We start from the raw sequence: 115,343 nt of genomic DNA, 5'->3' as shown, positions 1-115,343 counted from the left end.
CTTCACGGATCGGGTACAGGATATCGCGGGCCAGCTGTTGGCTGCGGGCTGGTGACCAGCCTTCTATGGGATCGGGGAGGTTGTCGTTGTCTTTAAAGGGCATTTCCAGAGTTAGTGCCAGGGTGCGGAATTGGTGGCCGGCCCAGGCGGTGCCAATAGTGAGGTTGGCTTCGCCAGGCTTGTCCAGCTCATAACCATGCTCAGTTTGGAAGTCAGGGCTTAGGGCCTCATAGGCCTGTTTGAAGGTCTCCTCCAGTTTCGCATGGCGTTCATCGTAGCCGGGAATACCCTCACAAGCTGCAACAAAATTGTAGGGAAGCGCTTCATCGCCATGAATATCTAAGAAAATATCCCCACCAATTTCCAGCATTTTTTCTCGCACCAGGAATACTTCAGGACTCCGTTCCATCGTTGGGTTAAGCCACTCGCGATTCAGGTTGGCACCAGCGGCATTGGTGCGCAAATGTCCGCGGACACTGCCATCGGGGTTCATATTGGGGACCACATAGAAAACGGTGTCAGCGAGCAGCTTCTGGGCCTGTGGGTTGGCATCATCCAGCAATGCTTCAAGGAAGCCCTCTACAAACCACTCAGCCATAGTTTCTCCGGGGTGCTGACGAGCAATCATCCATACCCGGTGCTTGGCAGTATCAGCATCTCCGATAGTGAGCATGGTCATGTCGCGCTCGTCGAGGGTCCTACCCAGGGTTTGCACTTTCACCCGATCGTTGCTCTGCGCCCATGCCAGCAAGTCCAGATGCCGCTCCCAGGAGTAGGGGGCGAAATAGGCGAGATAAATGCTTGGTTCATCCAGGGTAACTGTAAAATCGAGGGTGTTACCGTCATAGCTGGCACCGACTCGGAACCAGTTTTGTCTATCGTATGAGGCACATACTCGATAGTTCTCCCAGCCTTCCGGGTATGCTGATTTGCCCGCATTGACGATGCGCAAGGGGTAGCTGGCCCCAACTTCGCCTTCGAGGCGAAAGTGGAACCACTGGTAAAAATCAGAATTATTGTCCTGGCGGATGGCCAGTTCTATTGGGCTGCTATCAGTATTGATGACTTCGATATTGCCGCTGTCAAAAGCACTGGTTATATACATTTAGAGAGCTCCACGCTTGTTGTTGGGCGCAGGATACAGCGGTATGGGGAATATTTCAGGAATAGGAAAGGGAATATCGCCACTTTATGGTGCGATTTCGCGCTGCCAATAATAAAAAAGCACGGTATCGAATTCGATACCGTGCTTTAGCCAATCCCTGGCGGCACCTGCTACGACTACTGCTCCCTGAAATTTCCGGTGTCGGACCCCTGGCGACTGCTCACTGCCCGGCCTGATCACAAGTGCGTCACTCCACACTGTCAGAAATCGTTTACTTCTCCATGACATACCGCAGCTAGTGCTGGTTAAAGTTTAGGCAGTCTCGGTGATCAAATGTTGTACCTTGGTGCAGATCGGCGTAAATTTGGTTATCTTCTGTCCATGCTGAATGGGGCGATAGCCCCGATAAAAGCATGTTGGGTTGGCAAACTTCAATTTGAGGGCCCATGACCTTACAGAAATATTATTCAATTAGATAAATGAGGTAAGCCATGAATAGAAATATCAAACGTGGCATTGTGTTCAGCGGCTTGTTGACAATGTTAATGAACCTCAGCGCATGTGGTTACTTTCTGTATCCGGAGCGCAAGGGGCAGGCCGGTGGGCGTGTTGATCCGGCTGTAGTAATACTGGATGGTGCAGCGCTGCTTTTTGGTATTATTCCAGGGGTTGTGGCCTTTGCAGTGGATTTTACCAACGGTACCATTTACCTGCCGCCAGGTAGGAGTTCAGTCGTTGATCGGCACGTCAGTAGTGTTGAGCAAGGTGAGGTGCGTCAGGTTGTCGATGAAAAGGGACAGGCTTGGCTGGAGGTACCGGTTGAAACCTCCGCTTTAGAGCATGAGAACCTGCAGCGATTGAGTGAAACCTTGTCGGATGTCACTGGAAGCCAAGTTGATAGTGGTGAAATTCTCTGGCTGGAGGATTCGGCAGCCTTACGGGCAGCGACGTCAACCCAGACTGCGTCACGCTAACTCCCACTGCTGTCATATCATATTTTTGATATTGATGAGCTGCCAGCTGTGTAATGGTAGCTCTCAATGTCGCCTCTGCTCTTTCTCCAGATACTTAGCCGAGCCCGGACTGAGAGTAAAGGGGTTCCAGCAAGCCGCAGACGACAGTCCCCAAGCAACCAAACTTTAATAAACAGTATTTGGTTCATGCTAGATGCCAGGGTGGCATTCACAGGGCTTTTTCCGGTTTTTTCTCTTTCCTAACTCGCAGTTATCGAAGGCTTTCCTCTGGAAAGGGCATTCGAGGCGAGTGGAGGGCTCCATGCTAAGATGCAGACAAAGCCGGGAATACACTCGTGAAATTTATCGATAGCCACTGCCACTTTGATTTTGATGCCTTTCAACCAGATCGCGCTCAAATCTGGCAGCGATGTATTAATTCAGGAGTAACTCGCCTGATTATTCCGGGAGTTTGCAGAGCACAGTGGCATCCACTTACAGCTTTGACCGGTAGCCAGTCGGGATGGTACGGGGCTGCGGGTATTCATCCATGGTGGGTAGCAAAAGAATCAAACCCCGATGGGAGCCTGATTCAACCTGAAGCGCTTGGTTGGGCACTTTCTGATTACCTTAATTCGAATCATTGTGTTGCCGTTGGAGAGTGTGGCCTTGATGCAGCTATTGAGACGCCTATTGAAATTCAGGAAGCAGTATTTAGAGTACAGCTGGAAGTCGCCAGTGAATTCGAATTACCGCTGATATTGCACGTGCATCGGACACACAATGAGGTGCTGAAGCTCTTGAAACAGTTCCGCCTGCCCCGAGGAGGTGTGATCCATGCATTTAGTGGCAGTGAGCAGATGGCTATGGATTACTGGAAAATGGGTTTTTATTTGGGCATCGGTGGCACTATTACTTATGCGCGCGCGGCGAAAACCCGCCGAACTGTGTCGCAGCTGCCCATTGAGAGCCTGGTACTTGAATCCGATGCGCCAGACATGCCTATTTCGGGCAGGCAGGGGTTGCGCAACAGTCCGGAAAACCTGCCGTTAATAGCCGCAGAGCTGGCTAAGTTACGCGGTGTCTCCCTGCAGGACATTGCGGATAAGACACAAAACAATACTGAGATTTTATTTTCCTTATGAGTTTTTCTGCAGAACACTTTAAGCAGCAGTTCCCGCTTTTTGCCCAGGAAGAAAATGCTGGGCTGGTTTATCTGGATAATGCGGCCACAACCCAAAAGCCGATGCCCGTAATTAATGCCGTGCGTGATTACTATATCCATAGCAGTGCTAATACTCATAGGTCTAGCCACCGTCTAGCTCGGAAGTCCACTGAAATGGTGGAGCAGGTTCGTAAGAAGGCTGCGCAGTTTGTGAATGCCGCCAGCGAGAGAGAAATTGTATTTTGTCGCGGCGCCACTGAAGCCTTGAACCTTCTTGCCCACTGTCTTTGTAGTGACATGGAGCCTGGAGATGAAATTGTTATTTCCACTGCTGAGCACCATGCCAACATTGTTCCCTGGCAAATGGCAGCGGAACGGTATCATCTGACTTTGCGCTTTGTCCCCCATACTGCTGGTATCCCACAATTTGACCGTTTGGGTGAAGTGCTGAGCGAACGCACCCGGGTGGTTTCCCTGACCGGTGGCTCGAACTCTATTGGCCTGCGACCCGACTTGGAAGTGATCCGCCAATTGTTGCGGCGTAGACACATTATGTGGATCGTTGACGGTGCACAGTTGGCGGCCCACGAACAAATAGATGTGCAGAAAATTGGCTGTGATTTTTTTGTTTGTTCAGCCCATAAATTTTATGGGCCGAGCGGAGTAGGTTTCCTTTATGGAAGGGAGGCTGTCTTGGAGTCTATGCCCCCATGGCTGGGGGGTGAAATGATCTCAGAAGTGGAACTGCATACCAGTCGCTATGCTGGCTTGCCGCATAAGTTTGAAGCGGGGACATCGCCACTGGCTGCGCTTGCCGGTCTTGGTGCTGCGATCGACTTTCTCGCCCAACAGGATCGCCGGGCGATGGAGGAGCATGAGCAGAAGCTTGTACGCTGGCTTCATCGCGAGTTGAGGGCTTCGCCAAACTTCCGTCTGATTAGCCAGGTGCACCACAACCTGGGAATTGTTGCTTTTGTGCCAGTGTATGGCAGTGCAGCTGATTTAATGCATTGGCTGGATGAGCGGGATATTGCCGTGCGTGTGGGGCATCATTGTGCGCAATTACTCGGGCGAGCTAGTGGTAACCTGGTGACAGTGCGTGCTTCCGTTGCGGCGTATAACACAGATAGTGATATTAGGGATTTTTTACAAGCACTTGAGGATTACTGTGAAGTGCAGCAAGTGTCCGCCTCGGGGCTGGAAGATGAGAGTAACAGTTGGGACCTGGATGACTTTTCCACGTTATTGTTGGAGCGCTTGACATCCCAGCGTAATTGGCAGGGGCGCTACCGCGAACTTTTACTATGGAGCAAAGTCGTGAGTGCGAAACCTGAGATCCGCAACCCGGAAAATCTGGTACGCGGCTGTGAGTCAGAGGCTTGGCTGGTACACAAGGAGAGGGAGGGGCGCCATTATTTTGGTCTTGATAGTGATAGCCGTGTGGTGAAAGGACTTGGGGCCCTACTTCTTTCCCAAATTGATGGTCGTACCCTGGAGGAAATTAGGGCGCTTGATCTGCCCCAGCTCTTTAAGGAGTTGGGGCTTAGTAAACACCTCAGTCAATCGCGCACTAATGGCTTCTACGCCTTGTTGCGCCGTGCTTTGCACCAGATAGAAGACGGTACTGCTGAGGTTTAATGGGTTTAGCTACCCTGAGGAACAGGATTTTTGCCCGCTGCCCCTTTCGATACCAGGGGCTTAAGGCCAAACAATAAGCGCAGCAGAGGTATCCGCCTAATGAGCAACTCGTGGATAGCCAGGCATCCGACAATTGTGATTGCCAATACAAGTAGGGGCTCAACTATTGGCCCTAAAGACAAACTCCTCAATTTAAAGATCGCCGTTACGGTTATTGTCTGGTGCAATATGTACCAGGGGTAGACTGCTTCTGTTGCATAGGGTAACCAGGAGAAAGGTCGATTGAGGTAGTGATTCCCCCAAGCCAGTACTAGCAGCAGCCAAAGCCAGCGGTTGGTATAGATAATTATCAGGTTGATAAGTGACTGACCTGGAAATGAATTTTCCTCTATTGTCCGAGTAAAAAGCAGGAACAGGCCGAAGCAAGCCGGCGCAGCAAACAGAAGGAAAATACGCAGACGTGTCAACAGTTGCCAGGGTGCCTGGCTACTCACAAGCAGGTAGCCAATAAAGAAGAATGTAAAGAACTGGGCATGGGTGTACCAGTCGCCTACTACTGCGTAGTTAATACCGCCGAAGTGTGGGAAGAGAAAGAGGCCATACAGGGTCAGTGGAAGGAGCGGCAACAATACTAGGTGCCAGGATTTGATACCAGATATCCAATGTTTCAACAGTGACTGCTTGTTTCGCAGGTAATGGGCAACAGGGATAATGACTAAGGTGTAGCAGAGCAGGTAGGGCAGGTACCAAAGGTGATTCCAGGTGAAACCAACATGGCTGCCAGCAAAGCTATCGGCAGGCCAAGGTTGAAAGGAGAAGTAGCGCCAAAGGAAACTCAGGTAGCCGGGCTCTATCACGCCATTGCTGAGCGCTTCATAATAGGCTTGTGGTGGCACTATAACGAGAATGCCAAACAGTAGGGGAATCAATAGCTGCTTCAATCTGCGCAGCAGGAAGCCGGTACTCCCCAACTTGTTAAACAGAAAGTGAGTCGCCGCACCGGAGATCAGGAATAGTAGCGGCATGCGCCACTGATTCACCGCCAGCATGATGAGCTGTAGAGTCTCACTTTGATTGGCACTTTTTACATGCCAGCTCCACTCGGCGACATAAGCCATTCCCAGGTGATATAAGATCAGCAGGCCAAATGCTATTACGCGTAGGGCATCGATATCGTAGCGACGACGAGAATTGTTTTCCATTTTTTCCTTCTTATGGGCATGGTTCGAGTAGTCACTATGCTTCCCTCTTCAACACGTCGCACGCCACTACAAAGGGTCGATTGGTCCCTGTTTGGGTACCAGTGGTGGCTTTTAGGGATAAATAGCGGATAGACTGCCGCTGAAAATTCATACAGGGCTGAATTAAATGACGGTGCAGAGGTACCTGGCGCGCAGACGGTTACATGAAGTGGGATTCTGGGCACTGTTTTTTCTCGTGCTGTGGCTGGTGCAGTTTGCGGTGGAATATCTCGAACATCATGGTGGAGAGTCAGGCTTCGAGCCCTGGGAGTTCCTGGTTTGGGAGGGCACCAGTATCCTGGTGATAGCCATGTTGCTTCCCTTGTTATTGGCATGGGATCGCCGATTCCCCCTGCAGAAGGGAAAGATCCGGCGCAACCTGTTGATCCATTTGCTGTTTACCCTGCCGTGGTCATTGCTACATGTTGTCGGTATGGTGGTATTGCGCACCGGGATCTATCGCCTGGAGGGTGGCTCTTATGACTTTGGCAATTGGCCTGTAGAGTTTTTCTATGAATACCTCAAAGATTTCCGTACATATGGTTTTCTACTAGGTTCAGTTTATTTGTATCGCTTCCTGCTACTTCGTTTGCAGGGAGAGGTATGCATGTTAGAGCAGCCGGATGATGGGGAGTCAGTAGATCTGATTGAGCGCCCCGAGCGGCTTCTTGTGAAAAAGTTGGGCAAGGAATTTTTAGTCAATGTGCGGGATATCGAGTGGGTAGAAGCCGCTGGAAACTACGTTAATCTGCATCTGGAAAACAGGATTTACCCTTTACGGGGCACCATGGCAAAGTTGCAAGAGCGCCTGGATCCAGATTCATTTGTGCGCGTACATCGCTCTTATATTGTGCGTCTGGACTCTATCGCTGAAATTGAGACCCTGGACAGTGGCGATGCGCGCATTCGATTGTCAAATGGACAACAGGTGCCTGTGAGTCGACGTTATCGCGATCGCCTTAGAGCCCAATTGGTGACGGCTTAACTTTTCGATTGAAGGAGTCGCTCAATCGCTTTACTGGCAGCGATAAAACCAAAGGTACCCGTGACCATAGTGGCGGCGCCAAAGCCGCCACTGCAATCCAGCTTAACCCCATCCTGCATAGCGCTCTTCTGCTGGCAAACCTGGCCATCAGGCTTTGGGTAGACCATTGCTTCACTTGAATAGATAGCATCAATGCCAAACAGGCGCTTGCGGCTTTTCTGGAAGTTATGGAATCGATACAGGTGCTGGCGTACCTTGGCCAACATAGGGTCATTGATAGTTCGCCCGAGATCAGTGCATTCAATAGCCTGGGGTGAGCATTTGCCTCCGGCGGAGCCTACGGTGATCAGGCGCAGTTTTCGCGCTTTGCAGTAAGCTATCAGAGCGGCTTTTACCCGGGCGTTATCGATAGCATCGACAACAATGTCGATGGGCATTTTACCTGGATCGATTAACTCGGCCAGGTTATCTGTGGCGATAAAGTCCTCAATGGAATTGACCTGAATTTCGGGGTTGATCTGCCGCAGGCGTTCCGCCATTACTTCAATTTTCATGTTGCCAATGGTGGTAGCCAGCGCGTGGCTTTGGCGGTTAGTGTTAGTAATACAGATATCGTCCAGGTCGATAAGGGTTAGGGATCCGACTCCACTGCGGGCCAGAGCTTCTGCAGTCCAACTGCCTACGCCGCCAATGCCGATGACCAACATATGAGCGCTGCTCAATGCTTCCAAAGCGCGATTGCCGTATAAGCGGCCGATACCGCCAAAGCGTTGAAGGTATTGTTCAGACTGGCTCATTGGGGTTCTCTTCCGATACTTCTTCCAGAAAGCGATGCTCGTCTGCAGCTCTTGGCAGCAGGCAACTGTTACGTCGGCCAAACCAGCGATACCGGTTACGGGCGATCAGGTCATACAGGAGATCGCGTGCGGGACGTGGAATGTATCGCAAAAGGGCAATTAAACGCCAGTAGCCGGTAAGGGAGGCTGCGATACGCAGGGCAGCATCACTCTTATGATATTGGCGGAATGAGCCATTTTCGCGCTCCAGCAAAACCATTGTTTCAAAGTCCTGCAGAGGCATTCCCAGTTTCTGGAGAAGATACTGTCCTGCGGCTGACTGCGCTCGACAGAGGGTGAAATAGTGTTCCTTGTCATACTTCAGCAGCAGGCGGCTCCAGCCGTTACAGAGGTTGCAGATGCTGTCGAAGATAACGATCTTTTTGGGAGTGGGGGGAGCATAACTAAGGAAGGGCGGCCCAAAGGATAAAGCTGGCTCCAGTACCGCCCGGCAGATAGATTAATGCACGTGGCCGTGGTCAATTTCTTCTGCAGAGGCTTCGCGCACGGAAACCACTTCGATGTCGAAGTGCAGTTCAACGCCAGCCAGTGGGTGGTTGCCGTTAATTGTCACCTCGTCTCCGTCGATATCAATGATTTCCACTTCGATGGGGTGGCCGTCAGTGCTCTCAGCGCGGAATGCCATACCCACTTCCAGGTCTTCAACTCCACCGAATGCACTGCGTGGCATTGTTTGGATCAGTTCAGGGTTTTGCTGGCCGTATCCATCCTCAGGGGCAATAACGGCTGTGAACTTGTCTCCAGGTGCTTTTTCCAGCATTTCCCGCTCGAGACCTGGAATAATATTGCCGACTCCCTGCAGGTACTTTAGCGGCTCGCCATTGGCAGAAGAGTCGATGACTGTACCGTCTGCATCTTTCAGGGTGTAGTGAATTTCCACAACTGTGTGGTTGGCAATCTTCATGGATAATCTCTGATTTAGAAGCGTAAGTGAAGTAGCGCTTACCGCTGCGCTGGAAAACGGAAGGTAAAGGCTGTGAGGCATCAATTGTATTGAGAGGTTGGGCGCGCCGCAACATACGCGGAGCGCTCAAAAAATCAACAGGCGATGGAAAGGTCTTGTTCGCAGCCACCGTAGAGGCTGCTCGCGGTCCGAACGAGATTTTCACTTAATTGCCAAGGGAACCCCAGTTCAACCAGGCGTTCCGCAAGGTACTCAAGTAGAGCATCGAACAAAGCTGGATTCAGGCCCCGAGCAAGGAAGCTGGCCCGACTACTGCGGTCCGGTTCGGGCTGCTCTGAAAGTGCGTGGTTGAGGAATTGAGCCTGGCGGCTCTGTTGCTTACGGTGATCGCAGGTTTCGTAATTTGATAGGTGGCGGCCTATGGCCTCGTAGAATTCACTGACTGTGCGATTTACAAATTTAGCACCACCGACCTGATCTAACAGGCTGTCCATATCTCTCCCCCGGTGAGCAGTAGGTATTTAAATAAAAAATTCCGCAGAGCCGAAAATATTGTGATGGCGATAGTGCACAAAGTGCGTTGGCTCAATGACGGTACAACATTAATTGGTGAGCAGCCTAAGACATATCCGCCTGTACTGCCAACTTGCTTTAAGAAAATTGTCATTCTGTTCGACAGGTTGTTGTACGCTTGCTTTTATGAACGCCAAATAAAAAATCGCGATTTGTGTTAGTGTTTTTTTACGCGCGACGCTGTGTTTTTATCTCTCGGTGTTAGACTGCACGATTGACCCAAGTACAAAAAAAGCAACTGAAAAGGATGATTTATGGCAAGTATTTTTACTCAAATTATAAATGGGGATTTACCTGGGCATTTTATCTGGCGCGATGATAAAGCGATTGCGATTATGACAATTGCCCCAATTAACCCGGGACACTGTTTGGTAATTCCGGTAGAGGAAATTAATCACTGGGATGATATTCCTGCTGATCTTGCGGCGCATTTAATGCTTGTTGCACAAAAAGTCGCCAAAGGCCTAAAGGCGACTTATTCACCAAAGCGTGTAGGTGTGATGATTGCTGGGCTGGAAGTTCCCCACACCCATTTACATTTAATTCCTGTGAATGAATTAACGGACTTTGATTTTTCCTTGCAAAAATCTGCTACGCCTGAACAGTTGGCAATTGAAGCTGAAAAAATCCGTACGGCTCTGAAAGAAATGGGTTGCAATGAGGCTGATTGCGCTTGATGGGAAGTTGATAAACAACTACTGACTGAATGGTCTGCTTTCTTCCTGGTGAAAGTTATTTGAAGGCGGTGCATCCAAACCAGCTTCTCAGGTAGTCTAGTAGAACGTAACGGTGATAATTACGAGAAACCTGCAATGGCAACTTTGAAAAAAGCTTTTTTGGCCCCAATACTCGCTCTGCTGGCTGTGTGCTCTGTCTACAGCACCTCCGTTCAGGCTGAGAAAATGGAAAGCAAGACCTTCGACGTCAGTGACTTTACCCGGGTGTCCCTAAAGGGGAGCTCCCATGTTGAGGTGATTCAGGCAGACCAATTTGCAGTGAGTGCAACGGGGCCGGCTGAAGCGATGCCCTACACCAAGGTGGTGGTAAAAGGCGATACGCTTGAGCTGTCGGTGGAAGACAACACCCAGCGTTGGTTTGGTGTGGTTACTATCACTCGCGATCAGGAAGTGCACTTTACTGTGAAGATGCCGAAGATCGAGGGACTTTTGGTCACAGGGTCTGGAGATGCTAATGCCGACAGCATTGAAAGTGAAAACCTGGATCTCGGAGTCAGTGGATCTGGTGCGATTTATGTTAAAAAGGCTGCCGCAGAGACCCTAAATGCATACGTAACGGGTTCTGGTGATCTGCTGGTAGACAAGGCGCTGGCAGTGAATGGAGAGGTGGCTATCACCGGTTCCGGTGACCTACATTTTCGCAGTATTACCGGGGAAAGCCTCTCCGCGGCTATCAAGGGCTCTGGGGACATGAAGGTTGGTGGTCGAGTCGCCAGCGTCAATATCAATATTATGGGTTCTGGGGACTTTGCTGGACGCGGTCTGCGCGCTGATAGTGCCTCTGGTTCGGTGATGGGGTCCGGAGACATTGTCTTAAAACGTCCACAACGGGATTCTTTCTCGGTGATGGGCTCTGGAGATGTCGCCCTGGTCGACTGATCCCGGTTGCTTATAGCCATATGCGTATTGCCTATTCAGCATTGCGCCTCCCATACGAGACCGGCTTTGTGCCGGTTTCGCTCGTTATTTAGGAAGTCACTTCCCATATGGAACCCCAGGTAGTAGAGCCTCGGCAGCAAGGCCCGGACAGCGACATAGATCAAAACAGCAGTCGTGCTAAACGCTTTAAGGAAAAGTTGCGCAACTGGGGGCGAGGAGCCCAGGAGAAGTCCCACTGGGCAGCAGAGCGGCTGTTGGATCGCCGTGTATGTATTGGGGTGACAGGGCTCAGCGGCGCGGGTAAGTCGACACTCCTTACCAGTTTGATCTATCAACTGAGTCATCCGCAAAAAGCCCAGTTACCCGGATTTGCCCCGGCGTTAAATGGTGATCTGCTCGGTGCCGAATTGAAGCCAGCCCTCGATTCGGGCCTTCCGGTATTTGACTATCAAAGTTGCCTCGATGCACTGATGTCAGAGCCACCTCGCTGGCCGCAGAGCACGCACGATGTTTCGGCTATGGAGCTCCATATTCACTTGCGTAGCCACCGGCGCTTTCGGGGCAGGGGTTATAAAACCCTGGTTCTGGAATTGCGCGACTACCCGGGGGAGTGGTTAATGGACCTGCCCCTGCTGCGGATGGATTATCGTGAATGGTGTCGTCATCAGGCGCATATCATCGGCTCTGACACCAGGGCTGGTCTGGCTCCCGAACTCGTAACACGCTTAGCTGCTCTGTCACCTCGATCTCAGGCCAAAGAAAGTGAGCTTGCGTCACTCTGGGAGGATTACAGGCGATTCCTTCAGGATTGTAGGAAAGAACGGAAGCTCAGTTACCTGCAACCTGGGCGAGCCCTTCTCGATAATGAGGATTATGGGGTACTGCCGTTACTCGATTTACGTGAGTTAAGTGCCGATGAGTTGGCGGCGATGCCGGATGACAGTAACTACCAGGTATTGCGACGCCGCTATGAGGCCTATGTTCAGGGACAGGTAACCCCCTTCGTTGAGAGCCATTTTCGCCATCTGGATAGGCAGTTGGTGTTAGTGGATATGATTGGCACATTGTTTGCCGGAGAGCAGGCCCTCGATGATATGCGCCTGGCTTTCACTCATATCGCAGATACTTTCCGCTACGGTGAGTCCGGCTTACTGAGTAAACTTTGGCGCCCAAAAGTTAACCGGCTTCTATTTGCTGCGACCAAAGTGGACCAGGTTCTGGCGGCAGATCATGATGCGCTCCGCCAGTTACTCGGGCAGCAATTGCAGCAGACATTTACCGGTGCTAGACATCGTGGTCTTCCCATTTTTAGTGAGGCAATTGCAGCGGTGCGCTGTTCTCGGGAAGATCAGCGCAATGGTCGGCGCATGCTCGTGGGCCACGATCTCAAGGGGCGTTATTTGGGGTTTGAGAATGCAGAGATTTTCTCACGTCTTCCAAGCGAGGAGGACGGCTGGAGCCACTACACCGGTGCAGCACCTCCACAGCTGCGCCCTCCCCAGGGAATGGATTCCGGTACTATTCCCCATATCCGTGTCGATGCGCTACTGAATTTGCTGCTTGGAGATAAAGTTTGATGCAAGGTGACAATAATGAGACACAGCGGCGAACCACACGTATAGAGTCATTACAGGAACCTGAAAGAGAGGTGCCACACAGGGATACGACGCGGGTTGAAGCCTTACAAGAGGAGCGGGGGATATTCCCAGATCCATCACAACTGGAGAGTCTCTACCGGATCGTATTGCATTTTCAGAGTTGCGCCTGCCAGTTTTCCGGCTCAAGTGGTTGAAACCCGCACTTCTTTCGGCACTGGCGCTTACGGTGGGGGTGCTGGCGTGGGAGTTGCGGCAATTATATACCTGGGCGGCGGATAAACACTGGAGCCTGGGAGCCCTTGCAGGCGTGGTTATTGCGATATTTGCAGCCGTCATTGTCAACTCTGTGTGGGAGTTCTTTCGCGCTGGTCGTCCTCTGCGAAAGCTTGAAAAAACCCAGTCGATGGCTGCGGAGATGCGTGATTGTCGCAGTCACAAAGAGGCGGAGCCATTTCGTAAGCAGTTGCAGGAGCACTTTGCCAACAAGCCCCAAGGGGTCCTGCTCAATCGTGTGCTTGATGAGGCGCCGGACTACTTTGATAGCAGTGAGCTGCTCCAGCATCTCGAAGTGACCTTTCTAGACGCCCTTGACCAGGAAGCGTTGCGACGTGTAGTGCGCCACTCAACAACAACCGGTGCACTGGTGGGGTTGAGTCCGTTTGCTAGTATTGACATCCTGGTCGCGCTGCGCCAGTCACTTCGTATGATTGATGATGTGGCACAAATTTATGGGGTGCGTCCATCGCTCGTCGTGCGTTGGCGTCTCTTCAAGAAGGTACTCGCCCTTGTGGCCTACAGTGGTGCCAGTGAATATGCCATAACAGAAATTTGGCCAGAGCTGGTTGGGGATAGCGTGCTCAGCACGTTTTCGGCGCGCCTGGGACAGGGGGTTGGAGCCAGTCTGTTTGTTGCACGTATTGGTCTGGCAACCATGCAGAGCTGTCGGCCTATCCCATTTGCGGACAAGCGTCGTCCACGCCTGGGCTCCGTAATGGCACGCATTGGGCTGGGACTGAAGGAGAGGATGCCCCAGCTCTTCTCTGCTGTAGGATTTGGCCGTAAGGAAGCGGGGCCTACGCGCAAAGAGCATACAGGGTTTTCCCGTTCTAGCGGTGATTAGCTCCTCCATTTTCTCTAAAAATCGCCCAGCCCAAATATGGGGAAGGGCCTGAGCTGGGTAATCAGGCCCCTCTGTAAGAGACAGAGCTTTCTTGGATTTTTTACTGGAACTGCTTCTTCATCAGCATGCGGGTATGGTGTCGGTCTACCAGTTGGGCCAGGGCTTCAAAACGACGCTTAACATAAGGGGCAGGGTTGTTATTTCCCGCATCGTCCCGATATTCAACTCCAGAGCGAACGTGTTGCAATTCACGGGTTAATTCAGTGATCGCGCTAAAGATGCTTTGTGTGTCATCTTCGCTGTGAAAAACATAGGTTTGTGCAGTGTCTTTGAGGTAATTATTGCACTCATTCAACCACTCGAGGCGCTGTTCCAGAAAGCGTATGGTATTGCGGATGCCCCCTTTGTATTCGGGGTTGAAGTGCTCATTGATATACTTGTCGAGACTGCGCATGCCTGAATCGACGAACTGTTCCACCAAGCTGCTGCAGTACTTTTCGGTGAGGTAGGATGGATGGGTATTTGCGATGCTCTGAGTGCTGGTAAATAGCAGGCATAGGAGCCCGGTGGCCCGTAGAAATACTGAGATAGGAGAGTTCATATTCTTGCCCATGCGTTGCTCTTTTTTTGTGACGGTTATTCTATCCGCCTAACACGCATTATTGGTTTATGACTTTGTCCGGCGGAGTATTTTTTGTGACAGTCTTCACATGAATATCTAAAGCGCCAAAAAGTGTCAACGATTATTAAGTGAGGAGTGACAGCTTTGTTCCAAATGGTTTGTCAGATGGTAAATTTCCTTCGGCTCTTTGTTGAAAAATTAAGTGAAGTAGAGGTTTGTTTTGGCTGAATATGAGTTTGATCTTTTTGTTATCGGGGCGGGCTCTGGCGGTGTGCGTGCTGCACGCATGGCTGCAAGTCAGGGCATGAAAGTTGCTGTGGCTGAAGACCGCTACATGGGTGGCACCTGTGTCAATGTAGGGTGTGTTCCCAAAAAGTTGTTTGTCTATGCCAGTGGCTACAGTGAAAACTTTGATGATGCGCGGGCCTATGGCTGGAAAAATTCAGGAGCGAACTTTGATTGGCCTACGCTTCGAGACAATAACGCAAAAGAAATTAGTCGGCTTAACGGAATCTATCGCAACCTGCTAAACAATTCCGGTATTACTGTAATTGATGGTCGAGCCAGCATCGCCGACCCGCATCGCGTTGTCGTTGATGGGCGTGATTATACGGCGGAGCGTATCTTGGTGGCCACTGGCGGCTGGCCATTTATCCCAGAAATTCCCGGTAGGGAATTTGTGCTGACTTCCAACGAAGTGTTTTCTATGGAGGCGTTTCCGAAACGCGTGCTCGTAGTTGGCGGTGGCTACATCGCTGTAGAGTTTGCTGGAATTTTCGCCGGCCTGGGGGCCGATACCCATCTTTCTTATCGCCGGGACCTGTTTCTTCGTGGGTTTGATCGGGATATTCGCAATTTTGTACGTGACGAAGTAGTTAAAAAAGGCATTGATTTGAAATTCAATCATCAGGTCAAGGCAATTGAAAAGCTGCAGGATGGCAGCCTGCTTGTGCATGATGAAGATGGCTCCAGCCTGAATGTAGATACGGTTTTATATGCTACTGGGCGAAAAGCGAATACGGTAGGGCTTGGCCTGGAGCAGCAAGGAGTAGTGCTTCATAAGGATGGCACCATTTCAGTGGATGATAATTTCCGCACAAATGTGCACTCTATTTATGCGCTGGGAGATGTTACCGGTGAGCCTCAGCTAACGCCTGTCGCATTGGCGGAGGCTATGGCACTAGTTAAACACTGGCGTACAGGAAACACGGCAGAAATTGATTACAACAATATCCCCACGGCGGTTTTTTGCCAGCCAAATATTGGTACTGTAGGTTTATCTGAGGAAGAGGCGCGGGATTCAGGCATCTCAGTAACTGTTTTCAAATCCGAATTTCGGCCAATGCGCCATACGGTAAGTGGTAATACCGAGCGTACATTGATGAAATTAGTTGTTGACTCTAGTACCGACAAGGTAATTGGTGTGCATATGGTAGGAGATGATGCCGGGGAAATTATTCAGGGTATGGCGATAGCCTTGAAAGCAGGCGCGACCAAGAAAACCTTTGATGAAACTATTGGTATCCATCCAACGGCTGCTGAAGAGTTTGTCACAATGAGAGCGCCGGTTGGAAGCTAGGGTTTACTTGCTGGATGATGATTTCCATTAGTGACTAGGGAGCTTGTGGAGGGCAGCAGGATTTATCAGTGTTTCCCGGAAGCTTGCATCAGTTCCAACAACAAAAAGGCGGCGCGATTGCGCCGCCCTGTCTTTTTATCTCCTCGAATACTTTCCTTACTCTTCTAGTTCGGCTTCTTCGTAAAGTGCCTGGTGGCGCATGGCCTTTCTGCGTTCACTGCGCTCTTTCAGGCAGCGCTCTGCAGAGGCAAACGTATCATTAACCGCCCGGTGAATAGATTCGTTTTCACTGCTGATGGTGACTGGGTTACCGCTAATGGCAAGCTCCAGAGAGGCTCGAAATTGTCGGCCTTTACTCTTGTGTTGATGGGGGCTTCCAGGACTACACGACTGCGAATGATGTCGCCACAATAACGTTCCAGTTTATGTAACTTTTTGGATACCGTAGTAGCCAGGGCAGCTGATTTGTCGATATCGCGGAACACAATGTTATCGTTAGGCGCAGATTTCATGGGCAAATACCTCCGGTTAAAGGAAACCATGCAGGCCGCTTATGCGGTTTGCTAAAAGAAGGTAGGGCGCCCTAGTGGGAGGGGTCGTGTCTGCAGTTGGAGCACCGAGCCGCCGGGATCGCAACGAGAGTTTGCTGATAGCACAGCTAAGGGTGTTTTACGTCCGGGTCGGGTTTCCGCTGAGTCCAGCGATCATCTCCCTGCTATCCATAATGCTTCCGCTAAAAAAAATCAAGCGCTATTGCAGGAAAATGTCACATAAAATTCGACGAATTATCTTTAGAGTGACTTTGTCCATGTATTTTGCGGGATTATTGAGCAGTTAAGTACGAGATGTGGACGAGAGGTCATTGCCCACGGGCTTGAGCCTGCGTAAAATTAGCTCTGGCGCACAGTAAATTTTGGAATGGTTGAGCAAAAATTAGGCTCTGCGCTTTTATCTCACGTGTGACAAAAAATCGAGAAATGGGTTCTGTACAATGGCGGTAAAGCAGTACTGCTCGCTCTTTCTAGCGGGCTTGGTAGTTTTTGGCGGGGCTGTGGCACAGGCGCAATCATCCCTGACGGTGGAAAAAAACCGGCTGGCGCGTCTTGAGCAGTCCCTCGAGAACAAGCAGGTCGAGCTAGAAGACATTGAGAATGAGCTGCTCTCCTATGAGTACAAGCTTGAGCGTGCGCAAGAGTCCCTGAGTGAGCTGCGCAAGGAGTTTGAGGAAAGTCGCCTCGAGCTGGAAGAGGCGCGTCGCATCCACGACTCCAATGGGAATTCGGATACTGAGCGCCGTTTGACCAAGGCAAAACATGGTTTCGCTATGGCGGAGCGCGGTGTGGATAGCCGCAGCCGCCGTCTCGAGTTTATTCAAGAAAATCAAAATGAGTTGCAGACCAGGCTGGCTCAGGAGCAGCAGTCGATAACTCAGACTAAGGCCAAGATTTCCGCCCAGCAGGACAAGATCAGCCAAATGGTGGACACTATGCTCGCCAAGGCTGAAGAGTCGGAGAGAAGAGCTGCTCTGGCTAGGAGTGCCAGACTTGAGCAGCCCAAGCCACCCAAGCTTAAGACTGCATCCATAGAGAAACCCAAGAAGCGTGAAGTTGCGCCCGAGCCGGAGCCGGTACCGGAATTGAAGCAGGATATAGACCCTGAGTTGCTTGCCTATGTTAAGCGTGAACAGGAGCGTCTGTCGTCTTTGTTGGGCGAGCAGGATGGAGATAATAAGCAAACTTTCCGCAATCTGGAATTGCGCCCCTCAGGAAGCGAGAGAGTGCCTTTTGAGTTCCTGGGTAAGAATCAGTACCGGTTGGTGACTACAGTAGAATCGGGTAGGCAAACCTATAAAATCAATACCTGGAAATTCCGTCGCACGATTCCCGCTGAAGATGATGGCACACGCTATGTATTTGTATTTGATGCGCGACGCCTTTCAAGGCCTCGCTTAGTGATGTATCCCGAATACGTTTTGGACTCTCTGAAATAATATCCCCAGGAAGGCCCGCATTTGCGGGCTTTTTTGATTTACCTTATATCTTCTGTGCCTGACAAGCTTGTTTCGAAAAGTGGTTGATAGTGACTGCTTTCCGGGGCAGGGTTGCTTTGATAGAGAATGATATTGTCGAGCCAAAGGGGATGATCCAGGGCAGCAGTCAATAAATTGGAAAAACCACTCCGACAGCGAGCTAAGGTTATATGGGGGCGGTAGTCGAGCTCTTCAGGTTTCATGCCCAGGCTCTCGATCAGCCTTTTGCAATCCTCATACGCTTTCAGTAATTCCGGGCTGTGCGTCAGCTCAGTAGCGAGTAATTTTGAATTGCTTTGTGGGAAGGGGGTTATTGAGCTGATACACCCCTTGAATTTCATGGTGTTTTTCGCAATTTCCTCTAACCCTTTTTGGATTGGCAGTACTTTTTCACTTGGGGTCTGGCCGAGAAACGCCAGTGTTAGGTGCCTGTTCTGTCTGCTTGTCCAGCGTATTCTGTTGAGTGTCTCCGGGTGCATTTTCGTCTTGTAGCGCGCACATAGATTATCGAGAAAAACTTGGGTGTCGTTTGGTGGGCGGATACCGATAAATAGGCGTGAAGAAGTTTTTGAGGCCAATGTTGAATCTTTTGACATGTTTTTTCTCTTTAAGCCCTTGAATAACTATTTGTTACCCTTATCTCTGTAGTGCGGAAGGCAGCTTTTTTTAAAGTGTTTTTTGCAAAAAATGCTCGGGCTTTGTGGCGAGCGAATTCTAATATTGCTCTGAATTGAGGATATAACAATGCGTAATTTTGATTTTTCTCCCCTGTACCGCTCTGCGATTGGTTTTGACCGTATGGCCAGCCTACTAGATGCCATGACTACCAGTGAACAGAAGCAACCTTCCTATCCTCCCTACGATATAGAGTTGACTGGTGAGGACAGTTATAGAATTTCGATGGCAGTTGCAGGTTTTGAACAGTCTGAACTGGATATCCAGGTTGAGCAAAACCGCCTGACAGTATCGGGCAAAAAGCCGGATGAGTCTCCCCGAGGAAATTTCCTGCATCGGGGTATTGCAGCCAGGAGTTTTGAGCGACGTTTCCAGCTCGCGGATCACGTTAAAGTTACGGATGCGAAACTTGCCAATGGATTGCTGCATATAGAGTTGGTGCGAGAAATTCCTGAGGCAATGAAACCTCGCAAAATTGAAATCAGCGAAGGCAATTTATTACAGCATACTGATGGTGAGAAAAAGTCAGATTCAGTTGCAGCCTGATTTGTCATATGTATGCCCACTGTGCCGCCACAAGGCGGTACAGTTTTATTACCGCGATAAGTTTCGTAGTTATCACCAGTGTGATCGCTGCGCCTTAGTGTTTGTGCCCACCGAATATCATCTTACCCCAGATGAAGAGCATGCCTACTACGACCTGCATGAGAATTCCATGGAGGATGAGGGTTACCACCGTTTTCTCAGTCGTTGTGCTGCACCATTGCTGGATGAGTTATTACCGGCAAGCGATGGTCTGGATTTTGGCTGTGGTCCTGCACCGCTACTAGCCAGAATTTTGGCTGATAATGGCCACAGGGTTGATTTATACGATCGCTATTATGCTCCCACCACCGGCGCGCTGAAAAAGTCTTATGACTTTATCGTTGCGACGGAAGTGGTGGAGCACCTTGTGTCGCCTGGAGATGAATTGACCTGCCTTTGGCAGAGGTTGCGGGATGGTGGAGTGATGGCACTGATGACGAAGTTGGTGATTTCACCAGAGCGCTTTGCCAGTTGGCACTATATCCGTGACCCTACACATATCAGCTTTTTCAGTGTGCAAACCTTTCAATGGCTGGCTAAAAAATTAAAAGCCGAGCTTCAGTTTGCCGATAGCGATGTCATTTTCCTGCGCAAATCAGGTATTTACCCTGAATAGTTTTGCCCGCACAGTGGTGCGATATTCACTGGGCGTTGTGGCCAGGAATTTTTTGAATAGTGCGGTAAAGTGCCCCATATCCTGGTAGCCAACTTTTTCTGCGATTTCGTTAACCGATAAGTTGCTGGACTGTAAAAGTTCCCTAGCCATATCTACCCGCACATTCTGCAGATATTGCAGCGGTGTTTGCCCGGTAGCCAGCTTAAATCGTCGGTTAAATGAACGTACACTCATGTCAAACATTTGCGCTACTTCACTCAAGCGCACTTCTGTATTGCAATGTTCCTTAAGCCAGGCCTGGGCCTGGACGATATCTTCATCCGGGTGCAAGTGCACCGCGCCCTCTGAATAAGCGATTTCTTCAAAAGGCCTGCGGATTTCGTGGGAGAAGTTCCTTTCCACATGGCTTGCGACTGCAGGTCCGTAAAGTTGACGGATCATATGCACGGTGACATCAGCGAGGGCGTTGACGCTTGCGGCACAAAAAAGCTTATCTGCCTGGGTAATAAAATACTGTTGTTTCAGCTTAACTTTGGGGTAATCGGAGCTGAAGCGATCAAAGTAATGCCAGTGTGTGGTGGCGGGCTTGCCGTCTAGTAGGCCGGCTTCCGCTAAGAAGCACACACCAGTACCCACTGCATTGATGGCGGCTCCGGCTGCTGCCTGGCTCTTGAGCCAGTCCAGGATCGGTCCGCTACGCTTAAGTGCAGGGCGTGGATTGCGCCATAGAGCGGGAATATAGATGAGATCGCTATCTGGGGCTTCGCTCAAGGCGACATCGGGCTGGAAAGTAAAGCCACAACGGGTGTTGACTGGACGTCCATCCATGCTGGCAGTTATCAGGCGTAGGGATTCTTTTTTCCCTCCACCCGGGCACGGCTCTCGGCTCCACGCAGCATTTCAAGTGGAAGCACCGTGCCGGTCGCCAGCATTTGATCAATTAGGAGAAAGGTTACCGTTCGCATTGCATACTCAAGCGCACTTGCGCCATTGGCCAAAACACTCAATTTTGCTGGCCAGTATGCCCATAACTGGGCGGAATCGCCACCCCCTACACTCCCCAACTCGAAAATTAAGTGTTTAGTGCTTGGCTGGAGGTCAGGATGCAGCGCCTTCCCGTAATCACCGCATTTGGTGGTTTTAACCCCGCAGGACGTAGTTCCTTTCATCGGGGCTATTCCCGTTTGGTGTTGGATAAGCTGGATCAGCGAGAGCGGGCTGATATCCTGTCTGACCTTGCTGCGCTAATGGGGCTTCGCAGGGGAGCTGAAGCCGGAACTCCCCTGGATCCAGGGCTTGAGCAGCAAGTACTGCAAGGGACTCTGGTGCGAGAGCTGGAAGCGCGTTTTTATGACTACCACCGGTGTCATTTCCACCAGGCAGCAAACTTGAATAGCGCCAATGGCATCACCTTTGAGATGTCGGCGCGTCAGTTACCTCATCCCCAACCAGATGGGTGGCAGGTTGAGCCCATCGGGGGTGGCAAGGTGCGTGTGATGGCACCGAGCTTGTCGGTGATGTTGGACAGTTACCGAGAAATTCCTGTTGGCGCTGGGGGACAGTTGCCTACTGGGTTTGAGCCTGGCGATCACTACAATTCCCGCTTCCACCCCCGCGGCCTGCAACTTGCTGTGTTGGGGGCCTCTGACGCAGTGCGCTCCATGGGTATTGACTGGGAGACAGTTGTAAGGGCTGTGGGACCAGGAAATATTTCTGTGTATGCCTCCTCGGCCATGAGCCAATTGGATCACTTTGGCAATGGGGGCTTGATGCAGTCCCGTTTGCGTGGTTCTAGAGTCAGTTCCAAGCAACTGGCGCTCGGTCTGAACAGTATGCCTGCCGACTTTGTAAATGCTTATGTGCTGGATAATGTGGGATCGACAGGAGCAGTGACAGGGGCCTGTGCCAGTTATTTGTATAATCTGCGAGCGGGAGTGGAGGATATCCGCACTGGCCGTGCCAGGGTCGCCATTGTGGGGGCTGCAGAGGCCCCGCTAGTGCCGGAAGTGGTAGATGGTTATTCCACCATGGGAGCCCTGGCTACCATCGAAAATTTGCGCAAACTCTACCCGGGTGAAGTGGACTTCAGGCGAACAAGCCGCCCCTTTGGGGATAACTGTGGGTTTACCTTGGGAGAGGGCACTCAGTGGGCAATCCTGATGGATGATGCCCTGGCGTTGGAGCTGGGGGCGAATATTCATGGCTCTGTTGCGGGTGTGTACATCAATGCCGATGGCAATAAGAAGTCAATCTCCGCACCGGGTCCGGGTAATTACCTCACTATGGCCAGGGCTATGGCAGAGGCTCGATCGATTATTGGTGACGAGGCCTTGCGCCAACGCAGCTTTGTACAGGCTCATGGCTCCAGTACTCCGCAAAACCGGGTAACCGAATCGGCGATACTCGACCGCCTGGCTGGAACGTTTGGAATAGAAAAATGGCCAGTGTGTGCTGTTAAAGCTTTTGTAGGGCATACCGTAGCTGCGGCCAGTGGCGACCAGCTGATTACAGCGCTAGGCATTTTTGATAAAGGAATACTTCCGGGTATCCTGACCACTGACAGGATTGCTGACGATGTTCATCAAGAGAACCTGGATTTCTCCCTTGAGCACGTCGAAAGAGACCCTCGCTCTCTGGATCTTGCGTTGCTGAACTCGAAAGGGTTTGGTGGCAATAATGCCACTGCTGCAGTGCTTTCTCCGCATCTTACTCGCAACATGATTGAGAAACGGCACGGGAAGAAGTCCGTATCTCATTACCGCAAGAGTAACGAAGCCGTTATTGAGCGGGCGCAGGCTTACGATGCCGAGGCTAGTCGGGGAGAGCTAAATACCATCTACCGCTTTGGGGAGGGTTTGTTTGATGAAGGTGAGATTGCATTGTCTACTGAAGAAGTTGTTCTTCCGGGGCTTTCGCCGGTCTCCCTTCCTCAAGAAAATCCCTATGACGATATGGTGTAGAGTAAAGGGACGATTAATCACTAGCGCCAATTGCTGTTATTGAAGGTGTGGTGACCGGAGGGTTAAACACTCAAATTTGATAGGAAATGCAATGGCAGACATGGATGTGTCCAGTGAATCCGGCGATAGCAGTGATGTCGGTATTCGATTGAAAATGGTGCGCAATATCTACGGTATCTCCCAGCGTGAGCTGGCACGACGGGCAGGCGTCACTAATGCCACCATCTCTTTTATCGAGCAGGGGCGGGTGAGTCCGTCGGTGGGGTCATTGAATAAGATCCTGGGTAGTGTCCCAATGTCCCTAGCGGAGTTTTTCTCCCTGGAGCTTGGTAAGCCAGGCCAGATTTTCTTTCGCGCTAACGAAATGCCTGATATTGGCCAGGGAGGTGTACGCTCCCAGCTATTGGGTGGTTTTCGGGAGCATCGCAGTATGTCTATTCTGCGAAAAGTTTTTCCTGTTGGGCGGGACTCGGGACCTGACTTTGCTGCCGCCGGCGGTGAGGTAGGGGGAATAGTGGTTGCCGGTGAGTTGGAGGTTGCGGTTGGGTCAGATCTCGCCCTGCTAAGAACTGGGGATGGTTTTTACTTTAGCAGCAGGCGCCCCCATCGCTTTCGAAACCCCGGTAGCTGTGACTGTATAGTTGTCTATGCTGCGACCCCAGCTCAAGCCCTTCCTGAACCACAATCCGCTGATCTACATACTGTGTTGAATAAAGAGTAATTTGCGCCAGACGGCTGAAAAGTCAAATCAATCCGGGATAGACTAGCTCCGCTTAAAAGCTTGGCCACCGTTTCTTAGGTTGGCCATTTTCTGTACTTCGGTGCTGGTAGCGCCATTCTATTTGTAAGAAATAGTATTCAAACAATCGTTTGAATCTGGCTATACTACGGCTGACCATATTGGGCCAAAGTGTCACCGCACCCTGCGGGACGGCCTGTGGTTGCACAAAAATTCCGACCCCGGGCCCAGGATCGCGGCCCAGAATAAAAGAGGTCAATCAATGTTATTTAGTGGCAAAGCGCTCACGGTACAGATGCTGGACAACGGCATTGCCGAGCTCAAATTCGACCTTCAAGGCGAATCCGTCAATAAATTTAACCGCCAGACGGTTTCTGAATTCTCTCAAGCGCTGGATGCTATCGAAGCAGCGGATGGTATAAAAGGCGTACTGCTGACAAGCGGCAAAGGCGTCTTCATTGTTGGTGCTGATATCACTGAGTTTGGCGATGCCTTCTCTGCGGGTGCAGAGGGTGTTGCTGATCTGATGAATCAGAACAACGAAAATATCAACCGCCTGGAAGACCTGCCGGTTCCGACTGCAGTGGCAATCAATGGCTACGCGCTCGGCGGTGGCTTTGAGGTGTGCCTGGGCTGTGACTTCCGCCTGATGGGCGAGGAAGCCAAAGTTGGTCTTCCCGAAGTTAAGCTGGGCCTGATCCCGGGTTGGGGTGGCACTGTTCGTCTGCCGCGCGTGGTGGGTGTTGATGTTGCTGCTGAGTGGATTGCAGCGGGTAAAGAACAGAAGCCGGCTGCAGCGCTTGAGGCTCACGCGGTTGATGCAGTGGTGCCTACTGACAAGCTCAAAGATGCTGCGATCAAACTGCTCGAGCGAGCCATTAATGGCTCGCTGGACTACAAGGCTAGCCGCGAGATCAAGAAATCTCCGATCCCCCTAAACGATACTGAAGCTTTGATGGCCTTCTTTACTACCAAGGCATTCGTCGGTCAGCAAGCGGGTAAAAACTATCCGTCCCCAGTAGCTGCAGTCGAGTCTATTGAGCAGGGTTACAAGTTAACCCGTGAAGAAGCGCTGAAAGTTGAGCAGGAGAAGTTTATCTTCTGTGCCCAGACTGGCACTGCCAAATCCCTGGTGGGTTTGTTCCTGGCAGACCAGGCGATCAGCAAGGTCGCCAAGGGTTGGGAAAAGAAAGCCGACAAGCCGATTGAGCGTGCGGCAGTATTGGGTGCTGGCATTATGGGTGGTGGTATTGCTTACCAGTCCGCCTACAAAGGCACTCCAATCAAAATGAAGGATATCGACCAGAAAGGTATTGACCTCGGTCTGAATGAGGCCAATAAGCTGCTGTCCAAGCTGGTTGATCGCAAGCGCCTGACCCCTGTGAAAATGGGTGAAGTGCTCAATCGCATTGAGCCAACCCTAAGCTACGATGGCTTCAACGATATCGATGTTGTTGTCGAAGCCGTGGTTGAAAATCCCAAGGTGAAGCATGCTGTATTGAAAGAGGTGGAAACCAAGGTAAGTGAAGACACTGTAATCGCTTCTAATACTTCTACCATCTCCATTAACCATCTGGCCGAGCCGCTTTCCCGCCCGGAAAACTTCCTCGGTATGCACTTCTTCAACCCGGTGCACAAAATGCCGCTGGTTGAGGTGATCCGCGGCGAGAAAACTTCCGACACCGCCGTAGCTCGCGTTGTTGCCTACGCTAACAAGATGGGTAAGAAAGCTATTGTTGTGCGCGACTGCCCTGGGTTCCTGGTTAACCGTGTTCTCTTCCCCTATTTTGCTGGTTTCTCCATGCTGGTACGTGATGGCGCTGACTTCCAGGCCGTTGATAAGGTGATGGAGCGCTGGGGTTGGCCGATGGGCCCTGCTTACCTGATGGATGTTGTTGGTATTGATACCGGTGTCCACGCAGAAAGCGTAATGGCTGAAGGCTTCCCTGATCGTATGGGTAAAAACTTCACCGCCGCTTCTGATGTGATGTATGAAGCGGGTCGCTATGGTCAGAAGAACAACAAAGGTTTCTACAATTACGAGCAGGACAAGAAAGGTCGCCCGAAGAAAGTGGCTACCGAAGAGTCCTACGAGCTGCTGAAGCCGCATGTTGCTGATCGACGCGAGTTCGAGAAAGACGAAATTATCGAGCGCATGATGGTGCCCATGGCAACAGAGCTGGCTCGCTGCCTGGAAGAGGGTATCGTCGATTCCCCGGCTGAAGCCGATATGGCACTGATCTACGGCATCGGATTCCCTCCATTCCGCGGTGGAATCTTCGCATGGCTGGACAGTATTGGCCTGGATGAATTCGTGAAGATTGCCGATAAGTACGCCGAACTGGGCGAGCTGTACCAGCCGACCGATCGTATGCGTGAAATGGCCGCAAGTGGCAAAACCTACTACGGCAACAAGTAAGGAGAATAGCGATGAGTTTAAATCCTAGAGATGCCGTAATCGTCGACTACGCGCGTACGGCCATGGGTCGCTCGAAGAATGGTGTATATCGCCATGTTCGCGCCGATGATATGTCCGCTGAGCTGCTGAAAAAATTCCTGCAGCGCAACGACAAGCTCGATCCCGCTGAGATCGATGACCTGATCTGGGGCTGCGTTATGCAGCGCGATGAGCAGGGCTTTAACGTAGCTCGCTTTATTCTGTTGCGTGCCGGTCTGCCACACACCATTCCGGCGCAAACCGTCAACCGTCTGTGTGGCTCCTCAATGTCTTCCCTGCACACTGCCGCTGCCAACATTCAGGCTGGCGTTGGCGATGTGTACGTTGTGGGCGGTGTTGAGCACATGGGCCACTTGAATATGATGGAGCATGTCAGTCCCAACCCAATGCTGGGCCGATATATGGCAAAAGCTGCAGGCTCTATGGGTATGACTGCTGAGTACCTGGCGATGATGCATGGTATCCAGCGTCAGCAGATGGATGAGTTCGGTGCTCGTTCCCACCACCGCGCTGCTGAAGCTACTAGGGCCGGGAAATTCAATCGCGAGATTATTGCCATTGAAGGCCACGACGACGACGGCGTACCTTTCCTGGTTGAAACGGATCAAACCATCCGCCCCGATACTACCGTGGAAGGCCTGTCTCAGCTGAAGCCGGCATTCGACCCGAAGCATGGCCAAGTAACCGCCGGAACCTCCTCCCAGATCACCGATGGAGCTTCTGTGATGCTGGTAATGTCTGCTGAGCGTGCTCAGGCTCTGGGTATGACCCCTATAGCTCGCGTGAAGGAAATGGCTCTGGCTGGTGTCGATCCATCCATCATGGGTTATGGCCCCGTGCCTTCCACCAAGAAGGCGCTCAAGAAGGCTGGCTTGACAATCGGCGATATCGACAAGGTCGAGCTGAATGAAGCGTTTGCGGCCCAGGCACTGCCGGTGCTGAAAGACCTGGATCTGCTTGAGCAGATGGATGAGAAGGTCAACCTGTATGGTGGCGCTATCGCTTTGGGGCATCCCTTCGGCTGCTCAGGTGTGCGGATCACCGGTACCCTGTTGAGCGTTATGCAAAACGAAGGCGGTAACCTGGGCGTGTCCACCATGTGTATCGGCCTGGGGCAGGGTATTACCACTGTCGTGGAGCGAGTCTGATCTAATTGGATCTCGAAAAAAGGCGCCTTTGAGGCGCCTTTTTTTATTTTGTGAGGAAAGTGTTCAGTAAAGTGTTGAAGCCCTCAAAATGCTGTGGCACAATCTGCACCCCTTGTCGCGATGGGCTCTTGTTTTGAGCTGAAACTCTTTACTTTTCAAAGAGTTAGCGGCGGAAAAGTTCTGGGGACGTGGTGAAATTGGTAGACACGCCAGATTTAGGTTCTGGTGCCGAAAGGTGTGGGAGTTCGAGTCTCCCCGTCCCCACCAAATTAAGAACTCTGGAGTCCGCATGACTTGCCCTGGAGGGGTGAGTGCGGGCTCCTTGTATTTGGTGTCAGCCGGAAATTGCTGTGCAATTTTGACGGCTATGCCCTAAGAGGCGGTTGGCTAAGTCCCGGCGGCCCGGTATTCGTTGGCGCTGCGGCGCGATAAAAGAGATAGTCTCACGAGGATAAACATGCAGGTTTCCATCGAAACTACTTCCGGTCTGGAGCGTCGTTTAACGGTTAATTTGCCGGCGGAAATCGTCGATAAAGAAGTGGACAAGCGTCTCCAGCAGGCCGCCAAGACTGTTCGCGTAAATGGTTTCCGTAAAGGCAAGGTACCTTTGAAGGTGGTGCGTCAGCGTTTTGGTGCTGGTGTTCGACAGGAAGTGCTTGGCGAGGTGATGAGTCGTTCCTTCTATGATGCTGTTCAAAAAGAAGAGCTGAAGCCGGCCGGCCAGCCCAGTATTGAAGCCAAGCAGACTGCAGCTGGTGAAAATCTGGAATATGTTGCCACTTTTGAAGTATATCCTGAAGTTGAGCTCTCTAACCTGGCGGAAATCAGCGTTGAACGCCCAATTGCCGACGTAACTGATGCCGATGTAAACAACATGATTGATGTGCTGCGTAAGCAGCAGTCTTCTTGGAAGGACACTAAGCGCAAAGCACAAAAAGGTGATCGTGTTGTTATCAACTTCCTCGGTCGTAAAGACGGAGAAGAGTTTGAAGGTGGTAAAGCGGAAGGTCATCAGCTGGTTCTCGGTTCAGGCCAGATGATCCCTGGCTTTGAAGAGGGTATTCTCGGCATGAAGCCAGGTGAGGAAACAGACCTGGACCTGACTTTCCCTGAGGACTATCAGGCTGAAGACCTGCGCGGTGCTGCAGTAACCTTCAATATCAAAGTAACTTCCTCCGAAAAGCCTGAATTGCCCGAGTTGAATGAAGAATTCTTCAAAGCCTATGGTGTTCAAGAGGGCGGTGAAGAAAAATTCCGTGAGGAAGTGCGCAACAATATGCAGCGCGAACTCAAAAATGCGGCGTTAAATAAAGTTAAAACCCAAGTGATGGATCAGTTGTGTGAAAAGCACCAGGTTGAGCTGCCATCAACATTGGTTGCGAATGAGGTTCGCACTCTGCGCGGTCAAATGGTTCAGCAATTCGGAGGTCAGATCAAAGCCGAAGACGCTGAGCGCATGCTGCCGGACACAATGTTTGAAGAGCAGGCAAAGCGTCGTGTAGTACTGGGTTTGGTTGTTGGCGAGATTGTTAAGCAGAACAGCCTGTCTGTAGATGCAGATCGTGTAAAAGCGAAGGTTGAAGAGTTGGCGTCCACTTACCAGCAGCCAGAAGAGGTAGTTGAATACTACTATAACAATCGCGAGTTGCTGTCTGGTGTTGAGTCAGTAGTTCTAGAAGATCAAGTTGTAGACTTTGTACTGGATGCTGCGAAGGTTGAAGAAGTACAAAGCTCCTACGACGACGTAATCAAGCCGCAGAAGCAGGGTTAATAATCTGCTTTCTCAAGGATGCAATGGCTCTCGGCTTTGCCGGGCGTCATTGCATCTCCTTCCTTTTACCGGCTGGCTTTATCCGCCCTGACCGGTTAAGCTCTGAAGACGAATTTCTCAGCACAGGCAAATCTGCCTATCTGCTGGCCTGCCGAAAACGCCACAAAAGGAAGCAATGGTACCTATGGCACGAATTGATTTTCCCCAAGCCTCGATCGAACCTTCAGCAAGCGGACTGGTGCCGATGGTGGTGGAGCAAACTGCCCGGGGTGAGCGTTCATTTGATATTTATTCCCGCCTGCTTAAGGAGCGGGTTATTTTCCTGGTTGGACCGGTTGAAGACCATATGGCCAATCTGGTGGTTGCTCAGTTGCTATTTCTTGAAGCTGAGAACCCCGATAAAGATATCCACCTATATATCAACTCTCCTGGAGGGTCTGTTACTGCAGGGATGTCTATCTACGACACCATGCAGTTCATCAAGCCTGATGTAAGCACCATGTGTATTGGCCAGGCTTGCAGTATGGGCGCTTTCCTGCTTACTGCGGGTGCTCCGGGTAAGCGTTTTGCTACGCCCAATTCCCGGGTGATGATTCATCAGCCCAGTGGCGGGGCTCAGGGGCAGGCTAGTGATATACATATCCACGCCCAGGAAATCCTGAAGATTCGCCATCGCCTCAATGAATTGATGGCGCATCATTCCGGCCGCCCGGTCAGTGATATTGAGCGCGATACTGAGCGAGATCACTTCTTGAGCGCTGATGAGGCCAAGGAATATGGCTTAGTGGATGATGTCCTATCCCGTCGCCAAGCACTGGAAAAATAGTATTTCAACAAAAAAATTTGCTAGTGGCGTTTTCCTATATTTGTTAATAATTTTGAGCAGACTTCCTAGTTGAGGGGCTTGAAAAATACGCCAAAAAACAGCATCTTGCTGTAATAGCTAAATTTGAAGGCCCTGGCCGGCCAGTGACCACGGAGTATTTTGATGACCGACAAAAGCAGCGGAGAAGACAGCGGCAAATTGCTGTACTGCTCTTTCTGTGGCAAAAGCCAGCAGGAAGTGCGGAAGTTAATCGCTGGGCCGTCAGTCTTTATCTGCGATGAATGTGTCGAACTGTGTACAGACATTATTCGCGAAGAGGTCCAAGAGAGTGCGGAGGGCCCGGAGGGACGCTTGCCCACGCCGCGCGAGATCACTGAGATCCTTGATCAGTACGTTATTGGCCAGGAGCGGGCCAAGCGTGTACTGGCAGTGGCTGTATATAACCACTACAAACGCCTACGCAGCAAAGCTGGTGTAAAGAGCAAGGATGAAGTTGAGCTAAGTAAGTCCAACATCTTGTTGGTTGGGCCGACTGGTAGCGGTAAGACATTGCTTGCGGAAACCCTTGCTCGCCTGCTCAACGTACCTTTCACGATTGCAGATGCTACTACTCTCACTGAAGCTGGTTATGTTGGTGAGGATGTAGAAAACATTATTCAGAAGCTGTTACAGAAATGTGACTACGATGTGGAGAAGGCTCAGCAGGGCATTGTTTACATCGATGAGATCGACAAGATTTCTCGCAAGTCAGATAATCCCTCTATCACCCGTGATGTTTCTGGTGAGGGTGTTCAGCAAGCACTTCTGAAACTGATTGAAGGAACTGTGGCCTCAGTGCCCCCTCAGGGAGGCCGTAAGCACCCTCAGCAAGAATTCTTGCAAGTGGACACCTCTAATATCCTGTTTATTTGCGGTGGAGCATTTGCCGGCCTTGATAAAGTAATTCGCGATCGCTCCGAAAAGGGTGGAATTGGCTTCAGTGCTGAAGTGAAGTCCAAGGACGGAACCAGTAATTTCGGTGAGATTCTCAGAGATCTCGAACCCGAGGATCTGGTGCGTTACGGTCTCATTCCCGAATTTGTTGGGCGGCTTCCGGTAACCGCGACTCTTGAGGAATTGGATCGTGAGGCCCTGGTCCAGATCCTGACAGAGCCTCGCAATGCACTGACCAAGCAGTACGGCAAACTGTTTGAGATGGAGGATGTGGAACTGGATTTCCGCCCAGATGCCCTGGATGCTGTAGCTACCAAGGCAATGGAGCGTAAAACCGGTGCTCGTGGACTGCGTTCTATTATGGAATCTGTCCTTTTGGAGACCATGTACGATATCCCCTCCACTGACAACGTAGCTAAAGTAGTTATCGATGAGGCTGTAATCAAGGGTGAGTCGGCCCCGCTACTCGTCTATGAAAGTGAGACCCAGCCCCAGAAAGCAGCTCCTGAAGAGTGACGCCTCGTACTTAAAAAAGCCCCAATTCGGGGCTTTTTTTATAACCTCAACTTCTTAAAAAGAAGCTCCTTTTACCATTTGAGGCCCCAATACCGAGGCGGCTTATTGGTATTCAGTTGAGTTCGGCACAAATTGGTCGCCAGATTAGACTTGTATTCCGGGCTCTCCCCCCATCTCTAGCAACTGAAGGGCGGTGGCCCAAATTGAGCTGTCATTTACTACAGCAGCATGATGCCGCGCCAAATACCCAGTGATAGGGCCGAGAGGAGTTCTATGGATCAGTCATCCGACACCAAACTTGAATATCCGTTGTTGCCATTGCGCGATGTTGTTGTTTACCCCCATATGGTTATCCCGCTATTTGTTGGCAGGGAAAAGTCCATAGAGGCTCTGGAAGAGGCCATGCGCAGGGATAAGCAAGTGTTACTCGTAGCCCAGAAAAAAGCATCGGAAGATGACCCTGGCGCTGAGGACATCTATCGCGTGGGCACCATAGCTAGCGTTTTACAGCTGCTCAAACTTCCCGACGGTACGGTCAAAGTGCTAGTGGAAGGGGGAGAGAGTAAATATTCTCGATGTAATGGAGAGGGATAACCACTTCGAGGCGACAGTAGAGCCTATGGAGACGTTTGAGTTGCCTGAGGCCGAGGCTGATGCTCTGGTGCGCTCGGTGATGACTCAATTTGAACAGTATGTCTCTGTGAGCAAGAAGGTACCCAACGAGGTCATCACCTCTCTGTCTGGGATCGATGAGCCAGGGCGCCTTGCAGATACCATTTCTGCCCATATGTCCCTTGAGCTAGCACAGAAGCAAGAGCTTCTTGAAACCTCCAGCGTTAAAGAGCGCTTGGAGCATCTGCTTGGCCTGATGGATTCAGAGATCGACCTGATCCAGGTAGAGAAGCGCATTCGTGGCCGCGTGAAAAAGCAGATGGAGAAAAGCCAGCGTGAGTACTATCTGAATGAGCAGATGAAGGCGATTCAAAAGGAGCTGGGCGAAATTACTGAAGAGCCCAATGAAATTGAAGAGCTGGAAAACAAAATTGCCGATTCCGGTATGAGTGCAGAGGCTGAGAAGAAAACCCGCGCTGAACTTGCCAAGTTGAAGATGATGTCTCCGATGTCGGCAGAAGCGTCGGTCCTGCGCAGCTATATCGATTGGATGTTAAGTCTGCCCTGGAAAAAAGCGAGCAGGGTAAGGCATGACCTCAAGAAGGCTGAAGAGATACTCGAAAAAGAGCATTACGGTCTGGAGGAGGTCAAGGAGCGTATACTTGAATACCTGGCGGTACAGAAGCGCGTAAAAAAAGTGAAGGGTCCGATCCTCTGCTTGGTTGGACCTCCAGGGGTTGGTAAGACCTCACTTGGGCAATCTATAGCTCGCGCTACCAATCGACAGTATGTGCGAATGGCCCTTGGGGGCGTGCGCGATGAAGCGGAAATTCGTGGGCATCGCCGAACCTACATCGGCTCACTGCCAGGGAAGTTGATTCAAAAAATTTCCAAAGTCGGTGTAAAGAACCCGCTGTTTCTGCTCGATGAGGTCGACAAAATGGGCATGGATCAGCGCGGAGATCCGGCCTCAGCACTGCTCGAGGTTCTGGATCCGGAGCAGAACAAGACCTTTAACGACCATTACCTCGAGGTAGATTATGACCTGTCAGATGTAATGTTCGTATGCACTTCCAACTCCATGAATATTCCCGGTCCATTACTGGATCGCATGGAGGTTATCCGTATTCCCGGTTATACCGAGGATGAAAAACTCAATATTGCCCAGCGCTACCTTGTACCTAAGCAGCGTAAGGCTAACGGCTTGAAAGACGATGAGTTGGATCTGTCCGATGAGGCAATACGGGATATCGTTCGCTATTACACTCGTGAAGCTGGTGTACGTGGGTTGGATCGCGAAATTGCCAAAATCTGCCGGAAGGTCGTGACCGAGCATGTACGCAACCCATCGGAGAAAACGGCTGTGGTCAAATCTGACCAGCTGGAAGAGTTGCTGGGTGTGCGTAAATTTGACTTCGGCCGTGCCGAAGAGGAGAACAAAATCGGTATCGTTACCGGCCTTGCCTGGACGGAGGTCGGCGGTGAGTTGTTAAATATCGAAGCTTCTGCGGTTCCAGGTAAGGGTCGTATGATCAAGACCGGATCTCTCGGTGATGTAATGCAGGAGTCTATCCAGGCTGCCCTGACAGTGGTGCGCTCGCGATCGCAAGCCCTCGGAATAGGGCCCGACTTCCACGAGACACGGGATATTCACATTCATGTGCCAGAGGGTGCTACACCGAAAGATGGCCCCTCTGCGGGTATTGCGATGTGCACGGCTTTGGTTTCAGTACTCACCAATATTCCTGTGCGCTCGGATGTGGCGATGACTGGTGAAATCACTTTGCGTGGAGAAGTTTTACGAATTGGTGGTCTCAAGGAAAAGTTATTGGCAGCACATCGAGGCGGTATAAAAACTGTACTGATACCTGCGGATAATGAGCGTGACCTGAAAGATATTCCCGACAATATCCTTCAGGACCTGGTGGTGAAACCGGTCAAGTGGATCGACCAGGTGTTGGAGTTGGCACTTGAGCACAAACCCGAGTCCCTTTCGGATGAGGAATATTCTGCCTTGCAAAAGCAGGCGGAAGAGCGCTCGCAAAGATCGATCCAAACTCATTAACCTGTTACGGGGTGACTGTTGTCACCCCGTAACAATTGCAAGACCAAAACATAACCACTCTGTTGATTTTTGATGCTCGGGTTTCGTTCAACTGTCCGGAAACCCGCATGGTTCCTTGACCCGTTACCGGGCAGTTGGTATAAAACGAGGCTTATTGCCCGGCGCCAAAATTGCCGGTGGTTAAAAAGTTACTAATAGTGATACCTGGCCTGAGGGTGTCCTGAACATATTTAAAAGAACAGAGGGATTAAGCGTGAATAAGTCCGAACTGATTGAAGCAATTGCCGCGTCTGCAGATATTCCAAAAGCAGCAGCTGGCCGTGCTTTGGACGCAATGGTTGATAGCATTACTGATGCGCTTAAAAAAGGCGATCAGGTTGCCTTGGTAGGCTTTGGTACTTTTGCAGTGAAAGAGCGCGCAGCCCGTACTGGCCGCAATCCTCGCACTGGCGACCCCATCGAAATCGCCGCAGCGAAAATCCCTAACTTCAAGGCCGGTAAAGCCCTGAAAGACGCCGTAAACTAAGTTTTTCGGTGAACTTCGAGACCTTGTAAAAGATTCGAAGCTATAAAGAGGCGTGTCAGGTTGGATACGCCTTTTTTGTATCTGGTAACAGTTAAATAATTAGAGTCAAAATTCGGAGCTGAGCATGCTTCAGTCCATGCGCGATAACCTGAAAGGGACGGCAGCGATTATTGTCGCAGCTTTCTTTGGGTTCATTATGGTCATTGGGGGAATCGACTTTTTCTCAGGGGCCAGTGGTGGTGCCGCCGATGCGGTTGCCGAGGTAAATGGTGAAAAAATCACCAATCTGGATTTGCAGCGAGCGATTCAAAATCGTCGCAGTATGATCATGAGTCAATATGGGGAAAATGTCCCAGCAGACCTGATCAGCGACGAGCAGTTACGTGAACCTGTATTGCGCCAATTAATTTCAAGCTCAGTCATGCGCCAAGCTGCTTTGGAGAGCGGTATGGTTATGAGTACTGCGGCTGTTAATAAAGCCATTACCGATATTCCAGCTTTTCAGGTAAATGGCACCTTTGATCCTCAATTATATCGCGATGCTTTGCGTCGTATGGGCTATAGCACAGCCAATTTCCCTCAAATTGTCGAAAGTGATCTGGCGCTGCAGCAATATGCAGACAGCGTTACCGAAAGCGCTTTTACTACGCAAGCTGATGCCGAGCAGGTAGTGGCGGCATCAATGGAAGAGCGTGATTTCAACTATGTAGTAATGCCGGTACAGGAGCTTCTGGCCACCACTGAAGTTGGTGATGCAGAAGTCGAGCAGTTCTACCAGGAAAATCAGAGCCAATACCAGCGACCTGAGCAAGTGGCAGTTGAGTATATAGAGCTTACTCCCGCGTTGTTTGCAGCCAATATCGATATTTCAGAAGAGGATGTTCGCTCGCAGTACGATCAAGAGATTGCCAGTTTTGGCGCTGACCTTCGTCGTCGTGCAGCTCATATCCTTTTGGAGGACGCAGACCAAGCGAAGCTGGAGGAGATCCAGACCAAGCTGGATGCAGGTGAAGACTTCGCCGAACTGGCCAAAGCTTATTCAGAAGATATTGGTTCACGGGAAGAGGGTGGAGACCTCGGCTTTACCGCCGGTGATGTTTTCCCTCAGGCTTTTGAGGAGGCACTGGCAAGCTTGGAGGTTGGTCAGGTGTCTGCTCCGGTTACCACTGATAGCGGAACACACTTTATTAAGTTGCTGGAAGTTGAGGAGAGTGAGCCTCCAACTTTTGAGGAGCGTAAGGGTGCTATCGAGACCCAGTTACGTGCAGCCGCAGCAGAGAGTGAATTCGTTGATGCCCTGAGCCGTTTGGCAGACCTTGCTTATAATGCCGATAACCTGGCAGGTCCCGCCGAGGAGCTGGGAGTGCCTCTAAAAACCAGTGGCCTCTTCTCTCGAGAAAGTGGCGCTGGGGTCTTGGCTAATGGGCAGGTAGTGGAAGCTGCTTTCTCCCCTGAAGTGATGGAAGATGGTAACACTTCAGATGTGCTCAATCTTAATAACGAGCACTCCGTGGTATTACGCGTAACGGAGTCCAAGCAGGCTGGAACCTATCCGCTAGAGGAAGTCCGCGAGCAAATTGTTGAGCGTCTCAAGCGTGACAAAGCGAGCGAGCAGCTTGCTGTTCGTGCCGAAGCCCTGAAAGAAAAGCTCGCTGCAGGTGAAGATTTTGCCAAATTGGCAGAGGAACAAGGCTTAACCTTAGAGGTCAGCGACAAAACACGTCGCGGTGGCTTTGGGGAGCGCGGAGAAATCAATACCAAGGCATTCTCCTTGGCTGCCCCGGCCACCGGCTCTGAGGAATTGTCAGTGTTTGCTACGAGCAGCGGTGATCAAGTTGTTCTGGCATTACGCGGTGTGCGGGAAGGCAATTTATCCCAGCAAAGTAAAGAGCAGCGCCAGGCGCTAATGCAGCAATTAGCCTCAGTAAATGGAGGTGCGGAACTGGCAGCTATTCAGCGTTACTTATCTGATCAGGCAAAAGTCGAGCTGGCGCCAGAGAGCCAGTAACTTTGCTCAATTAGAAAAATAAAAAACCCGGCAGATGCCGGGTTTTTTATTTACAGCTTCTTTTATTTAGTTGCGATAGCAGGCGGGCGAAAGGTCAGAAAACTCAACTGTTGCTTGCGCTGTCCACAAACAGAGTGAGGCGCTGGCCTGGCTGTAAGTACTTGGATTTGGTGATTTTATTCCAGCGTAAAATATCGTCGATCTCAATACTGAACTTGTTAGCGATTCGGTAAAGAGAGTCACCGCTACGGACTTTATAGGAAACCTTGCGTGTCGTACGGTTGTTGCTAGCAGGTGTACTCCCATCATAGGCAACCAATGTCCGGCCAGGGCGTAGGGTGTCACCGGGCGCCATGCTATTCCAGCTGGCCAATTGTTTGACGCTTACGTTCATTTTCCGAGCTATAGCCCAAAGACTGTCGCCAGGTCTTACTGTATAGCTGCTCTTCTGCCCTTGGCCGGAGGATTGACGGCGTTTTACACGCTGGTCCAGAGCATACGCATACTGTCCGGCAGGGCCAGAGGCACTGGGAATCAGCAGGGTTTTACCAGCCCGGATATTGTTATTGCGCAGTTTGTTAGTCTCGCGAATGGCACTGACCGTTGTCTGGTAGCGCCTCGCAATCGTCGAAAGTGTATCCCCGCGATTAATGGTATAGCGTTGCCAGGTTACTCGCTGGTTTTCAGGCAGCTCTTTGAGCGCGGCTTCGAACACATCCTGGTTTTCAATGGGTATCAATAATTGATGGTTTCCGTTGGGGTCTGTAGCCCAGCGGTTATAGCCTGGGTTAAGTAGGTAGAGCTCATCAACTTCAATTTCAGCCAGCTCAGCAGCCTGCGCCATATCTATCTGGCTGCCGACATCAACCCGGGCGTAGTAAGGCTCATTAGCGATATCATGGAGAGGCACTTTGTAATAGTCTGGACGTGAAACCACCTCTGCCAGTGCTAGCAGTTGTGGTACATATCGCTTCGTTTCCCTAGGCAATTTCAGGTCCCAGAAGCTGGTACCAAGCCCTTTGCGACGATTGCGCTCTACTGCTCTACGAACGGTGCCCTCGCCAGCATTGTAGGCTGCCAGGGCCAGTTCCCAGTCGCCGTCAAACCGCTCCATCAGGTAATTGAAGTACTTAACCGCTGCGCGGGTTGATTCATGGACGTCACGACGGCCGTCGTACCACCAGTTTTGTTGCAAACCAAAGGAGCGGCCAGTGGAAGGGATAAACTGCCACATGCCGGAGGCGCGTGCATGAGAGTAAGCGAAGGGATCGTATGCGCTCTCAACAATTGGCAACAGGGCCAGTTCGAGAGGCAAGTTGGCCTCTTCGAGTTCTTCGACTACATGGAAGATATAACGGCGCGAGCGCTCGCTAACGCGCGCCATATAGCCTTCATTGCGGGAAAAATAGGCGATGTAATCCTGGACTTTTGTATTATCAACGCGATGATTGAGGCGGAAGCCTCTACGCAAACGTTCCCAGATGTCTGTAGGGGGCAGGGCTTCCTCTTCAGGTTCAGGCGTGGAGATAGTGGTGCTGCTCGCAATTTTTCTTTCAGGAGCTTCTGCAGCTTCACGCTCAGGTGATGAGCCCTTATTTGGCATCTGCGAGCATGCCCCAACCGTGGCCGCTAACAGCGCCACGGCAAAATTCTTATGAACCATGATTGGTATCCGCGAATATTTCTTTTAATTCCTCGCTCAGCTTACGCCTAGGCGTTTATTTTTTGCTAACACTGAGCATTAGATCATAGTCATATGATTCTAAATAGCAGGAATAGTTTCGGTCAACGCGACTGAATAAAATATAGACAGTTTATTCAAGTTTGATTGCTACAGGATTTTAGCTGAGGGCACTTTGTCAAAAGTGGTCTTTTAAGTCTCTCAGGCTCGAAAATACCTCAACTTCACTCAGGCTTTCAGGGTTATTGCGGCCCAAGTGTCGCGCGCCACTTTGCTTAACCTCTGGAATATCACAGCGTAGAAATGGATTGGTTTCCCTCTCCCGAATGATATTGGATGGCAGCGTAGGTTTGCCTGAAGTTCTGAGTAGCTGGCATTCTTGCAAGCGCTGGGTTACTGCTGGGTTGTCTGGTTCAACAGATTTGGCAAAGTTCAGGTTACCCAAAGTGTACTCGTGAGCGCAGTAGATTTGTGTTGCCGGCGGTAGGGTGCAAAGCCGCTGTAGGGATTGATACATCTGTTCAGGGCTGCCCTCAAACAATCGCCCGCAGCCCGCGGCAAAAAGGGTGTCGCCGCAGAAGAGATGAGTTTGCAGAGCTCCGTTTTTGCCTTGCCCTTCAAGGATCAGAGCGAGATGGTCGAGGGTGTGGCCCGGAATGCTCCAAACCCGCAGGGAAGTGCCAAGTATCTGAAGGCTGTCTCCCTCAGTAATCGTATTTGTCACACCTTTTACTGCTTTGGGTCCGTAAACAGGGCAGTGATAGTGCTTTCTCAGTTCAGCTATTCCTCCAGTGTGATCGAAATGGTGATGGGTGATCAAAATGCCATCCAGAGAGTCGCCTTTAAGTGCCTGGATAACTGGAGCAGCTTCCCCTGGATCGACAACCCAGTGCTCGTCGCCTTTGTTGAGGTGCCAGATATAGTTGTCTCTAAGTGCGGGAATAGGTGTTATTGAGAGCATATTGATCCTGCCTGCCATCTGGGGCTGGAAACGATACCATGTAATCAGAGTGGTAGTGTGCTGAAAGCACATTTAGTGGCCTGATTTACCTTTTAAATCCATAGCAAATAACGCTACCTTATCTTGTTAAACTGCTGTTGGGTTTCGGGGTGAACCTCTGTATCGGGTGGTTTTGAGGCCAGGATATTGCTGGCTTTTAATTAGGAGATTGAATGACTGATAAGTTCAGGTCGCGGAACGACTCGGAGCTGCCGTCACTGGTAAAAGCCTGCCCGGCTCTGTCACACTGGTTTTCCAGTAGTTTGGGTCAGGAAATACTGTCCCAGCAGCTGGCGCTATCGCAACCCTTGATTGAGGGCTTCTTTGGTTACCATCTGATGCAGGTCGGAGTAACAGACGCTGTGGATTTTGCGGACTCCAGTCGTATTAATCATCGATTCCGCCTCGCTGCCTGTCCGGAGCAGAAGGGAGCTGCGCTGGTAGAGTTGGAGCATCTGCCTCTACCATCTGAATCTATAGATGTCGTTCTATTGCACCATCTGCTGGACTTCTCAGCGCACCCCCACCAGATACTCAGAGAAGCTGCGCGAGTGTTGATACCAGGTGGTCATATGTTGTTGATAGGGTTTAATCCTTTCTCTCTTCTCGGTTTGTCACGGATGCTTTTTTCTCGCGGTGCATACCAAAAGGGCAACCAAATGCGCGCTGCCCGTGTGGCAGACTGGATGAATCTCCTGGATTTACAGGCAGATAAAGTGCACCGGGGGTTCTTTCGGTTGCCATTACAGCAGCGGGAGTTGCTAGCTAAAACGGCTTGGATGGAGCGCCTGGGATCCCGCTGGCGCTTGCCTTGGGGGGCTTTTACATCATAGTCGCGCGCAAAGAGGTGGCGCGAGTACGCACCATAAAAATTAACTGGCGTACCCAGCGAAAACCCGCCTTGGTGGCCACACCTACGAGCCCCCGTGTTGCGGCGCGGGGTAAGCATCAGAAGCGCTGATCCTGCGGAGCGGTTTCGCACATCGGCTACTTTCCTAATTTGGCGTCAATTTTGAAACAAATAACTATTTATACCGATGGTGCCTGCCGTGGTAATCCAGGCCCTGGTGGCTGGGGAGCCTTGCTGGTTTATGGCGATTTGGAAAAAGAGCTATGTGGTGGCGAGTCTCACACCACCAACAATCGTATGGAGCTAATGGCGGCAATTCAGGCCCTGGAAGCGCTTAAACAGCCATGCCTGGTTGACTTGCATACGGACTCTCAGTACTTGCGCCAGGGTATTACCGGCTGGATCAATAATTGGAAGAAAAACGGATGGAAAACCGCCAACAAAAAGCCAGTTAAAAATGCTGATCTTTGGCGTCAGCTGGATGAGAGTGTTGCTCGTCACCAAGTGCAGTGGCATTGGGTAAAAGGGCATGCTGGCCACCCGGGCAATGAACGGGCGGATCAGTTAGCTAACCGTGGTATTGATGAGCTGGAGTCCTGAGGGAGAGTAGAAAATGCGTCAAGTTGTCCTCGATACGGAAACTACCGGCCTGGATCCCAAAAGTGGTCACCGGATCATTGAAATTGGCTGCGTGGAACTGATTAACCGCAAGCTGACCGGGCGCCATTACCATCAGTACATTAATCCGCAGCGGCAAGTGGAAGATGGCGCTATAGAAGTTCATGGTATTACCAATGAATTCCTTGCCGATAAACCGGTCTTTGCGCAAATCGCGGATGAGTTTATGCACTTTTGTGAGGGGGCTGAGTTGGTTATTCACAACGCTCCCTTTGATGTTGGCTTTATTAATGCTGAGTTGAGGCTGCTCGGCAATCCCCGCTGGAAAAATGTGGCAGCCCACAGCACTGTCCTGGATACTCTGGCTTTGGCGCGGGAAAAGCACCCTGGCCAGAAGAACAACCTGGACGCTCTGTGCAAGCGCTATTTTGTCGATAACTCCCAGCGAGACCTGCATGGCGCTTTGCTGGATGCGGAGATTCTCGCTGACGTCTACTTGATGATGACCGGCGGCCAGACTGACTTAATACTGGCTCAGGGTGGCGATGGGCACAATCAAGAGGATGGGGATAAAGGGCAGAATGAAGACACTTCATCGGTAATCCGTAGGCTCTCAGCTGATCGTGAGCCCCTGCTTGTAGTTCAGGCAGATAGAGGGGAATTAGAAGCTCACCAATCCATGTTGGCATTACTGGAGAAATCCTCAGGCAAGCATTTTTGGTAATAAAAAAGCCCGCATAGCGGGCTTTTTTATTGTGCGATAGAAGTGAAGTAGCTGTTAGGATTTAGTGTTTTTGAATCTCATTAAATTGCGTAAACAACGCAAACCAGCGCAACAGCAGTGAGCACGATAGTGTATGGCAAAGCCATGATTACCATACGCCCGTAGGATAAACGGATTAACGGAGCCAGGGCTGAGGTGAGCAGGAATAAGAAGGCTGCCTGTCCATTCGGTGTGGCAACACTCGGAAGGTTGGTTCCTGTATTAATTGCAATGGCCAACTTGTCAAAGTGTTCACGGGTGATGTCGCCCGCAGTTAGGGCAGTCTTAACTTCATTAATATACACCGTGGCTACGAAAACATTATCACTGATCATGGACAGTATGCCGTTGGCCAAAAACAGTAAACCCGGTTGTTGTTCAGGCTTTTGTGATAGTACGAAGTGGGTAACCGGTTCAAACAGATGCTGTTGGTGAATCACCGCAACAATGGCAAAAAATACCACCAATAGAGCCGTAAAAGGCAGGGCTTCTTCAAAGGCGTGTCCAATTCGGGCCTCCTGAACAATACCATTGAAGGACGTCAAAAGCACAATGATCATCAAGCCGATAATACCCACTTCGGCAACATGGAAGGCCAATGCGAATACAAGCAGCAGAGCAACAATGCCCTGTACCCAGAGTTCAGCCACCTGTGCAGAGGTACGCTTCTTTTCTTCTTCTCTCGAATAGTTCAACAATACTTCACGCACTGCTATAGGAAGCTGGGCACCGTAGCCTAAGATTTTAGTTTTTTCCAAGAATACACAGGTGATAAGCCCAGCAAATAGGGTGGGGATAGTGACCGGCGCCATTTGCAGGAAGAATTGAAGAAACTCCCAGCCGGCTTTTTCGGCAATCAGTAGGTTTTGTGGCTCACCCACTAAAGTACAGACGCCTCCCAATGCAGTACCTACGGCACCATGCATGATAAGGCTGCGCAGGTAGGCCCGGAATTGGTCCAGGTCCTCCCGGTGGTACTCCACTACGTGTTCGTCATTTGAGTGATCATGGTCATGGTGGTGGTGGGGTTGCTGGGAGGCGACCCGGTGATAAACAGAGTAAAAGCCTACAGCTACCGCGATTAGTACAGCAGTAACTGTAAGTGCGTCTAGGAATGCTGAAAGTACTGCAGCTACTGCACAAAACAGTAGCGAGAGCATACTCTTTGAGTTCACGTGAATTAGGATCTTGGTAAACACAAAGAGTAAGAGACTCTTCATAAAGTAGATCCCGGCGACCATAAACATCAGCAGCAGGATAACTTCAATATTCTCGACTACTTCATGATAGACCGCATCTGTGCTGGTCATTCCCATAAGGACGGCCTCAATAGCGAGCAATCCTCCGGGTTGAAGTGGGTAGCACTTTAGTGCCATTGCCAGGGTAAAAATGAATTCAGCAATCAGTACCCACCCGGTAATAAAAGGGCCGCTGACATAAAGTATTACTGGGTTTAATAGAAGAAAGGCAGCTATTGTCAGTTTGTACCAATCCGGGGCTTCGCCGAGAAAATTATCCGCAAAAGCCCGGCCAAAACCGCTACCGGAAGCCGTCAGTGCATTGTTGTAAGTGTTCATCATTTACTTCCCTGGGTAACCCAGTGTTTGGGTCAAATTGAAGTGTCGGGTTGTCCCTGCCCTTTGCGGCATTTTGGGAAAGCCCTTAGCCGCGATCTCTCTTTCCCTTGTGTTCAGCTGGTGAAGCTGATTGTTTTTTGGGCGTAAGCGCAAAAAAAGTGCACATCTGCACACTTGAAAGTAGCAAACGCTACTGGGTTTTCCGGAAAATTCAAGTAATTTAGGGGTTCAGAGGAGGTAGCAGAGGATTTGTCGAATATTCGGTGGAATTTATTGGCGGAAAGGTGGACTCTTTTCTCTATTGGTATAAATTGCCCTTTACTAGGCCAGAACCTTTTGTTTTGGTTATTTTTTGTTCGGTTACAGGAAGAGTGCAGCGGTGCAGTCAAAGAGTGAATTGCGCAAGATCAACATCACTTCTGTCAATGTGGTCAAGGATGAGCTGGTAGTAGCAGTAGATAACGCTACCTCTCACTTGGACAAATTTGCAGCAGATACCACCCAGAAGCAGTCACTGGAGCAATGCTTGGCAGCTCTTAGGCAAGTGAGTGGCGTATTGCAGATGGTGCAGCTCCATGCTGGAGAATTGCTTGCCCAGGAGAAAATAACTGCGCTCACCGAAGTGTTGGAAGGGCGACAGCAAGCCACAGAGGAGCTAATGGAAGCTCTGGGTAGTGGGCTTTATGTATTGGGCCGGTACCTCGATTTTGTGCAGAGTCGGGCCATAGCCAGGCCAGAATTACTGATCCCCTTTATTAATAACCTTAGGGCTGCGCGGTCCCAGCCGCCGGTACCTGAAAGCCATTTTTTTCGTTGTAACCTGGATGCCTCAATACCTGGCATGGGCGCCTCGGCAGTAATGTCCGAAGACTTGCGTAGTTTTGTCCGTAGGTTCCGGCATATGTATCAAGTAGGTCTCTTGGCATTATTGCGTGGCAAACCCCGCGGCCCGGCTTTCACCATGATGGCCCGAGCATTGGAGCGGATTGCGAGTATCACTTCTGGGCGTCCAAATGGGCGCCTGTGGGTCGTGGCTGGTGCCGCCCTGACAGGTATGGCTGCCTGTGAAATGCGTATTAGCCGTTCCAGGGTAATGGTATTCAGTATGTTTGATCGTTGGTTGCGTGCCCTGCAAAAGGAGTGTGACGCTGCTCTAGACCAGCCTGCACCCCCGATATTGCTGAAAGAATGCATCTATTGGCTTGCTCTGTCGAAGCCTGCTGAGGCTGGGAGTAAGCTTCTCGATATCTTTTCGGCAGAATCCCTTGAATATACTGAGGAAGAACTGGAAAGGGAGCGCGCGAGCCTGGGTGGGCCTGGTGCCACTGCAATTTCTGCTGTAGCTGGTGCACTGGATGAAGAGTTATCCAGTGTGCGCCGGATGCTGGATGATATTGAGCTGATCGGTATCTCCGATATCGATGAGAATGATGGACTAGCCAGCACCCTGAGACGCGTTGCTGGTACCTTGCAAATGTTGAACTTCAAGCGAGTGGGCGAGAGTCTGCGCAATGCCGTAGCTGAATACCAAAGTGCTGCAGGTGCAGGAGGTTCTGTCGCAGATTCAGCTTTACAGAAGCTCACCGGTCAAGTGTTGATGGTGGATAGTACTGTGCGGGCATTAAAGCAGAGTACCAATATTGATCTCGATGAGTACGGCCATGCGGATATTGCTTTTGAGCATAGCCAGCTGGCAGAGGCAGAGGTAGCAGTGCTTAAGGAGGCGGAAGCTGGCCTTGCGTTGATAAAGCGCGCTCTAGCTGCATATGCAGATTCCGGCTATGACCATGGCCATATCCGCAACGTCTCGACCACTCTTAACTCTGTGCGTGGGGGGTTGATCGTCTTAAACCTACAGCGCGCTGCTTTGGTGGTTGAAGGCTTATTTAAATTTGTTGAAACAGTGGTAGATCGCCACGATGCAGGTCCTGATGTTGAGCAGTCACTGGATATTTTCGCCGATGCTATTATCAGCCTTGAGTACTACCTTGGCGAGGTAAAGCTGCACCGTCAGGCCGATGTGCAATCCCTTAACCTCGCTGTGGAGAGCTTGGCTGCACTTGGTTATCCCGTAGAGACGGTTTAACCTGAATTAGGAGGCTCTTTTGGTCGAACGCTTTGAGCCCGCTGCAAATGTGTGGGCTACCCCAGATTTTTCCCAACAAATTATTGTGGCTGAGGGGTTGGTGCTCTGTCGAGGAGACCAGTTTATCCATGAGATGGATATATTTTTGGCCGAGGCTGTAATTTCAAACCACTACCTTGGGGAGTTGGGAGGACAAAGTTGCGGTGTTCGTGTGTTATCCAGCCTGCTGGATATTCGCGGGCATGACTGGCGTAACCTGCGCAGTTTATTAACCTCCACAGACGAGCATTTATTTGCATTGGCCGGCCGCGCTCTACAGATCGCGCATTGGGACCGCGACCATCGCTTTTGTGGGCGCTGTGGGACCGCAACTCACTACCATTCCATCGACAGGGCCAGAACCTGCCCGAACTGCCAATTGACGGTTTATCCGCGAATTTCTCCCTGTGTCATTATGCTGGTCACTCGAGGAGAAGAGTGCCTGCTTGCCCGTCATGCGAATCGTAGAAATATCACCTATACCGCGCTTGCGGGTTTTATAGAGCCGGGTGAAAGCGCTGAGATAGCGCTCAAGCGTGAAGTTCGTGAGGAAGTAGGCTTAGAGGTGGGTAGCTTGCAGTATATCGGTAGCCAGCCCTGGCCATTTCCCGGCCAATTGATGTTGGGATATCTTGCGGCGTGGCAGGGCGGTGAGTTGTGTCCCGATCCGAATGAAATTGAAGAAGCACAATGGTTTCACTATAGATCGCTGCCGGAAATTCCACCTGTGCAGACTCTCTCGGGACAGCTGATTCACACTTTCGTGGAGCAGGTCGCGGCGGGAAAGTAGCCGTGGTTGTTCTAACGGCTCTGCTAAAGAAGTATGGAGAACAATAATTTATGTACATCTTGATCACCTTTCTGATTGCCATATTGGCATTGCTGCTTGTTTTTGGGGGGCGCGAGTACTGTTAAGTGGAAGCTGGGTGATGGGCTTTCTGCGAGGCTCGGCGGGCTTGATCTTTTTCGGTTTGGCCCTATGGATAGTCCTGGTGGCGGCCGATGTCTTCAGTTATCGCAATCTGGCTCAAGAGCACAGCGTCGGTATTGTCTCTTTCCGAAAGGTGGCCGAGCAGCAGTTCGAAGTTAAATTCGCTGATGCCGATGGAATTTCTCAGAAATTTGAGCTGTATGGCGATCAGTGGCAGTTGGATGCGCGAATGCTGAAATGGCAGGGCCATTTGGCCCGTTGGGGCATTGAACCGGCATACAGACTGGACCGGCTGAGCGGGCGTTACCTAACCTTGAGGGATGAACGAGCCCGGGAGCGATCGGTCCACCAGATCGACGGCACCAATTACGGAGTGGATGTTTGGCGGTTTGTTAAAGGTTTTGATAAAAGCCTGCCTTTCGTTGATGCCGTTTATGGTAGCGCAACCTTTCTTCCTATGGAGGATGGAGCTGTTTACGATGTTCGAATCAGTCACAGTGGGTTATTGGCAAGGCCGCTGAACAAGCAGGCAACTTCCGCCCTGGATGGCTGGAAATGATATGAGTAATAAATTTTAATGTTGAAAGGTAGCAATCTGGAGTTTAAGTGGAATTTTTAATTGAGTACGGCCTATTCCTGGCAAAAATTGTCACAGTGATTGTGGCCCTAATGATATTGATAGGCTTTATTTTTGCCAATCGCGAACAGCTAAAGGAGCGTGTTCAGGGGCATATTAGTGTTACACGTTTGAATGACCGCTATGAGCAGTTCAAAGACACCCTGCTGGAAGCGGTCATGGAAAAGCACGAGTTTGCCCATCGCAAGAAGCAACTTGCGAAGGAAAAAAAGCTGAAGAAAAGGCTTTAGTGAAGAGACATAAGGCTGAAGCAAAGAAGAAAGCAGCAAAAGAAATTGATAGCCAGAAGCAAGAAATAGGCACTTCAGAAGCTCAGGCAGAAAAATCTGAAAAAAGCATTGCAGTGTCCTCTGAGGATCGCAGACGTATTTTCGTAATGCATTTTAATGGCGATATTAAAGCAAGTGCGCTCTCCCACCTACGAGAAGAAATTACTGCGATCCTGCAGGTGGCAAAAACGGGAGATGAGGTGCTTCTTTGCCTGGAAAGTCCAGGCGGTATGGTTGCGAACTATGGCCTTGCGGCTAGTCAGCTGGCGCGTATACGCAGCGCGGGTATACACCTCACTATTGCAGTAGATAAAGTCGCGGCTAGTGGCGGCTATATGATGGCCTGTGTGGCTGATCGAATTCTGGCTGCCCCATTTGCGATGTTGGGGTCTATTGGTGTGCTCGCACAGCTCCCCAATTTTAATCGCTTACTTAAGCGTCATGATGTGGACTATGAGCTGTTTACTGCAGGAGAGTACAAGCGCACAGTAACAATGTTTGGTGAAAATACTGAAGAAGGCCGTGAGAAATTCCAGAGTGACCTGGAAGAGATCCACGTGTTGTTCCAGCATTTTGTCAGTGAATACCGACCCAGCCTGGATATTGCCAAAGTCGCTACCGGTGAAGTCTGGTTTGGGCAAAAGGCTTTGTCCCTTGGGCTTGTTGATGAACTCAAGACTTCCGATGAGTATCTGACTCATAGTGCAGAAGGTGCTGACCTTTATCAGGTGGAGTACAAAGAAAAGAAGAATATTGCCAAGAAAATGGGGCTGGCTGCTGAGGCAGGAGTAGAGTCCGCGATGACTCGTCTATTCTCAAAGTTAGCTGCTTGGCGGCATCACGCGCAATAAATAAGCACCTCAAGCAGGGTTGAAATCTTTGATAGACAGGAAATTTTCACATGAACAATTTCAGGGATGAAAGTTTCCGGGCAATAAGGGTAGAAGAGGTTGCCGTAGGTAAGTTCGACCAGCTTTTGGTTGAAAGGCAGGTCTGTGACCTGCCAGACAATCCCTTGTTGCTTGCAGTTTCCCATTCCTCTCTGAATTTCAAAGACGCGATGTCCGCATTTGGTAACCGTAGTATTACCCGGGAGTATCCCCATACGCCGGGTATCGATGCGGTAGGCAAGGTGTTGGAGGATCATAGTGGCACTTATAAACCCGGTACGGAATTGTTGGTCACTGGCTATGATTTGGGCATGAATACGCCGGGGGGCTTGGCAGAAATGATTGCCATTCCCCCCAAGTGGGCGTTGCCTCTTCCGCAGGGGCTTACTGCCAGGGAGTCAATGACTCTGGGTACGGCTGGCCTGACAGCGGCATTGTGTGTGGAGAAGCTCCTTGAGTCTGGTGCGGTCCCTGAGGATGGGGAGGTTCTGGTGACCGGAGCTACTGGTGGGGTCGGATCAATTGCAGTGGCACTGTTAGCTAAGCTGGGTTTCCGTGTGGCGGCGGTGACAGGTAAATTGGAAGCTGCGGATTTCCTGACTAATTTAGGTGCCTGGAAAGTTCTCGATAGGGATACCTTGGCTCCATTTGCCAGTAAATCTATGGCAAAGCCTCTTTGGGCCTGGGCAATAGATACTGTAGGCGGTGAAACACTTTTCAATGTGATTAAGTCATTGGCCTATGGTGGCGGTGTTGCTGCTTGTGGAATGGCCTCCGGGGCACAATTCCATGCCAACGTATTCCCCTTTATTTTGCGCGGCATCAGCCTTTTAGGTGTCGATAGTGTTGAGCTACCAATTGAAAAAAGAGCGCGGTTTGGCAGCGGCTTTCGAGGGATTGGTATATCGGTAATCAGCTCCGCGGGATCGCTGAAGATATTTCTTTGGAGCAGGCGCCGGAGTTTCTTGCTCGTATTCATAGGGGGCATGGAATTGGCCGTTACGTGGTAAATATGTCCCTGTAAGCAGCTTAACTTTTCGGAATAATAATTACAAAATCCAGATTTTTAACTGAGTTGATTTATAGGCTGCATATAAGCATTGGTATTTGTTTGTCCGCTTTGTTTTCAATAGCATTTTGGTAAATGCTGTTATTGGCGGTCTATTTCTGTTGGAAGAGCACATTGTCTAAAGGTAACAACGAGTCTTCATTTCTCGATGAAAACAGCGCGCTGGTTCTCTCCGGTGGTGGTGCCCGTGCGGCATATCAAGCAGGTGTACTAAAGGCCTTGGCGGAGGTGGTACCAGAGGATAATCCTCGGCCTTTTAAAATTATCTGCGGCACCTCTGCTGGTGCGATGAATGCAATGATGCTGGCTTCCCATCCCGGCACCTTCAAAGAAGCCGTTGATAGCATGTGCTCTGTGTGGATGAGTCTCAGTGTTGAGCGCGTTTATCGTACTAGTTGGTGGAGCCTTATAGGCAATCTATTTTCAATTAGCCGATCATTACTTAACCAGGGGGTGGGGCGACAAAAACCTCTGGCACTACTCGATAATTCACCTCTGAGAAAATTGCTTAAGGAAGTTATCGACTTTAGCAATATTCAGAAAAATATCGATGCTGGGCATTTACATGCCACTTGCATTAACGCACTTTCCTACAGTGAAGGTGAGTCAGTCAGCTTTTATCAAGCTGCCGATGGCGTGAAGAGTTGGCAGCGCTTTAGGCGATTTGGTGTGCCTACCGAGCTAACTGTGGATCATTTACTCGCATCAGCAGCTATTCCAGCAATCTTTCCCGCTGTCAGAATTGAAGATATTTATTTCTGTGATGGTGCCATACGTCAAATGGCCCCGATCAGTCCCGCTTTGCACCTTGGTGCAAAGCGGGTGTTTATTGTAGGTGTATCGGATAACCGCTCCCCCATACACTGGGGTAGCCGGCGCACTGACAGGCAAATGCATTCTCCTTCAATGGCCCAGATAGCTGCCCAGTGGTTCAACGCTGCCTTCATTGACAGCCTTGAGGGGGATTTGGAGCATATGGATAGGGTCAACAGCCTGTTGGAATCTGTAGAAAAAGAGAAATATTCCGATTTGGCGCCTTTGCGCCCGGTAGAGTCTGTGGTGATTGAACCCTCGCAAAGCCTTGCCTGGCTGGGAGGGAAAAAGCTGCAGTTTCTTCCCCTGCGCTGCGCTGGCTATTTCGCTCCACAGGTGCCACCAGTGCCGGAGGCGGTGTATCAGCTGCCAGCTATCTGCTCTTTGAAAGACCTTATATAGAGGAATTGATTGAGCTCGGATATCAGGATGCAATGTGGGAAAAGGATAAGCTAAGTCATTTTTTGCGGCCTGTAACAGAAGTTATCGAAGGTCGTAAGGGCTTGTTTGGAGTTCGAGGGAAAGATTCGGAAGGTACCCCAAATGATAACGCTCGGGAATAGCTCCAATAGCCAGTAGTTAATATCGCAAGGGAACGTTGAGAAGTATTCGGTCGATAAAAGTGGTTTGTTTCGCTATGCGTGAATTTACTGGTTGTAACAAATTCCTATCTGACCGTTTTGTTGGTTAACGGTTGCGCTTATTGGCTTATCTCTCTTGCACCTCTTGAAGTGTTCACTTGTTATGTTGGAAGTCTACATGCTTTTGTTAGTGCGCCTTCTGTGGTTGGCTTCTCAGGGTGGTGTTTTTAACTTTTGATGACGCGGTTGTGGGGGTTAATCTTGCCCGGATATTGTAAGACTAGGGCTTTTGGTGAACATCCCATTAAGTAAGTTAATGAGGAATTGACTGCGCCTATTCAGGTATGCAGAATTGCTGCCTTTGTACATTTGTACCATAAAATTGGGGTCATTGGGGAAGCCAGATGTTTCATTTGAGCAATAGTAATGCAGTTCAGTACGTATTTAGATGGCTTATTTTGTTGGTCTGTATACTGCCTTTATCGCTCAAGGCTTCAAGTTTTGATTCCCAAGGCCAAGCTATTTATTTAAAGGATATCGATGGTGACGGTGACCTGGATTATTATGTCATCAGCAATAGTCGATACTTAATTTTACATGGAGATATTGCCACCCCGATTGCCTTGCCTCCCAGGCCTTCATACGTGGTTTTTGCTGATGGAACTATTGCTCCGTATAGCGTGCCAGAAGATGAGCTGACGGGATTTACAAGGCTTGAGGAAAATATTGACTTCTACTACGGTGATTTTGATGGTGATTCTGTAGTAGATATCCTGTTCAGGAGCCAAAATACTAACGAGCCACCTTTTGTAGTGGTAGGTGTTTCTGGTGATGAGGTTCCGACTTCTGTTGTTTCATATTCGCGCTCTAGTGACCTCTCTGAATTACTAGCTGATTCTAATAATACGTTCTATGTTGATGACATTGATGGGAACGGACAGGATGATCTGGTTCTTAAAGGCAGAAAAGAATATCTCGTAGATACTGCTTTCCTTTCTAACGGAAGTCTTCCATCGATTGAGCAGGATATTGTTTCTTCGGGCGTAAAGACCCCTACAATGGCCGGTAGCTCTGCTGGTCAGTTCAGGGTTAATGAGTCAGGTAGTGCGACTTATTCACTTGCTATAGCAGCAGGGGTGGGTACTGCCGGTGTTGTCCCTCAATTATCTTTAAATTACCAAGGTAATACAGGTAATGGGTTACTGGGCAAGGGGTGGTCTATTGGGGGCTTTCCGGAATTACCCGTTGCCGACAAACATTGGCCACGGACGGAAAAGCTTTACCTATCAGCTGGAGTCCTTCGGACAGGTTTTGTCTGGATGGCCAAAGGCTAATTAATGTTTCCAGTAAATCTTATGGTGCGGACGGCGCACAATACCGTACTGAGATCGAATCTTTTGTAAAAGTCACATCTCACGGCAGTATAGGAACGGGTCCTGCCTACTTTACCGTTGAAAGAAAAGATGGCTCAACCAGTTGGTACGGTAATACAGCCAACTCAAAGTCTTATGCCAATGTGTCAGAAGGTAAGGTTCTCTCATGGATGCAGAACGAATTTCAGGATAGCGTTGGAAATAGAATTGAATTCGAATATGAAGGTGATTCTGATAGTGGGAAGCGAATCCACGAAGTAAGATATGCATATGGAGCAGGAGCTAATGCGGCTTCAGTCCAGTTTACTTATTCGGATAGGCCTGATTACTTACAAGCTTACACTGCCGGGTACCTTTTTAATACAACGAAACGGCTTTCCAAAATTACGTCTGCCGCTGATGGCAATACCCTGCGTGAATATAATATTAATTACCAGCTGGTAGCTGATAATATATCCAAGAATCAGACCTCCCTTATAGATAGTATTCAAGAGTGTGTAGGCAGCAATTGCTTGCCGGCACTCTCATTTGAGTGGTCTCAGTACTCCTTAAATTACGGAACTTCCAGTGGATCTGTTGATTTTACGGCAAACAAGAGCCGCTCTTTAAGAGATTTCCAATTTGGCGACTTCAATGGCGATGGATACCAAGATGTTGTTTGGTTGGAGATGGATACTGATAGTGCGAGTGATCAGGATCATCAAATTAAGTATGCATTATCAAATGGCGCATACTTAGCTCCTGCCACTTATTCAAATGGCCAAAAATATTTATTCTCCGGGGCAAATGCAAACGAGGATATCAGTATTGCGGTTTTAGATTACAATGCTGATGGCCGCTCAGATATTGCTGTATACGATGACCGCTACACCAGTAAAACTTGGCATGTCTACCTTTCTACTTATGTGGATTCCCAGTGGAAGCTTTCATCCGATCCTATTGATACCGGAGTAGGAGAGAGGGATGGTGTCTTTGTCGATGTCAACTCTGATGGTCTGTCCGATTTGGTTGTGGTGGGTGGATCAACTTTACTAGTCTATCCCTTACGGGCTAGCTCGGATCCAATTAGTTCCAAGACTTATTATCGGTTCGGCTCAGCTAAAAGCTATTCCTTAGAGTTGCCTTCCGGTAAATCCATAAGCCGTTTGACCAACTCTCCATTGAAAGCAGCTACTGCGGATTTCAATGGGGATGGTAATGTTGACATTCTGATTGCTTTGGAGAGACCTTATGTTAGCGGTTGTAAGGACCCTGACAATAAAGTGGTGGACTTGGATTTTTGCCTTGATGAAAATGGGGATTTGAGAAGCGGTTTTAAATATATTTATTCGGCAGGACCCTCTGGGCATGCGGCTTTTGTATTTAACGCTGAAACAGATAGCTACGACCTTTTTGCAAGCCTGGGAGGTAATACTGCAAAGTCTCATGTCGCAGCGGACTTTAATGGTGATGGTTTAACTGACCTGCTATTGCAGGAATCTTCTTCGTCAAATCTTTATCTCAGTACTGGGAAACAACTGGTAAAAGTAACCCCTAGCAGGTTTGCTTCAGAGCAAGCCGGAGCTCTGGACTATAACCAGGATGGGATGCTGGATGTTTACTGGCCTGATCATGATGCGGGATTGTTGCGGGTAGAACTTTGGGATCCCCAGACTTCCAGCTTTGGAAAGTCTATCTTTATTCAGACTGTACCCAATAATGACGATTACCTACACATCTTTGCTGATATCAATGGGGATAATCAGCCGGATTATCACAAGATAAGCGATGAAGGCTTTTTAACATCCTATGTATCCAACTATGGGAACTCTGCAAATAGGGATATTCCCAACAAGGTATTAACCAAAATTGACAATGGGCTGGGTAATACCACTGATATCTCCTATACCAGCACCATTAGGAGTTGGTTCTATAGTCGCCTTGAAATGTCGAAAACCCTTGAAGGTAAGGAGTGTACTACTACTCCGTCTGAGAGAGATGAGAACGGCGTAGAGATCCCCGGAAGTACATATTGTTATCTAAAGCAGGCCGCTAACACGGCGGACTTTTATACTGCACTGAATGGTCCATGGGTCCTTCCGGAGGATAGTGTCACCCTAGGAAAAGATGCACCGGTTCTCGATGTGTTGATACCGATATACTTAGTTTCTAAAGTGGAGAGTACTTCTCCAGCTGCCGGCTCCTCTCCCGGTGCTGTTGATTACACGGCGAAAAGTGCTGTTTCGTATGAATACGCACAGATGAAACTGCAGGCTGCTGGGCGAGGGATGCTGGGCTTCCAGAAGATCTCCACAACTGATGAGCAAACGGGTGTAGAGACATCCACTTACTACCGCCAGGACTACCCGTTCACTGGTATGCCCTTGCAAACCGAGGTTCGGTCTGCCTCAAAGGCATTGATACGAAAGGCTGCCAATACCTGGAGCTTGAAGGGTTGGAATGGTTCTGACACCTCTGTGTATCCTTATCAGCCATATCTAGAAAAAGTAGTAGAGGAAACCTATTCTCTTGAAAATAACGGAAGTTCACATGGTGAGCACCTGCAAACCGTTATTACAGAGAATAGTTATGATAATGATGGAAACGTTACCTCAATAAAATTGAGAACTATTGATGAGGCCACTGGTGAGCAGTTTATTAAAAATACACTCAACTGCTTTGGCGGCTCTATGGCTGCCCATCCGAGCTCACTTTGTTCCGGTGGTACTGATTGGGAGTCAGAAAAGGGGCGCTTGAGCTTTGCCAGGGTAATCAACAGCCGCCCGGGCCAGGCAGATCATGTTCGTGAATCTGCCTTTACTTATCATACCGTTGGAAGTTTAAAGGGCCTGCTCCTTACAGAGGTTGCTGAGCCAAATAATGCTGAGTTTACGCAAACCACTACTTATGAATATGATGGCTTCGGTAACATTCAGAAGAAGACTTTGAGCGCAGAGGGTGAACAGAGTCGCTATACACGGACTGTTTATGATATTTCTGGGCGTTTTGCGAATAAGAATTACAATAGTCTTGAGCATTTAACAGAAGAAGTAATCAGTCGAAATGCATATGGAGCGCCCCTGGAAGTTCATGGGCTGAATGGCTTTAAGAGTTACTTTAGCTATGACGTGTTGGGCCGTGAGACTTATCGCTACGATAACTCTGGAGCGGATGCACGAACTCAGTATTCACTCTGTGGTTCAGGTTGTATTACCGGTGCAAAATATAAGGTTGTAAAAAGTAACAGCACTGGATCTACCTCTGTCGAGTATATGGATGCGCTTGGAAGAGCAATTCGTACAGAAACTCAGGGTTTTGATAAAACTATTTATATTGACCAGGAATATGACAGTCTTGGCAGGGTGAAATATGTCAGCGAGCCTTACTTTTCTGGTAATGGCCGGGTTTGGAGTAAGACTGAATATGACCTGTTAGGGCGAGCAGTAAAAGTTACTGCACCTGATAGTTCGCAGTCCTCAGTCATTTATGATGGTCTCACGACTGTTACAGTAAATGATAAGGTTCAAAAGAAAACAGAGAAGAAAAATGTTCTCGGGGAGTTGGTAGAAGTTATTGATGCGCTTGATGGTCGTATCAGCTATGAATACGATAATCAGGGCAATCTTCATAAAGCCCACTCTTGGGGACTAACAAATTCGGCAGGAACACATGTTGAAGAGAATGATGGCCTCACCTATCCAATTTCTGTTGTAATTTACTACGATGATTTGGGCCGCAAAACCAGGATGGATGATCCAGATAAGGGTGAGTGGTCCTATACCTATACCAAGTATGGCGAACTCGAAACCCAGACCGATGCCAATGGTCATAAGGTCGAGTTCACTTATGATACTTTGGGGCGCAAAAAAACTCGTATCGATCGCCGCAATGGCAGCACTATTACCGGTAATGTAACTTGGCATTACGATACCGCCAGCAATGGGGTGGGGCAGCTCGAGTTGGTGGAGGACTCCATTAGCGGCTACCAAGTGCTCCATCAGTACGATGGTATTGGCCGTAACAATACACAACTGGTGGATTTCGATGGTACTGGCCCGCAAGTGGCTTATGTGACTACCACAGAGTTTGATAGTTATGGGCGTGTATCCAAAACGTATGATGCTCTGGATGACTTGTTATCCAGTGGTCAGTCTGGTACTGAAAACCATTACAACAACTATGGGCACCTTGAGAAGATCACCGATCTGGGTTCGGGGGATTTGATCCAGCAGGTGCTGGAACATACTGCCCGTGGTCAGTTAAAACGCCAGCTATTGGGTAATGGTGCAACGAATGCCTACGGATATGATAGCGAGACTGGGCGTTTGCTGATTCAGACCTCAGATGTATTGGGGGTATTCGGTGTTCAGAATATTCGTTACAGCTGGGATACACTTGGGAATTTGAAAAGTCGCCATAACCAGAGCGGCAGTAAAGATCTGAGGGAAAGCTTCTGCTACGACGCCTTAAATCGGCTGGTGAAGAGCCATATCGGCTCGGGTGACTATAACTGCTCAGGACTGGCCTCTTCTCAGCAGGATCTGCGTTACAATGCTATCGGTAATATTGTCTATAAAGCTGGCGTTGGCGATTACACATACGGAAATAATGCGGGCCCACACGCTGTTACCTCTGCTGGAGGTGTCGCCTATCGCTATGATAACAATGGCAATATGATTTCCGATGATTTTGATGGTGGTCGTAAAATTGAGTACACCACCTTTGATAAATCAGAGCGAATCGAGAAGGGAAATCATATAACCGAGTTTCTCTATGGTGTGGAGCGATCCCGCTATTACCGTAAGGATACCAATAGCACAACTGGCGAAGTCACTGAAACCTGGTATATCGGCAACATCGAGCGTATTGAAAAGTCCTCCAACCCTGGTGAAATCCAGTGGAAGCGTTACCTTGCGGGGACAGCGATCTATACCCTGACTACAAACTCTAACTATGCAGTACAGTCGACAGAAAAAGTATTCCAGTACCTGGATCACCTGGGTTCAGTAGACCTGCTCACCGATGAGGGCGCAAATGTAATTCAGCAAATGTCCTTCGATGTGTGGGGGCAGCGCCGCAATTCTTCGGATTGGAGTGCGCTGAGCCAGTCTAGCCTCGCTGGCTTTGATACAGTTAATACGACACGGGGATACACTGGCCATGAGATGCTGGATGCAGTAGGGCTCATTCATATGAACGGGCGGATTTATGATCCGAGGTTAGCCCGATTCCTACAAGCCGATGCCCACATTGACGGAACATCAAACACTCAGGGGTACAACCGTTATAGCTATGTCTATAACAATCCACTGAATGCCACAGACCCCACTGGAAATCTTGGTTTCCTGGCTGCTGCTTTCATTGGAGCTGCAATCGGAGCAGTTGGTAATGCCTCGGATATCCCAATTCTGTCAGCGATTGGCAATTTAGTGGCGTGTGCTTCCTCTGGTTGGGGGTGTGCTGCTGGGTTTGCCTTTGGCTCGACTTTAGGAGCTGGCGGTGACCTAAGTGATGCTATAAGGAATGGTGTCATTGCTGGGGCCTCTGCTTATGCCTTTACCGAAATTGGGACTGCATTTAATGGGACTTCCCTAGAGGGGGATTACTCCATATCGGTACTCACGGCCTTGTCGGAGGTATCACTAATGTCCTTAGAGGTGGTAAATTCGGCCATGGCTTCATCAGTGCCGGCTTAACCAAAGCAGTTGGAATTAATCAGCTTATACCTGGTGTAGGAGAAGGCTTGGATGTAGCACGTATTGCTGCTGCCGCCGTTGTCGGGGGCACGATATCGGAGCTCACAGGAAGTAAATTCGCAAATGGCGCTATTACCTCTGGCTTTGGACAAGCTTATAATGGCAACTCTTACTGGGACGACGTTAGTGATGCACTAGAGGTTGCCGCAGATTTAGGAGCAAGCGCTGCTGAGTTTTTAGCGCCAACTGCGGCGAAGTGCGCTTCAGGTGGGTGCAGTTCAGCTGAATATGCGCAGGCTGTTGTTGAGGTAGGTTCTTATCTTGTTGGAGGAGGTGTTGCGGCAGTTGGCTTTAGAGCTGCGACGAAAGCGATCAAGCTTTACAAAGCTGGAAAAGTTTCGAGCGGCGCAAGCCAAACTCTAAGAGGGGCCGCTAATCCAAAAGTTAGGGCGGCGATTGAAAGAGGAAAGCAAGCTCATAGGGAGCTTGATCAAAAAGTAGCACAAAAGCCTGGATGGCAAGCTAACCCGCCGCTACGAGGGGCAGACGGGAAAATCCATAAACCGGATGTTGTTACGCCAAATGGTCGATTTATGGAGTTGAAGCCTAACACTCCTTCCGGGCGAAGAGCAGGAGCACGCCAGGCTCAGCGTTACCAAGAACAGCTCAGTATGAAAGGCAGAGTTATTTACTACGATCCTTAAAGAAGAGTTTATGAATAGAATAGAAAATTTGGCGAAGGGCTACCTTACGCCTTCGCTTAAAAAGAGCGGTTTTAAAAAGAAAAAGCTTTCTTGGAATAGGAACAGAGGCTCGTTTATCGATGTTATTGAAATACAAGAGTCAAAAGGTAGTGTGCATGGTTGCGAGCGCTTCACCATAAATATTGGCGTATTTATTCCAAGCTTTTATGAACTCGTGTGGAATGAGCCATATAAAGGTTTTGTAAAAGAAGTAGATTGCGTTGTCCGATTTCGCTTAGGTGCCTTACTACAAGAAGATTTTACTGGAAAGGCGTTGGATACGTGGTGGGATCTAGAGGCTGATGAGGATGTTGATAAAACTGGTGTTGAATTAAAGTCTGATCTTGAAGGCAAGGTTTTACCATTCCTAGATTCAATGTCTGATTTAAATCACCTGCATGACTTTATCGACGATATGGCTGGTTGGCAGCAGCAGTACCCTCTGATGCAAATTTATTTTGCATTGATAAAGAACTCCTTAGGTGACAAAGAGTGCTCTGTTAATATTTTGAATGATTTGATTTCAGGGAAAAATCAAGCATGGGCAGATCGGGCCAAAAAAGTGGCATCAGCATTACCGTAAGAGAGTTAATTCAGCTTTTAGACGGCTTAGAAATAATACTTAACTGCCAGTAAATAGATGGAATTAGATGAAATTTAAGGCGCGTCAGGCGCCTTTTTTGTGTAAGTGTGTCAGCGGGCTGTTCAGAGCAAACCAGTACGCCCGTTCAGGTGTGGCCAGCGTAGTGCAAATCCGCCTAGCCCGCGCATGATGCAGAACTGGCAACAATTAGTGAGAGTGCTGCACAAGCGATAGCAGGTAATCCGGACGGGGTTGCTCAATGGTTGCATGAAAAAGCTTACGGGATTTCCAAAAGGTATAAAGTGGAGCTTGGTGTTGGGGGGTATACTCATCCAGCTTCAGCCAGCAGGTTTCATTATTGGGGCTTAAAATGCCCTTTATTTTTTGGGATGGATATCTTTCGAATCAACAGAGTTTATATAAATTTACTTGTTCCTCATTCAATAACGCAATGAACAAAGCATTTCCAATTTCTTCAACTGATGCACAAATAGGGGGATTTATCAAAGGTGTAAAATCTAACAGAGGGGCCCCTATGTCTATAAGCCCTAGACCTTTGGTTCTATTGCTATTCTTTTGTAGTAGTGCTCTCGGATATGAGAGTCTAACCACTGAGGTTAATTTTTTCTCTTTAATGGCATCTCCGGCAAAATATAAAAATAGAGATGTTGATGTGGTTGGTGTGCTGGGGCTCGGATATGGACGAGAAGGGCATCTCTATTTCTCGAGGGAGCAGTATGAGGCAGGTATTACAAATAATGCCATTAAGGTAATCCTCCCAAAGGGGTTTCAATGCTCCGGGAGCTGCGGAAAATACTATCTTTTATCCGGTACGGTGAGGGTCGACAATGGAGGGCAGTTAAGGTTTATAGATGATGTGCAGTATATTGTTTGGGCTGGTAATTATCTGTGGCCGGCTGAGAGTAAGATAGAAGAAGAGAGTGATAGGTAGGCTTATATTTGGTGGTAAATGATAGTGCCAGTTGAGTGTTATAGTAAGATGTTTAGGGCTCTCAGGTTTTTCTGAAGCCCTTTCTCCATTCCTTATTGCTTTCCCTATATATAAGCAAAAAACAATTACCGCATACGTAGTCTGACAAATTCAGCTGCACTACCTATGCAAGAATCACTTGTCTGGAAGTCGATCGTACGGTTTGCCGCCTGTGCTGCTAGGGCGATAGATAGCGCGTGGGAACAGTAAGAATTTTCCGTTGAACAGGCTATGATGGCATTGTACTTGGCGCAGGACGGTTGCTTATTCATTGATTCCATCAAGTGGATATAAACCATATTGCCACTAAGAGCCTCTACCAGGCGAACAGCCTTATCTTCGTCATCCAGTGCAAAGGCGCTGGTGGAGATGGCTGATAATACACACAGGCCGGCTAATTTTTTGATTGTGGTTTTGAATTTCATTTTTTACTCGTTAGTAGTTGGTTTTTCTGTAATTGGTTATTGGAATTTTGCTGGAAAATTGGCATTACGAGCTAATAGAGGGTGCTCGGTTGCCCCAGTCTTTAATTGGTGAGAATCCAGTTTAACTTACCCAGTAGTTCTGAAAATGTCCCTCTAGGTGTCATACTAATCTCAAATACCGTTTCACTTATCGGGTGCATAATTTTAAGTTTGGATGCATGCAGTAACAATCGTGTGCAATCATATTGTCTGGCAAAAAACCGATTGTGTGAAGACTTTCCATATTTGGGACAACCGATAAGTGGGTGGTGGATATGCTTGAAGTGCCTGCGGATCTGGTGGCGGCGGCCGGTTTTTAGTTGGATTTCAACCAGGGAGTAACGGCTGGTGGGGTATCGATCTACTTCATAGGGCAGCTCAACGGTATCCAGTCGGCGGTATAGGGTGATTGCTGACTTGCGTGGTAGATCAGTTTTGGGGCGCTTGCGTTGATGTTTGAAATCTGCGACAGGTGGTAGAGGGTAGTCGATAACTCCCTGTTCAGGGCAATAGCCCCGGCATACTGCGAGGTATTTTTTGATGGAGTTTTCGCTTTCCAGCTGTTGCTGTAAAAGGGTGGCCATCTCACTACTTTTGCCAAAGATAATAACTCCAGAAGTAGGCTTGTCCAGGCGATGTACGGGATACAGGCGGTGACCGCTTAAGTCCCGCAGGTATTGAAGTAAAATGCGATTTTCGCTGTGGTCTATTTCTGAGCGGTGCACGAGCCAGCCCTCTGGTTTAAAGGCTGCCAGAAGGTAGTCATCCTCGAAAATGATTTCAGGTTCGTTGTTCATCCGCTAATAATATTTACCATATCGCAGGGGCATTGTATGGCGGTATGGCAATCATTGCATCTGGGGGTGTTGAGCTGCCTTCTTCTAAGGTTGTGGGGAATAATTTTCTAATAAATAATAAGGTTTAAGGTTGACATGCCTGAATTAGTGAATAAACTGCAGGGGTAGTTTAGTAACCACCTAGTTAAACGTGGACAGCAACCACGAAGGAGCCATGAAATGCGAAATGTAGATATCAGCAACCTGTTTTTTTGATCGCTTTTCATGTGCACTTGCTTGAAAAGTGATTGAGCTTTTCAAGCCGGAATTCTTAAGAGCCCTGGCATTTGCCGGGGCTTTTTTGTTTAGGGCTTTGGAGAGCTTTTAATGATTTATTGGATCAATCCAAGGACTCTATATGCCTGTAAAAATTGTACTTAATAAAAACGCATCTTCAGGTAGTGTGCCGGTAAAAATATTTACCGATAAGGTTGAGCCGGCTGCTTTAGAACAGCTAAAGAATATTGCTCAATTGCCCATTATTCATTCCCATGTGGCGGCAATGCCGGATGTTCACTTGGGGCGAGGGGCGACAGTTGGTTCGGTGATTCCTACGTTTAGTGCAGTCATACCATCCGCAGTAGGTGTGGATATTGGCTGCGGCATGAATGCGGTGCGAACTTCGTTGCATGCCCATCAGTTGCCAGACAGCCTAAAAGCATTGCGGGAGGCCATTGAGGTGAAAGTACCCGTTGGACGGGGTCGTCATAAGATGATTACTGCCAGGGAATCTGCCTGCAAAATATTAGCTCCCGGTGTAGATAGGTTGTTTGAAAAGCATCCTGGGCTTATGAAGAAGTTGCGTCAGCCCCAGAAAACCTGGGTTACCCAAATGGGGACATTGGGTGGAGGCAATCACTTTATTGAAATTTGTCTGGATGAGAGTAATGCGGTGTGGGTGATGCTACATTCCGGCAGCCGAGGTATTGGTAGTGCAATTGGAGAGCATTTTATTCAATTGGCACGCCGGGATATGGCTGGAAATATGCAAAATATGCCAGATAGGGACCTGGCATATTTTTCTGAGGGAAGTAGCCACTTCAATGATTACATTGAAGCTGTAAATTGGGCACAGGAGTACGCCAGGTTAAACCGGCAGGAAATGATGAAGCTTGTGTTGAATAGCCTGGGGGCTTACGTGCCGAAGTTTACCTTAACGTCAGAGGCTATTAACTGCCACCATAATTACGTAGTGCGCGAGCGCCACTTCGAACGGGATGTCTATGTGACACGTAAGGGGGCGATCAGTGCCCAAAAGGATCAGATGGGGATTATTCCCGGTTCGATGGGGGCGAAATCATTTATTGTTCGTGGGCGTGGAAATCCCGAATCCTTTTGCTCCTGTGCCCATGGTGCTGGCCGTAAAATGAGTCGCACCTCGGCTCGTCAGCGATTTACTCGAGGCGATCTTGAGTCTCAGACGCATGGCGTAGAATGCAGAAAGGATAAAGGTGTGATTGATGAGATACCCGCTGCCTATAAGGATATTGATGAGGTGATGAATAATCAGCTGGATTTGGTTGATGTGGTACATACGCTGCGCCAAGTGATTTGCATAAAAGGGTAGGCTTGACTGGTTCACCCTTTATGAGAACTTTGAAAAATAATGGATTTTAATTTTATGAGTGCTATTGAATTCAATTTGACAATGAATTTACCTGTCGAGTTTCCTCGGCTTTTATCGTTGATTAGGCAAGGCCAAATACTATGAAAAAATACACCCCTAAGAAAGTCGCCAAGCCTCGTAATTACGTGGCTTGTAATCCACTGCTAAAAAAAGGTGGTGCCCACACTAAGGCTAAGTCGGGCGCTCGCTTTAAAAGTAAGCAAAAAATGTTAAAGGAGGCGCGGGAGCGGAGTAGCTCCCGCGACTATTTGAGGCTATTTCACTTCCTTGACGCCTCCCTGCAATTTGTTCCCCTCTAACCCTGGTTTCTCTTTTTACTGATCGGCTTGTGGCCAACTAGGTAGCGGTTCTAGGTAGACCCAGCGTTTTTTATAGAGCTTAAATAGTGATATCTCATGGATCACATGCTCTTGATCATTCTCCGTATACCAGGCTTTAAATTCCACTACAGACTTCTTCAGCCCTGCTTTGCTTTTAATAACTTCGAGGCGTGTCCATTGAGTCTCCAGATCGTCCGCATTGAGACCCGGGTAAGTTTCTGGGTGCCATGTTTTTCGTAGGTATGCCAGGTTTCCCATCGCATAGGCACTGTAGCGACTGCGCATCAGGGATTCTGCCATTTTCGGGTAGGCCTGCCCAGACAGGTAGAGGTTACAGCAGGCTTTGAACTTTTTTCCCGAGCCGCAAGGGCAGGGCTGTTCCGTCATAAATTACTCCAGTTTCAAACCGCATAAGATGTCCAGCTGGTCATCATAGGCTTTGTAAACACTTTTTAACCTTGCTTGACGCTGGCAGAGGGTAGCATGGCTTGACGTTTTCCTGGGGGCGGTAAGATACCGACCAGCCGGTTGGTTTGGTTGAAGATGCTTGGGAGGTCATGTGTCGAGAGTCGACAAAGCTGCCATAGTCCGTGCGGCGGAAGAGGTAGTTCGAGAAAAAGGGGCGCGAAAGCTCACCCTGGACGCAGTTGCTGCCCAGTGTGGTTTGAGTAAGGGTGGGCTTATCCATCACTTTCGTACCAAACAGTCACTGCTGAAGGCGATGCTGGAGGCCGCGATTGCCAGGGAGGATGCCAGTGCAGAGACTTTCGCCGCCGCTGGTGACGATGTGTTGGCGTCACGGCTTAAAGCGATTTTCGAGCTGATGGAAGATGATGAGGGGCTGCCGCGAGCGTTGATTGCGGCAGTCGCAGAAGATCCCGCCCTGCTTGAGCCGGTCAAGTGTAACGTTATCGAAATGCGCGGTGAAATTGACAGCTCATACGGTGACCCTGAACTTGCCCAGTTATTGATTCTTGCTGCCCAAGGTATGTTCCTGGGGCGGGTGCTGGGTGTTATGGAGTCCGAGGACCCAATGTTTTCCCGCCTGCGCGAACGGCTGCTGATGTTGTCGGCAGAGCTTACCTGAATACCTGATCTTCAGTTAAATAATTTATTGGATAGTGAAATATGAAATTGTCGGTAAATTCTCGCATCTCCCTTGCCTTGGTGGTAGCGGCAGCGGCGATTCTTGCGGGGTGCTCTGGTTCTGAGGCGGATGAACAGCAGGTTGAGCGCTTGTGGCCGGTAAAAGTGGCTACGGTCACCAATGTGGCGGAAGTGGCGGATCGCCAGTTTGCCGGTCGTGTAAAGGCGGTCCAGAGTGTGGATCTCTCCTTCCAGGTTGGTGGCAAGTTAGACAAGTTGAGTATCAGGGAAGGGGAAATTATTCCTAAGGGAACCCTGATTGCTGAGTTGGATGATCGGGATTATCGCCGTCGAGTGAAGGAAGCCAAAGTAAACGTGGAGTTGCTGGAAAAAACCTTGAAGCGGCAGCGCTCCCTGGCGGGATCGAAGGTCATTTCTCAGCAGCAACTGGATGAAACAGAAAGTAACTTTGATCTGGCAAAAGTAACATTGGAAAAGGCAGAACAGGATTTGGCCTATACCCAATTGCGAGTGCCTTTTGATGCATTGGCAACTCGACAGTTGGTAGAGAATTACACCAATGTGCAGCCGGGCCAGGCAATTGTTCGGTTGCAAAACATCTCTGAGGTGCGTATTCAGATTTCTGTGCCGGAAAAATTGTTGGCTACAGGAAATGAAGATCAAATCAGCTCTATCACAGCGGAGTTCGAGTTCCTACCCGGTCAAAAGTTTGAACTCAAATACCGTGAGCACCAGGCTGAAGCCGATAGTGTAACCCAGACTTATGTGGTTGAGCTGGGTATGCCCCGCCCCGAAAATGTACAAATTCTTCCAGGCATGACAGCTCGTGTGAACGTAAAGCTGAAAGAAGCTACCGGGGATTTCTGGATTCCATTGGCAGCAGTACAGACTGGTGCTGAAGGTAATCCATATGTGTGGCAGATTAACGAAGATCAATCAGTATCCAGGGTACAGGTGGCGCTTGGCCAGACCAATGGAGAAGCGGTTCAGATTACGGATGGTCTCACCCCTGCGATGAAGCTGGTGGCTGCGGGAGGTCAACATCTTTATGACGGTGCAAAAGTACGCAACTATGCACAACGTTAATTTTCAAATGACCTCAGGCCCTGGCAAGAGTGGGGAAGTATCGTGAAGATTTCTGATGTATTTATTCAGCGCCCAGTGTACAGCTGGTTATTGATGCTGATCTGTCTTGTAGGTGGGATCTGGGCATTGTCGGATATTGGCCGACTAGAAGACCCAGCATTTACCATTAAAGAAGCGCGGGTATTTACTCTCTATCCGGGCGCAAGCGCGCAGCGGGTAGAAGAGGAGGTAACGGAAAAATTAGAGGTTGCGATCCAACAGATGGGACAGCTGGACAAAGTGACCTCAACTTCCAGTCCGGGCATGTCGGAAATTCGCGTCCAGATAAAGGATCAATACGCTTCGGAAGAGCTGGCGCAAGTCTGGGATGAACTGCGTCGGAAGGTTAACGATGCCCAGCGTGAGTTGCCCAGTGGCGCCATGCAATCCGTGGTTAATGATGACTTCGGCGAGGTTTATGGTATTTACTATGCGGTAACCGGTGATGGTTTTTCGCTGACAGAAATGCGCGAAATTACTAAAGCAATTCGTCGCGAGCTACTGAGTGTTGAGGGGGTAGCGAAGGTTTCCCGCTCCGGCATTATCGATGAAGTGGCCTATTTGGATATAGACGAATCGCGCCTTGCTCAGTTCGGCTTCTCGCTTGATGACCTGGCCCAGGTACTGCAGGTGGAAAGTTCCACCCAGCGTGTAGGTGAAATAGAAGGTCAGGACCTCCGAACTCGTATCGTGGTCGACAATCCAGCCAGTGATCTTGAATCCGTTCAGAATATTCTCGTGGGTGTACCGGGCTCTACTGCGATGTTGGCAGTACGGGATATTGCGGATGTATCCCTCGGTTATGACGAGAACCCGAACTTTATTGCACGATTTAATGGTAAGCCGGCCATTTTGATTGGTGTGGCCGGAGCTGAAAATACAAATATCGTAAACGTGGGAACGGCAGTGGAAGCCAAGCTCAATGAGCTTAAGCTGGGTTTGCCTCTCGGGGTAGAAATCCAGCCGGTTTATGAGCAGCACAAAGTGGTTGAGGAGAGTGTCGACGGTTTTCTTTTTAACCTGATCTCCTCGGTAGTGATTGTTACTCTGGTCCTATGCCTATTTATGGGTTGGCGCTCAGGTGTAGTAGTTGGTGTGGTACTGGGGCTGACCGTGCTCGGTACTGTACTGATTATGAACCTGTTTGGTTTGAACCTTCAGCGTATTTCCCTGGGTGCCCTGATTATCGCCATGGGTATGTTGGTAGATAATGCTATTGTAGTTGCTGAAGGCATGCTGATGGGGGTGCAGAAAAAAGAAGCACCACAGAATGCTGCTCGCCGTGTAGTTCGCCAAACTTTCTGGCCACTTTTAGGCGCCACCATTATTGGGATCATGGCTTTCTCCGGTATTGGCCTTTCCGATGATGCCACCGGTGAATTCCTCTTCTCGCTGTTCGCTGTGATTGGTATCTCACTATTGTTGAGTTGGATTTTGGCAATCACTATTACTCCTTACCTTGGCTACCACTTGTTCAAGCCGGGTAAGAATGCTGATAGTGAAGACCCTTACAGTGGCCGTTTTTACCGTATGTATGCGGGAGTCCTATCCGGTGCCCTGAATCGCCGGGGGGCACTATCGCTTTGCTGGTTGTCGTGACCATGGTCAGTTATTTTGGCTTTGGTTTTGTCAAGCAGGGTTTCTTCCCTAACTCCAATGCTCCGCTTTTCTACGTGAATTATCTCCTGCCCCAGGGCAGTGATATTAATCGCACAGAAAATGCGCTGCAAAAAGCTACAGACTATTTATTGGAGCAGGAAGAAGTAGTTTCGGTGACTGCGGTTGCCGGTAGCGGTGCGGACCGCTTTATGCTGACCTATGCCCCAGAGCCACCTAATTCTGCCTATGGCCAGCTGATTGTGCGCACAGAGAATCGCGAGCAAATTGCTGGCCTGATAGACCGGGCTAAAGCAGAGTTGCGGGATTCCCAGCCGGAAGCGCTTATCACCTTTAAACGCCTGGTATTTGGTCCGGGTGGTGGTGCCGATGTGGAAGTGCGTATTTCCGGCCACGATTTCAACACCCTGCGTGCGCTCGCCGAAAATACTGAGCAGCTTTTCCGGGAAAATGGTCTGAAGGATATCCGCCATAACTGGCGTGGCCGAGAGCCCACGATTCGTGCCCATCTCGATAATGAACGGGCTCGTGTCGCTGGTGTCACGAATACGGATATCAGCCGAACTATCCAGTTTGCGACTGCCGGTTATCGTGTAGGGGATTTTGAAAGTGGCGACCGTATTATCCCGATTGTCGCGCGCATGCCTGAAGGTGATCGCAATCAGGTTGGCTCCCTGCAGGATCGCTTGGTGTGGAGTCCGAATGAGCAGGGCTATATTCCAGCGGGGCAATTGGTCAAAGACTTTGCGACTACCGCTGAGGAAGGTCTGATCCAGCGTCGCGACCGGGTCCCGACAATAACGATCAGTGCCGAGGCCCCGGAGGGAGTCACCGCTATGGCCGCCTTTAATCGTATTCGCGCAGGGGTTGAGGGTATGCCTTTGCCCCCGGGTTACCATACAGAGTTCGGCGGTGAATATGAGAGCTCTACGGATGCACAGAAGTCATTGGGTAAAGGGTTGCCGCTGGGATTCCTGATTATGATCCTGGTATCGATCCTGCTGTTTGGCACCGTACGCGAGCCGCTGATTATCTGGTTGGTGGTGCCCATGTCTCTGGTGGGTGTGGTGGTAGGCCTGCTGCTGACAGGCTTGCCGTTTGGCTTTATGTCACTTCTCGGCGTATTGAGCCTATCTGGTATGTTGATTAAAAATGCGGTGGTATTGGTGGATGAAATTGAGGTGCAGACTGAAGCTGGCCTGCCACGGTTGACGGCAATTCAACGCGCCAGTGTTAGTCGTTTGCGCCCGGTATTTCTGGCTGCAGTGACAACTATTTTGGGTATGTCCCCGTTATTATTTGATGCATTCTTTGCCGATATGGCAGTGACCATTATGGGCGGACTGGGCTTTGCAACGGTACTAACCCTGATTGCTGTGCCGGTGTTTTATGCGGTCTTCCATAAGGTGAAGCCCACGGAGGTGCTGGGTTCAGAAGAAGGCTCGAAAAAGAAACTGGAGTCGCAGCCCAGTTCGGAGCCAGTATCTGCCTAATCAGGTAAAAGCTGGGTAAAGCTGGCTCAATTGAATAGACAAAATTGGGGCGCAGAAAGGATAACTTTTTGCGCCTTTTTTGTTTTCGAAAAACTCCTTTCTGATTTCACTGGCAACTTCCCTGTGCTTTTGTCGTGAAATCTAATTTGATGGGAGATCTGCGAACCAAAATTTGACAGAGGTAATATTCAAAAGCAGGGTTTTCAAGTAGGCTAGTAGCTGGATTTGATTGGTAGTAGTTGTATGAGTGTTCGATCAATTTCAAAACAGTTTACAGTGATCTGTTTCTTGTTTTTCAGTGTTACCGCACTTGCTGCACCCTACGAGCGGGCCGAATGGCTGCCACGTTGGTCAGACTTCGATAGTGACTGCCAGGATACCCGCCATGAGCTGTTAATCCGCTTTTCCCTATCCCCGGTTACCTATACCCGCAGTAACGGTTGTAAGGTGGATACCGGTTTATGGTTGGATCCCTATACCGGCAATTTTTACAGCAGGGCATCAGACCTGGATGTGGAGCATATAGTACCGTTGAAGTGGGCACATGATCACGGCGGGGCAGCTTGGAGCCGTGAGAAGAAAAGAAGATTTGCCGAAGATATTGAGAATCTGTGGTTAGTGGATGATGGGCGCAACCAGAGTAAGGGGCACAAAGGGCCTGATGAGTGGATGCCCCCTTACGAGCCTGTTGGCAAAATTTATGTTCAGCGCTTTATTTCCATTGTAGAAAAGTATGGATTGCGCTTGAGTATTGCTGAATCCAAACAGCTCCGTGCACTGGCAGGTGATAGCTAGGGCAAAAGAGATATTTTGCCTGTCATAGCGGCGGGATTTCGTATAGCATTTTCGCTTTATGGGTAATACGGCGAATATGCAGGGAAGACAACGATTACTAATTGAGTATTTTCGCCGCTGTTATCAGGCCGATAGCCACGATCTGTCGCTTTCAAATATTGCTCGACTGGCCGAAAACCGCTGTTCGTTCATTGCTGAACAGGATTACCTGAGTAGCGGTGAGTTACACAGGGTTCCGTTACTGGATGCCTCTGCCACAAAGCTGATAGAGCTGACAGATGCTTACAGAAAAGAACGCCAGCTAATCTACACTAGTTTTTTTATTTGTGGCCAGCTTTTCAGTCAAAGCGGTGTAACAAACCAACGTAAGCTTTTTGCACCTCTTTTATATTTTCCCGCCCGGATTTATCGTGAAGATAATAGTTTCGTTGAGATCAATACCACCGATCTGCGAATTAATTTTCCTGTGCTTCGGCTAACTCTTAAGCCTGATATTGATCCTGAGGTGATGGGTTCTTTTCCACAGCTTCAGTTTCCTTTGGATTCCTCTCAATTGGCTGATGTAGGGCGCTGGATGCATGAACACAGCTTGCTCGGTGGTTTGGAGGAATTGGGTCGCTGGCCGAGTCTCCAGTCAGGAGCCCAGATTAGGGAAAAGACTAATGCCTCACAGCCAGAGCTAATCAGTGCCGCTGCAATAATCCTGGCTGATCGATCCAGAGGTTCACGTGGCGTTTTGCACGAGTTAGGGCAGCTGGCTTGTGAGCAAAATCTCCAGGTGCCGCTGCATTTAGTTTTGGGGGGAATCTGACAGCTTTATTGCAAGCTGCAGCGAACCCGAGATGTTACCTGGGCTATTGAGCCAGGCTCAGGAGCGAGCATTACGCAATGCGGCTCATTTCCCTCTTAGCCTTGTCTCTGGCCCACCGGGTACGGGAAAGAGCTTTACCATTGCAGCTATGGCTATAGACCAGATGTTGCATGGCGACGCTGTTTTGGTTGTGTCCAAAACACCAGAAGCCATTGATGTGGTAAGAAACAAATTACGTGAGAGCTATGGGCTCACTGAAGGCTACGTACATGCGGGGGAGCAGGGATTTACCCGCAGTTTGAAAGCGCACCTGGATACTCTGCTCAAGGAGGGTGTTGAGCCACCAAAAGAGAGTGCGGCCAAGTTGAGGCGCAGTTTGAAGGAGATTCGAAGATCACTTGGGAAAGCTGAGCGCCGTTTTTCGCGATCGCTACGGATAGCAAAATTTTTGGGGCCTGCAGGTATGGGGGCTTGGCTGGCTCGCCTGGGTGAGTCGCTACTCCGGCGGCGGCTCAATATGGACGGACTGTGGGGATTACAAGAAGCTATCGGTCAACTGCGCCAGCGTTTTGAGCAGCAGGCTGCCAGCTATATTAATGCCTGTCGCAGGGAGAAACTTGTCCGGCTATTAAACAAAGAGAGAAGTAGCCTGGTTAAATTCCATCAGGCTCTGAGGGCAAGGACCTCTAAAACCCAGGCGGAACGATTTGCCAAGACTAACATGAATTTGGTCTTGCAAGCCTATCCTATTTGGCTGGCAAGCCTGGATGAACTCAACGAGATTTTGCCATTAATGCGCGGCATGTTCGATCTGGTAATTTTCGATGAGTCCACCCAGTGTGATATTTCAAGTGCGTTACCTGCACTGTACCGAGCCAAACGTGCGGTCGTGGTTGGTGATGGCAAGCAGCTGCGACATATTTCCTTCCTCCCGGTAAAGCAACAGCAGCGTCTATGGGGGAAGTCGTTCAGTGCGGAGAACTACCTGCATCTTACAGTTATCGGGATCAATCTCTTCTTGATCTGGTATCGGACAATCTGGCTAGCCAGGATGCGGTAACCCTGCTTGATGAGCATTATCGTAGCCAGCCAGAGCTGATAGCTTTCAGTAATCACGCTTTTTACGATGATCGACTCAAAATAATGCAGGCCCGCCCTGGGAGCACCCAGGAGCTGGCCCTCTCCTTCCACCCATTAGAGGGAAGGCGAGCCAAGACTGGTAGAAATAGGGTGGAAAAAGACTGGGTTATTGCTCAATTGCGTAATTATTTTGATCGCTATGATGACAATGCTTTGAAGCCTTCTATTGGTGTGTTGTCCCCATACAGGGAGCAGGTCGATTATTTGGACAAGGAAATTTCCAAGGCTTTTTCCGCAGCAAAACTGCGAAGTTTTTCGGTACGGGTTGCTACGCCCTATGGTTTTCAGGGGGAGGAGCGCGATGTAATGCTTCTTTCCCTTAGTCTTGATGACCAATCCCTGCGGGCGGCTGCTTATCTCAATCGTGCCGATATGTTTAATGTGGCCGTTACAAGGGCCAAGGAGGAACAGCGGGTAGCATACTCCATTAACCCTGAGCTGTTGCCTCCCGGGCATCTACTGCGTCGCTATTTATCCTTTGTACCAGCTAATCTGACGGTGATGCCAAGTTGGGAGTTTTCCTGTGATTTTGCCAGGGAGGTAAGCGCGGAGCTTGATGCGGAGGGTATCGCTCACTGGATTAACTTTCCTATTGCGGGTCAGCGAGTCGATGTGGTGTGTGAGTACCAGGGAGTGATCCTGGGGGTGGATCTTATTGGCTATCCGGGAGAACACCAGCAGCATTTCACCACCCAGGTTTACAAGATACTGCACCGGGCGGGAATTCGGGTTTTGCCTCTGCCTTACTTTAATTGGGTTGAGAACAAGCGGGCTTGTATCGAGCGTCTAATTGTAGAGCTTCGCGGAGCGTTGGTGGAGAGAGGCCAACAGCTGGCTTAGGCAATTAACCTGATTATGAAATGAAAGTTGCGCCGGGGCTGCTAGGCTTTAAGAAAGTCCAGTTTAAAGCCTTAATGAGTGCGCCTATGAAATTGTGGTTGTTGATTCCCTGCCTCTGGGTTTCTAGTGTGGCGGCTGTCGATATTATTGTTGTGGATGCGCAACAGCAGCAGGGTGTGCGAAGCCCAACCCTAAGTTTTTGCCAAGCGCGATTCTATGAAGAGGACAAGGGCAGGCTTTACTGTAACTGGGCAGTCAACTTTCGCTATGCCTGCTTTGTCTGGTGGCCGACCAATAAGATAATTCCGGCTGGAGCGAAGCTGGCTGAGCCAGTGGTTGTTGGCAAATGCGGTAATGGTGAGCCGGTATACAAGCTTCACCACTACTAGCAGAGTATTATTAACAGAGTGGTAATGGGCTCTAAAAGGGCGGTGCTGCACCCGAGCAAGTCTATTGAAATCAACCAGTTTTACCCAAGAATCTCTTGAGTTTTCATTCGGTGATCTGTCCCCTCGTTTCCCTGCTTAACCGGTCTGCCACTCAGGCTGAGGCAAGTGTGACCCAGTGTGCTGGCACCGGAATGAGGGAAGTGTTAGCTTTTGTCCTGCTCGGTATAGAGTCCTCGATCTTGCATTTCCCGCGCCTGTTTGAGGATTTCAGGCATGGCGCTGTCTTCAACAGATAAAGAATCAATGATGGCCGCCAGCAGATCAGCTGAAAACATGCATTTGCTCACTTTGCTACGCAAATTCTCAGTGGTCATTGAAATCCCTCTATCGGCCAGGGCCTGGGCCAGATCCCCGTAACGCATACCCTTCAAAGCCATAGAGGCGCGCACATAGCGGGCAATGGCCTGTTTGTAAGGAGCCAATGCTTGCTGATTGCCGAGGCTTTGCTTGTGGTCCATGGGCTCTACTCCGTTACAGTTGATATCACTATTGTGGTAAATACTATCCTTATGTGTATTATTTGCAACATAAGTTTGAAATAAGTTATTGACCGTCGTTTTTTTGATGCTATATTTGTGACCAATATTCCACAGCGAGGGAGTTGAGATGACCTGGAATCATGAAAACCTGCGCCAGTTGGCGGAAAACCACACTGGGTGGGTAGTCGAGTCTGAGGGTGACTGCCTCAGCATTTCTAACGATGAAGGTGTCGATGCGTTTGTCTACGTCGGGGAAAAGCAGATTGTTGTAGAGAGCATCCTGTTTCCAGTGAGCCAGGTTGATGATGTGGCTGCACTGAATGAGATGATTCTCCAGACACATCAGTTGGTTCCTTTGACGGCGATAGCCATCAAAAATATTGGCGGCCAGAGCTATTACGTTGCATTTGGTGCGCTGTCTGTGTCCAGCAAGGACGAAGTAGTTATCGAGGAAGTTGAAACCCTGTTTTCCAATGTGGGGGATTTCCTGGATTTGTATGCAGATCATTTTGAAATGGAGGGTGTAGCATGAGCCTGAGAAAAATCTGGACTGCCTTGAAAGGTGCGGTAAACGAGGGCACTGAAGCAGTTGCGGACAGCCAGTCTATCCGCATTCTCGACCAGGAATTGCGCGAGGCTAAGGCTGAATTGAAAGCTTGTGATGAGAACCTGACTAAGATCATGGCCAAGCGCAAGCTGGCCGAGAGCAAAGTGGAATCCTTACAGGCCGATATTGAGACTTACAGTACTCATGCTATCAGTGCCAGTGAGAAGGGCGATGACAGCCTGGCCCTGGAGTGTGCTGAGCGCGTTACTGAGCTTGAGGCCCAGTTGGAAACTGAGCAGAGCCTGCTGGAAGGCTTCCTGAACTCCGAGCGCTCACTGAAAGGCAATATTTCCAAAGCCAAGACCAATGTGCGCCGTATGGAACAGCAGATAGATCAGATCAAAGCGACTGAGTCCGTACAAAAAGCCCAGGTTGCTGTTTCCTCCCGTCACATGGGTGCTAACAGCAAGATCAAGACAGCCCTGGACAGCCTGGACCGGATTAAGAGCAAGCAGCAGGAGCGTGCAGCTGAATTGGAAGCGGCGGAAGAGCTGGCCACGGAGGAGAGCGGATCTAGCCTTGATGCCAAGCTGAAGGCGGCAGGCATCAAGCCCGGGGGCCAGGTCAGTGGTAGTGATAAACTGGCACAATTGCTGGCGAGCCGCGAAAAGGCCTGATCCAGTGCTGCTATTTAAAGTGCGACGCCTTCTGGCGTCGCTTTTTGTTAAGGCAAATATAACAACCATTCTCGTTGCCGTTCTGGGCTATGTGGTCGGCAGCTATCTGCTGCTGAGTGCTGCGGGAGAAAGCGAGATTATCGCTCCCGAAAACTTTATTTACTGGCTGGTGGTTACCGCATCGACGGTCGGCTATGGCGATTTCTCACCAGTTTCACCTGCAGGAAAAATCGTGGTGGCGGGCTGGGTGATACCGCTTGGACTGAGCCTGTTTGCGATGGTAGTTACCCGGGTAGGTTTTGCGGTTTCTGAGTTTGTGCATAGAGGAAAGAGAGGCTTGCGTATGACAAGTAATGTCAATCACACGGTCATTATCGGCTGGAACGGAACCCGAACTCTGCGCCTGATTGAACTTCTGCTCTCCAAGACCAATGGCACAACGTCTGAAATAGTGCTCTGTGTAGAGGCTGATATTGAAAACCCGATGCCTGGCAAAATTGATTTTGTGCGGGTTGAATCTTTCTCCCATATCGAGAGTATGCAGCGCGCCGGACTGGCAGAAGCCGCGAGAATTATTATCGACAACCCGTTAGATGATGTAACACTCACTACGGCTTTGTTCTGTGATAAGTACAGCCCTAATAGCCATAAAACTGCCTATTTCCAAGACGAAAATGTGGGTGAGTTACTGCGTGCGCACTGCCCGAATATCGAATGTATTCCCTCTGTAGCGGTAGAGCTTTTAGCCAAGTCTTCGCTGGACCCCGGTTCGGCACGTTTGCACCGCCAGCTTCTGGATAGTACTTATGGAATGACACAGTACAGTGTAGAGTATCGAGGGGAGCGGCCACTGCCGTTTGGTCCCCTGTTTGATCATTTCAAACAGGACTTGTCCGCAACACTGATCGCTGTCCGCCGCAAGGATGTAATAAAAATCGATGTGAATCCCGCGCTGACAGACCAGGTTAGTAACGGGGATATGCTGTACTACATCTCGGCCAAGCGGTTAGATGAAAAGCGCTGCTTCGATATAAAAATGAATGAAGGGGAAGGTATTGGTACATGTTTACCAAACTGATTAAAAAATTTAAGGGGAAGGAAGCTCCGGTAGTAAAAACGCCGGAGATTATGGGTTTGCGCCTGGGAGCCAGTTTTGAGTTGGACCCACTGGCAATTCGTCTGATCTTGGATGAACTCACCATTGAGTCCTGTTCCCCCACACAAATTATCAAAGCAGCTGGTGTGGTGGAGTTGGACGGTACATGGGTTTATCGCTTCTATACCGACGATGATGCTTGGTTGCAGGTAGTAGCTGAAGGTGGCCAGAGTGATGAGCATGTCGTGGATGTAAAGCTGTTTCACTTTTACGATACCCAGGATGTTTCTAGCCAGCAGGTTTGGGATACTCTGTTAAAAGAAAAGATAGGCGCTGCCAACTACCAGCTGGATGATCGTTCCTATAGCAGGGTATGGACCTCCACTGGTGATTACCACAATCCGGTGCACATGGCTGAAAAGACCTATGAAGAGGGCGGAGACTTCTCGCAAACGGATCAATTTACCATGCTGTTCGAACGCGAACTGTCTGATCAGCGCACTGAATCTCTGTTTCTCTCCGCTGAAGAAAAAGAAGAGAATGCTGGCTATTTAAGTCGTAGCCTAGTTATCAGTACCGGTATTACACTGACCCCCTCACAGCTGACTATTCACGGATAATAAGGAGAAGTATCAATGGACCAGCCTTATGATTTACTGACTGGTATCGTTCATTTTGCGGCTTATTTTGGCCTGTCACTGGTATTTTTAATTGCGTTTAAATTCCTCTACGCACTGGTGACCCCCCACGATGAGTGGAAGTTGATTCGAGAGGATAAGAATGCAGCGGCTGCTATTGGTTTTGGTGGTGCGGTGCTCGGCTTCGCCATTGCTGTGGGTGGTGCTGCCAGCAATTCGGTGTCCATTACCGACTTCGCTACTTGGGCGGTGGTTGCGTTAATTGCTCAGTTGATTGCGTTTGCCATTATCCGTTTCGGGTTTATGCCTCGTATTGTTGAGCGTATTGAAGACGGGGAGTTGTCTGCGGGGATTATGCTGGCAGCCACAACAATTTCTGTCGGTGTCCTTAATGCTGCCTGTATGAGCTACTAAGCGGGAGTGAGGATGAAACGTACCAAAACTATCAATCTCGCGCGGATGCGCAAAGGTCGGGGAGCAAGCTTTGTTCTGCGCCCTTTGGCAATCGGTGTGGCAGCAGCCCTTGTCGGCTGCTCCTCTGATGAAGAGGTTAAAGTAGTTTCCTCAGTTGAGGACTGCGTAAATAATACCCAATTGGATGAGGCCCAGTGTGAGGCTGCCTACCAGCGCGCGCTGGAAGAGGCTGAGCGCACTGGCCCCAAGTATGCCAATCTTTCCCAGTGCGAAACGGAGTTTGGAAGTTGCCGCGAGACTAGCAGTGGTTTCTGGATGCCCCTGATGACCGGGTTTATGGTTGCTTCACTATTGGATAATGATAGGCGCCATTACTCCTCCGGTTACTATAACCCCGTCTATCGTTATTCTGCCTCTGGTTCCCGTTATTACGATCGTTTGATGACAGCGGATGGGCAGGTGATCGGTCGATACGGCAAGTCGTCCTATACGGTTGACAAGAGTGCGATGGACCCGAAACCCAAGGTAACAAAGACGGTCTCTCGCGGCGGCTTTGGGTCTGTGGCTTCAGCTAAGTCCAGCTGGGGTGGTGGTCGCTCCAGTAGTGGTTCACGGGGCTGGGGAGGCTGATTTTGTGCTGAGGTTGCCGATTGGCGAACGCCCGCGCTGGCAGGAGCGGGCTCAGGAGTTTGGGTTTCACTTCCACACAATGTATGGCGAACCCTACTGGGATGAGAGCGCCTACTATCAGTTCTCCCTGGAGCAGGTAGAAAAACATATAGAAGAGCCTACCGAAGAAATCCATCAGATGTGCCTGGATGTGGTGGCGAAGGTGCTGGAGGATGAGGAGCTGCTACGACGCTTTTGTATCCCTGAGCAACATTGGGATTTTGTACGCAACTCCTGGAAGAACGGCGACCCCAGTCTTTATTCCCGTCTTGATTTTGCCTATTGCGGGCAGGGGCCCGCAAAGCTCTACGAAAATAATGCGGATACGCCTACCAGTCTTTACGAGACTGGTTTTTGGCAATGGTTATGGTTGCAGGATAATGTGGACCGGCGGGCCCTGCCGCTGCAGTCGGATCAGTTCAATAGCTTACAGGAAAAGCTGGTTAATCGTTTCCTGGATTTACAGTTTCTCACTCCTGGTCGCGAACTACACTTTGCCTGTTGCAAAGATACTGAAGAGGATCGCGGTACTGTCCAATACCTGCAGGACTGTGCCAGTGAGGCCGGCATTACCAACCATTTTGTCTTTATGGAAGATATCGGTTGTGATACGGATGGTTTTTTTACAGATATGCAAGACCAGGTGATTACCTGGATGTTCAAACTGTACCCTTGGGAGTTTATGTTCCGAGAGGAGTTTGGCTCTTTGCTGGGGACTAATAATGTGCGCTGGCTGGAACCGCCATGGAAAGCGATTTTATCCAATAAAGCACTGCTGCCGATGTTGTGGAAGTTATTTCCGGGGCACCCAAACCTGCTACCATCTTTTTTGAGGATGAGCTGCACAAGGCTGCTGAATTTACTGAGCTGGTAAAGAAACCGATTTTTTCCCGGGAAGGAGCTAATATTTCCATTGTGCGTGGAGGTGATGTGCAATCCCTTTCCGGTGGCCCTTACGGTGAAGAGGGATTTGTATTTCAGGCTATGCATCCACTGCCAAAGTTTGGAAAAAACTATACGCTGATAGGTAGTTGGTTGGTGGATGATATGGCGGCTGGAATGTCTATTCGTGAAGATGGAAATATTGTGACTCAGGATATGAGTCGTTACTTGCCGCATATTATTCTCTAGGCCGGTAGTACTGCAGCACCCACTACATGTCATTTGCCGGCGATACAGTTTAGGGTATCACTTATCTTCACTGTTTCTTGGTGTTGCTCAGCAAGCCACTGGCAATCATCCCTTCAATTTTCTTACTGAGGCGCTCATAAGTGAATGGCTTTTGGATACAATCTAGTACTCCATCAGCGATTACCTCCTGAACTTTGCTATCGACACTGTAACCTGTGGAAAGTAGGGCTTTTACTTCGGGGTTAATACGGCGGAGGAAAGCAAATAATTCCTGGCCATCCATGCCAGGCATAATCATATCGAGAATCACCAGGTCCACCTGATCGCAATGTTGGCGGTAGTAGGTAATTGCCTGTTCAGCCGTAGCAAAAGCCACAACACTGTGGCCATTCATTTCAAAAAGAGTTTTTGAATAACTCCGAACAATAGCTTCATCGTCTACAACCATGATGTTCAGTTTGCACCCAGCCGAAGGCAGGTTTGCTGGAGCGCCGGGTTTTTCCGGACGAGCTTTGGAAATTGGTAGGTATAGCTTGAAGGTGCTGCCTTCTCCTTCACGGCTATGGCACTTAATTGCGCCCTTATGGAGGTGGATGGTGCCGTGTACCGCTGCGAGCCCAAGGCCAGCGCCGCGGCCACTTTCCTTCGTTGTGAAAAAAGGCTCAAAGATCCGGCGTCGTACCTCAGGTGACATTCCGGTACCGCTGTCACTAATCGTGATTAACAAGTAATGGCCGGGCTGAACTTCAAAATCAGCGATAGTTATCTCTTTTTCGATAGTGATGTTGCTGCTGGTGAAGCGTAGGGTGCCTCCATTCGGCATTGCATCTTTTGCATTGATGCCAATATTTAAAAGGGCGCTTTTTAGTTGGGCGGGGTCGCCAATTACATGGGGGCGATTAGCCTCGAGTAGTTGCTCGATACGGATACGCCGGTCGATGGTTCGGCCGAGCATAGCGCAAACGTCACGTGTAATTTCGTGAGTATTACAATCCTTCAGCTGATAATTTCCTTTGCGGGCAAAGGTGAGTAGCTGCTTGGTCAGCTCTGCTGCGTGGCGCGCTGTAGTCAGGATATGATTAGTGTATTCACTGATACGGGGGTCTTCGGAGATCTGCTGTATTATCTCTGCGTAGCCACTGATCCCGTGAATCATATTGTTGAAATCATGTGCTATGCCACCGGCCAGCTCACCGATAGCCTGCATTTTCTGGGCTTGGCGCAGCTCCTCCTCTAATAGCCGCTGCTTGGTAATATCTGTACCAATACTGAGTATGCCGCTGGGGCGGCCGCTCTCGTCGGATATAATTTTATTGGTCCAGGCAATCCAAACCCTTTTACCGCATTTGGTAATATTTTCGTTGATGTTGTAGCGGTGTTCCTGTGGGTGGTCGCAGATATCGTCAATCAGTTTACGCAAGTCACGCCCACTGGTTTCACTGGCGGGTACGATTGTGCCGACCAAGTGCCTACCAATTATCTCAGCCTCGGTGTAGCCAAAGAGTTGTTGTGCGTATTCATTGAAAGAAGTAATTCTCCCATTTCTGTCACAGCGCATAATAATAGAGTTGGCATGCTCAACCAGTTCCCGGTAGCGCTCCTCACTTTTACGCAGGGCCTCGTAAACCTGATTCGAATCCAGCTCCCGGGTTGAGGCAAGGGCTGGGGAGGGTGAGAAAATAGGTAAATTGCTCTCCTTGATCATTTGTTCTCCTCCTGAGTCACCCTTGAGTATTTTTTCACCAGAAATTGCACCACGTAGAAAAAGAAAAGTATATAGGTAGCTAATTCGTTTTTTGATCTAGCACGCAGTCTTTGCTGACACGCCGTTATTTGTAAGCGAGTTTGTAATCACGTGTTTGCGTCAATGTGATTCGGTTCAACAGTGTTTTGCGGAGCTATAGGGGCCAAATGAAATATGGTGTACCCGCTGGGAGGGCTAAAACTTTTGCACGGTCAAGTAGTGGCTACAGCGTAACAACCTGATAGCATTTACCGCTATATTCAAAACCATTGGATGATTTACTATGCAGCTGCATTCTCGAGTTTTCGGGCGCGGTGTCGTGGCTCTGTTTTGTGCCACGTTGCTGCTGTCCGCTTGCGGAGAGAAGAAGGTTGAGAGCGAGCAGAGATCCCTGGACTTCGCCCGCCTGGATGCCTTTCCCTCCACTTATTCAGTCAGTCAGTCCCGTCCGGTCCTGATTCAGGGGGCCACTTTACTCACCGGTACTGGCGAGCAACTGGAAAATACAGATCTGTTATTGGAAGGTGGCAAGATTGCCCAGGTTGGTAAAGACCTGAAGGCTCCGGAAGGAGCCCTGGTGGTGGATGGCAAGGATAAATGGGTTACCCCCGGTATTATTGATGTCCATTCCCATCTGGGTGATTATCCGGCACCCTCTATCGAATCCTCTCAAGACGGCAATGAGATGACTTCGCCCAATACTGCGCAAGTGTGGGCAGAGCACTCCGTATGGACCCAGGACCCCCAGTTCCCGTTGGCACTGGCAGGTGGCGTTACCACTTTGCAAATTCTACCAGGTTCCGCCAACCTGTTCGGCGGCCGCAGTGTAACCCTGAAGAATGTGCCCGGCCGCAGTGTGCAGGATATGAAATTCCCCGGTGCGCCCTATGGTTTGAAGATGGCCTGTGGTGAGAACCCCAAGCGTGTTTACGGTGGCAAGGGTACTTCTCCCTCAACGCGTATGGGGAATGTGGCTGGCTATCGTAAAGCTTGGATTGAAGCCAGCAGCTACAAGAAAAAATGGGAAGACTATGTAAAGAATGGCGGCGATGAGCCCGAGCGCGACCTGGGGATGGAAACCCTGGCGGGTGTGCTGAACGGCGATATCCTGGTGCACAATCACTGCTATCGCGGTGAGGAAATGGCCGTAATGATGGATGTTGCTAAAGAGTTCGACTTTAAGGTTTCTACTTTCCACCACGCAGTTGAGGCCTACAAAGTAGCCGACCTGCTGGCAGAAAACGATGTTTGCGCAGCGATGTGGGCCGATTGGTGGGGCTTTAAGCATGAAGCCTTTGATATGACCGAGGCGAATATTGCGATTGTCGACCAGGCCAAAGCCTGCGCTATGATCCACTCCGATTCCGGTGTGGGCGTGCAGCACCTGAATGAAGAGGTAGCCAAAGCGATGACTGCGGGTCGACGCGCGGGTTTTGATATCCAACCCAAGGATGCCGTTGCCTGGATGACATCAAACCCTGCTAAGGCGTTGGGTATCGAAGAACAAACTGGCAGCCTGGAGAAGGGCAAAATGGCTGATGTTGTGGTTTGGTCTGGTAATCCCTTCAGTGTTTACACCCACGTCGATCAAGTATTTATCGATGGTGAACTGATGTATGACCGCGCTGATGAAAAGCGCCAACCGCGCAGCGATTTTGAGCTGGGTATTCTCAATGCAGAGGGAGAGCGGCAGTGAAAAGAGTAGTTGTTTTTTGTGCGTTTGCCCTCGGAGTTCTGGCCGCTAGTGCCCAGGCAGAGAGCATCCTTATCAAGGGTGGCAAGGTGCATACCTTGGGGGACAAAGGCAGTTTGGAGTCTGCCGATGTACTTGTTGTCGGTGGCAAAGTGGAGCAGGTAGGCCCCTCCCTGAGCGTTTCTGCTGACCGGGTAATTGATGCACAAGGCAAAGTAGTCACTCCGGGAGTGATAGCGCCGGTTTCCGAGCTTGGTCTGGTGGAAATCAGTGCTGCCAGCTCAACAAATGATCAGTCGGTAACTGGTGAGAGTATTGGCAGTGCATTTAATCCGCTGCCCGCCTACAACCCTAAATCTACTTTGATTCCTTTCAATCGTGCAGGGGGCGTGACCAGTGCTGTAGTTTTTCCCGGTATCAGCACCTGGGATGACGGTGCTGTTGAAGCCCAGCGCGTATTCGCCGGGCGCAGCTTTGCTATTAAGCTGAATGGTGAGTTCGATAGTGTAGAAGCCAAAGATGTAGCCCAGAAGGCCTATTTAGGAGAGGCCGGTGCACAGTTAGCTGGCGGCAGTCGTGCCAATGCCTATGCCAAGGTTGAGAAGGCCTTGAGTGAAGCGAAGGAGTACCGGGAAAATCGCGCTGCGATTCGTCGTGGTGAGTGGCGTGAACTGGATTACAGTTTGGCAGATCTGGAGGCCTTACAGCCGGTGGTGAGTGGTAAGGAGCCTTTGGTCATTATCGCCAATCGCGCCAGCGATATTCTCGGTGCAATTGAGCTTGCCAAAGCCTTCAGTGTGAAACTGGTGGTGCTGGGAGCAGCTGAGGGCTGGATGGTAGCGAATCAGCTGGCTGAGGCCCAGGTGCCAGTGGTTATTGATGCTATCAATAACTTGCCTATTTCCTTTTCCAGCCTGGGTGCGCGCCTCGATAATGCGGCGTTACTTACCAAGGCAGGTGTAAAAGTGGCTATTAGTGGGCCCGACTACGCTTCTACCCACAATGTGTATCTATCTCGCCAGTCGGCCGGTAATGCTGTTGCTCATGGCCTACCTTATGAGGAAGCCCTGAAGTCTATCAGCAGCAATGTGGCTGATATTTTCAATCTGCAGGGCGGGACACTGGAGCAGGGTGCAGTGGCTGATATCGTCGTTTGGAGCGGAGATCCCCTGGAAGTTACCAGCTACCCGGAACAGGTATTGATTGAGGGTGAACCTCAATCTCTCGTTACTCGTTCTACCCGTTTGCGAGATCGCCATTTGAAGCCCACCAAGGGTCACAATTTTGGCTACCAATATTAATTTGGCCTGGCCATAGCTGTGAAGTAAAGAGCGGGTATTGCCCGCTCTTTTGTTATCTGCCTACAGGAAATTAAGACAATGAGCAAAAAAGCCTTGCTTGTTGTATAGGATCTGTGTGGCAGCAATATAGTCTTTACAGCTATATTCCAACAGTCTGATGAATAAGAAAAAGGATCGACCTAATGGCCTATGTTACGGCACTTTATACCAGTCTCTGTGCAATCCTGATTATCTACCTGGCACTAAGGGTGGTGCAGTTTCGCCGCACTAAGCGTGTGGGAATTGGCACCGGTGATGATCGCTCTAATGAGATCCGAGTGAGAGTGCATGCGAATGCAATTGAATATACACCTATAGCACTGTTACTACTTTTACTTGCTGAACTGGGTGGTTTATCACAAATTTGGCTGCATATATTTGGGATTTCATTTTTACTTTCCCGTATTTTCCACGCATATGGTCTAACTGCCGGTAAAGGTGGGACACACATGGGGCGTTTTTGGGGTACGCTGATCAGCTGGGTGGTGATATTGGCTTTGGCCGTAGTTAATATTGTTCAGGCTGTGAAAGCTCTGTAAACAGCGGGCAAGAAGGGTATCGCTGGTTAGAGAGAGGTGAGCATGGCCAGCGACACTGGTTAATCATCAAATAGTTGAGGGGGCTAATAAAAAAGCCCGGCTTAACCGGGCAGAGTACAGGGATGAAACTACAAGCACTTACTGGTTGGCGGCAAAGGGAGTAACAGTTTCATCAGAGGTTTCCTCTGCACTGTCCCCTTCCAGCAGAGCCTCCGGTTTGCCTTTGCAGGCTTTGGCTAGTGAATCGCGGCGCTTGGCCAACAACAGCCCTATTTCTTCGCCAGTCTGTTCATCAATACCTTCGATATGGCGCTCTATTAGTGAGGTGATGTTGGCAGCCAGTTCCAGCATCTTATCGTGTTCTTCAGCATCTTTTTTGTTGTCGAACATTGCTCCGTCTCGATCACATTTCCAAACAGCTACTACGGCCATGATGTGCCTCCCAATTGCCTTTCAGACATTCCAATTTTTTTGTATGACCATACAGTAACTGTATAAATATTCAGTGTCAACGCAGGGGTCGAAAAATAGGCGGGAAATTAATTGCGGTCAGGAGAGAGAGGGTTGCGATAGCCTGAACACAGGGAATTTTTAAGGCTGTCATAATGCCGCTTCGCAGCTCGGTGTAACCCCCCAGGTGCCGAGTTGCAAACTCCGCTATCACAGGCCCGTAAACCGGGCCTGTTTTTTTTAAATGTAAGCGTTAATTGCCGCTTGGTTATCGAGCAGGCTTCTCGGCACTGTCTTTTGCCCTTTCTGACTCTGGGCTGTGGCCGTCAATCGAAGGAAATCAGATCGTCAATACGAGCTTTGCAGCTAGTCCGATCAGCAATAGGCCAAACAATTGCTGGATGCGGTGGCCCAGGTGCTTGCTGACTAACTGACGCTTGCGGCTGGCATGTACTGCCAAGGCGATGATGCAATACCAGAGGGTATCTATCCCGGAAGCTACTGCGGCCATTCCCAACTTAGTGGTAAGAGTCTGTTGCTCCGATACAAACTGACTGAATAAGGCAGTAAAGAACACTGCAATTTTGGGGTTAAAAAAGGCTACACCAAAACCCTGCGCGATTGCGCGCTGAGTACTTTGTTTTGGTGCCTCCAATTTGGTGGTGCTGGAGCCCGGTGCTGGTGCGCGCAGGGCCTTCCAGCCTAAATACACCAACATGGCGGCACCGGCCCATTGCAAAATACTGAACAGCAGTGGTGAGCTGGTAATTAGTACGGCTAGACCAAAAGCGGTGAGGGCGGCATAGATGGCGACACCAGCCCCATGGGCGATTGCACTGGCGAGCCCCTGCTGGAGCCCTGATGCGGAAGAGCGCATTACGATCAATAGACTGGGCCCAGGAGACATGGCCCCGAGTGCACAGATACCTGCGAGTGATAACCAACCGAGTAAATCCATTATTTAAAGCCGCCCCCTTGTGCCAGCCATTGTTTCTCTTCATCTGTAGATTCGCGGCCGAGTGCCGCATTGCGGTGCGGATAGCGCCCAAACTGCTCAATCACTGCCTGATGAGCCAGGGCGTATCGATAGTGGGTCGCAAGGTATGGGGCAACACTTGGGTCCCCCTGGTACTGTCGCTGCAACTGGCTGAAGTATGCCACGGAGCGTCGTTGCATCGGGAGTTTTTCACTGTGCTCCAGCGGCATACCCACAAATATTTGCTGAAATAGTCCGAGTCTGCCGGTGTCTCCGCGCCGTAGGATATCTTCGGTAACTTCCAGCGCGAGGAGGTCTCCCGCAAAGGCTTTCTCGTTACCGCGATAGATATTGCGAGCGAACTGATCGCATAGGAGCACCAGGGCAAGCTCGCCTCGCAGGGTTTGGCGCCAATGGGTCAGTCTTCCCTCCAGAGCCCGCTCGGTAACCCTGCCAAAGTCGCACCGTATCTCGCGATCTAATGCTGGCGTCGCTGCAAACCAGCGTTGCTGCTGCGATTTGGATGGCAAGTGGCCCAGCGTTGGGCCGCCGAACCAGAATGTCAGCACATCCACTATTGAAGACATCAACCTGAACTCGTTTTTCAGTGGTCTGGATTATTGCGACTTTTATACCTGTTGGTCCAGCCGCAGAGGGAGATGGTGCTACTGGAAGGGTGGCGCGAAAAAATTTTTATGCATCTGCATCCAAACCTGAGGCTAGTCCCGTCATAGAGGTGTACAAGGAGAAACGATCTGGAGGTCACAATGTTTACTGCGGGATCATTTAAGAAGGTACAATTTTGCGCCGTACTGTTACTGGCGCTCAGCGGCATGCAAGCGGCAGAAGCCAGAGCGGTAGAGCTGGGCTTTTCTGTGGAAGACATCCACCGGCAGCTCACTGAGAAGACTGACCGGCATTTTATGGCGAAGCTCAATGAGTGTAAGGCAAAAGCTGATTCACAGAGCATCGGATTCCCCTATCCGGTGCATGTAGCTGAGGATAAGCCTAAACAGGGCGCCACACCGAGCCCTTATTCAAAAGGTCGCCTCACAGTCATGTAAGGCCAAAAAGTGGTTTTGGGTATCCCCGACGGTGCAACAGCACATATAACGAGAATGATCAGAGAGTAAAAAATGAGAGCGAGAAATTCACAATCCATGCGGGCTGGCGCTCGCTGGCTGGTAACTCTGGTGGCTGCATTTGCCGCCCTGGGTAGCTGGGCACAGGATGACAGCACGGAGATGCCGAAGCCTCCTGCTCCACCATCGATTGATGCCGAAGCGTCCGAGCCGAACTCACGGGTGCGGATTATGCGTGATGACAACGGCGTGCTCACTATTAAAACCCAGGGTGAAGATGGCGAGCGCAGTGAAGTCAAAGTAGATCTGGGTACCGATTTTGGTGGGCCACTGAGTCAGCGGATTATTGAGAAGCTTGAGAGCAAGGGCATTCTCGACGATCGGGGCCAAGTGGTTGAGGAGGCCCTGGATCAGGTTCCGGAGAATGTCGAAATCGGTTTGACCAGGCATTACGACCACAAGGCCAGGTTTTGGGATAGGGCGCATAACACTGAGCCCTTGGAGTCCTGGCTGGTACCAATAATCGCTCTGATCTGCATTTTTGGGATGCCGGTGTTGATTGTCTGGCTGGTGACTCATAACAGCTACCGCAAGAAACAGTTGGTTGTGGAAAATATCAACCGCATGGTTGCTGAAGGTCGCGATGTACCGCCTGAGATGCTGGATATGCTCGAAGGCAACAGCCCCAGGAGTCCTGCAGATAGAGGCATCACCCTGATTGCTGTGGGTGCAGCGGTGTTTATCTGGCTGACGGCCCTGGCAGGCTTTGGTGTAGGTAGTCTGGGTTTGATCCCACTGTTTATCGGCCTGGCCCGCTTTATCAACTGGAAGCTCGATAACAAGCAGGTGTAAGGACCCGAATATGGACCTCAATGATGAGGATTTGATCAGGCGCACCGTCGAAGACGGGGACCAGCGGGCATATGCTCAGCTGGTTCGCCGCTATCAGTCACAGCTGCGATTCTCGCTCCGTCAGCTGTGTGATGGCGACCAGGGCCTGGCGGACGATATGGCGCAGGAGGCCTTTATCAAGGCCTACAAGGCGTTGCCGGCATTTCGGGGGGATGCCCGGTTCAGCACCTGGTTGTACCGTATCGCCTACAATCTCGTCATGAGCCACAAACGCAAGAATGCGCCAGATGTGGATCAGGAGGCGGTCGACAGAGCTCAAGCAGAAGAGACTGTGGAAGAGTCCCAGCAACTGGGTATGGCAAGGGATCTAAACTCTGCTATGAGTAGCCTGAGCGATGCCCAGCGTCAGGCGATACATCTGTGTATGCAGAGGGGCTTTTCCCATGAGGAGGCGGCAAGCATTATGAAGTTGCCGCTGGGTACGGTAAAATCCCATGTGAATCGCGCGAGGGCCAAGCTTCGCAGCTTGCTCCAGCCATGGCGTGAGGAGGTGGTAAATGGTTAATTTTGAACAGCGGAACACTAAGGGTGGCACCTTGAACGATGTTGCTATAGAGGGCAAAGATCCACAGTTCGATGCCTGGCTAAGCGAACAGCTGCAGTTCGATGAGCCCTACCTGGACGACGATGGCTTCTGTGAAAGCGTGATGGCAAAACTGCCTGCGCCTTCAAAGGATAGTGAGCGCCGTGCCAGCCGATCCCAATACATCGCTGTGTTGGCAGCCTCAGGAATCGTGGCCTGGCAATTTCCATTTGGTGAAGTATTGAGTGAAGCAGCGCGCCAGTCCATCAGCCTTTACAGTCTGGTTGGCGTTGGAATGCTCTCCTCGCTAGTGGTGATGGCTGGCGGTATTTTTGCTGCACGTCGCTGATTAATTCCTAATAGTAATAAATAGGGATTATCGGCCTGCCCCCACTACCAAGTGGGGGCAGATAAAATTATTGCTCCTCTGCTAATTGGAACACTTTTAAATAGTGACTTCGTACTGTAGAGGGTATGCTTTTAATTTCTTCTCTCTTTTTTGTATAGCCATGGACAGCGCTATGCTCGACACGGTGCTCTGATACTGGATTAATGTCTAACCTGCCACCACGGTGCCGGTGGATATTTTCCACAAATGTAAATGTGGGCCTGTAGATATTTAGTCCCCCTCAAGGACAACTTTACAGAATTCCACAAGTCATCCTCATCATAAATTACTTTGGAAAGCAGATTTATTCCGAGTAACACACTCTTTAAGGCAAGCGCAGTAAAGTGTATATCCTCACAATCGAATTCCCTTTTTTCTTCTGAAAGAGTTAGCAATTGTTCGAAGTGCTTAAGAGTTGTCTCTGGAGCTCTGGAGAGTGTCGGGCTGACTTTTTCGTCCCTCCCAACAAGCCCGGCAATGTTATTAGCAGCAAGGCTACCGCAATGATATGGGGTACTTGCCCTAGCTAAACAAATATTGCGGTGGATCAGGAATATTTCTTTCAGTATCTCCTCTTCCGGTTCACTTTTATACAGTACAAAGTCTGGGGGCTACTCAAAATACATATTCAATATTTCAAGGAATAACTCCTCACGTGCTCCAAGGAAATTGTAGAAGTTCGAGCGGGTAATGCCGAGTGTCTCTTAGAGCGCCTTAACAGGGTAAGCTTCATCACCCTCCCTCCAGATCACATTCATGATTGTCTGTAGTGCTTCCCGATCGAACCTCTTTACTCTACTCCTTTTTTAAATGTATGGACAAAAAACAGAGCTTCCCATGTTAGCTCGTCTACGGAAAGGGTTTCAAAAAAGGTGAGAGCTAATCAATGGCAGCTGGGCAGTTTGGGTGTGTCCGCAGGCAACTTGATAGAGCCGCGGAAGAGGCATGGGAGAGAAACGTTAAAGGATCTATGAGGTTTTCGAGTAGGCTTGATGATGAATGTCCGGAAGCTGCAACGCTGTTGAGAATGCCTGATAGATTTATTAATAAAAAACTTGATTTTTATGGAGCTAAGGCTGCTTTTGATTTGAAGTTACTGGCCAGTGGAGATTCCAGGCAGGTATTAACCAGGGTTAACAGATCCGCTAACTTTGGTGACCAGCTCAATCAGCCTGTGTTGATTGCATCAATGTAGTTTTCACGCTCCATAAAAAATCAAATGGTTGTGCTGGAGTGTATAGTGACGTTTAACCATCTAAATGAACCATCTGACCGTGCCACTGGTGTAAAGGCTGGATACCAGTTCAATCGCGGTTTAAGTTTCTATTCAAGTGAGACTTTTACTGAGAATGAAAAGTTAGAATGTAAGTGGCTAAATCAGTAGCTTTTATTGGAAGAGGTTGGTTATTTATATTCTCTGAGCGAAAAGTACATTAAATAGCCTCCTATATTGTTCTTTATCTGATTTTTCCTTGAGATACTTCACAGAAGCTGGCGGCGTACTACTGGGTCAGAGAGTAAGAGTACACTGCACTTGAGAAGCGCTGTGAATACAATCTTTTAAGCTTGAAATCGGTATCCATGCCTCATACGATCCTGAACGCAGTGTATTCCCTCTTTCCCTCTCACCAGCTATCTATAAGCCTATTCCCCAGTGAAGCTCATCGTTGATGTCGGCCATCCTATGCTTAATCCATGCCCACCCAATTGAATTAGCATCAGACTAGTCAAAACTTTTATCTATTTTAATTCGAAGCCAAGAGTACCAATATTTACTGAGGTTATTGCCATTTTCTTTTGATGGCTGTCCAGAATTGATTTGTACATTTAGAATAGCTTGTAAGGTATATGTAAAAGTGATTGATCATCAACTAAATATTACCGACAGGATATAAAAAATAAAATTTGTCTCTGCATGGGTACATGTTTGAGGAATTAAATAATTCTATCTTGAATGAAGGGTGCTTATAGCTTTTTCATTTCATTATCAAATTATATGTTGTAGAATTTTCAAGTTGTTTTAGTGGCTTTAATAATGGATCTATTTAGCCATTCTTTTGGTCGTAATTCGAGTAATAATTTCAGTGGTTTTTTGGTGGCCGGATGGTCAAAACTATCCAGCCGGGCTCTCAGATCAGCTATCAATATCTAATGATAGGCTCTTTAGGTTATGGATGACTTGCCTCCCATTTTCCTTCCTCAGCAATATCAGAGTAATGCAACCAGACTTGATCCACTGATACAGATTCTTTTGCTTGTACTAACTTTGTATTTTTATAAGGACTGGTGGGTACAGAGAATTGATATACGCCATTGGTCTCTGCGTGACAGATGGTCATACCTTCACTCCAGATTCCCTGTGAGCTAGTGATATACCAGTCACCTTGGGCATTTTCACAAGCAAAGGATTTTATCTGAGTGCAATTCAAATCGTTGAAGCGGCCGTTGGCTCTGGATAGTGCGCAGTCTTCATTGCTTGTACTGCCAGCATTGTTCGGCTCATTGACATCCCAGCTCCATACAGCTGCTGCGATTCTGTCCGAATTTGTATAGCCCAACATATCCAGTCCGGTAGAATTTAGGCCACATTTCATAAGTATCAATAATTCGCTGGCATTAGTGGTCTTATCATCGCTGCCCCCGGATAAATTTGTCCGATCCTCTGAAACTGACATTATGCCACTCTCTGGGTTTTCCGGGCAGACACCATTGAGAACCTCATTGCGATCGTAAGAAAGTCCACCTTCGTGATTCTTGAACACCAGGCTTTGATAATTATCATCATTACAGGCGGAATTCCCAGTAAAATAAACTTGCTTGCCTGCATTTAAAATATCTCTATCGGTAAGGTCTGCTGGCACCTTACTACAGCCCCCGTTTGGGCGATAGACCAGCTCTCCCATAGACTCTTCCACTCGTGCTATAAATTCATTGTGCTCTCCATCCATTTCATCTTGAATTTTTATCTCTATGACTTGATCTGGATTTTTGTCAAGCCAACTTTTCACTTCATTGAGCCCTTGAATTAACCTGCGATCAAATGAACTGCATCCCCAATGATTGGATGTGCCATGGCAAAGCAGGAGTTCAGTTTTCCAGGTGCTGAAGCTAAAAAATTCATGCACATCGAAGTTGATTCTGCGAACGCCCGCTTCTAGTTGATCGTTCAAGGACAGCTTTTGATTTGGATCTACATAGCGGAATGCATTGGCATACTCCTCCGCGTTAAAGGAGTTGTGTGTTCCCAGTCTGAAACCTTCTCTTAGCGGTACATCGAGATCTATATCGTTTTGAATCTTAAGCGCACGGATACGCCAATCGTTAGAATCAAGTGTGAACTCTCCCGCGGAAACAGATAGGGAAACAATAAAGTTAGTCAATAATAAGGTAGAAAAGGTGGTTGTTTTGACTATGTTATTCATCGATTAATCCAAGTTTATTCCGAAAATTGGTGGATGTGTGAGTTGGAAAGTGTGGCAAGAAATTGAGAAGTTCAGCGGGATTTCTATATCTTAAACTGAAAATAGCCTGGCTGATTTATCCGTTTCCTTGGAAAATATCTACAACTTTTAATGTAAGCTTTCGATGTCTAATTAAATTAAACATCTTTGGTATTATAAAATGTTTATTGATTTTATGTTGTTGGCTTTAAGGTTTGTTGTATCCTTTGTTGAAAGAATTAGTCATTTTTGTGGGCTTGTTGGCGTTATGGCAATATAGTAGGCGACAATTAACTTTAAGAATCTAACATGTCTTTAGTTAACGTAATTGAGCGGGCCCTTAAAGCCTTTGCTGACTTCGTTTGAGGGCCTCGATTACTTATCTTATTGTTAATCCGGTGGATAAATCGTTTAATTATGCCGCGTACTTAATTGATTTATGTCGGAAATAGGCTGCTACACACGCGGGCTTTTTTGTAACATTCTCATATGAGAAAGTACTTTGCTTTTCAGTTTCTCCATGAGTCGGGCTGGCATACTACTGTGAATGCCCCCTTTAAGGTTACAATTCAAATACTCATCTGGATTCAGTTCAGGTGAATATGATGGTAAATAATAGATTTCTATCTCATCCTCGTGCTCTGCCAGTCAAGCATTAATGACTCGTGTATGGTGGACCCTAAGATTGTCCAGGATGAGATAAGCTTTAAGTTCCGATTTTTTGGTTAATCGCTTGAGAAAGTCAATCAGCCTATCGGCATTCATACTTCTTTCGTAAATTTGAAAACGCACTGTTCCTTGGTTTGAGATCGCGGATATCATATTGAGTGAAGTAAGCGTGGCATTCAGCTTCACAATGGAATTTTTTCCTTTTGGTGCATCGCCATGCTCATGCTGGCAATCGCTGCGAATGCCTGTTTCATCACCCCAGTAAATCTCTGCGTCTTGCTGTTTCTCATGCTGTTTAATGCCTGGGTAATCTTCCTCCATCCATTTTTAATGGCTTTCGGGTTTTGTTCATAGGCCCGTTTGGCAGGCTTCTATGGCGTAAAGCCTCGGCGCTTCAGATAATCACCGACGGTGCGAATTGGCATCTTCAAACCGCATTCAGGTTCGATTAACTCCATGACTGCCTTGCGTGCCCACAGGATATAGTCAAGCTTGAGCTGATCTGGCTGCTCATCTGAGATTTGTTTTGAAGCTTTTTTCTCTACCGTTAGCCTGCGGTTCGTACCTTCCGGATAGCCGCGCTTTTTAGAGGCCAATGCTTTAAAGTCCTCTGCTTTACAAGCATTGATCCAATTTTGTACTACTCGACTGGAAACATCCAGTGCCAGTGTAATTTTATCGCATTATTAATATCCATTTTGATATTGTACCGAACTATAGAGATACCAGATTAGCAACCAAAAACTTTAATAGCGGTGTCTTTGTGCCTTATATAAAGGAAGAGGAACGCGTAAATTATCGAGCCGATATTTAAAATGGATTGCTATATTGACGTGGCAACACTGCTGAATACTAATCCTGGCGGCTCCTGGGTGTTTGTTATGGATAAAAATGGACGTATCTTTTGCGGTAATAAAGTCGGTGACATTCAGAATCATTCGGCATTTTTGTCTGGGCAACCAGTTGCTGCGGCAGGACATATATCTGTGGCAAATGGGAGAGTAGAACTAATTAACAATTTTAGTGGTCATTACCCACCTACCAGTAACTACATGGAGTAATTTAAGGAAGAGCTGGAAAAAACAATGTTGACCTAAGGGTGACAAAAATCCAATTTGGTATCTCTTCAAAAAATTACGCACTACGCGCAAAAAACAATCAAGATCCATTTTATACAGGGAAATGGTATCAAAGTTTTCGTGGTACAGTAATCAGGGATACTGTTGATGGTAGCTCACATACATATAATGGCCGCACTCACATTCAAGGGCAAAAACTAAGGCTTTATCCTGATGGGCCCAAGTGGCAGTGGCTTTAATGTGGGAAAGTTGAACAGGGGAATAGCGGTGGGAAGTTCGCCTCTGAATTAGTAGACTATAGTGTGCGGACTAATTCTTGTTAATTGATTTTTTAAATGGCTACTTTTAAAGTCAAATTTATATGTTTTGATTAGCGTCCGAAAGTGGATGTCACTTTCGAACAGAAATTCTATTGATTGGGCCGATAAGGGATGTATTCCAATTGCCTTCTAGTCAATTATTTTTAGGTAATACTAGTGTAACTCCGAACAATTTCTTAATATCAACAACGCTTAGCCAAGCCCCAATTCACGTTCAATTTGAGCTTTCCGCCATACCGAATATTTTTGGGGAGCTTGGCTTCCTTGGTGTTATCAGCGATGATCGCACGTCCCATGCTGGGCCAGCATAAAACGGCCAGTACTCGTGGGGCAATTACTTGAAAGACTTTGGGTGGCCCCATCAGGGTTTTTAGTTTCTGTACAAGAGGCAGCCAGGAAGCAGGGACTACCTGCTCGGCAATCGCCCATGAAGCCTGGGGTTCACTGCCTAGCTGTTTCGTAAGGGATTCGTAGCGTAGTGTCGCTGCTCGGAGAGCCGCTTGTGGAGATGCTATTATTACTGCACGTGCGCGTCGCTCTGCACATAGCAGACAGATCTCTTTGGGTAGACCACTGCGTTCAGCCAACTCTGGATTTAGTGCCCAGCCGCTGGTTTTTATATGGCACTGACATATTGAACAAGCATACTTTGGGTTGTCAGCATTAAAGAGTGAATTTACTTTCTGTGGACGTTCGCCGTTTCGCCAGTAGAGGGGATATTGATCGAAAATGGAGCTGGCAAAGTATCTTGCAAAGATTAACCAGTCGATATCGGTAACAGTTCCAAAACGGTCCTTACGCACAAGTTCAGGAATATCCAGGCTATAGAGGTGGCGCAGGCAGTGGGTGCAGGGCTTTAGTTCATCTTGTGGAAAAACTTTTTGTGCAGCAGTGTAGTCGCTACTCGCCCAAAGTGAACCTTGGTAATTGCTTAGCGATGGGCATTTAGGGGTTATATGGATTTGCCCAAAAGAATGCCCCTGCGTAGAAGGGCTTTCTTCAAGGCCAAATACAAATACCGGAATGTTACGGTAGCGCCAGCCACAGGTGAGGCTATCCAGGTCTGAGTAGTCCAGCTGAATACCAGAGCTGATAGCTTCTGCCAAACTGTTCCGACTTGGAGTATTCGTCGGTACTTTCAATAGGGGACTGTCGGCGGGAATTCCGTGATCGCTACTCTCCGGTTGACATGATGTAGCTTTCATAGGCGTGAAGCCGTGCCGCGGCTCTTGTGTTTGGTGTTTATGAATAGGCTGGAGGTTGGTTGGCTTCACAAAGCTTCCTCAAGAATTTGCAGGATATGGCTTTCAGAGTCACGTACTACCCGGAATGCCACTCTGCGAGAGCGATCCGGATCTTCTATACCATTAGCATTGAGTACAGGCCGAGCAGAGGAATAGCCTACGGCCGCAACTTTTGCGCGGACTAGTACCGCTTGAGTCGGTGGTAGCAGCGAGTGGGCATACTGCATCACCGCTCTTGATCGCTGCTGTGACAGACGCAAATTATGAAAGTAACCTTCTTCTGGTTCAGATTGTTCACCCCACTCAGAGCTTGTGTGTCCCTCTATTTGGATTGCGGCAATAGAGTCCATATATGGAGTCAGGGCAGCAATATACCTGGGTACAAATGAGGACATAATCTCTCGGGCATTGTCACTCAGAGTGAAATCCCCCGCTTTAAACAGGGCATCACTATTATTAAATGAAATGGCGAGGGTTTGCTTATCCAGGGAGGCTCCCCAGTGATCCAGGTCGTTAGCAAACTCCTGTTGCAGGGTTTGGTAGATTGCAAGTTGAGTATCGCGATAAGACTCTGCAAGCTCTCGAATCTTAGCGCGTTCATCTATTAAGGAGCGCATTACGAAGACAGCAATACAGAGAAATACCATCATCAGGCCTGCCATCATATCGGATAGGCTGATCCACTGGCTCTCGCTGTATTCGCTGTTGGAGTGGGCACTCTCAAACATGCTCCTCTCCGACGACCTGCTTCACTTGACTGTCGATACGTTTCATTTGCTGGATTAACTGGCGGAAATCCCTTGAGAACTCACCACTCAGGGTGCCTAGCGCATCACCCATCGCAGCCATTACACTCTCGACTTCGCTATGTAAGCGTTGATCCAGTAGCTCATACTGACGTTTGATGCTTACGTCTGCATTGGTCAAATCACGAGTGATCACCTGGGATAACTCAGTAATCATCTGTTGGTGAGTCTTGGCGATAAGTTGTGCGAGTTCAACCATTGATTCACGATGGCTGTTTGCAGTCTCTTGTATAATGTTGGAAAAATGTTTTGGGTCGATACTAGTAAGGACATCGGCGAGAGCAACGACCTTATTCGTCCTCTGCTCAAAAACCTTAGCCTGGGTTTCACTCAGGGAGATTAGGTGTTGAACTTGAGTGCCTAACTGCTGATTCGCTTTTTCTATTCCTTGGGTAATAGACTCAAACTTAGGTGCGATATCTGGAATAGATTGCTGCAGTACTTCAATGGATGCCTGCTGTTCATTAAGCATGACAGAGATTTGCTCGGAGTGAGTACGCTGCTGTTCAACCAGCGAAGGAATAACGTTAAAGATCTCCGGTAATTCAGTAATACGTTGGTGCAGCTGCAAAAGGTTCTCTTGTGCACCGTTAATCTCAATCAGTAGGGATGTGGTTTGCTCACGGTAGATCGCAGCAAGCTCGGCGTGTTGCTCATGCTGATCGATTAATGCTTGCAGGGCAGGGGATACAGCCTCCAGCTGTTGAGTAAACTGCTGCAGATTATCACCCATTTGTGCGTTCAGTCCCTGATTAAACTTCTCCACAACTGAAGTTAGTGACTGTAAAACCTCTTCGCTAATACTGTGTTGAAACTTTGTCAAATCCTGTCGCTGGTCATTGATCGCTTGCAAAATATCATCTGCAGTGGCTCTGGCTGGCTGATCTTTGCTAAATATTTGGAAAATAGTGCGCAAGACCAGCGAGAGGAAAAGGCCTAAGATACTTGTCATAAAGGCGGTTTCCAGACCTTGCATAAGTTCTGAAATCGAGGTGTCGATATCAGCAAGGTCAAAACCATAGATACCAAGAATAATACCGATAAAGGTGCCCAGAATACCAAGAGCGGTCAGTAGAGATGGAGTTTCTTTTACGAAGCGTGGAAACTTGCCAAATGGGTAAAGGATCAAGGCTATAGTGCCAAGGGCAAGCATAACTATAAGAAAGGTGTCTGTTACCTGCTCAGGAGATAACTTAGTCAACCAGTGGTAGAAAAACTGGGTCATTATTGATCCTTTACAACTTTCTGCATTGTTATTTCGTGATAAAAGGGCCCGTTGGGTATTCTCCCTGTGCCCTGACTTAGAACTTTCATTTGTGGTAGAGCTTTCACTACATCGGTAATAGTGCGGAACTTTGTCTGCTTATTTCCAGCTGGTTGGATATAGGTTCCAACAAGGCCTGATGGCTGAATCTCGAAAACACCACAATTAACTGGAAGTTGCTCTTGCTTGAACAACAGAAAATGCATCACACCGTTATTGCTGAGATACTGATATAGCGTATGTGTGATTAACTGAATTTGTTCAGTGGAAAAGAAATTCAGGAGATCCCAGAGCAAAATACAATCCAGGTTTTCAGGTAGGGTGGCCTGTCGTAATGCCGCCTGTACCGCGCTATTAAAGGGTACCTTGCGGCTACATTGCCAGAGAATTGCGGAATAGAGATCTGAAATAAACAGTTCACCCACCTCACGCTGGAGGTGCTGCATATTCCTTCCGGCTTTCTTCCCTACGTCCAGAGCTTTACTGACGGGAGAGCGCTTGGTGTGCATTAATGCTTGATCAAGAGCTGTCAAAGGGAGTTCGGTAAGGCTTGTTTGTCTAAAGGCGGAGATTGCAGCTGAGGTTCCCCCCGCGCGTACAGCGTTTTGTGACTTTACATTACCGTATTCAAACATCAGCTCGATAAGATCTTTACGCATGCCTTTTCTATGCAGGAGAGAGGAGCGCAGAGAAAAGTTACCCATGGTTTTCATCAGGTTGAGCGACGAGTATCGGTATGAGGGTAATGGCTCCGGCAGTGCTAGGGGCTCTGAGTTAAAAGTGAAGCCGGACAAACGCTTAAAATCAGCGGGCGCTTTAGGCATTGTGCCGGTGTACAGCATAGTATGGAAGATGGTGCCAGCTTTTAAGTGAGGTCGGATTTCCTCAATTAATTGCGTAATAAGCTCGGGCTCCATAAAGTTGAAAAGGTCCCAGCAGAGCACGACATCAAGTTTTATCCGTTGCGGCTTTCTAGTCAGGTGTTTAGTTAACTTTATGGTTCGTGTCTGCTGGTCAAATGAGTGGATCTCAAGCAGCAGGCTACGTAAATCCTCAATAAATGTCTGGCAGGATAGTTCCAAAAAGGTTTGTGTAGTGCCAAATGAGAGACACCCTAAATCCAATACTTTACCACCTGGTTGAATCACCTCGTCCACCAAGGCGGCAATACCAAACGAATGATGCTGCAACATACTCTCACACTAAAAGCTAGAGCCCCGGCAATAGCCGGGGCTCGTATGGAGGATCAACTGAGGAATTTAACTCAGCTCTCCTCTGTTTCCTCTTCAGTCTCCTTGGTACCGAACAGATAGTCGCTGGTATCGGATAGACGGGATGAATCACTCGCGGTTGAGCTGCTAGAAGTGTAGGAGGAATTGTTCTGGGAACGATTTGCAGGCTTATCTTCAGTTGCCGGCAGGTCTGGGTGCACCAATCGGTCTGAGAATTCCTTGTGACGTTCTTTCATTTCGGAGTCGGTATCTACCATATCCATAGAGCCGCGGAACTTACCACCGTCGTCGAGTTTGATCCGAGGGGCAATCAGGTTGCCATTTACCTGAGCAGTATTTCGGATCTCTATTAATTCATCGGCAAGTGCGTCGCCATCCAGTGTGCCTTCAACAACAATATTTTTTGCGTGGATATTTGCAGTCACTGCGCCGCCGGTACCAACAGAAAGGTTGTGGCCAACCATAATTACAGTACCGTCTACAGTGCCTTCTACATGTAGATCTTCGGTGCCGATCAACTCACCGCGAAAATTGATACCCTCACCAAGCACTGATTTGGCGCCTGAATTCGAGAGAGATGATTGCTGCTCACCAGCGCTCATGCCTGCTAGAAAAGGTGTGGAGTCATTGCTTTTGTCAGTGCTCATCTAAATAAATCTCTTCGTTGTGGAAAAAGTCAGCTATTAAATTTCTTGTAGCCAGGCCCTCGGCTGAAGTCTTATCCGTAGGCCAGCTAATACATTGAGTCGAAAAATCACGAAAGCTCAATGTGAGAACAGTGGTCTCGCGATGGCAGGAGATACATGTTCATTTTTTCGCAGAAACCTGGATATCATTACGCAAATATTTTCTACTACTGGAGCTCTCTTTTTCTCCTCTCCATGCTCTTGGTATTGGAGCACTTGGCTGAATGCTAACTTCATTCAGCAAGAGGATTTACGTAGTTATGGTTTCATCCGTATATTCATCTCTGGTAGATTTTTTATACCATCCCTTAACAGCTTCAACTTTTTCACAGGTGGCTTGTGCCAAGCCAGAAATTAATTTAGGTCGGTGTGGGTATTTGCCAACAGAGAGCACACCGAGAAATTTACAAAACTTAACCCGCAACCTTTAACTGTATAAAAATAGTCCTACTACCTAATTCTAGTGACGATAAATTTCTGGGATTTTTCACCATAACGTCACATTCTTACTTTTACATTAAGGTGTAATTTGTAAGTAAATATTTACTTCTTGTTGTGGAGGGCACACTGCTTATTGTCTGCTGATGGGTATTGAGTCTTACCTGGCACATATCAATATAGATTGGATTGTTACTACCTTACAGCGCGAAAGCCACCCTAACGGATCGGCAATCGATCAAGCTGACCTCGACTTGAATGGGCTGAATTTAGCACGGATTCCACGTTAAAAGTGTGACATGGAGCACTTTTTGCTCGCCTTGACCTAGAGGAAGTGACATTGGTGCTTCGAATGCAGCAGTGTCAGTACCACATACTACTAAGGGGTGTGTTGCTTGGTAGGTAATATGAAATGTGGAACAATTCCTCATGCATAAGGGGTTGAAAAAAGAAGAACTTAAAAGTCTAAACCACAAAATATGGGTAGTGTCTATGCGAAAATGGGCGAAACCTATATGAAAGTTTCTGGAAATAGAAATTCCAGCAAGGAAGCACTTTCTGATCGATAACTTTTTACTCGCCCGTTGGGTGAAAAGTACATAAAATCCAGTCTCGTTTTTGGGTTGTTAAATAATGATCGGTTTGGAAAAAGGGTATTCTTTAATTAATGACATTCTTCCGAAAAGCCAGCTTGAGGTTCTTCAAAATGAGTTTGAAGATTTAAAGCTTGCTAGGGGAACTGGAGGCATACGCAATGTAGAGAAAAAGTATAGCTCTATAGCGGCCTTGGCTACATCGGACTTGATTGTAAATTTAGCGCAGAAATACTTAATTCAGCGTCCTCGATTGGTAAGGAGTATCCTGTTTGATAAGCATAAGAAGTGTAACTGGCTTGTCACTTGGCATCAGGATAAGACTGTAGCGGTCTCTTCAAAATTTACTAAGTCTGGATGGGGCCCTTGGAGTGTTAAGGATGGTGCTCACCATGTGCAGCCTCCTCTACATGTTCTTGAACAAATGATTACGATCCGTATTCATCTGGATGATACTGATGCCAGTAATGGCTGCTTGAAGCTTATTCCTGGCAGTCATCAATATGGGATTTTTCAGCAAGATGAAATATATAAATATGTTAAACTGCATAATCCGATTGCTTGTGAGGTAAAATCCGGTTCTGCATTAATTATGTATCCTCATATTCTTCACGCCTCAGATAGAGCTTTATGTCCTAAGCGCCGCAGAGTGATACACTTGGAATATAGTTGCTATGAGCTGCCAGCTGGGATTACTTGGGCATAGTGCAACTAGATTCAATTTTCAATAATGATGTACGGGTTGACACCCATTACACTACCTTGCTATCAATTAAGATGTTCGTGTTGCATGTTACCATTGTAATTAAGGTCAGAAAGCCGCGCGACGATACCTATCGGAGCGCAGTCCGCTGCTTTTACTCTCTTCTTGAAGATTGGGAAAAAAATAAGTCAACACTTAAAAATATAATTATTTACATGATGGTCGATTTTCTTGAGGGTTGGCTGGTGACCATGTTTTCCTATAAAAATCGATAATTTTTATAAATATTTTGACTAATTTAAGAGCGCTTTAAGTAGTGGCAATTGCTGATGGCTGCTTATCAATTTGTTACTTACTTGTTTCTTGTTGTGTTTTTTTCTTTTTGGAGTTGGTCTTTGTTTATTTGAAAATTTAAGATTTATTTTTTTATTGATTTCTCTGTTTGGTGGCATTTTGGCTGTTAAAATCATGCGCGGTCAGATAAGGGGTTGATTTATTTGATTGGATAGGAGGTTTTACCTTCTAAATATAAGAATGATCATGTTGAAAATGGTGAAAAATGAATAATCAAATAATAAGGTTTTTAGCTCATTGGGTGATTCTTTTTGGAGCTTTTCAAGCAAAGGCGTTTGAGCCTAAATCAGATTTATCGGTGAACTTGGAGCGTGTCCGCTATTGTCATAATTTTTGGTGCACCCGGCAGGATACTCAAACTGAGTATCTTGCTTGGGAGCAAGAAGGTGTCAGTAATACTCATCAGCTATACACTCAGATTGCAAGGTTGAGGCAGCCAGCGCGAGAAGATGTGCGGAACTTGGTATTTATTGCAGCAGGACAACAGCCACCAGGATACGGTTCTGAAAGTGCAGTAACAGGGCAGGGGGATAACTATAAAAGAAACTGTGGTATCTCAGAAAAATCCTGCTCCCGAAGCATAGATGGCCGCTCCCTTGCCCGGCAGGTTCTGGATTCAGAGTATTTTCCTGCAGATGATACCTTCTTCGCCGTAGCTTTTGATGCACAATTTAACTATTTGGTGAGTAGCGGTGAGAAATCTCGTATAGAAAGTGCCTACCTTAATTGGTTAAAATCCAAAGCTTATGCTTCCAATCTTGAAAGCATCTACTTGGCGGGGTCATCCAGAGGTGGTTGTTTAGCAATGCGCTTGGCAAAGGCTCTGCGTAATGATCCGGACTTTCGTAACATTCGAACCATTGTTCATAGTTTTGATGGAGTCTGTAAATGGGATCAGAATGAAATGGGAGTAACTTCTTCTTTTTCCGTAACCCGGAAAACTCAACTTATTTGAGCTACTATACTGATCTCAATGCTCAGTTCCCCTATAAAGACAATTTATATATCCGTCAACTGGCAGGCGGTGATGAAGTTATTGAATTTACAGGGGTGCACTCTTTTGTCTATACAGCAGAAGATATCAATCTAGGTTGGTATGCTCAAAGCTGGGTCAATTTGGACCATATTACTATCGATCGAGATATGTACCCAGAAGTTAGAGATCAGACCGTGGTACCATTTTTAAAGCATTTGGAAGAAGTTTTTTAATCCGTTTCGTTGATTTCAATTGATCTAAAATCAATTATTTGTATGTTTAATTGATTGGGTGTGAGGGTTGCTGTTAAGCAGCCCTCTTTACCTAACTGGAGTTTTATTTTGTAGAAGCCTAATAAGTAGGTGATTAGCTGTATTTATGCAGAGTAGCTGGTCAGTTGGTTGAGCCAATAAATGATAGTGGAGAATTCATTTTAATATAGCCAGCCTGTTTTGAAGGAAATTCCTACATATACAAATAGAACGGAGAGAAGTGTTACTGGAATTATATGATAAGCGAGAGCCTTCAGGTTTCTGGTGGACAGGTTCGGAATAATCCTGATCCTTGCGTCAATAGCAAGGAGGAATGTAAGGCCCAATATGATTAGCTTATATGAAATAAGCCTCGAAACCGGATTTGAGAAGTTAAACCACTGGGATATATCGGGTAAGAGGCTAAAGGCTAGATAGATACCGGAAAGAATCTGTATAAGAAGCGCAGGAATACCAATTTTCTCATAGCTGCTTTCGAACCTTGAGATAAATTCTATATCCTGACTTCTTACGGCTGAAGGGAGGATTGTGCATGCGAGCACCAGATGCCCTCCAGTCCAAACAGTTGCACCTAGCAAATGCAAAAACAATACTACCTCGTACATTTCTATCCCATTGTTTGATCCTTTTAAGCACTATATCTATATATGATATTGGTGCCCACCAATTTCTCGGGTCGGTATGATGAATATTATTGATGTATTGTTAGCGGAATTACTTCATGCAAAAACGAGATGAAAGTTGATGTAGGTCAAGATGATAAGTTGGATTATGTAGTAAGAGTCTACTAACTAATAATGCCGAGATGTCATGTACTTTATGCATTAGTCTTTCAATAATTTCCCATTCGTTACTCCATTATATAACTACCGTTACCTATGAAACCTGGATAGCCGCAGATGACGGCACCTTCGGTGACTGGAGGCAGTGCGAGGCAGGCGAACTGAACTGACTACTGGTTTAACTGGGTATGTTAAGAGATTTCTGCATACCCAGGTTAACAGGCAGTTATACTGTAAGGCGGTCGGTCTTTGGTCAATCTTAAGACCGATGCCTTTGCCTACTGCAACAATACTCTACTTTATTCTTGACTCCTGAGAGTCCGAATAAAAAGTAACACTTAAAAGCTTGTTTGTTTCCATTCATTTACTGCCTCTAGAGTAAATTTCTGTCCAGTGTCACTGCTGTTGCACTTATAAACCTGTAGCTGTTCTCCATTGTCGGCACTTGCCCCTGGTGTATCAATGCAGTATTGCCAGTCTTTGTCGCGATTTTGAATAATCCCGCTTTCCTGTACCTGCCATTTTTCTGAGTTTCCACCATCGCAATCCCAAAGGTGCATTTTGTCACCATTGTCGGCAGAGCCTGAGTTGTAATCGGCACAGTATTTATTGTTGCCTTTAGGTCTTAATTGCCCCTCAGCGGTGTAGACAAACTGTTGTTCGTTGCTCGAGTTGCAGTTGGCCAAAGTCAGGTTGGAGCCATTGCCATAGCCTTGAGAAACATTCATACAGAGATTTGGGTTTTGAATGGACTGGATGCGAAAATATCCAGGTAGGCTTCTTCGCACACCGACAAAGGGTATGGCTTGGCTGGTATAGCCCGGCGTGTCATTGACAGTATTTGGATCCATGCCAATAGCGGTAGCGCCGTGTGCAACCGCGATATAGGAATAGCCAAAATCTGTATTGCTGAAATCGCCAGAGCTGCTCCACAAATGCATCAATTGTTTACTGTTCGCCGCTTCATTGGCTGTTATTTGGTAATGATCGCCGGCTTTTACATTACCGCAAAATATCTTCTGGGAGCTGCTGGAATCCATGGAGTCTATATTGCCAGAAAACTCTTCAGGATCGGCAGTATCTACATCAGGGCAGAGGAAGGCATGTAGAGGGTAGTTATCCAGCGCCGATTCCATACGACCATTGACATTACCCGATTGCCCCCCAGTGAAAATTACCAGAACTTTTTTACCATTAGTGAAAAGCTCGCTGATAGTAGGCCAGCCGATACTCTTTAATGTGCTGCGATAATTCGTTGAAGTTGAGCTTTGTTTAAGGTGATTGACCATATCCTGGTAGCTGAACTGAAGACCCCCCAACTCTTGTTTGATATATTGATCCAGCAGATAAATTTCATCCGCATACCATGCTGCAAACCAATTGCTATTCGGCTTCATGTCAATATACAGCATCAGTGGGGCATCAAGCTCATTGTTGGCAAGCCATGCCTTAATGTCGTCCAGGCAGTTTTCCAGACGATCATCTCCGCCGTTACTTTTACACATATGATTGCCGATATCACTCTGACCATGGGCGACATAGGGGCCGTGGCTGCTGCCTTGCCATGGGCCGTGATCAACTACATCCAGTTCTAGGGAGCGGAAGCCCTTATCCAGCCAGTCAGTTAGTGTTTCCCCACTGGCTAAGCGCTCATAACTATTGTGGGGTTGCAGGTAGTAAATCTGATCAATGCGATGGCTGGATTGTACTGGGTCTGCTACGGCCAGTATTGTGCTAGCAAAAGCTGTAGAGCTTAACAGTGTCGTAGCTGACAAAATAAGTTTGCTGAAGAAGGGCTTCGACATTGGGGTGTCCGCTTATGTTGAATGTTTTTTATTGCTATGGAAAGAGGTAGTTAAAGTTGGATTATATGAACAACTTATGAAGAACATATGACGCCGGGAAACTGTAAAGAATATATCTGAACTTTTGCTGAGTTCCTCACAATTTCCGGCTTTTTAAGCGTATTTTTAATGAAAGCTAGAGTTTCTTCCCCAGCCTCTTTTCCACTTGCTTTTTTCCCACTCGGGCCCAAATAAGCTGAATACCTCAAATACACTCATGCCGTGAGATATTAAACCTATGCCCCAGCCAAGTGCGGCCCATAGCACCCAAAAGTAACCTGGCGATGTAATCAGGTTCAGTATGAACAAACCAATTATCACCAGTACATAGGTGATTACGTGGGAATAGAATGCCTTAATGTCGCGAACGTGTTCTATAACCCGCTTTTCTCTGTCGGATATATCCTGCTCTGTATTCACTTCGCTCTCCTGTAGTTCTGATAAGTCGATTTCAAAAACAGCAGCTAAAGCTTTCCGTGATTCAAGGCTAGGGTTTTGCCCTCGCTCTATTCTCTGGATAGTCCTGATGTTGAGCCCGCTTATTCTGGCCAGTTGTTCTTGAGACCACCCGCGTTGAAGCCTTAGTTTTCTGATGATCATACAGCTCCTTTAAATTGGCTTTTGGAGATATTTATAGTGAATTTCGCAGCTGTCGGGAACGGGCATCTAGGTGACTTCCTTACGACATTATCTTTATTATCAATGAGTTAGGGCCTGGCTATGCTGTCAGTTGATAGCGGTAACCCCAACTAAAACACTCTTTTTCCCCAGGCGGTGTGAGCGTTCCATTGTAGCTCGATACCTTATCAAATATCTGCGTGACAAGTTATTTAACTACCAAACCAGCTGGAAATATGAATGAGTTATCCTAACTGGAAAAAAATTTATGGTGACCTCTTGCGGTAACTAGGCCTGCCAATAGATATGGGTAATGAGAATTGGGTTTATCAGAGAATGACTATCTCGACAGCCGCTGGAAGTGGTATGCGCTTGTTCTTAGCGATCGGTAAAGTGGCATAAGGGCGCTTGGTTTTAACAAGTGCCCTTATGAACAACATAACGGGTCTAGAGAGTGCTATCCGGCTGATTTTCCGGACGTGCGTCGATAAACGCCGGTAGTTCATTACAGGCTTCGGCGATTTTCTGGATTTTCGGATAGTTATTCATTTCCATACCGAAGCGCTCGGCGCTATAGATTTGTGGTAATAGGCAGCATTCAAAGAGTCCAGGTTTATCGCCAGCTGCGAAGGGCTTGGGGTCTAGCTCTTGTTCCAGTGCTGAGAAACCCAAGTGAATCCAGTGCTGAATCCACTGTATTTTTTGCTCGTCACTAATCTTAAATTCAGCCTGCAGATACTTGAGGATGCGCAGATTCTGTACAGGCTGAATATCACTGGAAATAGTGTGAGCCAGTGCGCGAATGTGGGCGCGGTTTTCGCGCCCCTTTGGTAAGAGGGGCGGTTGCGGATAAGCTTCATCCAGCCACTCCAGTATGGCCATAGACTGGGTAAGGCTAAAGTCGTTCTCGTTAAGTGTGGGCACTAACCCCTGCGGGTTGAGGCTTTGGTAGCTATCACTCAGCTGCTCACCTTTTAACAGGTTCACTGGGTGGTAGTTATACTCGAGTTCTTTCAGGTTCAGGCCTATACGAACCCGGTAACTCGCTGAGGAGCGGAAATATCCGTAAAGATCCATTCTCTTTCCTTTCTTTCGTTGTTATTGCTTTGGCAACATAAATTGCCGGTTTTAAGAACACTTTTCAGTCGTGTCTCGAGTCACTCGTTTTTCCATGAATTAACATAGTCTGCCAGCTCTATCGCATGGGCGTCAGGCAGTATGTCCCACGGTGTGCGGCTATCGATCATTACCGCGACTTCGTCGGTTTCTTTCCTTGCACGCTTGGCGCCAACGGCGAAAGCTTTAGGGTGGGGTCCATGGGTAAATCCCATGGGATGCAAGGTAAGCATCCCCGGATGAATATTATCGCGGCTGAAAAAGTTGCCGCGATGGTAAAAAATCAATTCGTCATAATCATCGTTATTGTGGAAAAACGGTACCTTGAGTGCACCCGGATCGCTTTCCAGCGGGCGGGGTACAAAGGTAGCCACCACAAAACCGGGCCCAACAAAGGTAGTGTGTGCAGAGGGTGGTAGATGATAGCGGTGGCTCATAAGTGGGCGTAAATCCCGCCAATTAATTCGTACCACAAGGTTATCGCCGGTCCAGCCCCTGGCGTCCAATGGGTTAAAGGGGTAAATAATCGTAGAGAGCTGCTGGCGGGCTTTTACGATCACGCGCCATTCAGTGTCTCCCTGCTGGGCTTTAAAACCATCATCAATTTTGGGGACATCGAGAATCGCCTGATCAAAGATCGCGTTCGGGCCAAGAACGCCCCTATCTGGCAACTGGAAGTGGCCGCCAGTTGCCTCGATCATTAACAATTCCAGAGGTTCATCCAGGGTGGGAGCCAGACGCCACATGGTGCCTCGCGGCAGCACAATGTAGTCTCCATCACGAATGCTCAGGTGGCCAAAATCGCAGTAAAGGTCTCCGCTGCCATTATGTATGAAGAGCAGCAGGTCTCCATCGGCATTACGCACCAAGTGGTCCATTGGGTCACTACAGGTCCACAGGCCTACGAGGCTGTTGTTGTTGCGTAGAATTGGCTTTTGATCCCAGGGGCTACTGCCTTTGTGGACCAATTGAGTGGCATCAAAAGCATGAGGACGCAGTGGTCCCTCAAATTTGCTCCAGCCGGTCGGGGGATGGCTGTGGTAGAAATGGGTGCAGGGGCCAAAGAAACCTTCCTTGCCCATCTCCCTTTCAAAAGTATTGGCTGGAAAGTCTGCATGGGCTTGGCGGCTGGTTTCACCTTCAATGCGGGGAAAGCGTATCCACTTGTTCATGGGCGGCCTCGCTTATGCTGGGCAGGGCGCTTATCGGCAGGTGGAAAGTTGATCGTTTCTGCAACAGTGTCGCGCATATTTCTTGCGTTTAACCGGCATTGGGTTAACAAAGATGGCGCAAAAAACCCTATACTGTGCGACCAATTTTGTCCGGTGCTCCAAGTAATCCCAGCGCAATATTTGCGTGTACAGTGGTTACAATTGAAACCAATGTTAGTTAAATTGAGCATCTGGTACAACCCGGATTCCCAGACAGGCAGGTGTGAGAGCAGCCATGATTGATAACCAAAATACGCCGGAAACGGCGGTAAAGCAGGATGAGTTGCGCCTGGAAAAATTCTTGCCATACCGCCTGTCAGTACTCTCAAACCGTGTGAGTAACGCCATTTCACAAGCCTATGGTGCACGCTTCCATCTCACCATCCCCGCGTGGCGGGTGATGGCCATCCTCGGGCGTTTTCCTGACCTCTCTGCTGCAGAGTTGGTAGAGCAAACGGCCATGGACAAAGTGGCAATCAGCCGGGCTGTTTCCTCGCTGCTAAAGAACGATTACATCACCCGCAGCGAAGATCCTGCAGACCGCCGGCGTCAGGTGTTGAACTTGTCTGAGTTGGGGCGGGAAGTCTACGCGCGCATAGTGCCGCTTGCGCAGCAATACGAAAATGATTTGATCGCCTCCCTTTCCAGTGAGGAGAGGGAGCAACTGGATGGCATTATCGAAAAACTGTTGGTTCGCGCTAAAGAGTGGTCCGAGCGCGGCTTGATCGATGAATAAATAGGATAAATAAAGGAGTTTTCAGATGTTTGAGCATTTAAGCAGCCTCCCGCCAGATCCCATCCTGGGTCTATTGGCCAGTTATCGTGCGGATGAAAACCCCAGCAAAATCGACCTTGGGGTAGGGGTCTACAAGGATGAGGCCGGCCACACCGCGGTTTTGCAGGCGGTAAAGGAAGCGGAGACTCGCTTGTTACAAAGTGAGGAAACCAAAGCCTATATCGGCCCAGCCGGTACACCAGGCTTCAATTCGGTGATGCAGGAGTTGGTACTAGGCGCCGGACATCCCGCCCTGGTAGGTGGCCGCGTACGCTCTGCCCAAACGCCCGGTGGTTGCGGCGCCCTGCGTGCTTTGGCGGAGTTGATCAACCGCGCCAAGAAAGGAGCTACCGTATGGGTGAGCGATCCCACTTGGGCGAACCACGTGCCGTTGTTGGGGAATGCTGGCCTGAATATCAAGAGCTACCCCTACTACGATCGCGCCACCAGCAGCTTGCAGTTCGACAAAATGGTGGAGACATTGAAGAACGTGGGCGAAGGCGATGTGGTCCTGTTCCATGCCTGTTGCCACAATCCCTGTGGCGCGGACCTGTCCCGTGAGCAGTGGAAAGTATTGGCGGAAATGGCCCAGAAACAGGGTTTCACTCCGTTTATTGATATGGCATACCAGGGTTTCGGTGAAAGCCTGGAAGACGACGCCTACGGCCTGCGCCTGATGGCGGAATCTGTACCTGAAATGCTGGTAGCTGCTTCCTGCTCCAAAAACTTCGGCCTTTACCGTGAGCGCGTTGGCCTGGCCATGGTGATCTATGCCAATGGTGAGAGTGCCGATAAAGGCCACAGCCAGATGCTGAGTGCAATTCGCGGGAACTATTCCATGCCACCTTCCCACGGTGCTGCGGTTGTGGAATCTATCCTTACAGATGCAGGCCTGAAAGCGAACTGGGAAGCGGAGCTTACCGAGATGCGTGAGCGCATCAACGGGCTGCGCGCAGGTTTGGTAGAAGGTCTGGCGGCTGCCGGAGCCGCAGGCGATTTCGGTTTTATCCGCCAGCAGAAAGGCATGTTCTCCTTCCTGGGCATTAGTCCAGAGCAGGTGCAACAGCTGCAAAAGGACTATTCCATCTATATGGTGGACTCCAGCCGCATCAGTATTGCCGGCTTGAGCTCCAACAATATGGAATACTTCTGCAAGGCGGTTGCCAGCGTGCTGTAAATTCGGCACATTTGGGGGTGAGCGTACTGCTCATCCCTTAAGATTTATCTAAAGAAGTAAGAGTGAAAGATGGAAGTTGAGCTAGGAGCCCCAGTGTCTGAATCCCCCACCCAAATCTGGACCCCTCAGAGCTGGCGAAACTTCACCGCACACCAACAGCCCAAATATACCTCCACCGATGATGTTACCCAGGTAGCCAAACAGCTTGCTGGCCATCCGCCTCTGGTATTTGCAGCCGAAGCGCGCGAGCTACGCCGTCAGTTGGCCCAGGTAGCGGAAGGAAAGGCGTTTTTGTTACAGGGCGGCGACTGTGCTGAATCTTTTGCTGACTTCAACGCAAACCGCATACGCGATACTTTTAAAGTATTACTGCAAATGGCGGTGGTACTCACTTTCGCCGGTAATCTACCGGTAGTAAAAGTGGCACGGATGGCAGGTCAATATGCCAAGCCGCGCTCCGCAGATACTGAAACTGTGAATGGTATTGAGCTGCCCAGTTATCGTGGCGATATCATCAATGGTATCGACTTTACTGCGGAAGCTCGCCAGCCTGATCCCCAGCGCATGGTTACCGCCTATAACCAATCCGCGGCTACCCTCAACCTGCTGCGCGCTTTCGCCCAGGGCGGCCTGGCTGATCTGCACCAGGTACACGGCTGGAATTTGAGCTTCCTCAAGAACAATCCCCAGCGCGATAAATACGCGCAGTTGGCGGAGCGTTTACAGGAAGCCCTGGAATTTATGGCGGTATGTGGTGTTACTTCTGACAATACCCCCGCAATTCGTGAGACCGTGCTTTATACCTCGCATGAAGCACTGCTACTGGAGTACGAGCAGGCTTTGACCCGTACCGACAGCCTCACCGGCAAATGGTATGACTGTTCTGCGCATATGCTGTGGATTGGTGAGCGTACTCGCCAGCTGGATGGAGCCCATGTAGAGTTCCTGTCAGGAGTGTGCAACCCCATTGGTGTAAAAGTCGGTCCAGGCATGCAGCCAGATGAGCTGCTGCGTTTGATCGACAAGCTCAATCCTGAGAATGAAGCTGGTCGCCTCACGTTAATTACCCGTATGGGCGCAGACACCCTGGGAGATAAGCTTCCGGAACTTGTACGTGCAGTACAAAGGGAGGGCCGTTCTGTGGTCTGGAGTACAGACCCTATGCACGGTAACACCGTAAAAGCCGGCAATGGTTACAAAACCCGAGACTTCGATAAAATCCTGCGTGAAATTCGGGACTTTTTCTCAGTACATTGGGCTGAAGGCAGTCACCCCGGCGGTATTCATTTGGAAATGACCGGTGAACATGTAACTGAATGCACCGGCGGCGCATGGAAAATTTCCGAAGCAGACCTTGCCAGCTGTTATCGCACACAGTGTGATCCTCGCTTAAATGCTGATCAGGTATTGGAGCTGGCTTTCTGTGTGGCCGAATGGCTGCGCGCAGGGCGAATCGCTTAACAGCTTGGCTAAAAAGCAAATATAAAACCCCTTATTCAGGCTTTGGGCTTGGCTAAGGGGTTTTCTCTTCTTGTTCAAAAAGTCTTTTAATTCAATAGATGGGGAGTTGTAAGAGGCTTTGTAATAGTAATCTTGATGACTGTTTACCCAGTTGAGCCATTAGTATTAACGGGCTCTTCAAAAGCTTATTCAGTTGTTAATCGTGTGGGCTATTCCGGTAATTGGGGCTCTAATAGTCCTACATTTTTCTAGTACAATAGAGAGCGCTCCAAACTATAAAATCAGTGATGTAGCTCCAGCCAAGACTCATACCCCATTACTGGTGCCGTAGAAACAGGGGGGGCGATTGAAATCGTGCAACATATCTTTGGCAAAGAGCAGTATGCTTATCGGCAAGAAGCGCAGGCGGAATTGTCCAGATCCTGCTTCGGTCGCCCGTGTACTGGGCATTGTGTTTAATTGGTAAGCCGGGTAACTATGAAGATTGATTTCTGGTTCGAATTTGGAAGCACATATTCTTACCCCGTAGCTATGAAGATTGAAAAAATGGTGACCGAGCAAGGTGGGCACTTGGAGTGGAAGCCTTTTTTACTCGGGCCGATATTCAGCAATCAAGGCTGGCATGATTCTCTTTTCAATATTTATCCTGAGAAAGGCAAATATATGTGGAGAGATCTAGAGAGAATATGTGAAACTGATGGCCTGAACTATAAAAAGCCAACCAGTTTTCCTCGCAACGGGTTAAAAGCTGCAAAAATAGCTTGCTTATTTTCTGGTGAAAAGTGGGTGCCTGAATTTATCCGTTCTGTATACGCTGCTAATTTTGAGCTTGATCTTGACATCTCACTTGAAGAAACCTTGAAAAAATGCTTGCCTTTTTCAGATGAAGAGTCATTTACAAAAATTAAACGTGCAAATACTTCACTGGCAAAGCAAATGCTAAAAGAAAACACAGATCAAGCGAAGAAAAAAGGTATTTTTGGAGCTCCAACGTTTATGGTTGGAGATGAAATGTTTTGGGGTGGCGATAGGTTGCATGCTGCTATACAGTGGGCAAAAAATAACCAGTAAATGCTTAGTATCCTTGTTCCGTTATGTAAAGTATGGCCAGCTGTACTTTCTATATCAAACTCTATTATATATTCGGAAATAACTCTGGCTCTCCTAAAGTTATCCAAATTTCGGGCTTTGCTTCATTTGTGCCAGTGCCAATGGCAGAGGAATATGGCATACAGCCGGAGTAAAATGTCTGAATAAATGCTATAATTAAGTAACCGAGTAGAAATGGAAGTAAAGTTAAAGATTTATATAAATAAAATAGAGCTATCTATTGGCTCTAAAGTTATCTCTGAATCTCCAACGGAGCCGTTCACAACACAAAGACTTTTGATTGGAAACTTTGATACAGCGTGGAGATGCATCATTAGTGCCGAGAAAAAGTTATCTATAAAAGGGCTCTTTAAGCGAAAACCGAAGGTAATTGTAGAGCCTAAAGAGATGGTTGAAGGCGGCATTTCACAAGTGGAAGAGCGTATATTTCAAGAGCTAGCATTGGCTCTGAACCCAAAAAGCGTGGAAGTACAAGTCTAGTGCTCTGGTTGTAACAAAGGAAAGCAGGGTACACAGCTCTCTCGGAACTCGGCAAGATAGTCTACACAGCACATATTGTATGTTGAACGCTTGCATTGAGCATTAATGCACTAAGAATTAAGTATGCAATCAGCAGCTAAAGGTATATTCTTTATACTGGCTTTGTCCTTTTTTTGTTTGGCATAACAGACCTCGTAGAGCAATTAAAAGCAGGCGAGGAAATTAGATGGTGAGCGCCAATAATTTTCTTAGGTTTTGGGCTGGAATATCATTTTTTCTTTTCTCATTCTCTGACAGGTTCACTACTGATATTACTACTTGTGTAAAAGGATATCCTGTGAATGTTCATTGGAGGACTCTGTCGATGATGAAAGCAGCGGCTAAATAATGTACCAAATAGTGAACAGGCGAATAAGGCCAGGTAAATAGTGCTACGAACCAGCTACAACAAATGCGTATTTTATGAGTACCCAAATTACTGAATCAGGTATGAGAAGAGTTATTTTAATATTGTCAATTTTAACTATTTCTGGATGTGCAACATCCATGAATGTATTTGAAAAAAACGTTAGAGCTAATGAACTTCAAGTTCAGGCAGAAGAAGCAAGAGTAATCAATGATTATTCTGGAGCTGCAGAATTGGAAAATAAGGCGGAAGAATTACGAAAAAACGATTCCGTTAATAAAGAAGATATTATTTCAGGTGTTTTGTCCAAGGTTTTTAGCCGAATTTTTGATAAAAAGCCAAAAAGTAAATATCAAGGATGGCAATAGCGCCCGACTATTGGCAACAAAGCTTAGTTTTACGCTCAGCAAGCTGGGCCGAATAGGCTATAAATTTTGCAGTGTGAGGTTTGCTGTAAATGACGTCGTTACACTTTTTAGGTGAATATGAAACACTTTTTAGTTGTGGTATTTATAATTTTCGCTAATTTTACTATGGCTGAGGGTATGCTTGGCATTCCAGAGTCGTTCTTAGGTAAGTGGGGTGGTAGCAAAGATTCGTGTTCTGCACAGTTTCCACTCGATGTGCTTAGTATTGAAGAAAAGCGGATCATATTTTGGGAGTCTTCTGGAAAGCCCAAATTAATTATGTTTGAGAATGATGAACTAGAATTAACATTGCACATGGTGGGTGAGGGGGAAGAATGGTTGTCAGAAGAAGTATATTACCTGGATGCCAGCTCTCAGGTCCTCACCCGCAGAACAAAAAATGGAATGTTCCAATACCACAAATGTACTAGTTAGGCATAATAAGTGCATCGAGGAAGACCACTATAGTAACGCTCTGTCGGTGTACCCAGAAGAAAATATGGATTAAGCACCATTTAGTGCTACTTACACGAGCGCCAGCTGTCAGAGTGCCAAAATGAGATTTATATTGTGTTTCTTACTTGGTGTGTTTTTAACTGGATGTATGCTTGTGATTCATACTGCAATGTGTATAGATGCCAAGATTCCGAGAAAGGGTACTATGAGGTGATTCTTGAATATCCAGGACAGGAAATAATCACTAGAAAGATTGAATGTGAACGCTATTACGATAGCCAATGCAGCACCAGCGGCAACTCATGGGCATATAGAGAAGTAGGCCAAGAAAGTAAGTTTTTTCGCAAAAAGTTACAATTAATACATTTGAGTATGGATTAATAGAGTTTAGCTTGCCTAGTTGCGATCGGTTTGTTACGGAAAAAACAATAAGTAACTACAAGAGCCTTAGTAAGGTGTCTGGAGAAACGTACTTCTTAAGATCATCAGATAAAGATAGGCACACGTATGCTACATTCAGTCTAGGCGAGGTACCGAAGAAAATTATTACTATAAATTATTCAGTCAAAGTGCGGTATGTGGGTCAAAAACAGCTAACAAGCCAATCAACTACATACCTGTCGGAGCCGGACGTATCAGCTATACGTGGCAGTCATAGAGATTTTATGTGCTAGCAAGAAGATAGAAATGGCCATAGAGATAGAAAGAAAATTTCTAGTTGATCATCGAATTGTTTCCGATTTGACCGGTGGAGTACGTATCTCTCAGGGGTATGTTAATACCGCTGATAAAACTGTAGTACGAGCCAGAGTCAAAGATGATGTAGCGTACCTGACCCTAAAAGGTGAGCTCAGAGGGATGACTTGTTCGGAGTTTGAGTATGAAATTCCGATGGAAGATACTAGGTGTATCATCGATGAGTTATGTCGAGGTAATACCATCTTTAAAACAAGATATGAGATTCAGCACGGCAAGCACTTGAGGGAGGTGGATGTATTTCATGGCAAGAATGAGGGCCTGATTATTGCAGAAGTGGAATTGTCCAGTGAGGCTGAAGTTGTGGATATTCCGGCCTGGGTAACTGAAGAGGTTACTGGGCAGGTTCAATACTTCAACTCTTCTTTGTTGAACGAGCCTTATTCGGAATGGACAGAAGATAAGAAGTTCCTGTAGTACAGTCTGCTTCACTGGCCGGGAAAATTGACGCGGCTGTGCCGTTAAAGACAATTCATCGCTATGGGTTGCATTATGTGTTCTCCACCCAATGAATAGGAATTAGAGTTTGAATATTAGAAAAGCCGAAATGAGTGATTTTCCTCGATTATTGGAACTTGAACAGTGTGTCATTGATGCGGAGAGACCATTTAACTCTTTATTGAAGAGGAAATCAGCATTCTACTACGATATTAAAAAACTAATTGCATGTCCTGAATCCTATCTTTTGGTTGCTGAGGTTGATAGTGAAATTATTGGTACAGGTTATGCCCAAATCAGAGATTCAAAGCAATCATTAGAGCATAAATGGCATTCTTATCTTGGTTTTATGTATGTATCTCCTTGCCATAGGGGAAAAGGCGTTAATGCGAAACTAATTAACAAACTAATTGATTGGAGCAAGGGGCGAGGTATTATCGATTTTTATCTAGATGTGTATTCTGAAAATGACCCAGCTATCAGGGCGTACGAAAAAGTTGGTTTCAAACCATCATTGCTGGAAATGAGGCTTAGTCTTGATGAAGAATGTACATAGCAAGCGCATGCTGCCAGACTGGTTTTCCATTGCTCTTTTTGCCAGTTATCAATGAAAACATAATTTTTAGAACCTTTCCAGCTTTAGGGAGTATGTATGGAAAGTTATATCTTATTCTTTATAATCGCTGTGGCAACAATTTTAAGTCCAGGTCCGGGTG

108 protein-coding genes, 1 tRNA gene and 4 pseudogenes (2 of these 113 running past the window's edge) are annotated in these 115,343 nt (G+C 48.5%); 79 read left to right on the top strand and 34 right to left on the bottom strand.

The window, feature by feature from the left end; all coding sequences use genetic code 11:
• On the bottom strand, positions 1–1,105 hold the 5' portion of the coding sequence (locus P3339_RS15295) for a M14 family metallopeptidase (RefSeq protein WP_282951065.1). The gene continues 20 nt to the left of window position 1, outside the view; only the first 1,105 of its 1,125 coding nucleotides appear in the window; its start codon is at positions 1,103–1,105; the stop codon falls past the left edge of the window.
• 491 nt (positions 1,106–1,596) lie between these two features.
• Here P3339_RS15295 and P3339_RS15290 point away from each other — a divergent pair, with 491 nt between their 5' ends.
• The 3 genes from P3339_RS15290 to P3339_RS15280 all read left to right on the top strand — a co-directional run bounded on the left by P3339_RS15290 (position 1,597) and on the right by P3339_RS15280 (position 4,861).
• Entirely contained in the window at positions 1,597–2,079 is a 483-nt protein-coding gene (locus tag P3339_RS15290; RefSeq protein ID WP_020414797.1) for a hypothetical protein, read from the top strand.
• 335 nt (positions 2,080–2,414) lie between these two features.
• Positions 2,415–3,203, top strand: a complete 789-nt coding sequence (locus tag P3339_RS15285) for a TatD family hydrolase (protein WP_282951064.1) — start codon at positions 2,415–2,417, stop codon at positions 3,201–3,203.
• A complete protein-coding gene (locus tag P3339_RS15280; protein ID WP_282951063.1) occupies positions 3,200–4,861 on the top strand; it encodes an aminotransferase class V-fold PLP-dependent enzyme in 1,662 nt (553 codons plus the stop codon). The genes P3339_RS15285 and P3339_RS15280 overlap by 4 nt, the downstream gene beginning before the upstream one ends.
• A gap of 5 nt (positions 4,862–4,866) precedes the next feature.
• Here the strand turns inward: P3339_RS15280 and P3339_RS15275 are convergent, their stop codons facing one another.
• Complete coding sequence (locus tag P3339_RS15275) at positions 4,867–6,063, bottom strand: acyltransferase family protein (RefSeq protein ID WP_020414800.1); 1,197 nt, start codon at positions 6,061–6,063, stop codon at positions 4,867–4,869.
• 166 nt (positions 6,064–6,229) lie between these two features.
• Between P3339_RS15275 and P3339_RS15270 the strand changes: the two genes are divergently transcribed.
• Entirely contained in the window at positions 6,230–7,087 is an 858-nt protein-coding gene (locus P3339_RS15270) for a LytR/AlgR family response regulator transcription factor (protein ID WP_020414801.1), read from the top strand.
• Here P3339_RS15270 and tcdA read toward each other — a convergent pair.
• The 4 genes from tcdA to P3339_RS15250 form a co-directional block, all read right to left on the bottom strand.
• Positions 7,084–7,884: a tRNA cyclic N6-threonylcarbamoyladenosine(37) synthase TcdA gene (gene tcdA, locus P3339_RS15265; RefSeq protein ID WP_020414802.1), complete on the bottom strand. Its 801-nt coding sequence runs from the start codon at positions 7,882–7,884 to the stop codon at positions 7,084–7,086. The genes P3339_RS15270 and tcdA overlap by 4 nt on opposite strands.
• Positions 7,871–8,296, bottom strand: a complete 426-nt coding sequence (locus P3339_RS15260; protein WP_282953604.1) for a thiol-disulfide oxidoreductase DCC family protein — start codon at positions 8,294–8,296, stop codon at positions 7,871–7,873. Before P3339_RS15260 ends, tcdA begins: the two co-directional genes overlap by 14 nt.
• A gap of 87 nt (positions 8,297–8,383) precedes the next feature.
• Positions 8,384–8,848, bottom strand: coding sequence for an FKBP-type peptidyl-prolyl cis-trans isomerase (locus P3339_RS15255; protein WP_020414804.1), 465 nt, complete (start codon positions 8,846–8,848; stop codon positions 8,384–8,386).
• 134 nt (positions 8,849–8,982) lie between these two features.
• A complete protein-coding gene (locus P3339_RS15250) occupies positions 8,983–9,342 on the bottom strand; it encodes a globin family protein (RefSeq protein WP_020414805.1) in 360 nt (119 codons plus the stop codon).
• 333 nt (positions 9,343–9,675) lie between these two features.
• On the opposite strand from P3339_RS15250, the gene P3339_RS15245 reads away from it, so the two are divergent.
• The 5 genes from P3339_RS15245 (at position 9,676) to P3339_RS15225 (ending at position 13,755) form a co-directional block, all read left to right on the top strand.
• Positions 9,676–10,098, top strand: coding sequence for an HIT family protein (locus P3339_RS15245; RefSeq protein WP_020414806.1), 423 nt, complete (start codon positions 9,676–9,678; stop codon positions 10,096–10,098).
• A gap of 135 nt (positions 10,099–10,233) precedes the next feature.
• A complete protein-coding gene (locus P3339_RS15240; protein WP_282951062.1) occupies positions 10,234–11,037 on the top strand; it encodes a GIN domain-containing protein in 804 nt (267 codons plus the stop codon).
• 107 nt (positions 11,038–11,144) lie between these two features.
• The gene (locus P3339_RS15235; RefSeq protein ID WP_282951061.1) at positions 11,145–12,614 is read left to right on the top strand and encodes a YcjX family protein; all 1,470 of its coding nucleotides are present in this window, start codon (positions 11,145–11,147) and stop codon (positions 12,612–12,614) included.
• Positions 12,611–12,829: a hypothetical protein gene (locus tag P3339_RS15230; RefSeq protein WP_282951060.1), complete on the top strand. Its 219-nt coding sequence runs from the start codon at positions 12,611–12,613 to the stop codon at positions 12,827–12,829. Before P3339_RS15235 ends, P3339_RS15230 begins: the two co-directional genes overlap by 4 nt.
• Complete coding sequence (locus tag P3339_RS15225; RefSeq protein ID WP_282951059.1) at positions 12,826–13,755, top strand: TIGR01620 family protein; 930 nt, start codon at positions 12,826–12,828, stop codon at positions 13,753–13,755. The genes P3339_RS15230 and P3339_RS15225 overlap by 4 nt, the downstream gene beginning before the upstream one ends.
• Before the next feature lie 100 nt (positions 13,756–13,855).
• Here the strand turns inward: P3339_RS15225 and P3339_RS15220 are convergent, their stop codons facing one another.
• The gene (locus tag P3339_RS15220) at positions 13,856–14,368 is read right to left on the bottom strand and encodes a hypothetical protein (protein WP_020414810.1); all 513 of its coding nucleotides are present in this window, start codon (positions 14,366–14,368) and stop codon (positions 13,856–13,858) included.
• Between the two features lie 229 nt (positions 14,369–14,597).
• Here P3339_RS15220 and gorA point away from each other — a divergent pair, with 229 nt between their 5' ends.
• Complete coding sequence (gene gorA / locus P3339_RS15215) at positions 14,598–15,956, top strand: glutathione-disulfide reductase (protein ID WP_282951058.1); 1,359 nt, start codon at positions 14,598–14,600, stop codon at positions 15,954–15,956.
• A 227-nt stretch (positions 15,957–16,183) separates the two neighbouring features.
• On the opposite strand, the gene P3339_RS15210 is transcribed toward gorA, so the two are convergent.
• Positions 16,184–16,468 carry an HPF/RaiA family ribosome-associated protein gene (locus P3339_RS15210; RefSeq protein ID WP_282951057.1) on the bottom strand — a complete coding sequence of 95 codons (285 nt, stop codon included), beginning with the start codon at positions 16,466–16,468 and terminating at the stop codon, positions 16,184–16,186.
• 479 nt (positions 16,469–16,947) lie between these two features.
• Here P3339_RS15210 and P3339_RS15205 point away from each other — a divergent pair, with 479 nt between their 5' ends.
• Positions 16,948–17,946, top strand: coding sequence for a hypothetical protein (locus P3339_RS15205; protein ID WP_282951056.1), 999 nt, complete (start codon positions 16,948–16,950; stop codon positions 17,944–17,946).
• Positions 17,947–17,984: 38 nt separating this feature from the next.
• On the opposite strand, the gene thpR is transcribed toward P3339_RS15205, so the two are convergent.
• The gene (thpR, locus tag P3339_RS15200; RefSeq protein ID WP_282951055.1) at positions 17,985–18,581 is read right to left on the bottom strand and encodes an RNA 2',3'-cyclic phosphodiesterase; all 597 of its coding nucleotides are present in this window, start codon (positions 18,579–18,581) and stop codon (positions 17,985–17,987) included.
• Between the two features lie 148 nt (positions 18,582–18,729).
• Between thpR and P3339_RS15195 the strand changes: the two genes are divergently transcribed.
• Positions 18,730–19,206: an Hsp20 family protein gene (locus P3339_RS15195; protein ID WP_020414815.1), complete on the top strand. Its 477-nt coding sequence runs from the start codon at positions 18,730–18,732 to the stop codon at positions 19,204–19,206.
• Positions 19,172–19,861: a class I SAM-dependent methyltransferase gene (locus P3339_RS15190; RefSeq protein WP_282951054.1), complete on the top strand. Its 690-nt coding sequence runs from the start codon at positions 19,172–19,174 to the stop codon at positions 19,859–19,861. Before P3339_RS15195 ends, P3339_RS15190 begins: the two co-directional genes overlap by 35 nt.
• Here the strand turns inward: P3339_RS15190 and P3339_RS15185 are convergent.
• A pseudogene (locus P3339_RS15185) lies at positions 19,841–20,826 on the bottom strand (GlxA family transcriptional regulator). The gene P3339_RS15190 and the pseudogene P3339_RS15185 sit on opposite strands and share 21 nt — an antisense overlap.
• A 138-nt stretch (positions 20,827–20,964) precedes the next feature.
• Between P3339_RS15185 and P3339_RS15180 the strand changes: the two are divergent.
• From P3339_RS15180 to P3339_RS15130, 11 genes and pseudogenes are all read left to right on the top strand, one after another.
• On the top strand, positions 20,965–22,821 hold the full coding sequence (locus P3339_RS15180; protein WP_282951053.1) for a beta-ketoacyl synthase: 1,857 nt from the start codon (positions 20,965–20,967) through the stop codon (positions 22,819–22,821).
• Positions 22,822–22,912: 91 nt separating this feature from the next.
• Positions 22,913–23,542 carry a helix-turn-helix domain-containing protein gene (locus P3339_RS15175; protein WP_282951052.1) on the top strand — a complete coding sequence of 210 codons (630 nt, stop codon included), beginning with the start codon at positions 22,913–22,915 and terminating at the stop codon, positions 23,540–23,542.
• A gap of 280 nt (positions 23,543–23,822) precedes the next feature.
• Positions 23,823–25,979 (top strand): fatty acid oxidation complex subunit alpha FadB, encoded by a 2,157-nt coding sequence (gene fadB / locus P3339_RS15170; protein ID WP_282951051.1) that lies wholly within the window; start codon positions 23,823–23,825, stop codon positions 25,977–25,979.
• Positions 25,980–25,990: 11 nt separating this feature from the next.
• Complete coding sequence (gene fadA, locus P3339_RS15165) at positions 25,991–27,166, top strand: acetyl-CoA C-acyltransferase FadA (protein ID WP_282951050.1); 1,176 nt, start codon at positions 25,991–25,993, stop codon at positions 27,164–27,166.
• Positions 27,167–27,348: 182 nt separating this feature from the next.
• Positions 27,349–27,433, top strand: a tRNA-Leu gene (locus P3339_RS15160).
• A 190-nt stretch (positions 27,434–27,623) separates the two neighbouring features.
• The gene (gene tig / locus P3339_RS15155) at positions 27,624–28,937 is read left to right on the top strand and encodes a trigger factor (RefSeq protein WP_020414822.1); all 1,314 of its coding nucleotides are present in this window, start codon (positions 27,624–27,626) and stop codon (positions 28,935–28,937) included.
• A 184-nt stretch (positions 28,938–29,121) separates the two neighbouring features.
• A complete protein-coding gene (gene clpP / locus P3339_RS15150) occupies positions 29,122–29,763 on the top strand; it encodes an ATP-dependent Clp endopeptidase proteolytic subunit ClpP (RefSeq protein ID WP_020414823.1) in 642 nt (213 codons plus the stop codon).
• Between the two features lie 162 nt (positions 29,764–29,925).
• Positions 29,926–31,212 (top strand): ATP-dependent Clp protease ATP-binding subunit ClpX, encoded by a 1,287-nt coding sequence (gene clpX / locus P3339_RS15145; RefSeq protein WP_020414824.1) that lies wholly within the window; start codon positions 29,926–29,928, stop codon positions 31,210–31,212.
• Positions 31,213–31,485: 273 nt separating this feature from the next.
• Positions 31,486–33,889, top strand: a pseudogene (lon, locus tag P3339_RS15140) (endopeptidase La).
• Between the two features lie 253 nt (positions 33,890–34,142).
• A complete protein-coding gene (gene hbs / locus P3339_RS15135; RefSeq protein ID WP_010132873.1) occupies positions 34,143–34,415 on the top strand; it encodes a non-specific DNA-binding protein Hbs in 273 nt (90 codons plus the stop codon).
• A 124-nt stretch (positions 34,416–34,539) separates the two neighbouring features.
• Entirely contained in the window at positions 34,540–36,423 is a 1,884-nt protein-coding gene (locus tag P3339_RS15130; protein WP_020414826.1) for a SurA N-terminal domain-containing protein, read from the top strand.
• Positions 36,424–36,526: 103 nt separating this feature from the next.
• On the opposite strand, the gene P3339_RS15125 is transcribed toward P3339_RS15130, so the two are convergent.
• Positions 36,527–38,086 (bottom strand): LysM peptidoglycan-binding domain-containing protein, encoded by a 1,560-nt coding sequence (locus P3339_RS15125; protein WP_282951049.1) that lies wholly within the window; start codon positions 38,084–38,086, stop codon positions 36,527–36,529.
• Positions 38,087–38,282: 196 nt separating this feature from the next.
• Positions 38,283–39,137: a hydroxyacylglutathione hydrolase gene (gene gloB, locus P3339_RS15120; protein WP_353056837.1), complete on the bottom strand. Its 855-nt coding sequence runs from the start codon at positions 39,135–39,137 to the stop codon at positions 38,283–38,285.
• 140 nt (positions 39,138–39,277) lie between these two features.
• Between gloB and P3339_RS15115 the strand changes: the two genes are divergently transcribed.
• The 3 genes from P3339_RS15115 (at position 39,278) to dnaQ (ending at position 41,296) form a co-directional block, all read left to right on the top strand.
• Complete coding sequence (locus tag P3339_RS15115) at positions 39,278–39,937, top strand: class I SAM-dependent methyltransferase (RefSeq protein WP_282951048.1); 660 nt, start codon at positions 39,278–39,280, stop codon at positions 39,935–39,937.
• Between the two features lie 179 nt (positions 39,938–40,116).
• Entirely contained in the window at positions 40,117–40,554 is a 438-nt protein-coding gene (gene rnhA, locus P3339_RS15110; protein WP_020414830.1) for a ribonuclease HI, read from the top strand.
• A gap of 13 nt (positions 40,555–40,567) precedes the next feature.
• On the top strand, positions 40,568–41,296 hold the full coding sequence (gene dnaQ, locus P3339_RS15105; protein WP_282951047.1) for a DNA polymerase III subunit epsilon: 729 nt from the start codon (positions 40,568–40,570) through the stop codon (positions 41,294–41,296).
• An 80-nt stretch (positions 41,297–41,376) separates the two neighbouring features.
• On the opposite strand, the gene nhaB is transcribed toward dnaQ, so the two are convergent.
• Positions 41,377–42,912, bottom strand: coding sequence for a sodium/proton antiporter NhaB (nhaB, locus tag P3339_RS15100; RefSeq protein WP_020414832.1), 1,536 nt, complete (start codon positions 42,910–42,912; stop codon positions 41,377–41,379).
• A gap of 379 nt (positions 42,913–43,291) precedes the next feature.
• Here nhaB and P3339_RS15095 point away from each other — a divergent pair, with 379 nt between their 5' ends.
• The 11 genes and pseudogenes from P3339_RS15095 (at position 43,292) to P3339_RS15040 (ending at position 59,553) form a co-directional block, all read left to right on the top strand.
• Positions 43,292–44,998 carry a FimL-related protein gene (locus P3339_RS15095; protein WP_282951046.1) on the top strand — a complete coding sequence of 569 codons (1,707 nt, stop codon included), beginning with the start codon at positions 43,292–43,294 and terminating at the stop codon, positions 44,996–44,998.
• 19 nt (positions 44,999–45,017) lie between these two features.
• A complete protein-coding gene (nudC, locus tag P3339_RS15090) occupies positions 45,018–45,827 on the top strand; it encodes an NAD(+) diphosphatase (protein ID WP_282951045.1) in 810 nt (269 codons plus the stop codon).
• Positions 45,828–45,966: 139 nt separating this feature from the next.
• Positions 45,967–46,527, top strand: a complete 561-nt coding sequence (locus P3339_RS15085; RefSeq protein ID WP_282951044.1) for a cation/multidrug efflux pump — start codon at positions 45,967–45,969, stop codon at positions 46,525–46,527.
• A 47-nt stretch (positions 46,528–46,574) separates the two neighbouring features.
• A pseudogene (gene sohB, locus P3339_RS15075) lies at positions 46,575–47,725 on the top strand (protease SohB).
• 50 nt (positions 47,726–47,775) lie between these two features.
• A complete protein-coding gene (locus P3339_RS15070) occupies positions 47,776–48,774 on the top strand; it encodes a YhdH/YhfP family quinone oxidoreductase (RefSeq protein ID WP_282951041.1) in 999 nt (332 codons plus the stop codon).
• Between the two features lie 173 nt (positions 48,775–48,947).
• Positions 48,948–50,048 carry a patatin-like phospholipase family protein gene (locus P3339_RS15065; protein WP_353056836.1) on the top strand — a complete coding sequence of 367 codons (1,101 nt, stop codon included), beginning with the start codon at positions 48,948–48,950 and terminating at the stop codon, positions 50,046–50,048.
• 583 nt (positions 50,049–50,631) lie between these two features.
• Positions 50,632–51,561 (top strand): FG-GAP repeat domain-containing protein, encoded by a 930-nt coding sequence (locus tag P3339_RS15060; protein WP_282951040.1) that lies wholly within the window; start codon positions 50,632–50,634, stop codon positions 51,559–51,561.
• Positions 51,486–57,275 carry an FG-GAP-like repeat-containing protein gene (locus P3339_RS15055; protein ID WP_282951039.1) on the top strand — a complete coding sequence of 1,930 codons (5,790 nt, stop codon included), beginning with the start codon at positions 51,486–51,488 and terminating at the stop codon, positions 57,273–57,275. Before P3339_RS15060 ends, P3339_RS15055 begins: the two co-directional genes overlap by 76 nt.
• Before the next feature lie 47 nt (positions 57,276–57,322).
• On the top strand, positions 57,323–57,979 hold the full coding sequence (locus tag P3339_RS15050; RefSeq protein WP_282951038.1) for a hypothetical protein: 657 nt from the start codon (positions 57,323–57,325) through the stop codon (positions 57,977–57,979).
• Positions 57,980–57,989: 10 nt separating this feature from the next.
• Complete coding sequence (locus P3339_RS15045) at positions 57,990–58,601, top strand: DUF4304 domain-containing protein (protein WP_282951037.1); 612 nt, start codon at positions 57,990–57,992, stop codon at positions 58,599–58,601.
• 370 nt (positions 58,602–58,971) lie between these two features.
• Complete coding sequence (locus P3339_RS15040; protein WP_282951036.1) at positions 58,972–59,553, top strand: hypothetical protein; 582 nt, start codon at positions 58,972–58,974, stop codon at positions 59,551–59,553.
• Between the two features lie 125 nt (positions 59,554–59,678).
• Here the strand turns inward: P3339_RS15040 and P3339_RS15035 are convergent, their stop codons facing one another.
• Both P3339_RS15035 and P3339_RS15030 read right to left on the bottom strand, forming a co-directional pair.
• Positions 59,679–60,017, bottom strand: a complete 339-nt coding sequence (locus P3339_RS15035; protein WP_282951035.1) for a hypothetical protein — start codon at positions 60,015–60,017, stop codon at positions 59,679–59,681.
• Between the two features lie 101 nt (positions 60,018–60,118).
• Positions 60,119–60,853: a pseudouridine synthase gene (locus P3339_RS15030; protein ID WP_282951034.1), complete on the bottom strand. Its 735-nt coding sequence runs from the start codon at positions 60,851–60,853 to the stop codon at positions 60,119–60,121.
• A gap of 397 nt (positions 60,854–61,250) precedes the next feature.
• Here P3339_RS15030 and P3339_RS15025 point away from each other — a divergent pair, with 397 nt between their 5' ends.
• A complete protein-coding gene (locus P3339_RS15025) occupies positions 61,251–62,459 on the top strand; it encodes an RtcB family protein (protein ID WP_282951033.1) in 1,209 nt (402 codons plus the stop codon).
• Positions 62,460–62,599: 140 nt separating this feature from the next.
• Positions 62,600–62,818, top strand: coding sequence for a hypothetical protein (locus tag P3339_RS15020; RefSeq protein ID WP_020414850.1), 219 nt, complete (start codon positions 62,600–62,602; stop codon positions 62,816–62,818).
• A gap of 15 nt (positions 62,819–62,833) precedes the next feature.
• On the opposite strand, the gene P3339_RS15015 is transcribed toward P3339_RS15020, so the two are convergent.
• Positions 62,834–63,226 (bottom strand): YchJ family protein, encoded by a 393-nt coding sequence (locus tag P3339_RS15015; protein WP_282951032.1) that lies wholly within the window; start codon positions 63,224–63,226, stop codon positions 62,834–62,836.
• 172 nt (positions 63,227–63,398) lie between these two features.
• Here P3339_RS15015 and P3339_RS15010 point away from each other — a divergent pair, with 172 nt between their 5' ends.
• From P3339_RS15010 to P3339_RS14970, 9 genes are all read left to right on the top strand, one after another.
• Positions 63,399–63,926 carry a TetR/AcrR family transcriptional regulator gene (locus P3339_RS15010; RefSeq protein ID WP_020414852.1) on the top strand — a complete coding sequence of 176 codons (528 nt, stop codon included), beginning with the start codon at positions 63,399–63,401 and terminating at the stop codon, positions 63,924–63,926.
• Positions 63,927–63,967: 41 nt separating this feature from the next.
• The gene (locus P3339_RS15005) at positions 63,968–65,032 is read left to right on the top strand and encodes an efflux RND transporter periplasmic adaptor subunit (protein ID WP_020414853.1); all 1,065 of its coding nucleotides are present in this window, start codon (positions 63,968–63,970) and stop codon (positions 65,030–65,032) included.
• Between the two features lie 42 nt (positions 65,033–65,074).
• Positions 65,075–66,670, top strand: coding sequence for an efflux RND transporter permease subunit (locus tag P3339_RS15000; protein ID WP_282951031.1), 1,596 nt, complete (start codon positions 65,075–65,077; stop codon positions 66,668–66,670).
• Complete coding sequence (locus P3339_RS14995) at positions 66,655–68,181, top strand: efflux RND transporter permease subunit (RefSeq protein ID WP_282951030.1); 1,527 nt, start codon at positions 66,655–66,657, stop codon at positions 68,179–68,181. The genes P3339_RS15000 and P3339_RS14995 overlap by 16 nt, the downstream gene beginning before the upstream one ends.
• A gap of 243 nt (positions 68,182–68,424) precedes the next feature.
• Positions 68,425–68,976: an HNH endonuclease family protein gene (locus P3339_RS14990; protein WP_282951029.1), complete on the top strand. Its 552-nt coding sequence runs from the start codon at positions 68,425–68,427 to the stop codon at positions 68,974–68,976.
• 58 nt (positions 68,977–69,034) lie between these two features.
• Positions 69,035–69,787, top strand: a complete 753-nt coding sequence (locus P3339_RS14985; protein WP_282951028.1) for a hypothetical protein — start codon at positions 69,035–69,037, stop codon at positions 69,785–69,787.
• 46 nt (positions 69,788–69,833) lie between these two features.
• On the top strand, positions 69,834–70,847 hold the full coding sequence (locus P3339_RS14980) for an AAA domain-containing protein (RefSeq protein WP_282951027.1): 1,014 nt from the start codon (positions 69,834–69,836) through the stop codon (positions 70,845–70,847).
• Positions 70,742–71,767, top strand: coding sequence for a DEAD/DEAH box helicase (locus P3339_RS14975; RefSeq protein WP_282951026.1), 1,026 nt, complete (start codon positions 70,742–70,744; stop codon positions 71,765–71,767). The genes P3339_RS14980 and P3339_RS14975 overlap by 106 nt, the downstream gene beginning before the upstream one ends.
• Positions 71,768–71,853: 86 nt before the next feature.
• Complete coding sequence (locus P3339_RS14970) at positions 71,854–72,156, top strand: hypothetical protein (RefSeq protein WP_157533678.1); 303 nt, start codon at positions 71,854–71,856, stop codon at positions 72,154–72,156.
• A gap of 203 nt (positions 72,157–72,359) precedes the next feature.
• On the opposite strand, the gene P3339_RS14965 is transcribed toward P3339_RS14970, so the two are convergent.
• Positions 72,360–72,674, bottom strand: a complete 315-nt coding sequence (locus P3339_RS14965) for a DUF6471 domain-containing protein (RefSeq protein ID WP_020414858.1) — start codon at positions 72,672–72,674, stop codon at positions 72,360–72,362.
• Positions 72,675–72,822: 148 nt separating this feature from the next.
• On the opposite strand from P3339_RS14965, the gene P3339_RS14960 reads away from it, so the two are divergent.
• From P3339_RS14960 to P3339_RS14925, 8 genes are read left to right on the top strand one after another with little or no spacing between them, the layout of a single operon-like run.
• Positions 72,823–73,227 (top strand): DUF2170 family protein, encoded by a 405-nt coding sequence (locus tag P3339_RS14960; protein ID WP_020414859.1) that lies wholly within the window; start codon positions 72,823–72,825, stop codon positions 73,225–73,227.
• The gene (locus P3339_RS14955) at positions 73,224–73,919 is read left to right on the top strand and encodes a PspA/IM30 family protein (RefSeq protein WP_020414860.1); all 696 of its coding nucleotides are present in this window, start codon (positions 73,224–73,226) and stop codon (positions 73,917–73,919) included. Before P3339_RS14960 ends, P3339_RS14955 begins: the two co-directional genes overlap by 4 nt.
• Positions 73,920–73,923: 4 nt before the next feature.
• Positions 73,924–74,997, top strand: a complete 1,074-nt coding sequence (locus P3339_RS14950; RefSeq protein ID WP_282951025.1) for a potassium channel family protein — start codon at positions 73,924–73,926, stop codon at positions 74,995–74,997.
• The gene (locus P3339_RS14945; RefSeq protein WP_020414862.1) at positions 74,982–75,635 is read left to right on the top strand and encodes a YjfK family protein; all 654 of its coding nucleotides are present in this window, start codon (positions 74,982–74,984) and stop codon (positions 75,633–75,635) included. The genes P3339_RS14950 and P3339_RS14945 overlap by 16 nt, the downstream gene beginning before the upstream one ends.
• A 15-nt stretch (positions 75,636–75,650) precedes the next feature.
• Positions 75,651–76,067 carry a DUF350 domain-containing protein gene (locus P3339_RS14940; protein WP_020414863.1) on the top strand — a complete coding sequence of 139 codons (417 nt, stop codon included), beginning with the start codon at positions 75,651–75,653 and terminating at the stop codon, positions 76,065–76,067.
• A gap of 12 nt (positions 76,068–76,079) precedes the next feature.
• Positions 76,080–76,697 (top strand): DUF1190 domain-containing protein, encoded by a 618-nt coding sequence (locus P3339_RS14935; RefSeq protein ID WP_020414864.1) that lies wholly within the window; start codon positions 76,080–76,082, stop codon positions 76,695–76,697.
• A gap of 4 nt (positions 76,698–76,701) precedes the next feature.
• Positions 76,702–77,610: a glutathionylspermidine synthase family protein gene (locus P3339_RS14930; RefSeq protein WP_282951024.1), complete on the top strand. Its 909-nt coding sequence runs from the start codon at positions 76,702–76,704 to the stop codon at positions 77,608–77,610.
• On the top strand, positions 77,523–77,867 hold the full coding sequence (locus P3339_RS14925; RefSeq protein WP_282951023.1) for a glutathionylspermidine synthase family protein: 345 nt from the start codon (positions 77,523–77,525) through the stop codon (positions 77,865–77,867). The genes P3339_RS14930 and P3339_RS14925 overlap by 88 nt, the downstream gene beginning before the upstream one ends.
• A 67-nt stretch (positions 77,868–77,934) precedes the next feature.
• Here P3339_RS14925 and P3339_RS14920 read toward each other — a convergent pair whose 3' ends face one another.
• A complete protein-coding gene (locus P3339_RS14920; RefSeq protein ID WP_020414866.1) occupies positions 77,935–79,572 on the bottom strand; it encodes a hybrid sensor histidine kinase/response regulator in 1,638 nt (545 codons plus the stop codon).
• A gap of 322 nt (positions 79,573–79,894) precedes the next feature.
• On the opposite strand from P3339_RS14920, the gene P3339_RS14915 reads away from it, so the two are divergent.
• From P3339_RS14915 to P3339_RS14905, 3 genes are all read left to right on the top strand, one after another.
• A complete protein-coding gene (locus P3339_RS14915) occupies positions 79,895–81,307 on the top strand; it encodes an amidohydrolase (protein WP_282951022.1) in 1,413 nt (470 codons plus the stop codon).
• Entirely contained in the window at positions 81,304–82,605 is a 1,302-nt protein-coding gene (locus tag P3339_RS14910; protein WP_282951021.1) for an amidohydrolase family protein, read from the top strand. The genes P3339_RS14915 and P3339_RS14910 overlap by 4 nt, the downstream gene beginning before the upstream one ends.
• Positions 82,606–82,787: 182 nt before the next feature.
• Positions 82,788–83,183 carry an MAPEG family protein gene (locus P3339_RS14905; protein ID WP_020414869.1) on the top strand — a complete coding sequence of 132 codons (396 nt, stop codon included), beginning with the start codon at positions 82,788–82,790 and terminating at the stop codon, positions 83,181–83,183.
• A 138-nt stretch (positions 83,184–83,321) separates the two neighbouring features.
• Here P3339_RS14905 and P3339_RS14900 read toward each other — a convergent pair whose 3' ends face one another.
• The 3 genes from P3339_RS14900 to P3339_RS14890 form a co-directional block, all read right to left on the bottom strand.
• The gene (locus tag P3339_RS14900; protein ID WP_020414870.1) at positions 83,322–83,615 is read right to left on the bottom strand and encodes a YebG family protein; all 294 of its coding nucleotides are present in this window, start codon (positions 83,613–83,615) and stop codon (positions 83,322–83,324) included.
• Positions 83,616–83,973: 358 nt separating this feature from the next.
• The gene (locus tag P3339_RS14895; protein WP_020414871.1) at positions 83,974–84,591 is read right to left on the bottom strand and encodes a LysE family translocator; all 618 of its coding nucleotides are present in this window, start codon (positions 84,589–84,591) and stop codon (positions 83,974–83,976) included.
• The gene (locus tag P3339_RS14890) at positions 84,591–85,196 is read right to left on the bottom strand and encodes a DUF924 family protein (RefSeq protein WP_282951020.1); all 606 of its coding nucleotides are present in this window, start codon (positions 85,194–85,196) and stop codon (positions 84,591–84,593) included. The genes P3339_RS14895 and P3339_RS14890 overlap by 1 nt, the downstream gene beginning before the upstream one ends.
• Positions 85,197–85,376: 180 nt before the next feature.
• Here P3339_RS14890 and P3339_RS14885 point away from each other — a divergent pair, with 180 nt between their 5' ends.
• The 5 genes from P3339_RS14885 (at position 85,377) to P3339_RS14865 (ending at position 88,709) form a co-directional block, all read left to right on the top strand.
• Positions 85,377–85,673 carry a hypothetical protein gene (locus tag P3339_RS14885; RefSeq protein ID WP_020414873.1) on the top strand — a complete coding sequence of 99 codons (297 nt, stop codon included), beginning with the start codon at positions 85,377–85,379 and terminating at the stop codon, positions 85,671–85,673.
• Positions 85,674–85,745: 72 nt separating this feature from the next.
• The gene (locus P3339_RS14880) at positions 85,746–86,543 is read left to right on the top strand and encodes a DUF6249 domain-containing protein (RefSeq protein ID WP_157533680.1); all 798 of its coding nucleotides are present in this window, start codon (positions 85,746–85,748) and stop codon (positions 86,541–86,543) included.
• Positions 86,544–86,553: 10 nt separating this feature from the next.
• On the top strand, positions 86,554–87,108 hold the full coding sequence (locus P3339_RS14875; protein WP_020414875.1) for a sigma-70 family RNA polymerase sigma factor: 555 nt from the start codon (positions 86,554–86,556) through the stop codon (positions 87,106–87,108).
• On the top strand, positions 87,101–87,475 hold the full coding sequence (locus P3339_RS14870) for a hypothetical protein (RefSeq protein WP_020414876.1): 375 nt from the start codon (positions 87,101–87,103) through the stop codon (positions 87,473–87,475). The genes P3339_RS14875 and P3339_RS14870 overlap by 8 nt, the downstream gene beginning before the upstream one ends.
• A 925-nt stretch (positions 87,476–88,400) precedes the next feature.
• Positions 88,401–88,709 carry a hypothetical protein gene (locus P3339_RS14865; RefSeq protein WP_282951019.1) on the top strand — a complete coding sequence of 103 codons (309 nt, stop codon included), beginning with the start codon at positions 88,401–88,403 and terminating at the stop codon, positions 88,707–88,709.
• A 973-nt stretch (positions 88,710–89,682) separates the two neighbouring features.
• Here P3339_RS14865 and P3339_RS14860 read toward each other — a convergent pair.
• The 3 genes and pseudogenes from P3339_RS14860 to P3339_RS14850 form a co-directional block, all read right to left on the bottom strand.
• Positions 89,683–90,936, bottom strand: coding sequence for a phosphoinositide-specific phospholipase C-related protein (locus tag P3339_RS14860; protein WP_282951018.1), 1,254 nt, complete (start codon positions 90,934–90,936; stop codon positions 89,683–89,685).
• A 474-nt stretch (positions 90,937–91,410) separates the two neighbouring features.
• A pseudogene (locus tag P3339_RS14855) lies at positions 91,411–91,944 on the bottom strand (IS630 family transposase).
• A 50-nt stretch (positions 91,945–91,994) separates the two neighbouring features.
• A complete protein-coding gene (locus P3339_RS14850; protein WP_282951017.1) occupies positions 91,995–92,219 on the bottom strand; it encodes a winged helix-turn-helix domain-containing protein in 225 nt (74 codons plus the stop codon).
• 219 nt (positions 92,220–92,438) lie between these two features.
• On the opposite strand from P3339_RS14850, the gene P3339_RS23825 reads away from it, so the two are divergent.
• On the top strand, positions 92,439–92,684 hold the full coding sequence (locus P3339_RS23825; RefSeq protein ID WP_020414881.1) for an IQM protein middle domain-containing protein: 246 nt from the start codon (positions 92,439–92,441) through the stop codon (positions 92,682–92,684).
• Between the two features lie 520 nt (positions 92,685–93,204).
• Here P3339_RS23825 and P3339_RS14845 read toward each other — a convergent pair.
• The 5 genes from P3339_RS14845 to P3339_RS14825 form a co-directional block, all read right to left on the bottom strand.
• Complete coding sequence (locus tag P3339_RS14845) at positions 93,205–94,227, bottom strand: hypothetical protein (RefSeq protein WP_282951016.1); 1,023 nt, start codon at positions 94,225–94,227, stop codon at positions 93,205–93,207.
• 65 nt (positions 94,228–94,292) lie between these two features.
• Positions 94,293–94,994, bottom strand: a complete 702-nt coding sequence (locus P3339_RS14840) for an OmpA/MotB family protein (RefSeq protein ID WP_282951015.1) — start codon at positions 94,992–94,994, stop codon at positions 94,293–94,295.
• Positions 94,987–96,297, bottom strand: coding sequence for a MotA/TolQ/ExbB proton channel family protein (locus tag P3339_RS14835; protein ID WP_020414884.1), 1,311 nt, complete (start codon positions 96,295–96,297; stop codon positions 94,987–94,989). The genes P3339_RS14840 and P3339_RS14835 overlap by 8 nt, the downstream gene beginning before the upstream one ends.
• Positions 96,297–97,529, bottom strand: a complete 1,233-nt coding sequence (locus P3339_RS14830; protein ID WP_020414885.1) for a hypothetical protein — start codon at positions 97,527–97,529, stop codon at positions 96,297–96,299. The genes P3339_RS14835 and P3339_RS14830 overlap by 1 nt, the downstream gene beginning before the upstream one ends.
• A gap of 71 nt (positions 97,530–97,600) precedes the next feature.
• Positions 97,601–98,215, bottom strand: coding sequence for a bactofilin family protein (locus P3339_RS14825; RefSeq protein ID WP_020414886.1), 615 nt, complete (start codon positions 98,213–98,215; stop codon positions 97,601–97,603).
• Between the two features lie 1,110 nt (positions 98,216–99,325).
• On the opposite strand from P3339_RS14825, the gene P3339_RS14820 reads away from it, so the two are divergent.
• The 3 genes from P3339_RS14820 to P3339_RS14810 all read left to right on the top strand — a co-directional run bounded on the left by P3339_RS14820 (position 99,326) and on the right by P3339_RS14810 (position 101,551).
• On the top strand, positions 99,326–99,991 hold the full coding sequence (locus P3339_RS14820) for a phytanoyl-CoA dioxygenase family protein (protein ID WP_282951014.1): 666 nt from the start codon (positions 99,326–99,328) through the stop codon (positions 99,989–99,991).
• 556 nt (positions 99,992–100,547) lie between these two features.
• The gene (locus tag P3339_RS14815) at positions 100,548–101,297 is read left to right on the top strand and encodes a hypothetical protein (protein WP_282951013.1); all 750 of its coding nucleotides are present in this window, start codon (positions 100,548–100,550) and stop codon (positions 101,295–101,297) included.
• Positions 101,294–101,551: a hypothetical protein gene (locus P3339_RS14810; RefSeq protein WP_282951012.1), complete on the top strand. Its 258-nt coding sequence runs from the start codon at positions 101,294–101,296 to the stop codon at positions 101,549–101,551. Before P3339_RS14815 ends, P3339_RS14810 begins: the two co-directional genes overlap by 4 nt.
• Positions 101,552–101,751: 200 nt before the next feature.
• Here P3339_RS14810 and P3339_RS14805 read toward each other — a convergent pair whose 3' ends face one another.
• The 5 genes from P3339_RS14805 to P3339_RS14785 all read right to left on the bottom strand — a co-directional run bounded on the left by P3339_RS14805 (position 101,752) and on the right by P3339_RS14785 (position 107,122).
• Positions 101,752–102,195: a CopD family protein gene (locus P3339_RS14805; protein WP_020414891.1), complete on the bottom strand. Its 444-nt coding sequence runs from the start codon at positions 102,193–102,195 to the stop codon at positions 101,752–101,754.
• Between the two features lie 515 nt (positions 102,196–102,710).
• On the bottom strand, positions 102,711–104,177 hold the full coding sequence (locus tag P3339_RS14800; protein WP_282951011.1) for a ricin-type beta-trefoil lectin domain protein: 1,467 nt from the start codon (positions 104,175–104,177) through the stop codon (positions 102,711–102,713).
• A 165-nt stretch (positions 104,178–104,342) separates the two neighbouring features.
• Complete coding sequence (locus P3339_RS14795; RefSeq protein WP_282951010.1) at positions 104,343–104,816, bottom strand: 2TM domain-containing protein; 474 nt, start codon at positions 104,814–104,816, stop codon at positions 104,343–104,345.
• Positions 104,817–105,281: 465 nt separating this feature from the next.
• The gene (maiA, locus tag P3339_RS14790; protein WP_282951009.1) at positions 105,282–105,911 is read right to left on the bottom strand and encodes a maleylacetoacetate isomerase; all 630 of its coding nucleotides are present in this window, start codon (positions 105,909–105,911) and stop codon (positions 105,282–105,284) included.
• 80 nt (positions 105,912–105,991) lie between these two features.
• Positions 105,992–107,122 carry a homogentisate 1,2-dioxygenase gene (locus tag P3339_RS14785; protein WP_282951008.1) on the bottom strand — a complete coding sequence of 377 codons (1,131 nt, stop codon included), beginning with the start codon at positions 107,120–107,122 and terminating at the stop codon, positions 105,992–105,994.
• A 274-nt stretch (positions 107,123–107,396) separates the two neighbouring features.
• On the opposite strand from P3339_RS14785, the gene P3339_RS14780 reads away from it, so the two are divergent.
• The 10 genes from P3339_RS14780 to P3339_RS14735 form a co-directional block, all read left to right on the top strand.
• Positions 107,397–107,897 carry a MarR family winged helix-turn-helix transcriptional regulator gene (locus P3339_RS14780; RefSeq protein ID WP_020414896.1) on the top strand — a complete coding sequence of 167 codons (501 nt, stop codon included), beginning with the start codon at positions 107,397–107,399 and terminating at the stop codon, positions 107,895–107,897.
• Between the two features lie 25 nt (positions 107,898–107,922).
• A complete protein-coding gene (locus P3339_RS14775; protein WP_282951007.1) occupies positions 107,923–109,113 on the top strand; it encodes an amino acid aminotransferase in 1,191 nt (396 codons plus the stop codon).
• Positions 109,114–109,206: 93 nt separating this feature from the next.
• Positions 109,207–110,574: a class II 3-deoxy-7-phosphoheptulonate synthase gene (locus P3339_RS14770; RefSeq protein WP_026305277.1), complete on the top strand. Its 1,368-nt coding sequence runs from the start codon at positions 109,207–109,209 to the stop codon at positions 110,572–110,574.
• A 477-nt stretch (positions 110,575–111,051) separates the two neighbouring features.
• The gene (locus P3339_RS14765) at positions 111,052–111,645 is read left to right on the top strand and encodes a 2-hydroxychromene-2-carboxylate isomerase (RefSeq protein WP_282951006.1); all 594 of its coding nucleotides are present in this window, start codon (positions 111,052–111,054) and stop codon (positions 111,643–111,645) included.
• Positions 111,646–111,858: 213 nt separating this feature from the next.
• On the top strand, positions 111,859–112,164 hold the full coding sequence (locus P3339_RS14760) for a hypothetical protein (RefSeq protein ID WP_282951005.1): 306 nt from the start codon (positions 111,859–111,861) through the stop codon (positions 112,162–112,164).
• A gap of 462 nt (positions 112,165–112,626) precedes the next feature.
• The gene (locus P3339_RS14755) at positions 112,627–112,938 is read left to right on the top strand and encodes a hypothetical protein (protein ID WP_157533683.1); all 312 of its coding nucleotides are present in this window, start codon (positions 112,627–112,629) and stop codon (positions 112,936–112,938) included.
• A gap of 117 nt (positions 112,939–113,055) precedes the next feature.
• Complete coding sequence (locus P3339_RS14750) at positions 113,056–113,412, top strand: hypothetical protein (RefSeq protein ID WP_020414903.1); 357 nt, start codon at positions 113,056–113,058, stop codon at positions 113,410–113,412.
• 708 nt (positions 113,413–114,120) lie between these two features.
• Complete coding sequence (locus P3339_RS14745; protein ID WP_282951004.1) at positions 114,121–114,606, top strand: CYTH domain-containing protein; 486 nt, start codon at positions 114,121–114,123, stop codon at positions 114,604–114,606.
• 109 nt (positions 114,607–114,715) lie between these two features.
• Positions 114,716–115,183: a GNAT family N-acetyltransferase gene (locus P3339_RS14740; RefSeq protein ID WP_282951003.1), complete on the top strand. Its 468-nt coding sequence runs from the start codon at positions 114,716–114,718 to the stop codon at positions 115,181–115,183.
• Between the two features lie 96 nt (positions 115,184–115,279).
• On the top strand, positions 115,280–115,343 hold the 5' portion of the coding sequence (locus tag P3339_RS14735) for a LysE family translocator (protein WP_282951002.1). 242 nt of this gene lie beyond the right edge of the window; only the first 64 of its 306 coding nucleotides appear in the window; its start codon is at positions 115,280–115,282; its stop codon lies off the right edge, out of view.

This window comes from Microbulbifer sp. MLAF003 (genome assembly GCF_030012965.1).
GTDB lineage: Bacteria > Pseudomonadota > Gammaproteobacteria > Pseudomonadales > Cellvibrionaceae > Microbulbifer > Microbulbifer variabilis.
Note: the sequence above shows the minus strand (reverse complement) of the source record. Positions and strands in the feature narration are given on the sequence as shown.

Bases quoted from the DNA above. Each gene is read 5' to 3' on its own strand.
- P3339_RS15020 (WP_020414850.1), top strand. From the start codon at position 62,600: ATGAAAAAATACACCCCTAAGAAAGTCGCCAAGCCTCGTAATTACGTG.
- P3339_RS14815 (WP_282951013.1), top strand. From the start codon at position 100,548: ATGAATAATCAAATAATAAGGTTTTTAGCTCATTGGGTGATTCTTTTT.
- P3339_RS15290 (WP_020414797.1), top strand. From the start codon at position 1,597: ATGAATAGAAATATCAAACGTGGCATTGTGTTCAGCGGCTTGTTGACA.
- P3339_RS14895 (WP_020414871.1), bottom strand. From the start codon at position 84,591: ATGGATTTACTCGGTTGGTTATCACTCGCAGGTATCTGTGCACTCGGG.
- P3339_RS14775 (WP_282951007.1), top strand. From the start codon at position 107,923: ATGTTTGAGCATTTAAGCAGCCTCCCGCCAGATCCCATCCTGGGTCTA.
- P3339_RS14805 (WP_020414891.1), bottom strand. From the start codon at position 102,195: ATGTACGAGGTAGTATTGTTTTTGCATTTGCTAGGTGCAACTGTTTGG.
- P3339_RS15205 (WP_282951056.1), top strand. From the start codon at position 16,948: ATGGCGGTAAAGCAGTACTGCTCGCTCTTTCTAGCGGGCTTGGTAGTT.
- nhaB (WP_020414832.1), bottom strand. From the start codon at position 42,912: ATGAACACTTACAACAATGCACTGACGGCTTCCGGTAGCGGTTTTGGC.
- P3339_RS14975 (WP_282951026.1), top strand. From the start codon at position 70,742: ATGGGGGAAGTCGTTCAGTGCGGAGAACTACCTGCATCTTACAGTTAT.
- P3339_RS15030 (WP_282951034.1), bottom strand. From the start codon at position 60,853: ATGAACAACGAACCTGAAATCATTTTCGAGGATGACTACCTTCTGGCA.
- P3339_RS15180 (WP_282951053.1), top strand. From the start codon at position 20,965: ATGCAGCGCCTTCCCGTAATCACCGCATTTGGTGGTTTTAACCCCGCA.
- P3339_RS15125 (WP_282951049.1), bottom strand. From the start codon at position 38,086: ATGGTTCATAAGAATTTTGCCGTGGCGCTGTTAGCGGCCACGGTTGGG.
- P3339_RS14800 (WP_282951011.1), bottom strand. From the start codon at position 104,177: ATGTCGAAGCCCTTCTTCAGCAAACTTATTTTGTCAGCTACGACACTG.
- fadB (WP_282951051.1), top strand. From the start codon at position 23,823: ATGTTATTTAGTGGCAAAGCGCTCACGGTACAGATGCTGGACAACGGC.
- P3339_RS15275 (WP_020414800.1), bottom strand. From the start codon at position 6,063: ATGGAAAACAATTCTCGTCGTCGCTACGATATCGATGCCCTACGCGTA.
- P3339_RS14765 (WP_282951006.1), top strand. From the start codon at position 111,052: ATGAAGATTGATTTCTGGTTCGAATTTGGAAGCACATATTCTTACCCC.
- P3339_RS15220 (WP_020414810.1), bottom strand. From the start codon at position 14,368: ATGGGCAAGAATATGAACTCTCCTATCTCAGTATTTCTACGGGCCACC.
- thpR (WP_282951055.1), bottom strand. From the start codon at position 18,581: ATGTCAAAAGATTCAACATTGGCCTCAAAAACTTCTTCACGCCTATTT.
- P3339_RS14875 (WP_020414875.1), top strand. From the start codon at position 86,554: ATGGACCTCAATGATGAGGATTTGATCAGGCGCACCGTCGAAGACGGG.
- P3339_RS14880 (WP_157533680.1), top strand. From the start codon at position 85,746: ATGAGAGCGAGAAATTCACAATCCATGCGGGCTGGCGCTCGCTGGCTG.
- P3339_RS14760 (WP_282951005.1), top strand. From the start codon at position 111,859: ATGGAAGTAAAGTTAAAGATTTATATAAATAAAATAGAGCTATCTATT.
- P3339_RS14970 (WP_157533678.1), top strand. From the start codon at position 71,854: ATGAAATTGTGGTTGTTGATTCCCTGCCTCTGGGTTTCTAGTGTGGCG.
- P3339_RS14785 (WP_282951008.1), bottom strand. From the start codon at position 107,122: ATGAACAAGTGGATACGCTTTCCCCGCATTGAAGGTGAAACCAGCCGC.
- tcdA (WP_020414802.1), bottom strand. From the start codon at position 7,884: ATGAGCCAGTCTGAACAATACCTTCAACGCTTTGGCGGTATCGGCCGC.
- P3339_RS15005 (WP_020414853.1), top strand. From the start codon at position 63,968: ATGAAATTGTCGGTAAATTCTCGCATCTCCCTTGCCTTGGTGGTAGCG.
- P3339_RS15035 (WP_282951035.1), bottom strand. From the start codon at position 60,017: ATGAAATTCAAAACCACAATCAAAAAATTAGCCGGCCTGTGTGTATTA.
- P3339_RS14990 (WP_282951029.1), top strand. From the start codon at position 68,425: ATGAGTGTTCGATCAATTTCAAAACAGTTTACAGTGATCTGTTTCTTG.
- P3339_RS14840 (WP_282951015.1), bottom strand. From the start codon at position 94,994: ATGTTTGAGAGTGCCCACTCCAACAGCGAATACAGCGAGAGCCAGTGG.
- P3339_RS14935 (WP_020414864.1), top strand. From the start codon at position 76,080: ATGAAACGTACCAAAACTATCAATCTCGCGCGGATGCGCAAAGGTCGG.
- P3339_RS14825 (WP_020414886.1), bottom strand. From the start codon at position 98,215: ATGAGCACTGACAAAAGCAATGACTCCACACCTTTTCTAGCAGGCATG.
- P3339_RS15130 (WP_020414826.1), top strand. From the start codon at position 34,540: ATGCTTCAGTCCATGCGCGATAACCTGAAAGGGACGGCAGCGATTATT.
- P3339_RS14795 (WP_282951010.1), bottom strand. From the start codon at position 104,816: ATGATCATCAGAAAACTAAGGCTTCAACGCGGGTGGTCTCAAGAACAA.
- clpP (WP_020414823.1), top strand. From the start codon at position 29,122: ATGGCACGAATTGATTTTCCCCAAGCCTCGATCGAACCTTCAGCAAGC.
- P3339_RS14870 (WP_020414876.1), top strand. From the start codon at position 87,101: ATGGTTAATTTTGAACAGCGGAACACTAAGGGTGGCACCTTGAACGAT.
- P3339_RS14745 (WP_282951004.1), top strand. From the start codon at position 114,121: ATGGCCATAGAGATAGAAAGAAAATTTCTAGTTGATCATCGAATTGTT.
- P3339_RS15040 (WP_282951036.1), top strand. From the start codon at position 58,972: ATGCCCTTTATTTTTTGGGATGGATATCTTTCGAATCAACAGAGTTTA.
- P3339_RS14750 (WP_020414903.1), top strand. From the start codon at position 113,056: ATGAAACACTTTTTAGTTGTGGTATTTATAATTTTCGCTAATTTTACT.
- P3339_RS14985 (WP_282951028.1), top strand. From the start codon at position 69,035: ATGGGTAATACGGCGAATATGCAGGGAAGACAACGATTACTAATTGAG.
- P3339_RS14890 (WP_282951020.1), bottom strand. From the start codon at position 85,196: ATGTCTTCAATAGTGGATGTGCTGACATTCTGGTTCGGCGGCCCAACG.
- P3339_RS14955 (WP_020414860.1), top strand. From the start codon at position 73,224: ATGAGCCTGAGAAAAATCTGGACTGCCTTGAAAGGTGCGGTAAACGAG.
- dnaQ (WP_282951047.1), top strand. From the start codon at position 40,568: ATGCGTCAAGTTGTCCTCGATACGGAAACTACCGGCCTGGATCCCAAA.
- P3339_RS15175 (WP_282951052.1), top strand. From the start codon at position 22,913: ATGGCAGACATGGATGTGTCCAGTGAATCCGGCGATAGCAGTGATGTC.
- P3339_RS15235 (WP_282951061.1), top strand. From the start codon at position 11,145: ATGGAACCCCAGGTAGTAGAGCCTCGGCAGCAAGGCCCGGACAGCGAC.
- P3339_RS15115 (WP_282951048.1), top strand. From the start codon at position 39,278: ATGACTGATAAGTTCAGGTCGCGGAACGACTCGGAGCTGCCGTCACTG.
- P3339_RS15195 (WP_020414815.1), top strand. From the start codon at position 18,730: ATGCGTAATTTTGATTTTTCTCCCCTGTACCGCTCTGCGATTGGTTTT.
- P3339_RS15045 (WP_282951037.1), top strand. From the start codon at position 57,990: ATGAATAGAATAGAAAATTTGGCGAAGGGCTACCTTACGCCTTCGCTT.
- P3339_RS14905 (WP_020414869.1), top strand. From the start codon at position 82,788: ATGGCCTATGTTACGGCACTTTATACCAGTCTCTGTGCAATCCTGATT.
- P3339_RS14820 (WP_282951014.1), top strand. From the start codon at position 99,326: ATGATCGGTTTGGAAAAAGGGTATTCTTTAATTAATGACATTCTTCCG.
- P3339_RS14940 (WP_020414863.1), top strand. From the start codon at position 75,651: ATGGACCAGCCTTATGATTTACTGACTGGTATCGTTCATTTTGCGGCT.
- P3339_RS14830 (WP_020414885.1), bottom strand. From the start codon at position 97,529: ATGTTGCAGCATCATTCGTTTGGTATTGCCGCCTTGGTGGACGAGGTG.
- P3339_RS15250 (WP_020414805.1), bottom strand. From the start codon at position 9,342: ATGGACAGCCTGTTAGATCAGGTCGGTGGTGCTAAATTTGTAAATCGC.
- fadA (WP_282951050.1), top strand. From the start codon at position 25,991: ATGAGTTTAAATCCTAGAGATGCCGTAATCGTCGACTACGCGCGTACG.
- P3339_RS14835 (WP_020414884.1), bottom strand. From the start codon at position 96,297: ATGACCCAGTTTTTCTACCACTGGTTGACTAAGTTATCTCCTGAGCAG.
- tig (WP_020414822.1), top strand. From the start codon at position 27,624: ATGCAGGTTTCCATCGAAACTACTTCCGGTCTGGAGCGTCGTTTAACG.
- P3339_RS14900 (WP_020414870.1), bottom strand. From the start codon at position 83,615: ATGGCCGTAGTAGCTGTTTGGAAATGTGATCGAGACGGAGCAATGTTC.
- P3339_RS14860 (WP_282951018.1), bottom strand. From the start codon at position 90,936: ATGAATAACATAGTCAAAACAACCACCTTTTCTACCTTATTATTGACT.
- maiA (WP_282951009.1), bottom strand. From the start codon at position 105,911: ATGGATCTTTACGGATATTTCCGCTCCTCAGCGAGTTACCGGGTTCGT.
- P3339_RS14755 (WP_157533683.1), top strand. From the start codon at position 112,627: ATGAGTACCCAAATTACTGAATCAGGTATGAGAAGAGTTATTTTAATA.
- P3339_RS15190 (WP_282951054.1), top strand. From the start codon at position 19,172: ATGGTGAGAAAAAGTCAGATTCAGTTGCAGCCTGATTTGTCATATGTA.
- clpX (WP_020414824.1), top strand. From the start codon at position 29,926: ATGACCGACAAAAGCAGCGGAGAAGACAGCGGCAAATTGCTGTACTGC.
- P3339_RS15280 (WP_282951063.1), top strand. From the start codon at position 3,200: ATGAGTTTTTCTGCAGAACACTTTAAGCAGCAGTTCCCGCTTTTTGCC.
- P3339_RS15210 (WP_282951057.1), bottom strand. From the start codon at position 16,468: ATGAAATCTGCGCCTAACGATAACATTGTGTTCCGCGATATCGACAAA.
- P3339_RS15015 (WP_282951032.1), bottom strand. From the start codon at position 63,226: ATGACGGAACAGCCCTGCCCTTGCGGCTCGGGAAAAAAGTTCAAAGCC.
- P3339_RS15085 (WP_282951044.1), top strand. From the start codon at position 45,967: ATGGGCTTTCTGCGAGGCTCGGCGGGCTTGATCTTTTTCGGTTTGGCC.
- P3339_RS14780 (WP_020414896.1), top strand. From the start codon at position 107,397: ATGATTGATAACCAAAATACGCCGGAAACGGCGGTAAAGCAGGATGAG.
- P3339_RS15240 (WP_282951062.1), top strand. From the start codon at position 10,234: ATGGCAACTTTGAAAAAAGCTTTTTTGGCCCCAATACTCGCTCTGCTG.
- P3339_RS14885 (WP_020414873.1), top strand. From the start codon at position 85,377: ATGTTTACTGCGGGATCATTTAAGAAGGTACAATTTTGCGCCGTACTG.
- P3339_RS15060 (WP_282951040.1), top strand. From the start codon at position 50,632: ATGTTTCATTTGAGCAATAGTAATGCAGTTCAGTACGTATTTAGATGG.
- P3339_RS15245 (WP_020414806.1), top strand. From the start codon at position 9,676: ATGGCAAGTATTTTTACTCAAATTATAAATGGGGATTTACCTGGGCAT.
- P3339_RS15270 (WP_020414801.1), top strand. From the start codon at position 6,230: ATGACGGTGCAGAGGTACCTGGCGCGCAGACGGTTACATGAAGTGGGA.
- P3339_RS14945 (WP_020414862.1), top strand. From the start codon at position 74,982: ATGTTTACCAAACTGATTAAAAAATTTAAGGGGAAGGAAGCTCCGGTA.
- P3339_RS15025 (WP_282951033.1), top strand. From the start codon at position 61,251: ATGCCTGTAAAAATTGTACTTAATAAAAACGCATCTTCAGGTAGTGTG.
- P3339_RS14965 (WP_020414858.1), bottom strand. From the start codon at position 72,674: ATGGACCACAAGCAAAGCCTCGGCAATCAGCAAGCATTGGCTCCTTAC.
- P3339_RS23825 (WP_020414881.1), top strand. From the start codon at position 92,439: ATGGATTGCTATATTGACGTGGCAACACTGCTGAATACTAATCCTGGC.
- P3339_RS14920 (WP_020414866.1), bottom strand. From the start codon at position 79,572: ATGATCAAGGAGAGCAATTTACCTATTTTCTCACCCTCCCCAGCCCTT.
- P3339_RS14960 (WP_020414859.1), top strand. From the start codon at position 72,823: ATGACCTGGAATCATGAAAACCTGCGCCAGTTGGCGGAAAACCACACT.
- P3339_RS14865 (WP_282951019.1), top strand. From the start codon at position 88,401: ATGGCAGCTGGGCAGTTTGGGTGTGTCCGCAGGCAACTTGATAGAGCC.
- P3339_RS14845 (WP_282951016.1), bottom strand. From the start codon at position 94,227: ATGAAAGCTACATCATGTCAACCGGAGAGTAGCGATCACGGAATTCCC.
- P3339_RS15070 (WP_282951041.1), top strand. From the start codon at position 47,776: ATGAACAATTTCAGGGATGAAAGTTTCCGGGCAATAAGGGTAGAAGAG.
- P3339_RS14915 (WP_282951022.1), top strand. From the start codon at position 79,895: ATGCAGCTGCATTCTCGAGTTTTCGGGCGCGGTGTCGTGGCTCTGTTT.
- P3339_RS15255 (WP_020414804.1), bottom strand. From the start codon at position 8,848: ATGAAGATTGCCAACCACACAGTTGTGGAAATTCACTACACCCTGAAA.
- gloB (WP_353056837.1), bottom strand. From the start codon at position 39,137: ATGTGCTTTCAGCACACTACCACTCTGATTACATGGTATCGTTTCCAG.